Genomic DNA, 111,454 nt, shown 5'->3' on the forward strand with positions numbered 1-111,454 from the left:
CCACCGCTGTTTCTGCGTGTGGGGCGTGGCGCGCCGAGCAGCGGTGCCGCACCTGCATTCGGTACGTCGGAAAGGTGGCTGGCGCACCGCCCGGGAGCGCGTACGGAACAATGGCCGCTCGTGATCCCCGAGGACAACCGGTTCGAGAGCGACCCCGTCGACGTGCTGCCCGAGGACCCGGGACTCCCGGCGGGCTGGGTGGCCGAGACGCCCGACGGTGACGACGCGGCGACGGTCGAGCGACTGGCCGAGCTGCTGCGCGACCACGAGCGGGCCGGACGCGGCTGGCCCGGCTCGGGCGAGGACGAGGTGCGGGTCGAGGTGTCGGAGCGCGGCGTGGCCATGCGCGAGAACCTCGTCGTACGCGACCCCGAGGGCAGGATCCAGGCGTGGGGCAGCGTCCACGACCGCGCCGAGGGCCGGATGCTCTTCGTCCACATCGTCGGCCGCGAGGTCGACGAGCGGGTGGCGGACCGCTGCAGCGAGGTGCTGTTCGACTGGGCCGAGGCGCAGGCGCGGGCGGTCGGCGCGGCGCGTGGCCTGGCCGAGCAGCAGATCGACACCGGCTCCTTCGCCGACGACGAGCGGCAGCACGGCTGGCTGTCCGACGCCGGCTTCGAGCGGGTGCGCACCTGGTGGCAGATGAGCCGCTCGGTGGAGGCCGCGGAGGCCGAGCTCGTGCCCGACCCGGCGCGCTGGGAGCGCAAGGGCGTCGTCTTCCGCCTCGTCGAGCGGCAGGGCGGCCAGGACTCCGACGGCATGCCCGACGAGGGGGACCTGCGCGCGGTGCACGACGTGCTCGAGGGTGCGTTCACCGACCACTTCAACTCGACGGAGGAGACCTTCGACGAGTTCATCCACCGGCTCCGCGAGGACCCGGGCCACCGCTGGGACCACTGGTGGCTGGCCGAGATCGTCGACGGTGAGGGTGGCGAGCCGGAGCCGGCCGGTGCCCTGGTCGGCACGGTGAGCGAGAGCGGCACCGGGCCCGACGGGTCGTACGTCGCCTACCTCGGCGTGCTCGAGTCCGCGCGCGGCCGCGGGGTGGCCACCGGCCTGCTCCGCACGATCATCGCCGACGCCGCGTCCCGTGGCCGCGACCGCGTCGGCCTCGAGGTGGACGCCGACTCACCGACCGGCGCGGACGGCCTCTACACCGCGATGGGCTGGGGCACGAAGTACGTCACGGAGTCCTGGCACAAGGACGTGACGGTCACGTAGGGCTCAGCTCAGCGAGCGCCGCAGCGCGCGGTGCACGCCGGCGGGCGTGAGCACGCCGAGGAACGTCGGCCCGCGTCGTACGCCGACCATCGGCTTGTCGTCGCGGAGCATCGCGGCGAGGGCGTCCTCGAGCGAGGAGTCGATGTCGATCGCCGAGCCGAGGTCGCCGGTGGCGACGCCGTCGAGGGGCTCGAGGTGTTCCTCGCGGAGCCGGGTCACGGTGAGGGTGCGGAGGCCGCCGGAACCCACGAAGTCGGCCACCTGCTCGTCGGCGGGGTGGGCGAGCAGCTCACCGGGGGTGGCGTACTGCGCGAGCCGGCCGCCCGTGGCGAAGACGGCGACACGGTCGCCCATCCGGATCGCCTCGTCGATGTCGTGGGTCACCAGCACCACGGTCTTGCCGAGCTCGTCCTGCAGCCGGCGGAACTCGTCCTGCAGGCGGCCGCGCACGACCGGGTCGACGGCACCGAAGGGCTCGTCCATCAGCAGCACCGGGGGGTTGGCCGCCAGTGCGCGTGCGACGCCGACGCGCTGCCGCTGACCGCCGGACAGCTCGTGCGGGTACTTCCGGGCGTACTGCCCCGGCTCGAGGCCCACGGTCTCGAGGAGCTCGTGGGCGCGCTCGCGCGCGGTGGCCTTGGACTCGCCGTAGAGCAGCGGCACCGTCATCACGTTCTGCTCGATGCGCTGGTGCGGGAACAGCCCGATCTGCTGGATGACGTAGCCGATGCCCCGGCGCAGCTCGACCGGGTCGACGTCGGTGACGTCCTGGCCGTCGAGCCAGATCCGGCCGGTGGTCGGCTCGATCAGCCGGTTGATCATCTTCAGCGTCGTCGACTTGCCGCACCCGGACGGGCCGACGAGGCAGACCATCTCGCCGCGTGCGACGTCGAGGTCCAGCTCGTGGACGGCAACGGTCCCGTCGGGGTAGGTCTTGCCGACGCCCTGGAGCCGGATCATCGGCTCGTCGCCCCGTGTAGCGTCCATGCGGTGACCATACTGGGGGCAGCCGATTCCGGGCCGACCTGCTACAGCCGGTTCGTCAACGAGTGGTTCTGCTGGCAGTACGTCGAGGACCGCCACGTGCAGATCACCGACGCCCTCGTCGAGCACATCGGCATCACGCTGGCCGCCCTCGTGCTCGGCATCGTCATCGCGGTCCCGCTGGCGCTGCTCGCCCGGCGGATCCCGCGGCTGGAGTCCCTCGTGCTCGGCTTCAGCACCGGTGTCTACACCGTGCCGTCGTTGGCGCTGCTGCCACTGCTGGTGCCGTTCACCGGCCTCTCCGCGGCGACGGTCGTGATCGGGCTCGGGCTCTACGCGCTGACGATCCTGGTCCGTGCGCTCCTCGACGGGCTCCGGTCCGTGCCCGACGACGTACGGGAGGCGGCGCGCGGCCTCGGCTACGGCCGCGCGCGGATGCTCACCCGCATCGAGATGCCGCTCGCGCTCCCGGTCGTGATGGCGGGCCTGCGCGTCGCGGCCGTCTCGACGGTCGCGCTGACCACCGTCGGCACGCTGGTGGCCTACGGCGGTCTGGGCGACCTCATCTCCCACGGCGTGCAGCGCGACTTCCGGGCCGAGCTGATGACCGCCGCGGTGCTGTGCGTGGTGCTGGCCGTGGTCCTCGACGTCCTGCTGGTGCTGCTGCAACGGGTGCTGACGCCCTGGACGGCAGGGGCGCGCTGATGGAGCTCTTCTCCGAGACCTGGCAGTACCTCCTCGACGCCGACAACTGGACCGGCGCGGAGGGCCTCGTCGCGCGGTTGCTGGAGCAGCTGCTGCTCACCGCGACGGCCCTCGCGGCCGCCATGCTGCTCGGGCTGCCGCTCGCCCTCTGGCTGGGTCACCTCGGCAAGGGCGGCTTCCTCGCCGTCAACATCTCCAACGTCGGCCGCGCAGTCCCGACCTTTGCGCTGCTGGCCATCCTGGTCGCGGCGGACTGGCCCGGGTCGGCGGACTTCGGGCCCTACGGCCGTGCCGGCCTCGCCACGCTCATCGCGCTCGTGCTGTTCGCCCTCCCGCCGCTCATCACCAACGGCTACGTCGGGATGCGTGAGGTGCCCTCCGACGTGCAGGAGGCCGCCGACGGCATGGGCATGTCGCCGGTCCAGCGCTTCCGGCGCGTGGAGCTGCCGCTCGCGCTGCCGGTGGTCGCGTCGGGCGTGCGCCTCGCGCTCGTGCAGGTGTGGGCCACCGCCACCATCGCGGCCCTGGTCGCCGGGCCGGGACTCGGTCGCATCATCACCGAAGGTTTCGCGCGCAACGACTACGCCCAGGGCATGGCCGGCGCGGTCGTCGTCGCCGTCGTCGCGCTGGTCCTCGAGCTGGCCGCGGCGGCCGCCCAGCGCGCCGTCGACCCCATGCCGAGCGGTCCGTCATCGGATCGTGATGACGCGCTGTCGGTGCCCTCGACTACGGTGTCAGAGGCTCCCACCGGGGGCTGAGCGGACCCGCTCGCATCACCGGACACGCGTGGCTCGGCCACGGGACACAGAAGGTTGAACGACATGCACGTACGACGTCCGCTGATGGCGGTGACCGCCCTGGCCCTCACCGCCCTGCTCGCCGGGTGCGCCGGCGACGACCTGGCCTCGGAGAACGACGAGCCCACCTCCGGATCGGGCGGTGGCGGCGGTGACGGCACCTCCGTCGTCATCGGCAGCCAGAGCTTCGACGAGGCCGCGCTCGTCACCGCGATGTACCAGCAGGTCCTCGAGGCCGAGGGCTACGAGGTCGAGACCCGCCTGGTCGACACCCGCCCGATCTACCTCAACGAGATGCCCGACTCCGTCCAGATCGCCCCTGAGTACGTCGCCGGCATCGTCGACCAGCTCAACACCGACGCCAACGGTCCCGACGCCAAGCCGCTGTCGACCAGCGACGCCCAGGAGACGATCGACGCCGGCGCGTCGCTGCTCGAGGAGAAGGGCATCACCCTGCTCGACCCCTCCCCGGCGTTCTCCGCCAACGGCTACTTCACCAGCCAGGACTTCTCCGACTCCGAGGGCGTCACCAAGCTCTCCGACCTCGAGGGCCAGAAGGTGACGCTGGCCGCGGCGCCGGACTGCAAGGGCCGCACCGACTGCGAGAAGGGGCTCGTCGACACCTACGGCATCGACATCACCCTCGAGCCGCTCGGCTACGCCTCCACCGAGACGTTCCAGGCGGTCCTCGACGGCGAGGCCCAGCTCGGCCAGACCAGCACGCTCGACGGCACGCTGGAGGACCAGGGCCTGCTCCTGCTCGAGGACGACAAGGGCATCCAGCCCGCGCAGAACCTCATCCCGGCCGTGTCGACCGACTTCCTCGCCGACCACCCCGACATCGAGGGCCCGCTCAACGACCTGATGGCGGCGCTCGACAACGAGACCCTCGGTGGGTTGCTCGTCAGCGTCCAGATCGACCGCGAGCAGCCGGCCGACGTGGCCAAGGAGTTCCTGGAGTCCGAAGGCCTGCTGTGAGCCGCGCAGCTACGCGCGCTCGCGCGCGCCGCGTGGGCGCCGCCAGATCGAGTAGCCCACCGGCTGAGGGACGAAGCCGGTGACAAGGCGTACCGAGATCTAGAGGCCGCTGACATGGCGTATCCAGATCTAGACGTCGACCTCGTGGTCCCGCAGCGCCAGCGCTGCGGGATCCACGGTGGTCTCGTCGAGCACCGAGGGCGGCACGGACAGTCGCCAGGCCCCGGTCGCCACGTCCTGCACCCGGGGCGCAGGGCCGTCGAGCGTGGCCACCCACTCCATCAGCGCGGTGACGTCGGCGCGGCGGTCCTGCTCGACCAGCCAGCCGGCGAGCCGGTGGACCGGCGGCAGGCCGCTGTGCACGAGCGAGCGTCGGCCCCAGAGCTCGAGCACGCCTGATCGCAGCAGTCGCCACCACTCGGGCGTGCACCCGGGCACCAGCAGGAAGTAGCGCCAGAGGTCGCCGGCCAGCACCCGGTCGACGAAGACGGCCTCGACCTCGGCCGACCCGTGGTCGCGCACCGAGGCGAGCGACATCCGCTTGGTCTCCCAACGGTCGCCGAGGTCCTGCAGCGAGGACGCCCGGGTCTGGGTGATCGAGCCCTCCCGGATCCGCCAGCGATAGACGACCTCGTCGAGCACGTCGAACCTGCCCTCGAGGAACGCCCGCGTCGTGGTGGGCTGGTCCTCGTAGCGCACGCCCTCGGGCCACGACAGCCCGCGGGCGTCCCACCACGACCTGCGGAACACCTTGTTCCAGGCGAACACGTCGCCGAGCACCTCGGGCCGGTCCTCGACGCGTGCACCGCGCACCGGCCGGTGGAGGCGCCGCATCCACGGGGGCTCGACCAGCCGGTCGCCCTCCCAGCGCACGATCGAGCCGATCGCGAAGTCGGAGCCCGAGTCGTCGAGCGCGCCCACGAGGTCGGCGTACGCCGTGGGCGGGAGCACGTCGTCGGAGTCGAGGAAGGCGAGGTAGTCGCCGCGCACGTGCTGGACGCCGAGGTTGCGGGCGGCGCCGAGGCCGCCGTTGACGGAGTGCACGACGCTGATGCGGTTGTCGCGCCGCGCCCACGCGTCGGCGATCTCGCCGGTGCGGTCGGTCGCCCCGTCGTCGACGATCACTACCTCCCAGCGCCGGTGCGTCTGGGCGACGAGGGACCGCATGCAGTCGTCGAGGTAGTCCTCCACGCCCCATGCCGGGATGACCACCCCGAGGAGCGGTGCCCGGGAGAAGAGGCGCTTCATGGGCGACGACCCTAGGACACCGGCCGGCAGGCAGGACGCCGGTAGGCTGCCCGCCGTGACCGAGCAGCCGAGAGCCATCGACGAGATGAACCCCGACGGAGTCCCGCGGAAGGTCCTCTTCGTCGCCGGTGMCGGCCGCAGCGGCACCAGCACCCTGGCCGGCATCGTGTCGCGGCTCGGCATGCACGTGCCGCTGCCCGAGGTGCCGCCCGACGACTCCAACCCGCGCGGCTTCAGCGAGCCGCAGTGGGTCGTCGACGTCCACGACGAGTGGCTGCGCGAGGCACTGGTGCAGGTCAGCGACAGCCGCCCGGAGGCGTGGTTCGACACCGGTCGCATCTGCAGCCGCGAGCCCGCCCGGATCCGGGTCAGCGAGTGGCTCGAGCCGCACTTCGCCGAGCACCCGGAGCTGGTCGTCAAGGACCCGCGGCTGAGCTGGTTCCTCGGCCTGTGGCGCGTCGCCGCCATCCGCACCGGCGCGACCCCGGTCTTCGCCACCATGCTGCGACCGCCCGCCGAGGTGGTCGGCTCCAAGCAGAAGTACTACGCCAACAAGCTCGGCTCGGCGCACCTCGCGGCCAGCTGGGTCAACATGCTGCTGCACACCGAGCGGGCCACGCGCAGCGTCGACGGCGTGGGCGAGGCCGACGCCGGTCAGGGGCGCGTCTTCGTACGCTACGAGGACCTGCTGACCGACTGGGTCAGGACGACCACGGCCATGGGCCACGCGCTCGACCTCCAGACGATCATCCACACCCGCAGCGACCAGATCCGCGAGGTGCACCGCTTCATCGACCCGAACCTGCGCCGGGTCACCGCCACGCTCGACGACCTCGCGCTGCCCAAGCGGCTCCACGACCTCACCGGCCAGACGTGGGAGGAGCTCAACAAGCTCGCCGACGAAGGTGGCGACACCACGGCTGCGCACGCGACCTTCGACCAGCTCCGCGCGGAGTACGTCGACCTCTACGAGGAGGCGGCTGCCATCAGCCGCTCGACCGCCGAGCACGCCCGTCACCAGGCCCGCCGACGGGCGCTCCACGATGCCACGGCCGAGGGGACATCGAGGTCGCTCGCCGACCGCGTGCCCCACGACGYACGCGCCGCGATCCCGCCGTCGGTGCGCCGCGGCGTCCGCAAGGCCCTCGGGCGCACTCGAGACGCGACCGGGGACCCGCAGCCGTGACCATCCCGATCGGCTCCGGCCACGGCCTCACCAACGTCGAGGGCCACGAGGACTTCGACATCGTCTGGCCGTGGAACCAGCCCGGCGGGCTGCGGCGCGGCGCGACCGCGGTGCTGCGGGTCAAGAACGAGGCCCCCGGTCTGCGGTTCGTGCTGCCGCCGCTGCTCCGCGCGTGCGACCACGTGCTGCTCGTCGACAACGGATCGGACGACGGGACCGGCGAGGAGGCCCTGCGGGTCGCGGCCGAGCACGGCCTGTCCGACCGGTTCACCCTGAAGGCGTACCCCTTCGAGGTGGCGCGCGCAGGAGCCGAGCACCTCGCGGTCAACGAGCGCTCCGTGCACTCGCTCGCCTACTTCTACAACTGGTGCTTCTCGCACGTCCGCACCCGCTACTCGTGGAAGTGGGACGGCGACATGGTCCTCACCACCGAGGGCGAGGTGTCCATGGCCGACCTGTCCTGGCAGGTCGGGATGGCCGAGGCGGTCATCCGCTTTCCGCGCCACGGCCTCTACATCGAGTCCGACCGCAAGGCCTACCTCGACCTCGGCCTGCGCAACATCGAGGAGTGGGGCTTCCCGATGAGCCCCGACTACGTCTACACCAAGGCGCCGGAGTGGGAGATCCGCACGACGCCCGACCGCATCGAGCAGTTCGCGCTGCCGCAGGGCCTGTGCGTCGAGCTGAAGTGGCTCGACGGCGACGAGTTCGCGCACTGGACCAACCCCGAGTCGTTCGCGACCTCCATCCGCAACCGGCGCAAGCGCCGCGAGTGGCTGGTCTGGAACGCCCTCCACGACGGCCAGGTGCCCGAGGGCGTCGTCGAGATCGAGTCCCCGGAGGGCGTGCACGTCGTGGACCACGTCACCCACGTCTGGCTGCCGCGCGCGCCGCGGCCGTTCGTCGTCGACGACCCCGACCACGCCAGGCTGCATCTGCGCGCCTGAGCGCTCCCGCTGTTCCCGGTGGGCCCCGGTCGAGGGGCAGTGAGGCGGTTCACACCGGTCCGGGGCATATCGGTTTGGTGTCCGGGGGTTCCACCGGTCTAAGGTCGTCGCAAGGCTTTGTCATGCTTGTCTATCAACTTTGTGTTGTTAGACGACGGCCAGTGGGGGTTCGCGAGCGCGTGCGCGTCCCTGCGCTCCACGACGTACGACGAAAGGCTCCGCCATGTCCGAGAACCACCCGCAGATCGCACCTCCCGCCAAGCGCCGTACGCCGCTCCTGGTCGGCATCGCCGTCCTGGCGGTCATCGCCGTGGTGGGCGGCTTCCTCTGGTCCCGGGGCGGCGACGACGCCGGCGCCGCGAGCGGTGAGAAGAGCGAGAAGGTCGTGCTGGGCACCGTCGGCGCCAGCGACCCGTACTGGCAGGTCCTGGTCGACGCCGCCGCCGACGAGGGCATCGACCTCGAGGTCAAGGACTTCGCCGACTACACCCAGCCCAACCCCGCGCTGAGCGAGGGCGAGCTCGACATCAACCAGTTCCAGCACCTCGTCTACCTCGCGGAGTACAACGTCGCGAACGACGACGACATCGTGCCGCTCGGCTCGACAGCGATCTACCCGCTGGGGCTCTACTCCTCCAAGGTCGACTCCGTCGAGGAGATCCAGGACGGCGACACCGTGGTCGTCTCCGACGACGACAGCAACCAGGCCCGCGCCCTGYTGATCCTCCAGTCGGCCGGTCTCATCACCCTCGAGGACGGCGGCTCGATCTACTCCACGCTCGCCGACATCGACGAGTCCGCCTCGAAGGTGCAGGTCAAGGCGATCAAGGCCGACCTCACGCCCACCTCGCTGCCCGACGTCGCCGCGGCGGTCATCAACAACGACTTCGTCGAGAAGGCCGGCCTCTCCTTCGAGGACGCGCTGGCCACCGACGACGTCGAGGACCCCAACGCGCTGCCGTACGTCAACGTCTTCGCCGTCCGCGCCGAGGACCGCGACGACCCGACGCTGCTCAAGCTGGTCAAGGTCTACCAGGAGACGCAGGCCGTCCTCGACGGCGTGCAGGACGTGTCCGGCGGCACCGCCGAGCTGGTGAAGGTCCCGCAGGACGAGCTGCAGGCGTCGCTCGACGACGTCGAGGCCGACACCGCAGCGCAGAAGTGACCCGACGCCAGTAGGGGAGGAGCCCAGGATGCCGCTCGTCGAGCTGACCGACGTGCACAAGACGTTCCCGTCCGCGCGCGGCGGGACGCCCGTCGAGGCGATCCGCGGTGTCGACCTGACGGTCGAGGCCGGTGAGATCGTCGGCATCGTGGGCTACTCCGGCGCCGGGAAGTCCACCCTGGTGCGGCTGATCAACGCGCTCGAGTCCACCACCTCGGGCACCGTGCGGGTCGGCGGCCGGGAGATCACCGGCCTGAAGGAGCGCGAGCTGCGCGAGGTGCGGCTGGGGATCGGGATGATCTTCCAGCAGTTCAACCTGTTCCGCTCGCGCACCGTGTGGGGCAACATCGCCTACCCGCTCGAGGTGGCCGGCGTCCCGAAGGCCGAGCAGAACGCGCGGATCTCCGACCTGCTCCACTTCGTCGGCCTCGCCGACAAGGCCCACAGCCACGTCGAGGAGCTCTCGGGCGGCCAGAAGCAGCGCGTCGGCATCGCCCGCGCGCTCGCCACCAACCCGCAGCTCCTGCTCGCCGACGAGTCGACCAGCGCCCTCGACCCGGAGACGACGCAGGAGGTGCTCGCCCTCCTGCGCCGGGTCAACCGGGAGCTCGGCATCACGATCGTGGTGATCACCCACGAGATGGACGTCGTGCGCAGCCTGGCGCACCGCGTCGTGGTGATGGAGGCCGGCCGCATCGTCGAGGAGGGCCCGGTCGTGCGGGTGCTCTCCGACCCCCAGCAGCCCGTCACCCGCCGGTTCGTCTCGACGATCGTCGACGACGAGCCCGACGTCGAGGCGCTGGCCGCCCTCCACGCCCGGCACGCCGGTCGCTTCGTCAAGCTCGCCTTCCGTGGCGACGACGTGCGCCAGAGCGACGTGTTCGCGGTGCTCCTCGAGCACGGCGTGCGCTTCGAGCTCGTCTTCGGCGGCATCGAGGAGGTCCAGGGCGAGACCTTCGGCAACCTCACCCTCGCCCTCGACGGTGATCCCGCGGCCGTGGACGCCGCCGTCGCCGCCGTACGAGCGCTCGTCCCCGCGAAGGAGCTGCCGCGATGACCGACTCCAACATGAGCGAGCTCTGGCCGCTCTTCTGGGACGCGGCGTGGGAGACGCTCTACATCGTCGCCATCACCCTGACGCTCGGTGGCCTCCTCGGCCTGCTGCTGGGGCTGGGGCTGTATGTCACGCGCGGCGGCGGTCTGTACGCCAGCCGCCCGGTCAGCCTCGTGCTCAACGTGCTGGTGAACTTCTTCCGGCCGATCCCGTTCGTCATCTTCATCGCGGCCGTCCAGCCGTTCGCCCGGGTCGTCGTCGGCACCGGCATCGGCAACCCGGCCATCATCTTCGCGCTCACGCTCGCCGCCGCCTTCGGCATCAGCCGCATCGTCGAGCAGAACCTCGTGACGGTCGACCCCGGCGTCATCGAGGCCGCGCGGTCCGTCGGCGCCAGCCGGGCCCGCATCGTCCGGACCGTGGTGCTGCCCGAGGCGCTCGGCCCGCTGGTGCTGGGCTACACCTTCGCGTTCGTCGCGCTGGTCGACATGACCGCGGTCGCCGGAGTCATCGGCGGCGGGGGACTGGGCAACTTCGCCCTGCAGTACGGCTTCCGGCAGTTCGACACCGTCGTCACCTGGACCGCGGTCATCGCGATCGTGGCGCTCGTGCAGGTCGTCCAGCTGGCCGGCAACTCGGCCGCGCGCCGCATCCTGCGCCGCTGACCGGGACGCTGGCCGCGGTGCCTGCTCCCGTCAGAGGAGCAGCAGCGGGATCGCCATCACGGCGGTGAGCACGGGGAAGAGCCACGGCCCGAGCCGGTCGAGGCCGCGGGACACCGTGCCCTCGCGCATCGTCCCGGTGCCGCCGGCGCCCGCGGGGCCCACCACGGGGTCGGCGAGGTCGGGCCCGCGCAGCGTCAGGACGGTGTGCGCGGCCAGGAGGGCCAGCCCCGCGACGAGCGAGGGCAGGACCGGGACGCTGACCACGGTCTGCCGCCAGGTCACCAGCACGGCGACGAAGAGCGCGACGGTCGCCCCGCCGCCGACCACGGCGACCCACCAGTGCTTCACGACCGCGCGCAGCAGCGGCTCGGCCAGCCGGACGACCAGCACCACGAGCGCCGACACGGCCAGGAAGCCGGCGGTGAGCTCGACCTCCGTGCCCGAGCTCCACGCCCCGATCGCGGCGAGCGTCAGCAGCATGCCGGCGAGGCCGAGCACCGACCTCGCCACGTCGCGTGCCAGGTCCGGGGACGCGGGTGCCGGGGCGGGTGCGAGGTCGGCGGCGTACGCCTCGGGGTCGCCGAAGGCGGACCGCGCGGACTCGCCGCTCTCGGCGCAGTGCGCCTCGACCTCGGCGAGCGCGGACCCGATCCGGCGCCCGTCGACACCGCGCAGGCGCAGCTCGAGCAGGAAGGCCTGCGTCCACTCGTCCTCGACGTGCGGGGTGTTGGTGTCGATCTTCATGACGGTTCCTTCCGGGAGGGCTCCGCGAGGGCGGAGTCGTGGACGAACGAGCTGGTGACGTCGGCGAAGGCGAGCCAGTGGGTGACCTGGCGTCGGTGCTCCTCCTCGCCGGTCGGGGTGAGGGCGTAGAACTTGCGGCCGGGGCCGCCTTCTCCCGCGCGCCACTCCACCGAGACCAGGCCGGCCTCCTCGAGGCGGCCCAGCAGCGGGTAGAGCGTGCCGCCCTTGACCGTGCCGAGCCCGGCATCGGCGAGGGCGCTGGCGATGGCGTACCCGTAGGTCGGGCCGTCGGCGATGACGTGGAGCACGCAGACGGCCAGCGCGCCGCGCATCCACTCCGTGGGCCAGCCGGCGTCGGTGCTGGTCGGCGTCTGCATGACTAGATCGTGACACCAACTAGTCAGTGCGTCAACTCAGCCGGAGGGCGGGAGTGGCCTTCGTCACGCCGTAGTTCCGTTCCCACCGTGGAATCGGCGGGCGTACGCTCGACGTTGATCGCAGTAGATCGGTACCCGCCACGGGACTGAAACGAAGAGGTCACCACATGACGCACGACCCTGTCCTCCGCCCGGTGTCGCACCCGAGGTTCGCCGTCGGCGTGATCGGCGCCGGTCGTGTCGGCGCCGTCCTGGCCGCCGCCCTCCGGACCGCCGGCCACGACATCGTCGCCGCCGCCGGCGAGTCCGACGCCTCGCGTGGTCGCATCGACGACCTGCTGCCCGGGGCCCCCGTCGCCAAGCCGACCGATGTCGCGCGCGCCAGCGACCTGCTGCTGCTGACGGTCCCCGACGACATGCTGTCCAACGTCGTCACCGTGCTGAGTGCGAGCGGCGCGATCCGCGAGGGCCAGGTGGTGGTGCACACGAGCGGCCGGCACGGCCTGGCCGTGCTCGAGCCCGCCCGCGAGGTCGGCGCCCGCACCGTCGCCCTGCACCCCGCGATGACCTTCACCGGCACGGAGGTCGACCTGCCCCGCCTCGCCGGCTGCGTGTTCGGCGTGACCGCCGCCGACGCCGACCGCGACCTCACGGAGTCGCTCGTCGCCGACCTGGGCGGCCGCGCGATGTGGGTCCCCGAGGACCGCCGCACGCTCTACCACGCGGGTCTCGCCCACGGCGCCAACCACCTCGTCACCCTCGTCGCGGAGGCGATGGAGATCCTCTCCGCGGCCGGCGCCGAGGACCCCGCCGCCACGCTCCGCCCGCTGCTGACCGCCGCCCTCGACAACGCGCTCGAGGACGGCGACGCGGCCCTCACCGGCCCGATCGTGCGCGGCGACGTGGAGACCGTCCGCGCCSACCTGGCCGACCTCGAGGCCACGGCGCCGCAGACACTGCCGTCCTACCTCGCCATGGCCCGCGCCACCCTGAGCCGGGCGGTGACCGATGGCCGGCTGCTGCCCATCCGTGCCACCAAGATGCTGGGCGTCCTCGACGCGGCGACCGTCCCGACCTCGCTGGACCGGCACGCTCGATGACCACGACCCCCGCACTCGCGTCGACCCGCGAGGAGCTCGCCGGCCTGCTCGCCGGCGCCCGCCGCGCCGGCGAGAAGATCGCGTTCGTCCCCACGATGGGCGCCCTGCACGACGGCCACGCCAGCCTGGTGCGGACCGCACGGGCCGCCACTACCGGGCCCGTGGTGGTCAGCATCTTCGTCAACCCGATGCAGTTCGCCCCGACCGAGGACCTCGACCGCTACCCGCGCACCCTCGACGCCGACCTCGAGGTCTGCGCGCGCGAGGGGGTGGACGTCGTCTTCGCCCCCAGCGTGGAGGAGATGTATCCCGGCGGCTTCAGCCACGAGTCCGTCCACGACGGCGTCACCGTGGCACCCGGCGCGCTGGCGACGATCCTCGACGGGGCGTCGCGGCCCGGGCACTTCGACGGCGTCCTGACCGTCGTCGCCAAGCTGTTCGGCCTGGTCCGCCCCGACGTCGCGGTCTTCGGGCAGAAGGACTACCAGCAGCTCGTCCTCATCCGCCGGATGGTCCGCGACCTGTGCATGGGCATCGAGGTCGTCGGCGCCGAGACGGTCCGCGAGCCCGACGGCCTGGCCCTGTCCAGCCGCAACCGCTACCTCGACGACGACCAGCGGGCGGCCGCGCTCGCCCTCAGCCGGGCGCTGCGCGCCGCGCAGGAGCGGGCGGCGTACGGCGTCCCTGCAGCGCGCTGGGCCGCGATGTCGGTCCTCAAGGCCGAGGCCGGTCTCGAGCTCGACTACCTCGCGCTCACCTCGACCGACCTCCGTGAGCCACCCGAGGCCGGCGAGGGCCGGATCCTCGTCGCTGCGCGCGTCGGCACCACGCGGCTGATCGACAACCTGCCCCTCACGTTCGCCCGCATCGTCCCCGATGCGGCCCTGGCGGGGACCGCGTCCGCGGCCTCGACCACCTCTGGAAGGAACAGCTGATGCTGCGCACGATGATGAAGTCCAAGATCCACCGGGCCACCGTGACCCAGGCCGACCTGCACTACGTGGGGTCGGTCACCGTCGACGAGGACCTGCTCGACGCCGCCGACCTGCTGGCGGGCGAGCTCGTCCACATCGTCGACGTCACCAACGGCGCCCGGCTCGAGACGTACACGATCGCCGGCGAGCGCGGCTCGGGCGTCATCGGCATCAACGGTGYCGCCGCCCGGCTGGTGCACCCCGGCGACACGGTCATCCTCATCGGCTACGGCCAGATGGACACCGCCGAGGCCAAGCAGCTCGAGCCGCACGTCGTCTTCGTCGACGCCGACAACAAGATCATGGGCACCGGCTTCGACCCCGCCGACACCTTCGGCGACGAGACCTTGTCCCGCGGCGACCTCGTCGCTCGATAGCCTGCGCGGATGACCTCCCACCGGCCGGTCCCGGGCCGTCTCCGTGCCCCGGCGCCCGGCTGGACCACCCGCGCCGACGTCGTCGTGGTGGGCTCCGGCATCGCCGGGCTCACCGCCGCGCTGCGTATCCACGCCGCGAACCCGTCGCTGCGCCTGCTCGTCGTCACCAAGGACGTCCTCGCCGCCGGGTCGACGCAGTGGGCCCAGGGCGGGATCGCCGCCGCGCTCGGACCGGGTGACACCCCCGAGCAGCACGAGCACGACACGCTCGTCGCGGGCGCCGGTGCCTGCGGCGTGGAGGCCGTACGCGTCCTGGTGACAGAGGGCCCCGAGGCAGTGCGCGAGCTGATCGCCCTCGGCACGCAGTTCGACCTCCACCCCGACGGTGAGCTGTCGCTGACGCGCGAGGGCGGCCACCACCGTGACCGCATCGCCCACGCCGGCGGCGACGCCACGGGCGCGGAGATCCAGCGCGCGCTGATCGCCGCGGTCGAGCGGGCGCCGGAGATCGAGGTCGTCCAGCACGCGCTGGCCGTCGACCTGCTCCGCTCCGCCGACGGGGGCGTGGCCGGCCTGACGCTGCACGTCCTCGGCGAGGGCCAGCGCGACGGGGTGGGTGCCGTGCTCTGCCGGGCGGTCGTGCTGGCCTCGGGTGGCCTCGGCCAGGTGTTCAGCCAGTCCACCAACCCCAGCGTGTCCACCGGCGACGGGATGGCCGTCGCGATGCGGGCCGGCGCCCGGCTCCGCGACCTCGAGTTCGTCCAGTTCCACCCCACCGTCATGTGGCTCGGCCCCGACTCCCAGGGCCAGCAGCCGCTGATCTCCGAGGCGGTGCGCGGCGAGGGCGCCTTCCTCGTCGACTTCGACGGCAACCGCTTCATGCAGGGCGAGCACCCGCTCGCCGACCTCGCGCCCCGCGACGTGGTCGCCAAGGCGATCACCCGCCGGATGATCGAGACCGGCCACCCGCACATGTGGCTCGACGCCCGTCACCTCGGCGCCGCGTTCTGGGAACGGCGCTTCCCGACCATCCTGCGCGTCTGCCGCGAGCACGGCGTCGACCCGGTGACCGAGCTCGTCCCGGTCGCGCCCGCCCAGCACTACGAGTCCGGCGGGGTGGCGACCGACCTGTGGGGGCGTACGACGGTCCCGGGCCTCTACGCCACCGGCGAGGTCGCCTGCTCCGGCGTCCACGGCGCCAACCGGCTGGCGTCCAACTCGCTGCTCGAGGGGCTGGTGTTCTCCCGCCGCATCGCGGACGTGCTGCCCGGCGAGCTCCGCGACTGGGCCGACCCCGTCGCCGACGTGCGCCCCGAGGGCCTTGTCTCGGGTGAGCGCCGCCGGTCGATGCAGGAGACGATGACGACCCGCGTCGGGGTGCTGCGCAACGCGGCCGGCCTCGCCGAGGCGCTGGCGTTCCTCGGGTCGCTCGACCACGGCGCGGCCGAGGTCGGGCCCGACGCCTGGGAGACCACCAACCTGCTGACCGTCAGCACCGCCCTCGCCGAGGCGGCGGCGCTGCGCACCGAGACCCGCGGCTCCCACTGGCGCGAGGACCACCCCGAGCGCGACGACACGAAGGCCGGCCACGTCGACTCGTGGCTCGACGCCGACGGTGGCGTGGCCGTCGAGTGGACGTACGCCCCCTCCACCGATCCGTCGACCGCCGAGGTGCTGACATGACCAGCCTGCGTGACGTGCCCGACGAGGTCATCGACGATCTCACCTCAGCGGGGCTCGACCCCGACCACGTCTGGGACGTCGTGTCGCGTGCGCTCATGGAGGACCTCCCCGAGCGACCGCACGACGACCCCACCAGCGAGTCGACCATCCCGGCCGGTGCCCGCGCGGAGGCCGTCTTCGGCGCGCGCGAGCCGGGCGTCGTCGCCGGTCTCGGAGTCGCCGCGGTCGCCTTCTTCATGGTGGGCGCCGACGCGACCCTCACCGACCGCCTGGCCGACGGGACGCATGTCGAGAAGGGCGACGTCGTGATGCGGGTCGAGGGGCTGACCCAGCGGATGCTCGTCGCCGAGCGCACCGCCCTCAACCTCGCGTGCCACCTCTCGGGCATCGCGACGGCCACCTCCCGCTGGGTCGACGCGCTGGACGGATCCCCGACGCGGGTGCTCGACACCCGCAAGACGCTGCCCGGCCTGCGCGCGCTGCAGAAGTACGCCGTGCGCTGCGGTGGCGGGGTCAACCACCGCTCCAGCCTCCAGGACATGGCGATGGTCAAGGACAACCACGTCATCGCCGCCGGGGGAGTGCTCCCCGCGCTCGAGGCCATCCGGGGCCGGCACCCGGGGCTGCCCGTCGAGGTCGAGGTGACGACGCTCGACCAGCTCGACGACCTGCTTGCCCTGCCCGAGCCGCCGGAGCGGATCCTGCTCGACAACATGAGCGACGACCTGATGGCGGACGCCGTACGACGTACGGCCGGGCGGGTGCCGCTCGAGGCCAGCGGCGGGATCACGATCGAGCGGGCCGCGCGCATCGGCGCCACGGGCGTCGACTTCGTCTCGGTCGGGGCGCTCACCCACTCGGTGGTCGTGTTCGACATCGGCATGGATCTCGTGGAATGAGGGCGGCGGAATGAACACCCCACGACGTTCTTCTCCTCCGCAACGCTTCACCCCACAGTCTTCTGGTTCCCCCGCTCCGCTCCTCCACCACAAGCCTGCGGGGACCCCAAAGCTTCGCTCCTCCGAACAACGCCGCGGGGACCCCGGATGAGCCTGCTCGCCGCTGACATCGGCAACAGCCACACCTTCATCGGTCTCCTCGACGGCGAGGAGGTCACCGCCCACTGGCGGGTCAACACCGACGAGCGCCGCACGGCCGACGAGTGGTCGGTCCTGCTCCGCGGACTGCTCGACGAGCGGCTCGGCGACGTCGACGGCATCGCCGTGTGCGCCACCGTCCCGGCGGTGCTGCACGAGTGGCGCGAGATGCTCGAGCGCCACTTCCACGACGTCAGGGCGATCGTCGTCGAGCCGGGCGTGCGCACCGGCATCCCGGTGCTGATGGACAACCCGCGCGAGGTCGGCACCGACCGGATCGTGAACTCGCTGGCCGCGGCAGAGCTCTACGGCGGTCCCGCGATCGTCGTCGACTTCGGCACCGCGACGACGTTCGACGTCGTCAACGGGAAGGGGCAGTACGTCGGCGGCGCGATCTCGCCCGGCATCGAGACGTCCCTCGAGGCACTCGGTCGTCGCGGTGCCCAGCTGCGCAAGATCGAGCTCGCGCGCCCGCGGTCGGTGATCGCCAAGAACACGGTCGAGGCGCTCCAGAGCGGGATGGTCTTCGGCGTCGCGGCGCAGGTGGAGGGGCTGGTGGCGCGCATGATCGCCGAGCTCGGAGCTCCGGTCGACGACGTCACCGTCATTTCGACGGGCCATTTGGCCACGCTTCTCGTCGACGATTGCGCGTGTTTCACCGAGCATTCTCCGTGGCTCACGCTGCAGGGTCTCCGGCTCGTATTCGAGCGCAATTCCTGAATTGAATCGTCAGGGCATTCCTGACTTCTTTTGTGCGCATGAACGAGTGGTGCCACACTGCATTCGACGCGTGTGGACCAGAGCGCGCGAAAAGCAAAGGAATACACATGGCACAAAAGGTCAACATCGTTCTCGTCGACGACCTCGACGGCACCGAGGCCACCGAGACCGTGTCATTCGGCCTCGACGGCACCACCTACGAGATCGACCTCAACGACGCCAACGCCGCCTCCCTCCGCGAGGCGCTGAGCGGCTACGTCGGCCACGCCCGCAAGGTCACCGGCGGTGGCCGCCGCACCCGCCGCTCGTCCGGCGGTTCCGCCTCGTCCTCCAACACCAAGGACGTGCGCGAGTGGGCCAAGTCCCAGGGCATGGAGGTCTCCGAGCGCGGCCGCATCTCCGCCGACGTCCAGCAGGCCTACGACGCCGCCCACTGACGTACGCCGTCCCGCTCGACGCCGACGAGCCCGTTCGCTGATAGCGGACGGGCTCGTCTGTGCCCCGGGAACACGTAGGCTGATGTCGGGCGTTGAGCCCAGTGTTCGTGCTCCCGTCCCGGCGGGGGGCCAGCGGACCACGCAGACGTAGAGGAGCGCACATGTTCGAGCGGTTCACCGACCGAGCCCGGCGAGTTGTCGTGCTGGCCCAGGAAGAGGCCCGCATGCTCTCCCACAACTACATCGGGACCGAGCACATCCTGCTCGGCCTCATCCACGAGGGCGAGGGCGTCGCAGCCAAGGCCCTCGAGTCCCTCGACATCTCCCTGGAGGCCGTGCGCGCCCAGGTCGAGGAGATCATCGGGCAGGGCCAGCAGGCCCCGTCCGGCCACATCCCGTTCACGCCGCGCGCCAAGAAGGTGCTCGAGCTCTCGCTCCGCGAGGCGCTCCAGCTCGGCCACTCCTACATCGGCACCGAGCACATCCTGCTCGGCCTGATCCGGGAGGGCGAGGGCGTCGCGGCCCAGGTCCTGCAGAAGCTCGGCGCCGACCTCAACCGGGTGCGCCAGCAGGTCATCCAGCTGCTCAGCGGCTTCCAGGGCAAGGAGTCGGCGACCGCCGGCTCCCAGACCTCCGGCTCCGGCGGCGAGACCCCGTCGAGCTCGCTGGTCCTCGACCAGTTCGGCCAGAACCTCACCCAGGCCGCGCGCGAGGGCAAGCTCGACCCGGTCATCGGGCGCGAGCAGGAGATCGAGCGCGTGATGCAGATCCTGTCGCGCCGCACGAAGAACAACCCCGTCCTCATCGGTGAGCCCGGCGTCGGCAAGACGACGATCGTCGCCGGCCTCGCCCAGGACATCGTCAAGGGCAACGTGCCGGAGACGCTGAAGGACAAGCAGATCTACACGCTCGACCTCGGCGCTCTCGTCGCCGGCTCGCGCTACCGCGGTGACTTCGAGGAGCGCCTCAAGAAGGTGCTCAAGGAGATCCGCACCCGCGGCGACATCGTGCTGTTCATCGACGAGATCCACACCCTCGTCGGCGCCGGCGCGGCCGAGGGCGCGATCGACGCCGCCAGCATCCTCAAGCCGATGCTGGCCCGCGGTGAGCTGCAGACCATCGGTGCCACCACGCTGGACGAGTACCGCAAGTACCTCGAGAAGGACGCCGCGCTCGAGCGCCGCTTCCAGCCGATCCAGGTGCAGGAGCCCTCGATCGCGCACACGATCGAGATGCTCAAGGGCCTCCGCGACCGCTACGAGGCGCACCACCGCGTCACCATCACCGACGAGGCCCTGGTCTCGGCGGCGACGCTGGCCGACCGCTACATCTCCGACCGGTTCCTGCCGGACAAGGCCATCGACCTCATCGACGAGGCCGGTTCGCGACTGCGCATCCGCCGGATGACCGCGCCGCCGGACCTGCGCGAGTACGACGAGAAGATCGGCGACGTGCGTCAGCGCAAGGAAGCGGCGATCGACGGGCAGGACTTCGAGGCCGCGGCCCGACTGCGCGACGAGGAGAAGCAGCTCTCCGCCCGCCGCGCCGAGCGCGAGAAGCAGTGGCGCGCGGGCGACCTCGACGAGATCGCCGAGGTCGACGAGGAGCTGATCGCCGAGGTCCTGGCCGTGGCCACGGGCATCCCGATCGTCAAGCTCTCCGAGGAGGAGTCCACCCGTCTGCTCAAGATGGAGGACGAGCTCCACAAGCGGGTCATCGGCCAGGAGGAGGCCGTCAAGGCACTCTCCCGCGCGATCCGTCGTACGCGCGCCGGGCTCAAGGACCCCAAGCGCCCCGGCGGCTCGTTCATCTTCGCCGGCCCCTCGGGCGTCGGAAAGACGTGGCTGTCCAAGACGCTCGCGGAGTTCCTCTTCGGTGACGAGGACGCGCTCATCCAGCTCGACATGAGCGAGTTCTCCGAGAAGCACACGGTGTCGCGACTGTTCGGTTCGCCTCCCGGCTACGTCGGTTACGAAGAGGGCGGCCAGCTCACCGAGAAGGTGCGCCGCAAGCCGTTCTCGGTCGTGCTCTTCGACGAGGTCGAAAAGGCCCACCCCGACATCTTCAACAGCCTGTTGCAGATCCTCGAGGAAGGCCGTCTGACGGATTCCCAGGGTCGCGTCGTCGACTTCAAGAACACCGTCATCATCATGACCACCAACCTGGGTTCGCGTGACATCGCCAAGAGCGTCAACCTGGGCTTCGGCGCGGTCGGCGCGGATGCTGCCGGCTCCTACGAGCGGATGAAGAGCAAGGTGTCGGAGGAGCTCAAGCAGCACTTCCGCCCCGAGTTCCTCAACCGTGTCGACGAGATCGTCGTGTTCCCGCCGCTGTCGCAGGAGCAGATCGTCGCGATGGTCGACAACATGATCGCCGGCGTCGAGCTCCGCATGAAGGACCGCGACATGTCGCTCGAGCTCACCCAGTCCGCCAAGGCGCTGCTGGCCGAGCGCGGCTTCGACCCGGTGCTCGGTGCGCGGCCGCTGCGTCGCACGATCCAGCGCGAGATCGAGGACGTGCTCGCCGAGAAGATGCTCTTCGGTGAGGTCGGCCCCGGTCAGATCGTGCTGGTCGACGTCGAGGGAGAGGGTCCCCAGGCGAAGTTCACCTTCCGGGGCCAGAAGAACTCCACGGTGCCCGACATGCCTCCGCTGGAGACGGTCGACGCCGAGGGCACCCCGGTCGTCGGTCCGGACGACACCGAGGGTCCCACCGACGTGCCGAAGTCCGAGGGCTGACGGTCCGAGACGTCACTCAGGTCACCCCGGGAGCGCCCAGCGCCCCGGGGTGATCTGCGTCAGGAGCCCGTCGGCGACGAGCCCGGCCAGGCACCGCTCACGCTGCTCGTCCTCCGTCCAGGCGACCTCGAGCTGCCCGGCGCTGACCGAGTCGGCCTCCCGGGCGAGCGCCAGGATCCGGCCGCGGCACTGCCGGTCGGTGCCCGCCCAGGCCTGTCCGCGGCGGGGCGGTCCGTCGTACGCCGGGAAGCCGGCCCCGCGCCACGTGCAGTGCGCCGCGATGGGGCAGGCGTCGCACGACGGCTGGCGGGCGGTGCACACGAGCGCCCCGAGCTCCATCGTCGCCACCGCCCACGTGGCGGCCGTGGCGGGGTCGTCGGGCAGCAGCGTGGTCGCCACGTCGCGTTCCGTGCGGGTGACGGCCGGCGCGGGGAGCTCGCGCCCGGAGACCGCGCGCGTCAGGACCCGGCGGACGTTGGTGTCGAGCACGACGTGCCGCCGGCCGAAGGCGAAGCTGGCGATCGCCGCGGCGGTGTAGTCGCCGATGCCGGGGAGCGCGAGCAGGTCGTCGTACGACGCCGGCACCTCGCCGTCGTGGCGCTCGACGATGGCCGTCGCCGCCGCGTGGAGGCGGAGGGCGCGGCGCGGGTAGCCCAGCCGGCCCCACATCCGCACGGCCTCGCCGGTGGACTCGCCGGCCAGGGCGGCCGGGGTCGGCCACCGCTCCAGCCAGACGGAATGGACCGGCAGCACGCGCGCCACCGGCGTCTGCTGCAGCATGAACTCGCTGACCATCACCGACCACGGGGTGGCGGACACCCCGCGCCAGGGCAGCTCGCGCGCGTGGTCGTCGTACCAGTCGAGCACGGCGTCGTGCAGCGCGCTGGGAGTGGGGGCGTCCATCGCGGCGATCGTAGGTCAGCCGGTGCGCCTCCGCCGAGACGGGCCGACCGCTACCTAACCTGAGCGCATGCCGACGACCGTACGACCTCGTGGGCCGCTCCCGGCCCGGGTCTACTGGACCCGACGCCTCATCGTGTTCGTCGTCCCGGTGCTGCTCGTCGTCGTGCTCGCCCGCGTCCTCGGCGGCTCGGCCGACGGCAAGGACGAGGCGAAGGCCACCCAGGCAGGTGCGAGCACGACCACGACCGCCGCACCCACCGCGGGCCCGACCGCCGAGGCGCCCGGCGCCGGCAAGAAGGGCAAGAAGGGCAAGAACCGCGCCGTGGAGACCGCGCCGCCGGAGCCGGTCCTGGCCGAGCCGACCGGGCCGTGCACCGAGTCCGACATCGTCGCCACGCCTGCCCTGACGTCCGCCGCCGGTGGCGCGGACGTCCCGATCACGATCAACCTCCGCACCGTCGTCACCGAGGCCTGCACCTGGCAGGCGTCGCCGGAGACGATGACCGTCAGCATCACCTCCGGCAGCGACTACATCTGGAGCAGCCGCGAGTGCCCGGCGTCGATCCCGCCCCAGGACGTGGTGATCCGCCAGGCCGTCGACGCTCCGGTCGTCGTCACCTGGTCGGCCAAGCGCTCGGACGAGGGCTGCACGAAGTGGACCGACTGGGCGATGCCCGGGTTCTACCACGTCGAGGCGGCTGCCCTCGGCGGCGACGGCACCGACGTCCAGTTCGAGCTCACCGGTGGCGTGCCCGCGGTGGTCACCACCACCGCCGACCCGCAGCCGCAGGGCGGCAAGAACAAGGACAAGAACGGCGACACCTCGCACACACCCGGCGAGGACGGCGCGGGCAACTCCGCGGGCTGACTGCCTGCGCGGCAGATCGGGGTCCTTCGGCCCTGTGACCGCGGCGCGCCGCGCGCGATGCTGGGGGCTCGCGCAGGAGGTGTGTCATGAGGACCCTCGGGGAGCGGGGCGCCGCAGGCGCGCACCGGGCACCCAACTCAGCGGTGTGCGTGCGACGCGCGTGGTGGTCGGTGCTCGGACTGGTGCCGTCCTTCGCCCTGGCGTTCCTGGTCGGCGAAGGCATCGCGGCCGCGCTCGGGCACCCGCCGGGCGGCTCCGAGCCGGCCGAGTGGTGGGTGCTCCTCGCGGCCGGCGGTCCGGCGCTCCTCGTGTTCGTGCTGCCCGCCGTGCTGGCGGTGCACTTCGGCCGTCAGGCGGCGCGGCTCGGCGACCCCCACGGCCGGACCCCGGCCCTCGTCGCCGTTGTCGTGGGCGGCACCTTCGTGGCCCTCAACCTCGTCTCGGCCGTCGGGGTGCTGACGGGCTGAGGTCGTCGTAGGCCCGGCCTGGGGCGGCATGTCGCACACGTGCGGCGGTTGTGGCCCTGGGGCGTGTCGTCGTACGGCGCGCTGGTGGGCGGTGGCGGAGCCACGTTCTGCAGCGGGGGGATGTGGCTGGGGCACCGCTGGCGGGCGTGTCGTCGTACGACGCGCTGGTGGGCGGTGCGGGAGCCACGTTCTGCAGCCGGGGAATGTGGCTGGGGCACCGCCCGAGCGGCGAACCGAGGCTGGGGAGATTTCGACGCGCACGTCGCGGCTTCGTGCCTCAGCCGCGGTGCTTGCTCAATCTGGCCGGCCCCACGCCGCGAGCTCCTACGTCGCTCGCAGCTGGCCGTCTCAGATGTAGCGCTCGGTGATGCTCGACTCGGCGAGGCGGGAGAGGCCCTCGCGGACGCTGCGGGCGCGGAGCTCGCCGACGCCCTCGACGGCCTGGAGGTCGTCGATGCCGGCGGAGAGCAGCTGCTGGAGGCCACCGAAGTGGTCGACGAGGCGGTCGACCACGGCAGGGGGGAGGCGGGGGACCTTGGCGAGGAGCCGGTAGCCGCGCGGAGCGACGGCGGCATCGAGGTGCTCGGCGCCGCTGAGGCCGATGGCCCGGGCCACTGCGGCGGGGTCGACCAGCTCGGTGGGGGAGAGCGTCTCCAGCTCGGCGACGTGGGAGGAGGGGTCGGCCTGACGGCGACGGCCGCCCGGGAGGTAGTCGCGCACGACGAGGTCGCGTTCGGCGTCGACGCCGGTGACGAGCTCCTCGAGCTGGAGGGAGAGGAGACGTCCGTCGGTGCCGAGCTCGAGGACGTAGTCCTCGATCTCGCGGGCGATCCGGATGACCATCTCGAGGCGCTGCGCGACGACGGCGACGTCGCGCACCGTGACGAGGTCCTCGATCTCGAGCGCGGACAGGGTCGCGGAGACCTCGTCGAGGCGCAGCTTGTAGCGCTCGAGGGTGGCGAGGGCCTGGTTGGCGCGGGACAGGATCTTGCCGGAGTCCTCGAGGACATGGCGGATCTCGCCGACGTAGGCCGCGATGATCTGCATCGACTGCGACACCGAGATCACAGGGTGGCCCGTCTGCTTGGCGACGCGTTCGGCGGTGCGGTGGCGGGTGCCGGTCTCCTCGGAGGGGATCGTGTGGTCGGGCATCAGGTGGACCGCGGCCCGGTGGATGCGGGTGATGTCCTTGTCGATGACGATCGCGCCGTCCATCTTGGCCAGCTCACGGAGGCCGGTGGCGGTGAACGGGACGTCGAGGGTGAAGCCGCCGGTCGAGATGGACTCGACGACCCGGTCGAGCCCCAGGACGATCAGGGCGCCGGTGCGGCCACGGAGGATGCGTTCGAGCCCGTCGCGCAGGGGCGTGCCCGGTGCGATCGAGGCCAGGGTCGCGCGCAGCCTCAGCTGCTCGTCGATGCGCTCTGCCACCGGTCCTCCACGTGCTCTCTCCTCGGGCGCCCCCGTGCGCCATCGGGTGAAGTGTAGGGGTGGTCGGGCCCGATCCCCCGATCGTTTCCAGCTCAGGGGCCTCCGACCGCGGTCGGGCGACCTCTGCTCGTCAGAGGGGTGGTGTCAGGTCGAGGGTGAGCAGCGCGCCCAGGACGTCGTCCACCTCCACCACGCGGAGGCCGTCGACCACGCGCCGCGAGGGGATCCCGCGCTCGCTGGGCAACGCCCGTCCGCGGGGGACGACCGCCACCTTGAAGCCGAGCCGCGACGCCTCGGCGATGCGCTGCGGCAGGTCGCGCACCCGGCGCAGCTCGCCGGCGAGGCCGATCTCCCCGATGGCCACGGCGCCGCGCGGTGGCGGCACGCCGAGGTGGGAGCTGGCCACGGCGACCGCGATGGCCAGGTCGGCTGCGGGATCGTGCAGCTTGGCCCCGCCGACCGTCGCGACGAACGTGTCGCTGCCCGCGATCCGGAGCCGGGCGTGTCGTTGGAGGACGGCGAGCACCATGTCGACCCGCGACGACTCCACGCCCGAGACGGTGCGGCGGGGTCGCTCGAGCGGGGACGGCGTCAGCAGCGCCTGCACCTCGGCCAGCAGCGGTCGTCGTCCCTCCATCGTCACGGCCACGCAGGTGCCGGAGACGTCCTGGGTGTGGTGCTCGACGAAGAGCCCGGTCGGGTCGGTGACGGCGGAGATGCCCTCGGAGGAGAGGTCGAAGCAGCCCACCTCGTCGACCGGGCCGTAGCGGTTCTTCATGGCACGGACCATGCGGAAGCGTGAGTTGCGGTCGCCCTCGAAGTGGAGGACCACGTCGACGAGGTGCTCGAGCACCCGCGGGCCGGCGATCGACCCGTCCTTGGTGACGTGGCCGACGATCATGGTGGTGATGTTGCGGGTCTTGGCGACGCGGATCAGCGCGGCGGCGACCTCCTTGACCTGGGTGACGCCACCGGGGACGCCGTCGATGCCCGAGGCTCCGATCGTCTGGATCGAGTCGACGACCAGCAGCGTCGGTCGTACGTCCTCGATGTGGGTGAGCACCGCCCCGAGGTCGGTCTCCGCGGCGAGGAACAGCTCGTCGTGGACGCCGCCGGTGCGGTCGGCGCGCAGCCGCACCTGGGCGGCCGACTCCTCGCCGGTGACGTAGAGGGTGCGCTGCCGGGTGCTCGCGGTCTGCGCGGCCACCTCGAGCAGCAGCGTGCTCTTGCCGACGCCCGGCTCGCCGGCGAGCAGGATCGCGGCGCCCGGCACGAGCCCGCCACCGAGGACGCGGTCGAGCTCGGGCACCCCGCTGGGGCGCGCGACCGACTCCGTGGTCGCGACCTGCCCGATCGGCACCGCCGGCGTCGAGACCGGACCGGCGGCGGCGCGCAGGGTCGGCGCGCCCGCCTCGGCGACGGACCCCCAGGCCTGGCACTCGCCGCAGCGGCCGACCCACTTGGCGGTCTCCCACCCGCACTCCGAGCAGCGGTAGGAGGAGCGCACCCGAGCGGTCTTCGTCGACATGGACCACACGCTAGGCGAGCCCACCGACACCCCGGTGCCCGCCGCGCGCGCCGGTGCTCACCCGTCGGGTGGGCGTGCACGAGCGAGGGCGGGGCTTATGCTCACCTCGATTGGATCGATCTAGGGCGATCGGGAGGGGGAGCCATGGCGCGCAACGAGCATCGGACCGGGAGCACGCTGCCGGTGACGCCGCCCACCCTCGCCGACGTCGCGGAGCGGGCCGGGGTGTCGCGCCAGACGGTGTCCAACGCCGTCAACAACCCCGACCTGCTGCGTCCCGACACCCTCGAGCGGGTGCGCCAGACGATCGCCGAGCTGGGCTACTCGCCCAACCGCGCCGCCCGCAACCTCCGCACCCGGACGTCGTCCCTGATCGGCCTGCGCTTCGCCCCCGCCCAGGAGGGCACCGCCAACGCCGCGATGGACCGGTTCGTGCACTCGCTGGTCGAGGCGAGCGAGGGGGTGGGCTACCACGTCCTGCTCTTCCCGGGCGACGACGAGGACCCGGTCGGCGGCTACGACAACCTGCTGCGCTCGACCGCAGTGGATGCCTTCGTCGTCACCGACACCTACCTCGGCAACCCGCAGGCCGCGTGGCTGAGCCAGCAGCGCGCCCCGTTCGTCGCCTTCGGCCGGCCGTGGGACGACGACGAGGCCCGCCACGTGTGGGTCGACGTCGACGGCGCCGCCGGCATCGCGCTCGCCACCCAGCACCTCATCGACCGCGGCCACACCCGCATCGCGTGGATCGGCTGGCGCAAGGACTCCCCGATCGGCGAGGACCGCCGCTCCGGCTGGGTGCGCACGATGCACAAGAACGGCCTCTCCACCACGGGCATGGCCTCACGTGTCGAGGACGTCGTCCACAGCGGCGCCGAGGCGGCCGCCGTACTTCTGGACGAGTCCGCCCCGACGGCGTTCGTCTGCGCGTCCGACACCCTCGCGATGGGCGTCCTCCACACGCTCTGGATCCGGCAGCTCGCGCCCGGCCGCGACATCGGCGTGGTCGGCTTCGACGACTCCCAGGTGGCCCAGGTCTACCCGGTGGGTCTCACGTCCGTACGCCAGCCGCTGGAGGACGTGGCGGTCGAGATCATCCGCACCCTGCGCGCGCTGCTGTCCCACCAGCCCGTCGAGACGCGCGGCGTCCTCCTCGAGCCGACGCTGGCGATCCGCGAGTCGAGCTGACGCCGGCTCAGAAGTGGCGCCACCAGAGGTTGACCGCGTAGTCGACCTCGGTGCCGGTGTGGGAGGCGAGCGCCTCCTCGGCCGCCTCCGGTGGCAGCTCGATGCGGACGACCGACTCGAGGTCCTCGCGCGAGGTGAAGGACCACCCCATGTCGATCTGCCGGCGCTGCCAGCCGTGCATCGACCAGAACCGCTCCACGGCCTCGGGGTCGACCTCGGGGAAGCCGCGACCGAACCAGCCGCCGAAGGTCGACCGGGTCGGGTCGTTGTCGATCACGAACGCCGTGCCCCCGCGGCGTACGACCCGGTCGAGCTCGCGCAGGCCGGGCTCCGAGCCGGGGCCGAAGAAGTAGGCCCAGCGCGCGTGCGCCACGTCGACGGACGCGTCGGGCAGGGGGATTGCCTGGGCCCCGCCTTCGAGGACGCGCACGTGGGCCAGTGAGCGCGTACGACGACGGGCGAGCCCGACGAGCGGCGGGTGCGGCTCGACGCCGACCACCTGCGCCGCGGACCCGGCCCACAGCGGGAGGTGGAAGCCGCTGCCGCAGCCGACGTCGAGGACCGCGCGCCCGGCCCAGTCGCCGATCTCGCGCATCGCGGTGGCGATCCGGTCGTGGGGGTCGGCGGCGCGGTTCTCGAGCTCGTACAGCTCGGGGGTGTTCCAGATGTTGGGGGAGGGGCGCGGCTTCAGATCCGCACCAGACCGTTGGGGGTCTGGAGCTGGACGGCGACGATGCCGGGGGTGCCGTTGGGGGCGACCCACTCGACCTTCACGTCCTCGAGGGGAGCCTCGACGGTCTCGCCGAGCCACTCGCTGACCCGCTGGGGGTCGCCAGCGATCTCGAGGCAGTCGAGGGAGTACGCGCCGGTCGCGCCGTTGCTGGGGTGGAGGTCCGAGGACGACTGCCACTGGATGAAGAACGGCAGCTGGGGGTCGGAGAGCAGGCCGTTGACGCCGATCTGCTGCCAGAGGAGCTCGGTGCCGTCGGGGCGACGACGGTTGCCCTTGACCGCCTCGCGACCGAGCCGGGACTCGATCTGGGAGATGTCGGCCACGGAGACGACCCAGCCGAGCCAGCCGCCGCCGAGGGCGGAGCGGGCGCGGACGGCCTGGCCGAAGGGGGCCTTGTCGCTGGCGGGGTGGTCGAGGACCTCGACGATCTCCATGTAGATGTCGCCGGCCAGCGGCAGGGTCATGTTGCGGGTGCCGAAACGGGGATGGATCCCCCCGTCGACGAAGTCGGTGCCGAGCAGCCCCCCGATGCGCTGGGCGGTGCTGGCAAGTCCATCAGGTCCGGCGGCGAAGCTGACGTGGTCCAGGCGCATGACCAGATTCTGGTCCGCGCGCATGCCGGCCTTGACACCGGGGTCGGAGTTTCTTGATGTCAAGACGTGCCGGCGAGCCTCAGCATCAGGTCGCGCACGTCGGTCGCGGCCACCGACCCGGCGACCGCGCCGGGGGTGCTGCACACGAGCATGGGGCCGAGAGTGGGGTCCTTCGGCAGCCGTCCGTGGGTGCCGCGCACCGGCGACGGGTCGAGCGGCACGACCTTCATGGCGTACCGCAGCCCGGCCATCTTCCGGGCGAGGGTGAGGCCGGCCTTGAGCTTGACCGCCTTGTCCTCGGGGTCGAAGAACAGCTCGGCGGGGTCGTAGCCCGGCTTGCGGTGGATCTCGACGCCCCGGGCGAAGTCGGGCGCTCGGGCGTCGTCGAGCCAGTAGTAGTAGGTGAACCAGGCGGTCTCGTCGGCGACGAGCACCAGGTCGCCGGAGCGCTCGTGGTCGAGGCCGTACGCCGCCTGCGCGCCGCGGTCGAGCACCTGGTCGACGCCGGGGAGCTCGGCGCACAGCCCGCGGACCGTCTCGAGGTCGGCGGGGTCGTCGACGTAGACGTGCGCGACCTGGTGGTCGGCGACCGCGAAGGCCCGGGAGGTCCACGGGTCGAGGTACTCCATGCCGTCCTGGGTGTAGACCTCGAGCAGCCCGCTGCGGCGCAGCATCCGGTTGATGTCGACGGGCTGGTCGGCGTCGGTGATGCCGTACTCCGAGAGCACCAGCGTGGTGACGCCGGTGCGCTCGGCGTCGTCGAGGAGCGGCGCCAGCGCGCCGTCGATCTCCTGGGCGGCCCGCACGGCCTCGTCGGAGTCGGGGCCGAAGCGCTGGAGGTCGTAGTCGAGGTGCGGGACGTAGCAGAGGGTGAGGTCGCTGCGGGGCATCAGCCGGCGGGTGGCGGCGATGATCCACTCGCTGGAGGCGATCGCGGCGGTCGGGCCCCAGTAGGTGAACAGCGGGAACTCGCCGAGCGCGCCGACGAGCTCGTCGTGGAGCTCGGGCGGGCGGGTGTAGCAGTCGGGCGCCTTCTTGCCGTCGGCGTAGTAGATCGGCCGCGGCGTGACCGTGTAGTCGGTCGTCATGCCCATGGCGTACCACCAGCAGACGTTGGCGACGGTGTAGTCGGGTCGCTCGCGGCGGATCGTCTCCCACACCTTCTCGCCGTCGACGAGCTTGTTGTGCTGGCGCCAGAGGAAGACCTCGCCCAGCTCGCGGAAGTACCACCCGTTGCCGACGGCGCCGTGTCCCGACGGCGGCAGGCCGGTGAGGAACGTCGACTGCACGGAGCAGGTGACGGCCGGGAGGATCGGCTCCAGGGTGGCCTGCGAGCCCGCATCGGCGAGGCGGCGCAGCCGGGGCATGTGCCGGAGCAGGTCGGGGGTCAGGCCGACGAGGTCGACGACGAGCAGCTTGGGGTGGGCCACGGTGGCGTCCTGTCTGGGTGGGGGCGGAGAAAGGGAGGAGGGGGAGGTCAGTCGAGCGAGGTGAGGCCGAGCCCGACGAGCTCGTCGCGGACCCACGCCAGCTCGGCGGCGAGCCCGGCGGCGAGGGCGTCGTCGTCTGCGGGGGCGCCGTCGGGGAGGACGGACCAGGTGTAGGTCTCGACCTCGAGGTGGTCGGTGCGGGCGGTGTCGCCGCCGAGGAGGGCCGCCAGCGAGGCGCGGAGGTCGTCGCGGCTGTTGCGCAGCGGCGGGGCCGGGTCGGCGTGGACGGGCACGTGGAAGTGCACCCGCCACGGCGACCTGTCGTCGAGGGGTCGGCGTCCGTCGAGGGCGTCGGGGAGGTCGTCGCGCGACGCGAGCCGCTGGCCGACGCGCTGGCGCACCTGGTGCAGGAAGCGGTCCTCGGAGTACGACGTCAGCGCGGCGCGGGCGGCCGGGTCGGCCGGGTCGTCGACGACGAGCGCCGCGGCCGGCTGCACCTTGACCACGTCGAGGCCGGCGGCGTCGAGCCGGGCGAGCGCGTCGGTCGCGTCCTCGAAGCCGACGGCGAGGTGGCAGAGGTCCAGGCACACACCGATCCGCTCGCGGTCGGCCGCGTCGAGCCGCTCGACCGCCTCGGCGATGGTCTCGATGACGCAGCCCGGCTCGGGCTCGAAGGCGACCCGGACGGTGCGCCCGGTCTCGGCCTCGACCTCGGCCAGCCCCTCGGCCAGGGCCTTGAGGTGCAGCTCGGCACTCGACTGCCGGTCGGCCAGCCACGGCGCGCGCCAGGCCAGCGGCAGGGTCGAGATGCTGCCCCGGACGGCGTCCTCCGGCATCAGCGCGGCCAGCACGCGGGCCACGTCGAGGGTGTAGTCGAGACGGGAGCGCTCCGCCCAGGTCGGGTGGTAGACGCGCTTCTTGACGACCTCGTCCTGGAAGGCGGCGTAGGGGAAGGCGTTGAGGGTGACGATCTCGACGCCGTGCTCGTCGATCGCGTCCCGCAGTCGGGCCACGGCGTCGAGGTCGGAGGCGAGGCGGCGCGCCGCGGCGGCCGGGAGCCACATCCCGAGGCCGACGCGGTCGGTGCCGAGGTGCTGGCGCAGCCGGTCGCCGTACGTGCCCACCTGGGCGATCAGCCCGTCGACGTCCTCGGCCGGCAGGACGTTGGTGCCGTAGCCGAGGTGGACGACGGTTCCGTCGGGGTGCTGCAGCCTCATCGTCAGTCCCGTGAGCCGCGCAGGATCGAGTTGCCCTCGAAGGTCGCGGAGGCGTCGGCGCCGGCGGAGCCGTCGTCGGCGAGGTCCGGGTCGACGAGCAGCCGGCCGCTCTGGCCGAAGAACTCGATCGGGTTGCGCCACAGCACGCGGTCGACGTCGTCGGCGGAGAAGCCGGCCTCGAGCATCGCCGCACCGGTCTTCGAGGTCTTGAGCGGGTCGCTGCGGCCCCAGTCGGCGGCAGAGTTGACCAGCACCCGGTCGAGGCCGCGGCGCTGCAGGATCGCGACCATCCGGTGCTCGTCCATCTTGGTGTCGGGGTAGATCGAGAAGCCCATCCAGCAGCCGGCCTCGTCGACCTGGTCGACGGTGACCTCGTTGAGGTGGTCGACGACGACCATGCCGGGCGCGAGGCCCGACTCGGTGACGAGCTCGAGGGTGCGGCGGGTGCCCTGCTCCTTGTCGCGGTGGGGCGTGTGGACCATCGCCGGCAGCTCGAACTCCACGGCGAGCTCCAGCTGCCGCGCGAACGCCTTCTCCTCCTCGACGGTCATCGAGTCGAAGCCGACCTCGCCCACGGCGACCACGCCATCCTTGGCGAGGTAGCGCGGGAGCACGTCGAGCACCTCGGCGCACCGCGGGTCGTTGGCCTCCTTGGGGTTGAGCGCGATCGTGCAGTGGTGGGCGATGCCGAACTGCGAGGCGCGGAACCGCTCCCACCCGACGAGGGCGTCGAAGTAGTCGGTGAACGACCCGACGGTGGTGCGCGGCTGGCCCAGCCAGAACGCCGGCTCGACGAGCGCGCGGACGCCGGAGGCGTACATCGCCTCGTAGTCGTTGGTGGTGCGCGAGGTCATGTGGATGTGCGGGTCGAAGATGCGCATCAGGAGTCCTTCTGCTGGTCGTGCCGGGTGGAGGCGGCGCAGGAGTCGAGGACGACCTGCACGTCGAGGGGTACGTCGCGCCCGGCGGCCTCGCGCTCGCGCTGGTAGCGCCGCACCATCTCGGCCAGCTCGCGGTCGGCGCGGCGCGCGAGCCCGGTGGCCGACGCGACGGGCACGCCGGTGAACAGGCACTTGAGGACGCCCTGGCGCCACGAGTCGTCGTCCAGCCGGTCGCTGTGCGGGCCCATCGCGGCGGCGACGAGGCGGGTGTCGTTGGTGCGGAGGGCGTCGAGCAGCAGGTCGGTGCCGTCGACGTCGTCGGGTGCGCCGGACAGGGCGTGCAGGACCGCGCGCTTCTCGTCGTTGTCGCCGTAGCGGTAGACCTCGCGCAGCTCGGCCAGGAGCGCCGCGGGGTCGAGGGAGCGCGCGGCGGTCTGCACGAGGGAGACGCGTACGGCGTCCTCGAGCAGGACGTCGTCGGCTCCGGCGAGCGGGCCGCGGCCGGTCTTTCGGGCGGCCGCGGGGAACGCCCGGCCCAGCCGCGAGGGGTCCTCGGCCACCTCGGCGGTCAGCGCGTCGAGCTGCGCCTGCGCGTGCTCGTCGAGCGCCTGTCGGATGGTGTCGTCGGCGGCCAGCGGACGGATCTCGGTCACGGCGTGGGTCCTTCCCTGTCGGAGTCGGCGAGGCGGGCCAGGGAGGCGCGCAGGGCGGCGATCTGTCGCGCGGCGACCGTGGGCGCCGCGTGGGAGTGGCGGGGCAGCTCGATGCTGGCGAGGCCGGTGAAGCCGGTGGCCAGGAGGGCGCCGAGGACCGCGTCGAGGTCGAGGGTGCCAGTGCCGAGCTCGAGGTGCTCGTGGACGTCGCGCACCATGTCGTCGACCTGCACGTTGCCGATGAGCGGACCGGCGACGGCGATGGATGCCTCGGGGCTGCGCGGCTCGTTGCAGACGAGGTGGCCCAGGTCGAGGGTCAGCCGGAGGTGGTCCGGCTCGCCGAGCCGGCGGCGCAGCTCGAGCGCCTCGTCGACCGTGTCGACGTGCATGCCGGGCTCGGGCTCGAAGCAGACGGTGACGTCGAGCTCGTGCGCGAGGTCGAGCACCGGGCCGAGGCCGTCGGTGAGCCGGCGCCAGCCGTCCTCGGCGCTGGCGCCCTCGGGCAGGACGCCCGACCAGCACGACATCGCGTCGGCCCCCAGCTCGGCGGCGATGCGCACGGCACGGGTCAGGAGCTCGACCCGCGGGCCGCGGTCGCCGTCGCTGACCAGGGTGGGCTCGTGCTTGTGCCACGGGTCGAGGACGTAGCGCGAGCCCGTTTCGATGACGACGGCCAGCCCGTGGTCGGCGAGCGACTTCGCGGCGCGCGCGGTCTGGGCGGCCGCGTCGTCGGCGAAGGGGTCGAGGTGGGGCTGGTCGAGGGTGAGGGCGACGCCGTCGTAGCCGAGCCCGGCGATCACCGCGCAGGCGTCGGGGAAGCGGTGGCCGGAGAAGCCGTTGCTGCCGTAGCCGAGGCGGAGGCCGCCCGGTGCCGGGGCGCTCACGTCGGGCTCCAGCGGCGCGACAGGGCGCGGTAGGCCGGGCCGGCGCCCACGACGGTGGCGGCAGCGCCCAGCCGGCCGCGGCGGGCGAGCCAGGCGCCCTGGAGGAGCGAGAACCCGCCGATCCCGGTGCGGGTGGCGGCGCGGGCCGCCTCGGCCGTGGGCTGCTGCGCCGCGCGGGCCTGGGCGCGCCCGACCACGACGGCGTACGCCGCCGACAGGCCGACGCCGGCCGTGCGGGCGAGGCGACCGGAGTGCGGGTCGTGGAACGCCGCGTGGGCCGTGGCGGCGGCCACCGCGAGGGTGCCTGCGGTCACCGCTCCGGCTACCTCGGGGCGGGTGCCGTGCACCTCTCCACGGCTGAGCCAGGTGAGGCCCGCAGTGTGCGCGGTCATCGCGAGGGCGGGCTGCCACGCGCTGGCGGGGGAGGCGTGGGCGCCGAGGAGGACGTCGAGCCCCCGCGTCGAGGCCATCGCGAGGGGCCCGACGGCCGCGTCCTTAGCGACGGCGTCGTAGGCCACCACCATGAGGGCGAGCGGGGCCGCGACCGCGACGGCCGAGCGACCGCCGACGAGGGCGGCGACGCCGAGACCGGCCGCGCCGAGCCCGGCCGCGACGGCGAGGGCTGCGTCGGGGCTGACCCGGCCCGAGGGGATCGGGCGCTCGGGGCGCTCCTCGGCGTCGACGTGGCGGTCGCACCAGTCGTTGAAGGCCATCCCGGACCAGTAGAGACAGGTGGAGGCGATCGGCATCGCCCAGCCGCGCCCGGCGGTCGCCGCGTGCGCGGCGCCGGACCACGCGTCGCCGGGGATGGAGAACGCGGCGGGTGCCCGGGTCAGCTCGACGAGGTCGGCGACCCTCACGTCGTCACCCGGTCGGCGCAGTCCGTCGACCAGGCGAGCAGGGCGTCCCACTGCTGCGCGAGTCGGTGCTCCTGCGAGCCGATCGGCTGCTTGAAGAAGAAGCCGAGGGCGGCCAGGGGGCCGGTCTCGCCGACCGCCACCGCCCGCGAGGTGAGGCGCGCGAGGTCGAGGACCAGCGGCGCTGCGAGGGCCGAGTCGCAGCCCTCCCAGGTGAACTGCATCGTCATCCGGGTGCCGAGGAAGCCGTCGAAGCGGACGTGGTCCCAGGCGGTCTTCCAGTCACCGAGGTCCTCGACGTAGTCGATGTGCATCGGGCCGGGCACCGGGTGGCCGAGCATCGACTCCAGGCCGGTGCGCTTGGTGCTCGTCTTGCTCTCTCGGGCGGCGGGGTCGGACAGGGTGGACCCGTCGCCGCCGCCGAGCAGGTTGATCGAGGTCCACGACCGCACGGCCAGCGACCGGGTGGAGAACATCGGCGCCAGCGCCGACTTCACCAGGGTCTCGCCCGTCTTGCCGTCGCTGCCGGCGTAGGGGAGGCCTCGATCGGCGGCGAGCTCGACCAGGGCGGGGACGTCGATCCCGGGGCTCGGCGTGAAGGCGACATAGGCCGCTCCGGCCAGCACGGCGGCACAGGCGTAGACCGAGCTCGGCGAGAGGGGCGCGCGGCCGGCCGACCAGGCGGCCTCGAGGTCGGCCCAGGTGGCGGCGTCGGTGCCGGCGTCGTGCGGCGGCTCGGTGCTCGACACGTCGACGACGACGACCCGGTCGACGCCGGCGGCGAACTCGCGGATGTCGTCGGCGAGCCGGTCCACGTCGGCGCGCTGGTCGGTGGAGTCGCTGTGGCGCACACCCGGGCGCAGCCGGGCCTCGGTCGCCTCGAGCTCGGCGGCGACCTGGTGCGCGAGGATCCCCGGCACCACGCCGCCCGCCACGAGGCGCTCGGCCTGCTTGACGAGCGGGAGGGTGTCGACGTCGTGGCCGCCCACGACGATGTCGGCGTACGCCGGCAAGCCGCGCGAGTCGAGGTCGGGGTGGGCGCAGACGCAGCCGGTCTCGTCGGTCAGGTGGGCGGCGAGGGCGCTCAGGCCGATGGTCGCGGTGGTCGCGAGCGAGCCGCGAGCGCCGATGAACCAGATGCCGAGGGTGCCGCCGGGGCCGTGATCCTCGGTCCGGGGGTTGGGGGAGGGTGCCACCTGTCGAAGGTAATGCACGTCACAACCACTTTCAACGCCGGGTCCAGCACTTTTGTCCGGCCGTCGCTCAAAAGTGACGCGGTGACGCGGGGTGCAGTGCGAGCGCGGATCGCGAAACCACGTGGGCCTCGCAGTGCCGCACCAGCTCGGCGTACGCCTCGGCGCCCATCAGCTCGACGAGCTCGGGCTCGTGGGTGAGGTAGACCGGCTCGGGCGCGACGTGCGCCTCGGTGTTGCCGGAGCAGTACCAGTCGAGGTCGTGGCCGCCCGGGCCCCAGCCGCGGCGGTCGTACTCGCCGATCGAGACCTCGGTGTAGGACGTGCCGTCCTGCCGCTCCACCTCGCGGAACTGGCGGCGGATGGGCAGCTGCCAGCACACGTCGGGCTTGGTCTCGAGCGGGTTGCGCCCCTGGCGCAGCGCGAGGCCGTGAAGGGCGCAGCCGGCTCCGACGTGCCCGGTGTCGTTGGTGAAGTCGGTGCGGTTGTGGAAGACGCACGCCTGCTGTCCGTCGACCTCGACGACCCGCGTCTTGCGCTCGCCGTCGTCGTCGGTCTCGATCCAGTCCGCCTTGCGCACCGACCGACCCGGGTGGAGCTGCCAATCGTCGGGGGTGAGCTCGCCGACGAACGCGGCGACCCGCTTCTCGTCGTCCCGGTCGGCGAAGTGGGCGCCGAGGGTGCAGCAGCCGACGTCGGGGGCGTCGGCGTAGATGCCCTGGCACCCCTGGCCGAAGATGCACGTGTAGGCCGAGGTCAACCACGTCAGGTCGCAGCGGAACACCTGGGCGTCGTCAGCGGGGTCGGCGAACTCGACGAACGCACGGGGGAAGACCAGGTCGACTTCGGGCACGCACAGAGCCTAGTGGCGCCACCCCGGCCTAGTAGCGTGGCAGGCATGCGCCTGGGCGTCCTCGACATCGGATCCAACACCGGCCACCTGCTGGTGGTCGACGCACACGGTGGCGCGGCCCCCCTCCCGGCCTCCTCGCACAAGCAGCCGCTGCGCCTGGCCGAGCACCTCGACGAGGACGGCGCGGTCACCAAGAAGGGCATCAAGGCCCTCACGGACTTCTGTGCCTCCGCGACCCAGATCGCCGAGGACAAGGGCTGCGAGGAGATGCTCGGCTTCGCCACCTCGGCCGTGCGCGACTCGGTCAACTCCGACGAGGTGCTCGCCCACGTCGAGAAGCACAGCGGCGTGGCGCTCGAGGTGCTGTCGGGGGAGGACGAGGCGCGCCTGACGTTCCTGGCCGTCCGCCGCTGGTTCGGCTGGTCGGCCGGAAGGCTCGCGGTCTTCGACATCGGCGGCGGCTCGCTCGAGATCGCCGGCGGCGCCGACGAGGCCCCCGACGTCGCCTGGTCGCTCCCGTTGGGCGCCGCGCGGATGGCGCGGACCTGGTTCGGCGGCGGCCGGCCCTCCGACGACGACGTACGCGCGCTGCGCAAGCAGGTGCGCGCGGAGATCGCCCGTGACGCCGGCCACCTGCTGCGCGGCGGGGTGCCCGACCGGGCGGCCGCGACCTCGAAGACCTTCCGCTCCCTGGCGCGCATCTGTGGTGCCGCACCGAGCGGCGACGGCCCGCTGGTGCCGCGCGCGCTCGAGCTCGAGACGCTCTCGGGCTGGATCCCCAAGCTGATGGACATGTCCGCCGACGACCTCGCCGACCTGCCCGGCGTCTCGCCGAGTCGCACCCACCAGATCGTCGCGGGTGCCCTCGTCGCCGAGGCCTGCATGGACATCTTCGACCTGCCCGAGCTCGAGATCTGTCCGTGGGCACTGCGCGAGGGCGTGATCCTCGAGCGGCTCGACCAGATCTCGGTCATCACCAGGGTGCGCTGACGATGGCCACGTCCTCGTCCGTCCCGCTGGTCGGGCTCTCCTCCGCCTCGGTCTACCCGGAGTCGACGGCGCACGCCTTCGGGTGGGCGGCGCAGCTGGGCTACGACGCGGTCGAGGTGATGGTCGGCATCGACTCGCTGAGCCAGCAGGTCGACGCGGTCAAGAAGCTCAGCGACCACCACCAGGTGCCGATCTGCGCCGTGCACTCCCCCTGCCTGCTCTTCACCCAGCGGGTCTGGGGCACCGACCCGTGGGTCAAGCTGGAGCGCTCGGCCGAGATGGCCGACGCGGTCGGGGCCGACGTGGTCGTGGTGCACCCGCCGTTCCGCTGGCAGAAGGACTACGCCGCCGGCTTCGTGGAGGGCATCGCGTCCCTCGAGGCGCGCACCGGCATCGCCTTCGCGGTGGAGAACATGTATCCGTGGCGCGCGTCCTCGCGCCGCGGGATGGAGATGTACCTGCCCGGCTGGGACCCGAGCTCGGAGAGCTACGCCAACACCACGATCGACCTGTCCCACGCGGCCATCGCCCGCAGCGACGTCATCGAGATGGCCGACCGGATGGGCGACAGCCTGCGCCACATCCACCTCACCGACGGCACCGGCTCGGCCAAGGACGAGCACCTCGTGCCCGGCCGCGGGGTGATGAAGGCCGAGGCGTTCCTGCGCCACCTCGCCGGTCGGGGCTTCTCCGGCCACGTCGTGCTCGAGATCAACACCCGGCGGGCCGCCAGCAAGAGCGAGCGCGAGGCCGACCTGCGGGAGTCGCTGGAGTTCGCCCGCGCGCACCTCGCCGTACCCACGCCATGAGCCCCCCGGCGACGACCCCTGCCCGTCAGCGCACGTCCCGCGGTCGGCGCCCCGGAGCCCCCGACACCCGGGCCGAGGTCCTCGCCGCCGCGCGGGCGTCGTTCGCCGAGAAGGGCTTCCGGGGCACGACGATCCGCGCCGTCGCGGCGTCCGCCGCTGTCGACCCTGCGCTCGTGCACCACTACTTCGGCAGCAAGGACGACCTCTTCCTCGCCGCGCTGGAGATGCCCGTCGACCCCCGCGAGCTCCTGGCTCCCGTGGTCGCCCAGGGGCCTGACGGCGCCGGGGAGCGGCTCCTTCGCACCTTCCTGTCGGCGTGGGACGATCCTGACATCCAGGTACGGCTGCTCGCGGTGGTCCGCTCGGTGCTCAGCGAGGACGGCGCGACCCTGCTCAACGAGGGCTTCATCCCGGTCGTCGTCGGCCCCGTGCTCGCGCAGCTCGTGGTGGACCGGCCGGAGGTGCGCGTCCCTCTCGTCGCCAGCCAGGTCGTGGGGCTCATCGTCACCCGCTACCTCCTCGCGCTCCCACCGATGGCCGAGATGTCGGCCGACGACGTCGTGGCCCGGGTCGGCCCGGTCCTCCAGCACTACCTGACCGGCGACCTGCCCTAGCCGCCGTACTGCTCCTCCATCCGTCGAGCGGTGGCCCACCCACATCCGGCAGGCTGCGAATGTGGCTCCGACACCGCCGGCCGGCGAGTTGCCGCGTGGCGCGCCGGCGAGCGGTGGCCCACCCACGTTCCAGACGTCAGAATTGTCGCTGGACCACCGCTGGCGGGCCTTGACGCGCCACCACCCCGGGCGCACAATTCAACACATGATGAAAAACGTCGTGGAGGTGCGCGACCTCGTCGTCGTACGCGGCGAGCGCGAGGTGCTGCCCGGCATCTCGCTCGACGTCCCGGCGGGCGTCACCGGCCTGCTCGGGCCGAGCGGCTGCGGCAAGACGACGCTGATGCGCTGCCTGGTCGGGGCGCAGCAGGTGCGGTCCGGGACCGTCGAGGTGCTGGGGGAGCCGGCGGGGAGCCGGCCGCTGCGGACCCGAGTCGGCTATGTCACCCAGGCCGCGAGCGTCTACGACGACCTCACCGTCGCGGAGAACCTCGCGTTCTTCGCCCGCGTGCTCGGGGTCGACCGCGCCCAGGTCGACGAGGCCGTCGACGCGGTCGGCCTCGACGACCACCGCACCCAGGTCGTGGGCCGGCTCTCCGGCGGCCAGCGCAGCCGGGCCAGCCTGGCCGTGGCCCTGCTGGGTACGCCGGACCTGCTGGTGCTCGACGAGCCCACGGTCGGCCTCGACCCGGTGCTGCGCCGCGACCTGTGGGACCTGTTCCACCGGATCGCGGACCGCGGGGCCGCCGTGCTGGTCTCGAGCCACGTCATGGACGAGGCCGAGCGCTGCCACCGGCTCCTGCTGATGCGCGAGGGCCGGATCATCGCCGACGGCTCGCCAGACGAGATCCGCCGCAGCACCGGGGCCCCCGACATCGAGCAGGCGTTCCTCCACCTCGTCGAGGGGCCGGGTGGTGCGAGATGAACGCGCGCGTCACCCTCGCCGTCGCCGGCCGCGTCCTCACGCAGGTCCGTCGCGACCACCGCACGCTGGCCATGCTGCTGGTGGTCCCGTGCGTGCTGATCACCCTGCTGTGGTGGATGTTCGCGGACCTGCCCGGCGACCTCTTCGACCGCTTCGGGCCGGGCCTGCTGGCGATGTTCCCCTTCATCGTGATGTTCCTGGTGACGAGCGTGACGACGCTGCGCGAGCGGTCGTCCGGCACCCTCGAGCGGCTGCTCACGATGCCCCTCGGCAAGCTCGACTTCCTGCTGGGCTACGCGATCGCCTTCGGCCTGCTGGCGGCGGTGCAGTCGACGCTCGCGGTCGCCGTCAGCGTCGGCCTGCTGGGCCTCGACGTCTCCGGCCCGGTCTGGCTCCTCGGTGTCGTGGCCGTCGCCGACGCCGTCCTCGGCACGGCCCTCGGGCTGCTGGTGAGCGCCTTCGCGACCACCGAGTTCCAGGCGGTGCAGTTCATGCCGGCCTTCGTGCTGCCCCAGATCCTGCTCTGCGGGCTCTTCGTGCCCCGCGAGGCGATGCCCACCGTGCTCGAGGCGATCAGCAACGTGCTGCCGTTGTCGTACGCCGTCGATGCCATGCAGGAGCTCGTCGGAGCGGCCGACACGAGAGCGGTGTGGCGCGACGTGGCGGTCGTGTCCGGCTTCGCGCTGGGTGCGCTCGCGCTGGGCGCCGGGACCCTCAGGCGCCGGACGCCCTGACCCGGATCCGCCGGTCTCTCACCTGCTGCGCGTCACCATGCGGGCGCGCTGGCTGCGTTGTCGGGCGCTCGACGGGCCTAGCGGCCCGCCTTCGGCCCTCCGCCTTGCCATCACGCCCGCCTGATGTCGCTCGCGACGGCGTCGACCGGCGGCTCCGGGACCCGGCTGAACAGCCACGCCCCCGCCGCGAACAGGCCGGCGTACATCACGGTCAGCATGATGACGTCGGCGATCGACGCGGCCGCGTCGTCGGCGGCGACCAGGACGACGGCGACGACACCTGCGACGACCGTGGTCGCGGCAGCGGCACCGAGGGCCAGCACCATGCCGCCCGGCCGGAACCGGGTCGCCACCGCGACGACCAGCAGGACCGCCGGGGCCGCCAGGTAGAGCCAGTCGCGGTCGCCGTCGCCCACGATGCCGAGGGCCCCGATGCCCAGCAGGAGGAACAGGACGGTGCCGACCGCCACGGCCAGCGCGAGGGCGTACCGGCTGGTGGGGGAAGCGAGGGTGGAAGTCATGCCGACGACGCTAGGAGAACACCGACCCCGAAGGGGTGGAGGAGCTGTGAAGGTTCGGTGGAGGTCGGCGTAGCCTTGCCGCCATGTCGTTGCTCCGCCAGCCGATCCTGCTCCTCGCCCGCAGCCAGGGGGTCAAGAAGCTCGTCTCGACGATGCCGGTCTCGAGCTCCATCGTGACCAGCTACGTGCCGGGCGAGACGACCGGCCACGCGGTGGCGGCGACGTCGGGCCTGGTCGACGATGGCCTGCGGGTGACGCTCGACTACCTCGGCGAGGACACCACCGACGCCGCCCAGGCCGACGCCACGGTCGCGGCCTACAAGGAGCTCCTCGCCGACCTCGCGGCCAAGGGCCTCGCGCCGCACGCGGAGGTCTCGGTCAAGCTCAGCGCGATCGGCCAGTTCCTCCCCGACAGCGGCCACAAGGTCGCCCTGGAGAACGCCCGCGACATCTGCCGCGCCGCCCGCAACGCCGGCACCACGGTGACCCTCGACATGGAGGACCACACCACCACCGACTCGACGCTCTCGATCCTGCGCGAGCTCCGCAAGGACTTCCCCGAGACCGGCGCCGTGCTGCAGGCGATGCTGCGCCGCACGGAGGCCGACTGCCGCGCCCTGGCCTACGAGGGCTCCCGGGTGCGGCTGTGCAAGGGCGCCTACATGGAGCCCGAGAAGGTCGCCTTCCAGGACCGCATCGACGTCGACAAGTCCTACGTCCGCTGCCTCAAGGTGCTGCTGAGCGGCCAGGGCTACCCGATGATCGCCACCCACGACCCGCGCATGGTGCAGATCGCCTCGTCGCTCGCCAGTCGCTTCGGCCGGCGGCCCGGCACCTACGAGTTCCAGATGCTCTACGGCATCCGCCCCGAGGAGCAGAAGCGCCTCGCGGCCGCCGGCGAGACCGTGCGCGTCTACATCCCCTACGGCACCGAGTGGTACGGCTACCTCATGCGCCGGCTGGCCGAGAAGCCGCAGAACCTCGGGTTCTTCGTCCGCTCCCTGGTCTCCAAGAAGTGAGACCACCGCGTCCGCGACGTAGGAGCGGGCGCGTCGTGGTCCAGATTGACCAAGCACCGCGGTCGAGGGACGAGACCGCGACGTGCACGTCGAAATCGATCGACAGCCCGCAGTAGATTGGCGCCATGAGCACTGCGATCATCGGCGCCGGCGTCATGGGCGAGACCCTGCTGTCCGGACTGGTGCGCGCCGGGCGCCGCGTCGACCAGCTGATGGTCGGTGAGAAGCGCGCCGAGCGGGCGCGTGAGCTCGAGGAGCGCTACGGCGTGGCCGTCGTCTCCAACCGCCAGGCCGCTGCCAAGGCCGACACCGTCGCGCTGGTCGTCAAGCCTCAGGACATGGGCGACGTGCTCGACGAGATCGCCCCCGACCTGCGTGCCGGCCAGCTGCTCGTGTCGCTCGCCGCCGGCATCACGACGTCGTTCATCGAGTCGCGCGTGCCCGACGGCGTCGCGGTCGTCCGGGTCATGCCCAACACCCCGGCGCTCGTCGACGAGGGGATGGCCGCCATCGCGCCCGGCTCGCACTGCGACGAGTCGCACCTGACGGAGGCCGAGTCGCTGATGGCCTCCACGGGCAAGGTGCTGCGCATCCCGGAGAAGCAGATGGACGCCGTCACCGCGATCTCCGGGTCCGGGCCTGCCTACATCTTCTTCGTCGTGGAGTCGATGATCGAGGCGGGCGTGCACCTCGGCCTGCCGCGTGCCACGGCCACCGACCTGGTGGTGCAGACGCTCGTCGGGTCGGCCGCGATGCTCCGCGAGACCGGCACCCACCCCGTCGTGCTGCGCGAGCAGGTCACCTCGCCGGGCGGAACGACCGCCTCGGCATTGCGCGAGCTGGAGGTGCACCGCGTGCGTGCGGCCTTCCTCGCCGCGATGGAGGCCGCCCGCAACCGTTCTCGCGAGCTGGCCGAGGGCAGCTGACCGCTCGGGGTGGGAGTAACGTCCGCCACATGGAGTGTGCTGGGCCAGCGTCCGTCGTCTTCGACCAGACTCTCTGTGAGTACAACTTCGGGCCCACCCACCCGATGTCGCCGGTGCGCGTCGACCTGACGATGCGCCTGGCCGACGAGCTCGGGGTGCTCGAGGGGATCAAGCGCGTCGACGCCCCGGTGGCCACCGACGAGCAGATCGCGACCGTGCACGACCAGGGCCTCATCGACGCGGTCACCCGGGCCGGCGCGACGCCCGGCTTCGAGGACGCCGCCCGCGGCCTCGGCACGGAGGACGACCCGGTCTTCGCCGACATGCACGTCGCCAGCGCCCACGTCGTCGGTGCCACGTTGGAGGCGTTCCGCCAGGTCTGGAGCGGGGAGTCGCTCCATTCGGTCAACATCGCCGGCGGCCTGCACCACGCGATGCCCGACAAGGCCAGCGGCTTCTGCATCTACAACGACGTCGCGGTGGGCATCACGCAGCTGCTCGCCGACGGTGCCGAGCGGGTCGCCTACGTCGACATCGACGTCCACCACGGCGACGGCGTCGAGAAGGTCTTCTGGGACGACCCGCGGGTCCTCACCATCTCCCTGCACGAGACCGGGCAGATGCTCTTCCCCGGCACCGGCTTCCCGAGCGACACCGGCGGCCCCGGCGCAGAGGGCACGGCGGTCAACGTCGCGCTCCCGCCCGGCACCGCCGACGCGGGGTGGCTGCGCGCGTTCCACGCCGTCGTGCCCCCGATCCTGCGTGAGTTCTCCCCGCAGGTGCTGGTCACCCAGCACGGCTGCGACTCCCACATGAACGACCCCCTCGCCCACATGATGCTCAGCGTCGACGGCCAGCGGGCGGCCTACCTCGCCCTCCACGAGCTCGCCCACGAGGTCGCCGACGGGCGGTGGGTCGTCACCGGCGGCGGCGGCTACTCCGTCGTCGACGTCGTGCCGCGCGCCTGGACGCACCTGCTGGCCATCGTGGCGGGCACCCCGATCGATCCCGAGCAGGCGACGCCTCCGGCGTGGCGGGCGTACGTCGAGGAGGTGCTCGGTGCCACCGCACCGCACCGGATGACCGACGGACGCACGCCGGCCTACCGCGACTGGTCGGGCGGCTACGACCCGGAGACCTGGCTGGACCGCGCCATCAACGCCACGCGCACAGAGGTCTTTCCCCTCCACGGGCTGGACCCGTTGCCCTGAGGCAAGCCGACACGCCGCAGTCCCACAAGTTTCTCTGGCATTACTCTTCCCCACGCGTCACGCGAGCCCTATTGTCAGCGAGAGCGGCACGCCTGTGACGCCGGTTCGGAAGCCGGCGCCGTCGCCGCGCAGAAGGATCGGTGCACACCCATGGCTGAGAACACCCCGAGCGACATGTCCGAGGCGCAGTTCCTGACCATCGCCGAGGTCGCGGCCAGGATGCGCGTCTCGAAGATGACCGTCTACCGGCTCGTGCACGGCGGTGAGCTGCCTGCCGTCCGTGTCGGCCGCTCCTTCCGGGTCCGCGAGGACGACGTCAACGAGTACCTCCGCAAGAGCTTCTACAACGCCGGCTGACGGCGCTCGTCCCCGGCAGGGATCCACTGGTCCGACTCGATTCCGCGCTGCCCGCACCCGGCCAGTAGGGTGGTGCGGGTCCGACCGACGAACGTCGGTCGCAAGGAAAGGTCTGATTCGTGGGTTCTGTCATCAAGAAGCGGCGCAAGCGCATGGCCAAGAAGAAGCACCGCAAGCTGCTCAAGAAGACGCGCGTGCAGCGCCGCAAGCTCGGCAAGTAACACCCCTCGACCATGGGGCGGGTCGTGCTGGTCACCGGGATCTCCCGGGACATCGGACGACGATTCGCGCGCGCCGCGACCGGCGACCCGTCCATCGATCGAGTCATCGGCGTGGACGCGGTCCCGCCGCGCGGTGACATCGGCGACGTCTCCTTCGTCCGCGCCGACATCCGCAACCCGGTCATCGCGAAGGTCATCGCGAAGGAGGACGTCGACACCGTCGTCCACATGAGCGTGATCGCGACCCCCGGCTCCGCCGGTGGTCGCGGGACGATGAAGGAGCTCAACGTCATCGGCTCCATGCAGCTGCTCGCTGCGTGCCAGAAGTCGGCGACCGTCGAGCGTCTGGTCGTGAAGTCGACGACCACCGTCTACGGCTCCGGTCCTCGTGACCCCGCGATGTTCACCGAGGACATGGGCCCCAAGCGCCTGCCCTCCTCGGGCTACGCCAAGGACGTCTACGAGATCGAGGGCTACGTCCGCGGGTTCGCCCGCCGCCGCCCCGACGTCGACGTCACGATGATCCGGGCGGCCAACGTGGTCGGACCTCACGTCTCGAGCCCGCTGACCAACTACTTCCGGCTCCCGGTGATCCCCCGGGTGCTCGGCTTCGACCCGAGGCTCCAGCTCCTCCACGAGGACGACCTGATGCGGGTGCTGTGCCACGCCGCGACCACCGGGGTGCCCGGCACCTTCAACGTCGCCGGCGACGGGGTGATGACGCTGAGCCAGGCCGTACGACGCCTCGGCACGCCGTCGGTCTCCCTGCCTCGCTTCGCGGTCGGTCGGCTCGGCGCGACCATGCGCCAGGCCCGCGTCTCGGACTTCTCGCCCGAGCAGCTGGGGTTCCTGACCTACGGTCGAGGCGTGGACACCACCCGGATGCGCACCGTGCTCGGCTTCGAGCCGCAGTTCACCACGGCCGAGACGTTCGCCGACTTCTGCCAGTCCATCGCGCCCGCCGTTAGGGAGGGGGCCGGCCGTGCCTGAGGAAGCCCGCCGTCGCGACGGCGACCACGCCGTCGTCATCCCGATCGGCACCGGCGGCCGACCGGGCCGCGGTTCCGGCAGCGCCCGACCGTCCTCGGCTGCGCGCAACCTGGCCCCGACGGCCCGCAAGGCCGCGTCCACCAAGCCATCCAGCAAGCCGACCGCCAAGCCGACCCCCAAGACGGCCACCGAGACGGCCACCAAGCCGGCCGCCAAGCCGGCTACTCCGGCCGCGGAGAAGGAGACGGGGAAGAAGAAGGCCCGCGCCGGTTCGTCCGAGGAGAAGGTCGTGCCGCCGCCGGCCGACGCTGAACCGACCACCGCCGACGACCCGGAGCAGCCGTCGCCCAGCACCGGCATCCCGGTCGGGGAGTGGCTGGCGGCCGCCCAGGACGCGGCGCAGGAGATCTTCGGCGCCGACTGGGAGCGCCGCCTCGCCGAGCTGATGGCGTTCGTCCGCCGACGCCTCGAGGGCGACTACGACGTCGACGACTACGGCTTCGACCGCGAGCTGACCGAGCGGTTCTTCATGGCCGCGCTGCGACCGATCGCGGAGAAGTGGTTCCGTCTCGAGGTCCGCGGGCTGGAGAACATCCCCGCCGAGGGCGGCGCCCTCGTGGTCTCCAACCACTCCGGCACCGTGCCGCTCGACGGCCTGATGACGATGCTGACGGTGCACGACCACGCCGGCCGCTTCCTGCGCCCGCTCGGCGCCGACCTGGTCTTCAAGCTGCCCTTGATCAGCTCGCTCGCGCGCAAGGGCGGCGCCACCCTGGCCTGCACCGAGGACGCCGAGCGGATGCTGTCGGGCGGCGAGCTCGTCGGTGTCTGGCCGGAGGGGTTCAAGGGCATCGGCAAGCCGTTCAGCGAGCGCTACAAGCTGCAGCGCTTCGGGCGCGGCGGGTTCGTCTCGGCCGCCCTGCGCACCGGCGTACCCATCATCCCGCTCTCCCTGGTGGGCGCCGAGGAGATCTACCCGCTCGTCGGCAACGTCCCGTCGCTGGCGCGGCTGCTCGGGGTGCCCTACATCCCGATCACGCCGTTCTTCCCGTGGCTCGGTCCGCTCGGCATGGTGCCGCTGCCCTCGAAGTGGATCCTCGAGTTCGGCGAGCCGATCCGCACCGATGCCTACGAGCCCGGCGAGGCCGAGGACCCGATGCTGGTCTTCAACGTCACCGACCAGGTGCGCGAGACCATCCAGCACACGCTGTTCGACCTGCTGCGCGAGCGCGGCAACGCCTTCGGCTGACTGCCGACGTCATCGGGCGCAGTGGCTAGGGCAGGAGCCCGCCGGTCGCGTTGCCGAGCGAGCCGCCGGTGATGCCGTCGAGCGTGCCGGTCACCTCGCCGATGAGACCGCCGGTCGCGTCGTCGGCGCCCGACGTGAGGCCGCCGAGCGCACCGCCGGTGACGTCGTCGAGCTGGCTGGTCAGGCTGCCGGTGGTGTCGGTGAGGCCGTCGGTGACGGTGTCGGTCGTGTTGGTCACCGTGTCGGTGAGGTTCTTGGTGATGTCCTTGACCGGCTTGGTCGGGTCGGGCTTGGTCGGGTCGGGCTTGGTCGGGTCGGGCACCACGGAGCCCGGTCCGGGACCGGGGGTGGTGGACGGCTGCGCGGTCGGCACGACCTGTTGCGGGTCGAGGGCCTCGGGAACCTGGATGCCGGTCAGGTCCTGCCCTGAGATCGGCGCCCCCTCCAGCGTCAGCTGGTCGGTGTCGAGCCCGCTGAGCAGGCCGACCTGCGGGGCGCTGGTCAGCAGGAACTCGGGCGTCGTGGTGATGCCGCCGGTGCAGGTCAGGCAGACGTTGCTCACCTCGAGATCGAGGTCGGCGAGCGTCCTTCCGGCGGCCAGCAGGTCGTCGCGGGCGCTCTCCGGCAGCTCGCCCTGGAGCCGCTCGAGGCGGTCCATGCTGGTGGCGGTGAAGTCGCGCGCGACCTGGGCGTCGCCCTCGCTGCCCGTGGCCTCGTACGACGCGAGCAGGCTGCCCACGCCGTCGCTCGACTGACGGGTGAAGGTGTCGAGGGTCTCGGGCACGAGCTCGTCGCGACCTGCGTCGCCGGCGGCCAGCTCCTCGAGCTCGGTGAGCCGGGTGCCGGCCTGGGCCAGCAAGGTGCGGCCGCGGTCGGCGTCGTCGGGGGCGAGGCGTACCTGAGCGGACTCGATCCCGCGCTTCACGCCGTAGAGGGACTCGCCGGGCAGCGCGGTCTGCGCCGCGACGGCCATGGTGGCCGCCGAGCCCACGAGGGCGACACCGCCGAGGAGGGCGCCGATGCGGCGCTGGCGGGTGCGGGACGAGGCGGGCATCGCCAGTCGTGACGGGGCGGGCGGCTGCCGCACGAGGGCGGTGTCGGCCTCGGTCATCAGGCGCTCGCGCAACGACGCCACGAACTCGGGCCGTGCGGTCGCGGGCGGCACCGCCCGCAGGTCGGCGACGACCTCGAGCAGGTCGGCGTAGCGCTGGGTGTCAGTCCCGGAGGACGCGGTCGTGGGGTCGCGGGATAGGACTGCCTCGAACTCGTCGGCACGTCGTCGTGCCGAGAAGGGCGCTGTCATCGCGGTCGTCCTGTCTCACAGCTGGCGGGTCCTCCCACTGGGGCGAACGAGCCAGACCGGGCAGGGGTTACGGGCTGTGTCACGCGTCTCTCAACCCCTCCGGCAGCAGCTTGGCGAGATTGCGCACGCCGCGGAGCTGGAGCTGCTTCACCGCGCCGTCGGAGCGGTCGAGGGCACGAGCCGTCTCCGCGATCGAGAGGCCCTGCAGGAACCGCATGATGAGGCACTCGCGCTGCTCGACCGGCAGCTCGGTGAGCGCCTGGAGCAGGACCTCGTTGGTGAGGCCGGCGATGACCGTGTCCTCGGGCCCCTCGGTGGTGTCGTCGTGCGGGGTCATGTCCTCGGTGGTCATCTCGAGGCGGGTGCGGCCGGCCTTGAAGTGGTCCATCGTGAGGTTGCGCGCGATCGTCATCAGCCAGGCGCCGAAGTCCTTGCCCTGCCACCGGAAGCTGTTCATGCTGCGCAGCGCCCGGAAGAACGTCTCCGAGGTGAGGTCCTCGGCGAGCGTCTGCGAGCGCGTCCGGTAGTAGAGGAAGCGGTAGACCGAGGCCTGGTAGTGGTCGTAGAGGAGGCCGAACGCCTCCTTGTCGCCGGCGCGGGCGAGCTCCACGAGCGCGATCAGCCGCTCGCGCTCGGCCCCGTCGACCTCGGACGACGTCGCGCGGTCCTCGTCGCCGACGGGACCGGAGCCGGAGTGTCCGTCGGGGCCGCCGACGGACGCGCCGGGCGTGGCCGTCTCGGAGAGCAGCACGTGACCCGCGGGCTGGAGGGCGGGGGACAGCTGGGGGGACAGGGCAGCGAGGACGGCGCGCCGGAGCGCGTCCATGCCGTGCTCGAAGGCACGATCGAGGTCGTTCGTCGACCGCATGCGGTGTCCCCTCCCGGTTGCAGCATCATCCACGATAGGGGCCGGTCCCGGTCTTGTGAACCCGTGAGTAACTTTCAGTTACAGGTCAGGCGGAGCGGTCTCGCCCGCGCAGGCTCACGCCGGCGGCGACGGCGCCCGTCACCGCGCCGGCGACCGCGGCGCCGAGGAAGCCGACCCGTGCCGCCTTGCGGCCGGTGCGGTAGTCGTGGATGCGCCAGCCGTGGGCGCGGGCGTGCGCCCGCAGCCGGGCGTCGGGGTTGATGGCGCACGGGTCGCCGACGAGGGAGAGCATCGGCAGGTCGTTGCTGGAGTCGGAGTACGCCGAGCAGCGGGCGAGGTCGAGTCCCTCGCGGGCCGCGAGCGCCTTGATCGCCTCCGCCTTGGCGGGCCCGTGGAGCAGGTCGCCCACGAGCTGGCCGGTGTAGACGCCGTCGACGTGCTCGGCCACCGTGCCCATGGCGCCGGTGAGGCCGAGCCGGCGGGCGATGATCGTCGCGATCTCGATCGGCGCCGCCGTCACCAGCCACACCCGCTGACCCTCGTCGAGGTGGATCTGGGCCAGGGCGCGGGTGCCGGGCCACACACGGTGGGCCATCGCCTCGTCGAAGATCTCCTCGCCGAGCTCCTCGAGCTCGGTGGTGGTGTGCCCGGCGATGAACGCCAGCGCGGAGTTGCGCGCGTCGGTCACGTGCTCGGGGTCCTCGACGCCGGCGATCCGGAAGTAGGCCTGCTTCCACGCGGCGGAGGCGATCTCCTTCGTGGTGAAGAACTTGCGGCGGTACAGGCCTCGCGCGAAGTGGAAGATGCTGGCGCCCTGCATGACGGTGTTGTCGACGTCGAAGAAGGCGGCCGCGGTCGGGTCGCTGGGCCAGACGAGCGCGTTCTCGACCTCCGCCGACGCCGCCGCGGCCTCGCCCGCGAGGGCCGAGCGCTGCTGCAGGTTGAGGCGCCGGGGCCGCTCGGACGGGGTCACCCGGCCAGCGTAGCGGCGGGCGCCGCCGGCGCCGGGCTGTGGAAGGATCCCCGCATGCCGCGCCACGACATCTCCGAGCTGGTGGCCGAGGCTGCCGACGACGCGCCGGACCGGCAGGCCCTCGTCGAGAGCGGCGGGCGCACGCTCACCTGGGCCGGCCTCGAGGACGAGGTCGCCCGCCTCGCGACCGGTCTCGGGGYCCACGGCATCCGCGCCGGCCAGCGCGTGATGATCGCCGTCGGCAACCGCATCGAGTTCGTCACCTCCTACCTCGGCGTCCTCCGGGCCCAGGTCGTCGCCGTGCCGGTCAACCCCCGGTCGACACCCGGCGAGCTCGCCCGGATGATCGCCGACTCCGGCAGCCGGATGGTGGTCGCGGACGAGACCGCTCTCGACGCCGTACGCGCTGCGCTGGCCGAGCTCGACGCCGACGTCGCCCGCCCGGCCGTCGTCGTCACCGGCACCCCGCCGGGCGAGGGGGAGATCGCCCTCGACGACCTCCGCGCGGACGTCGTACGCCCGGTCCCGCCGCTGCCCGACCCCGAGAAGCTCGCCGCGCTCCTCTACACCAGCGGCACCTCGGGTCTGCCCCGTGCGGCGATGCTCAGCCACCGGGCGCTGCTCGCCAACATCGAGCAGGTGGCGGCCGTCGAGCCGCCGATGATGCACGGCGACGACGTGGTGCTCGGGGTGCTGCCGCTCTTCCACGTCTACGGCCTCAACGCCGTGCTCGGCGGGGTGCTGCGCCACCGGGCGCGGCTGCTGCTCGTGGAGCGCTTCGAGCCCCAGGCGGTGCTCGACCTCATCGACGACGAGGCCTGCAGCGTCGTGCCGATCGCGCCGCCCGTCTTCGCCCACTGGCTGCCCGACGAGCACCTGCGCGAGCGGCTCGGGCCGGTCCGGCTCGTGCTGTCCGGGTCGGCGCCGCTGGAGGGCTCGGTGATCGAGGAGTTCACCTCGATCACCGGCATCCCCGTGCACCAGGGCTACGGGCTCACCGAGGCGTCGCCGGTGGTGACGAGCACGCTGTGCAGCCGCGAGCCCCGGGCGGGCTCGGTCGGCGCGGCGCTGCCCGGCATCGAGCTGCGGCTGGTCGACGAGACCTGGGGCCAGGTCGAGGGGGAGGACCCCGGCGAGATCCAGGTGCGCGGCGACAACCTCTTCAGCGGCTACTGGCCCGACGGGTCCGACGGCCCCGACGACGAGGGCTGGTACGGCACCGGCGACGTCGGCTTCCTCGACGCGAGCGGTGACCTCTTCCTCGTCGACCGGATCAAGGAGCTCGTCATCGTCAGCGGCTTCAACGTCTACCCGACCGAGGTCGAGGACGTGATCCGCGAGGTCGACGGGGTTGCTGATGCCGCCGTCGTGGGGGCACCCGACGAGGTGACCGGCGAGGCCGTGGTGGCGTACGTCGTCCCGGTCGGCGGCGTCGACAAGGCCCGCACCCACCTCGAGGAGGCGGTCCGTGCGCACGCGGTCGTCCGGCTCGCGCGCTTCAAGCAGCCGACCCGCATCGAGGTCGTCGACGAGCTCCCGGTCACCGCGACCGGAAAGGTGCAGAAGGGCCGGTTGCGCGGCCTCGAGCGCCGCCGGGTCCAAGGACTCCTCGAATGAGCACCTCGCGGATCACGTTCTACAGCCGCCCGGGCTGCCACCTGTGCGACGACGCGCGCGTGGTCGTCGAGCGCGTCTGCGCCGACCTGGGGGAGTCCTTCGAGGAGGTCGACATCACCACCGACGACGACCTGGCGGACCGCTTCGGCGAGGACGTCCCAGTGACCTTCGTCGACGGCAAGCAGCACGACTTCTGGCGCGTCGACGAGAACCGGCTGCGCGCGGCCCTGGGCTGAGTCGGCGTCCGGGGCCGGGAAGACGGCCGGTCCGTGCGGCGTTGGGGGACAGGTGAAGGCATCCCTGCTCGACCGCTCCCGCACCCGCGTCGGCATGCCCGACGCCGAGGCCCTCGAGGCGACGGTCGCCCGGGCGGTGCACGCCGAGCAGGTCGGCTACGACCGCTTCTGGGTCGCCGAGCACCACGCCGTACCGGGCATCGCGTCCGGGACACCGGCGGTGCTCCTCGCCGCGATCGGCGCACGTACGCACCACATCCGGATCGGGTCGGGTGGGGTGATGCTGCCGCTGCACCAGCCGCTGGTGGTCGCCGAGCAGTTCCTCGTCCTCGACGCCCTCCACCCCGGTCGTGTCGACCTCGGCCTCGGCCGGTCCCTCGGCTTCACGGCGCCGGTGCGCCGCGCCCTCCGGCGCGACCACGAGGACGGCGACACGTTCGAGGACGACCTCCAGGAGCTGCGCGGCTACCTCGAGGGCACCGCCGAGGTCACGGCTCGTCCCTCCACCGGCACGCCGGTGCCGATGCACCTGCTCGCCACCGGGCGCGGGCTGGACCTCGCCGCCCGGCTGGGCCTGCCCGTGGTCGTGGGTGGCCCCGTCCTCGAGTCCCCCGAGCTGGCCGACGCGTTGTCGCGCTACCGGCACGGGTTCCGACCGCACCGCGGCAGCGAGCCGCGGGTGACGGTCTCCCTGGACGTGCTCGTCGCCGACGACGACGCGACCGGCCGCGAGCTCGCCCTGCCGGAGGCGTGGGCGATGGCACGCTCACGTCAGACCGGCGAGTTCCCGCCGCTCGAGGGCATCGAGGCGATCCGGGAGGAGTCCTGGCCCAGCCAGGTACGCCGGCGGGTGGAGGCCTCGCTCGACCGGGCCGTGGCCGGCAGCCCCGTGACCGTACGGCGCCGCCTCGACGCGCTGGTGGAGGCCACGGGCGCCGACGAGCTGCTGGCGAGCAGCTCCACCCCCGACCGCGACGCGCTGCACGCCTCGGACCGGATGCTGGCCGAGCTGCTGCGCTGAGCCGCAGGAGCGGGTGCGGCACGTCGCCATCGGCGACGGAGCGGTTCCGGTGCAGACGACCCTCGACGACGGCGACATCCTCGTGACCTTCCACTGGCCGGGCGAGCCGGATCGCCTCGGCATGCGGTTCCGTCCCTCGCAGGCACCCCTCGGGCCGTCCACGGGCGAGGTGTGCGACTCACCGACCCAGTGGGCGACCGAGGTCGGCTGGGTCCTCGTGGAGGAGCTGGAGACGGGACTCACGCGCCGGGCTCCGCGAACCGTCACCGCACGAGGTGTCGTCGAGCTCCAGCACCGCCCCGGTTCCTGAGCACGCGCCCATCGGGACGGGCCCTCCGTTAGGCCCTCCGGCACCCTTCACGCAAGTCGAGAGACCCCCGCTTCGGGTGGGTCTTCTCACATGTGCTAGCCGCCCATTCCGTCGTTTTGTTCTCCCGTTCACAAACTCCTACAGTGGCCGGGTCAGGCGAGGTTCGCCGGACTGGAAAGAAGCAGCTGTGACCGCACGGACCCCCGACTCTGCCCGGGACATTCCCGAGGCGACTGTCGCCAGGCTTCCCGTGTACCTCCGTGCCCTGACCGGCCTGGCGGACGACGGCACCACGACGTGCTCCAGCGAGGAGCTCGCCGCGTCGGCGGGCGTCAACAGCGCCAAGCTCCGCAAGGACCTGTCCTACCTCGGCAGCTACGGCACCCGCGGCGTGGGCTACGACGTGGAGTACCTCCGCTACCAGATCGCCCGCGAGATCGGCGTGACGCAGGACTGGCCGGTCGTCATCGTCGGCATCGGAAACCTCGGTCACGCGCTCGCCAACTACTCCGGCTTCCGCAGCCGCGGGTTCCGCGTCGTCGCGCTCCTCGACGCCGACCCCGACCGCCACGACGAGGTGGTCGCCGGGCTCGACGTCCGCTCCTTCGAGGACCTCGAGTCGATCGTCTCCGAGGACGCCGTGTCCATCGGCGTGATCGCGACGCCGGCCGTGGCCGCCCAGTCCGTCGCCGACCGCATGGTCGCCGCCGGCATCACCAGCATTCTCAACTTCGCCCCGACCGTCCTGACGGTGCCGGCGGGCGTCGACGTACGGAAGGTGGACCTCTCCATCGAGCTGCAGATCCTCGCCTACCACGAGCAGCGCAAGTCGATCGCTCCCGGATCGGAGGTCGTGTCGTGAGCGTCCTGGTCGTCGGCATCTCCCACAAGTCCGCTCCCGTCGAGCTGCTCGAGAAGCTCGCGCTCGACGGGGAGAGCGCCACCAAGCTCATCCAGGACGTGATGGGTGGTGAGCACGTCTCCGAGGCGACGGCGATCGTGACCTGCAACCGCCTCGAGGTCTACGCCGAGGTCGACCGCTTCCACGGCAGCGTGGAGGACCTGTCCGGCCTCCTCGTCGCGCGCGCCGAGCAGTCCACCGAGGCCCTGCTGCCGCACCTCTACGTCCACTACGACGAGGGCGCCGTCTCGCACCTCTTCCAGGTGGCCGCCGGGCTCGACTCGATGGTGGTGGGCGAGGGCCAGATCCTCGGCCAGACGCGCGAGGCGCTGCGCGTCGGCCAGGAGCACGGCACCGTCGGCCCGGCGCTCAACACCCTCTTCCAGCAGGCGCTGCGCGTCGGCAAGCGGGCGCACGCCGAGACCGACATCGACCGCGCGGCCCCGTCGCTGGTCACCGCCGCCCTCGAGCGCAGCTCGGTGCCCGTCGCCGGCGCGACGGCGCTCGTGATCGGCGCCGGCGCGATGGCCTCCCTCGCGGTCGCCCACCTGTCGCGCAGCGGTGCCACCAGCATCTCGGTGCTCAACCGAACAGCCGCCCGCGCCGAGCGGCTCGCCGAGGAGTACGCCGCCGCCTCGTTGCCGCTGGAGTCCCTCACCGACGAGCTCGCCACGGCCGACATCGTCATCTCCTGCACCGGCGCCCCCGAGCCGCTGGTCCGCCTCGCCGACGTGGTCACCGCGCGCGGCAGCAGCGACCGGCCGCTCACCGTGATCGACCTCGCTCTGCCGCACGACGTCGACCCGTCGCTGGCCGACCTGCCGGGCGTCGAGCTGATCAACCTCGCCGGCCTCGCCGACGAGCTGCGCGGCCTCGAGGCCACCGCGGGCGTCGACGACGTTCGCACCATCGTCGGGCAGGAGATCAGCGCCTTCCTGGCCGTACGACGCCAGGCGAGCGTGACGCCGACCGTCGTCGCCCTGCGCTCGATGGCCACCTCGGTGGTCGACGCCGAGATGGAGCGGCTGTCCGCGCGCCTGCCGGGCCTCGACGACGCCACCCGTGCCGAGGTCCTCCACACCGTGCGCCGGGTCGCCGACAAGCTCCTCCACGAGCCGACCGTCCGGGTCAAGGAGCTGGCCGACGCCGAGCCCGCCGTCTCCTACACCGCCGCGCTGGCCGAGCTCTTCCGGCTCGACCCCGACGCGGTCGACGCCATCTCGCGAGCGGAGGGTCAGCCATGACCACCCCACGACCTTCTTCTCCTCCGCTGCGCTCCCCCGAACAACGCCGTGGTGACCCCGGAACGAGCACGGCCGGAAACCGTCCGCTCCGCCTCGGCACCCGCGCCTCCGCCCTGGCCACCACCCAGTCCGGGCTCGTGGCCGGGCTGGTCGAGGCGCACCTCGGCCGCGAGGTCGAGCTCGTCGAGGTCTCGACCGAGGGCGACCGCAGCGCCGCCCCGCTCGCCCAGATGGGCGGCACTGGGGTCTTCGTCAGCGCCCTGCGCGACGCGCTCCTCGACGGCCACGTCGACTTCGCCGTCCACTCGCTCAAGGACCTGCCGACCACGCCCGCCGACGGCATCGCGCTGGCCGCCGTGCCGCTGCGCGAGGACCCGCGCGACGTGATCGTTGCGCGCGACGGCCTCACGCTCGGCGAGCTGCCCGTGGGCAGTCGGCTCGGCACGGGCTCCCCGCGTCGGGTCAGCCAGCTCGCAGCCCTGGGCCTCGGCCTGGAGCTCCACGGCATCCGCGGCAACGTCGACACCCGCATCGGCAAGGTCCGCAGCGGCGAGGTCGACGCGATCGTCCTGGCCCGCGCCGGACTGGCCCGCCTCGGTCGCCTCGACGAGGTCACCGAGGTCCTCGACCCCCTCCAGATGCTGCCGGCGCCCGGCCAGGGTGCCCTCGCCATCGAGTGCCGCTCCGGCGACACCGAGCTGGTGGCGGCGCTGGCCCGGCTCGACGACCCCGCCACCCGCGCCGCGGTCACGGCCGAGCGCGCGGTCCTGTCCACCCTCGAGGCCGGCTGCTCGGCCCCGCTGGGTGCCCTGGCCGAGGTCGTCGAGGGGGAGGACGGCGAGGAGCTGTGGCTGCGCGCCGTGGTCCTCTCCGAGGACGGCGGCCTGTCGGTGCGGATGAGCACCACCGGCCCCGTCGCCGAGGCCGAACGGATCGGAACACGCCTCGCGAGCGACATGCTCGACGAGGGAGCAGCAGACCTGATGGAAGCACCACCAGTGAGGAATCAGCACGCATGACGCGAGTACAGACCCCGCAGGCCAGCACCGCGCCCACCACCCCCGCCCATGGCTGGGTGTCGTTCGTCGGCAGTGGACCCGGTGACCCGGGCCTGCTGACGGTGCGAGCCGTGGAGCTCCTCCAGGGTGCCGAGGTGATCGTGACCGAGGCGCCCGAGCACATCGAGCTGGTCCGCCAGGTCCTCGGCCTCGTCGAGGGCCCCGACGGCCTCGTGGGCGGCCCGGAGATCGTCGACGGCGGCTTCGGCGAGGACGGCCAGCCCCTGACCCACGCGGCCCGCGCCAAGGTCGTCGTGCGCCACGGCAAGAAGCAGCGCGTCGTCCGGCTGATGACCGGCGACCCGTTCCTCTACGCCTCCGGACCCGAGGAGGCGCAGGCCTGTGTCAAGGCCGGCGTCGGCTTCGACGTCGTCCCCGGTGTCTCCTCGGTCAGCGCGGTCCCGGCCTACGCTGGCATCCCGCTGACCACCAAGCGCCACAAGGAGATGGCCGTCGTCACCTGCGGCGACAAGGTCGACTGGAGCGTTTACGCCGACGACCGCACGCTGGTCCTGCTCTCCGGCGTCGGCAGCATCGGCGAGACCGCGGCCGCGCTGATCGAGGCCGGTCGCTCGCCCGAGACGCCGGTCGCGATGACCCGCGTCGGCACGACGACCGAGCAGCACACGCTCGTCTCCACGCTGTCCGACATCGCGGCCGACGCCCGCGCCGCGCGCATCGCGCCGCCGGCGATCACCGTCATCGGTGACGTCGTCGACCTGCGCCAGACGCTGTCGTGGTTCGAGACCAAGCCGCTGTTCGGCTGGCGTGCGCTGGTGCCCCGCACCAAGGAGCAGGCCGGCTCGCTGTCGCGTCGCCTGCGCGAGTACGGCGCCGTGCCCGAGGAGGTGCCGACCATCTCGGTCGAGCCGCCGCGCAACCCGCTCCAGATGGACAAGGCCGTCCGCGGCCTCGTCGAGGGCCGCTACGAGTGGATCGCCTTCACCTCGGTCAACGCGGTCAAGGCCGTGCGCGAGAAGTTCGAGGAGTACGGCCTCGACGCCCGCGCGTTCTCGGGCCTGAAGATCGCCGCGGTGGGCGACAAGACCGCCCAGGCGATCGCCGCCTGGGGCCTACGCGCCGACCTCGTCCCGTCCGGCGACCAGTCCGCCGCCGGCCTGCTCGAGGAGTGGCCGCCCTACGACGAGGTGCTCGACCCGATCAACCGGGTCTTCCTGCCCCGCGCCGACATCGCGACGGAGAACCTCGTCGCCGGCCTGGTCGACCTCGGCTGGGAGTGCGACGACGTCACCGCCTACCGCACGGTGCGGGCCACCCCGCCGCCGGCGCCGGTCCGCGACGCCATCAAGACCGGCAAGTTCGACGCGGTCGTCTTCACCTCGTCCTCGACGGTCCGCAACCTCGTCGGCATCGCCGGCAAGCCGCACCCGTCGACGATCATCGCGGTGATCGGCCCGCAGACGGCCAAGACCGCCGAGGAGCACGGTCTCCGGGTCGACGTGCTGGCCCCGACGCCCGACGTCGAGGTCCTCGTCGACGCCCTCGCGGACTTCGGCGCGGCACGACGCCTCTCGATGCTCGAGGCCGGCGAGCCGGTCACGCGCCCGAGCGAGCGCACCGCGTCGGGTCGCCGCAAGGCCCGCGCCAAGTAGCTCGCACCCGCCGCTGGGGAAGGATGGAGAAGTGACCGACGAGACGCACGTCCAGGGCCCGACCATCCGACCCCGGCGGCTGCGGCGCACCCCCGCGCTGCGCCGCATGGTCGCCGAGACCCACGTGGTGCCCAGCTCGCTGGTCCTGCCGGTCTTCATCCGCGAAGGTCTCTCGGACCCGCACCCGATCTCCTCGATGCCGGGTGTCGTCCAGCACTCCCGCGACTCGCTCAAGCGGGCGGTCGCCGAGGCGGCCGAGCTCGGCCTCGGCGGGGTGATGCTCTTCGGCATCCCCGAGCACAAGGACGCCACGGGCTCCGGCGCGCTCGACCCGGCCGGAGTGCTCAACCTCGCCATCACCGACGTCGTCGCCGAGGTGGGCGACCAGCTCACGGTGATGTCGGACCTGTGCCTCGACGAGTTCACCGACCACGGCCACTGCGGCCTGCTCACGCCCGACGGCGAGGTCGACAACGACCAGACCCTGGCGGCGTACGCCGAGATGGCCCTCGCGCAGGCGGCGGCCGGGGTCGACATGGTCGGCCCCAGCGGGATGATGGACGGCCAGGTCGCGGTCGTCCGCAAGGCGCTCGACGACGCCGGGCACAGCCACGTGTCCGTGCTGGCGTACTCCGCGAAGTACGCCTCCGCCTTCTTCGGCCCCTTCCGCGAGGCCGTCGACTCCTCGCTCGTCGGTGACCGCCGCACCTACCAGCAGGACCCCGCCAACGCCCTCGAGGGCGTCCGGGAGGTGCTCCTCGACGTCGCTGAGGGCGCCGACCTCGTGATGGTGAAGCCGGCCCTGCCCTACCTCGACGTCGTACGCCGCGTGCGCGACGCCGTCGACGTGCCGGTCGCCGCCTACAACGTCTCCGGCGAGTACGCCATGCTCGAGGCCGCCGCGGCCAACGGCTGGATCGACCGCGAGGCCGCCATCCTGGAGACCCTGACCTCGATCCGCCGGGCCGGGGCCGACGTCATCCTCACCTACTGGGCCTCCGAGGCCGCCCGCCTGCTGCGCGCCTGAGCCCCGTCAGGGGTTCATCAGGTTGGCGATGCAGGCGTTGAGCGCCGGCACGTCGAGCGCGGAGATCCCGCTGGCCAGGCACTGAGCCTGGGCCTCGGCCCAGGTCAGGGTGGCGGTGATGGTGTTGGTCGGCAGCGTCGGCGTGAGCGTCGGCAGCGGCGTCGTCGGGTCGACCGTGGGGACGACCGTCGGGTCCTTGGTCGGGCCCTTGGTGGGGTCCTGCGTCGGCGACTGCGTCGGATCCTGGGTGGGGGCGGGGCTCTGCGTCTGGGTCGGGCTCTGCGTCGGGGTCTGCGTGGGGGTCGGGTTCTTGGTGGGGGAGGACTGGTCGTCCTTCCCGCCGTTGCCGCCCTTCCCGCCGCCGTCGCCCCCCTTGCCGCCGTTGCCGCCGGTCGAGGAGGTGGGGTCGGGGGCGATCACGCCGGAGGTGAGCGTCGAGTTCGGCACGGCGCTGAAGTCGCCGTCCATGTAGGCCTGCATGATCTCCAGCACCAGGTCGACGTAGTCGTTGGAGTGGTTGTAGCGGTAGACCGAGGCCCGCTGGCCCTTCTCCGACGACAGGTCGTCGTCTCCGGAGCAGAGGTAGACGGCGGTCGCGAGGGCCGCGTCGTCGACGTCCTGCGGGTCGCGGGTGCCGTCGTTGTCGCCGTCGACCCCGACCACCGACCAGGTCGAGGGGATGAACTGCATCGGACCCACGGCCCGGTCGAAGCGGGTGTCGTCGTCGTACTGCCCGGCGTCGGTGTCGAGGATCCGCTGGGTGTCGTTCTTGCCGTCGAGCGCGATGCCGAAGATGCCGGGGCGGGCGACGCCGCGGTCGTCGAGGGAGTTGCCCCCGAAGCGGCCGTGGTCGGACTCGACCCGGCCGATCGCGGCGACGAGCTCCCACGGCAGGTTGCAGCCCTTGTCGGCCTCGTTGATCACGGCCTCGGCGCGCTGGTAGGCGGAGAGCGCGGCCTGCGGGATCTCGCTGGCGGAGCCGGGGGTGAGCGAGGCGGCGCGGCTCACCGCGTCGCCCACGCTGGCCGGCGCCTCGATCGCGGCGGTCGGCAGGACGGTGCCGTCGGGGAGGGTGTGCGTGCCGTCGGGGTCGGCGCTCGCCGGGTCGACGCCGACGCCTGCGAGGTTGGCGGTCCACGCTGCGGAGAGCACCGCCAGCGGGATGATGGCGATCGCTCGGTGCAGTCGGGTGGAACTCGACATGTCGTGCGCACTCCCCTTGGTCGTCGTGGAGTCCTCGTACCCCCTCCGGGCACGTCCACACCTCGTCAACGACGATTCGTCACACCAAGTTACGCGCGCGTCGGCTGTGCGCCAACCCACATCCGTGGGAAGCCCCCGCGCACCGAATGGGGATCCCTTGCGCACCTGCGTGACAATGACCCGGTGACCTCCGCGACCATCCCCTCGACGACCGCGGCCAGCGAAGCCTGGTTCGAGCGTGCCCGGGCCGTGACGCCCGGCGGCGTGAACTCGCCCGTGCGCGCGTTCACCGCGGTCGGCGGGACGCCGCGCTTCATCACCTCCGCCTCGGGAGCCTGGCTCACCGACGCCGACGGCAACGACTACGTCGACCTGATCTGCTCGTGGGGTCCGATGCTGCTCGGCCACGCGCACCCCGACGTCCAGGCGGCCGTGGCCGGTGCGGTGGCCCGCGGGACGTCGTACGGCACCCCGACGCAGCCCGAGGTCGAGCTGGCCGAGGAGATCGTGCGGCGTACGCCGGTCGAGCGGGTCCGCTTCGTCTCCTCCGGCACCGAGGCCACCATGTCGGCGATCCGGCTGGCGCGCGGCGCGACCGGTCGCGACCTCGTCGTGAAGTTCGCCGGCTGCTACCACGGCCACGTCGACCCGTTGCTGGCCGAGGCCGGCTCGGGCGTCGCGACGCTGGCGGTGCCCGGCACCAGCGGCGTGCCCGCGACGTCGGCCGCCGAGACGCTCGTCCTGCCCTACAACGACCGCGCCGCCGTGGCGGCCGCCTTCGAGGTCCACGGGTCGCGCATCGCGTGCCTGATCACCGAGGCCTCGCCGGGCAACATGGGCGTCGTGCCGCCGGCGCCGGGCTTCAACGCCTTCCTCGCCGAGACCTGCCGCGCCCACGGCGCCCTGTTCATCAGCGACGAGGTGATGACCGGCTTCCGCGCGACCGAGCAGGGCGGGTGGGGCCTCGACGGCGCCGTCGAGGGCTGGACGCCCGACCTGATGACCTTCGGCAAGGTGATGGGCGGCGGGTTCCCGGCAGCGGCCTTCGGCGGTCGCGCCGACCTGATGGCCCACCTCGCGCCCGAGGGCCCCGTCTACCAGGCCGGCACGCTCTCGGGGAACCCGGTCGCCACGACGGCCGGCCTCGCCACCCTGCGGCTCGCGACGCCCGACGTCTACGCGCAGCTCGACGCCACCGCGCAGACGATCCGCGCCGCCGCCGCCGAGCACCTCCGGGCGGCCGGCGTCCCGCACGTCGTCCAGACCGCCGGCACCATGTTCTCGGTGTTCTTCCGCGACGGCGCGGTCCGCGACTTCGCCGGGGCGAGCCAGCAGGACACCGGCGCCTACGCCGCGTTCTTCCACTCGATGCTCGACCAGGGCGTCTACCTGCCCCCGTCGGCGTACGAGGCGTGGTTCGTCTCCTCGGCGCACGACGACCGGGCCCTGTCCACCATCATCGATGCCCTGCCGGCCGCCGCCTCCGCGGCCGCTGCGGCGGGAGGTCACTGACATGGGAGTCCAGACCATCGTCCACCTGCTCCGGCACGGTGAGGTCCACAACCCCGGTGGCGTCCTCTACGGCCGGATGGACGGGTTCCACCTGTCCGACCTCGGCAACCAGATGGCGCAGCGGATCGCGGAGACGATCGGCGACCGCGACATCGTCCACCTCCGTACGTCGCCGCTCGAGCGGGCGCAGGAGACCCTCGCGCCGCTGGCGACGCGGCTCGCGATCACTCCGCAGCTCGACCCGCGGGTGATCGAGTCCGGCAACAAGTTCCAGGGCATCGACTTCGGCGACGGCGCGAAGACGTTCCTCAAGCGCCCCGGCCTGCTGCGCCACATGTACAACCCGTTCAAGCCGTCGTGGGGCGAGCCCTACGACGAGATCGCCGGCCGGATGATGGCGGCGGTCCACGACGCACGCGAGTCCGCGGCCGGCCACGAGGCCGTCGTGGTGTCCCACCAGCTGCCCATCTGGACGACGCGGCTGTTCCTGGAGAAGCGCAGCTACCTCCACCACCCCAAGACCCGCCAGTGCACGCTGTGCTCGCTGACGAGCGTCGTCTTCGACGACGACCGGGTGACGCAGGTCCGCTACTCCGAGCCCGCCGGTGACCTGATCCCGGTGGGCGACCGCTCCGCCCCGTTCTCGGCCGGTGGTGCACCACAGGAGGACCGGCCCTGAAGCTCGCCCGCCTGCTCCTCGGCCCGCTCCTCGGCCTCGCCTGCCTGCTCGCGCTCGCAGGTTGCTCCGGCCTGTCCGGGACCGGTGACAAGGGCTACATCTCCGGGACCGGCGTTCCGACGGAGGTGGCGCCGGCCGACCGCGGCGAGCCCGTCGACCTCACCGGCACTGACCTCGAGGGCGGCGACGTCGACCTCGCCGACCTGCGCGGCGGGCCGGTCGTCGTCAACGTCTGGGCGTCGTGGTGCCCGCCGTGCATCAAGGAGCAGCCCGACCTCAACGAAGCCGCGGCCGCGCTCGGCGACGACGTGCAGTTCATCGGTCTCAACATCCGTGACGCCTCGCAGGACGACGCAGCGGCCTACGTCCGTGACCTCGACGTGCCCTACTCCTCGATCTACTCCGCCGACGGCTCGGCCCTGCTGCCGTTCGCCGGCACCCTGACGCCGCGGTCCATCCCGAGCACGGTCGTCCTCGACGCCGAGGGTCGGGTCGCGGCGTCGGTCAACGGCCGGATCCCGACCACGCAGACGCTGGTCTCGCTGGTCGAGGCGGTCCGTGATGAGTGACTGGTTCCAGGAGACGGCGCTGTCCGGGTCGATGGTGCTGGCCCTCCCGGTCGCCCTGGCCGCCGGCCTGATCTCGTTCTTCAGCCCCTGCGTCATCCCGCTCCTGCCGGGCTACCTGTCCTACGCCACCGGGATCTCCGGGGGAGACCTCGACCAGGCGCGCCGCGGCCGGATGGTGCTCGGTGCGACGCTCTTCGTGCTCGGCTTCTCGGTCGTCTTCGTGCTGCTGGGCAGCCTCACCGGCGCGGCCGGGGCGTGGCTGTTCACCCACACGCGCCAGCTCAACGTCGTCCTCGGGGTCATCACGATCCTGCTCGGCGTCGCGTTCCTCGGCGCGTTCGGCTTCCTGCAGCGCGACTGGCGGATCCACAAGGTGCCCGCCGTCGGGCTGGCGGCGGCGCCGCTGCTCGGCTTCCTCTTCGGTGTCGGCTGGACGCCGTGCGTCGGCCCCACCCTGGCGGCGATCAACGTGCTGTCGGTCAACGAGGCGACCGCCGCTCGCGGTGCGCTGCTATCGGCGGTCTTCGCTCTCGGGCTCGGGCTGCCGTTCATCGCCGCGGCCTTCGCCTACCGGCGCATGCTGGGCGCGTTCGCGGTGATCCGCCGCCACCAGATGCTCGTCGTGCGCCTCGGCGGCGTGATGATGATCCTGGTCGGCATCCTGCTCGTGACCGGCTGGTGGGACCGCATCGTCCAGTGGCTCCAGCTGCAGGTGGTCCAGGGATTCACGGTGCCGGTGTGACCGACCTCCAGCCCGACCTCCGGCAGCGGCCCTCCGACGACCGTCAGGCGACCGCGCTCCCGAGCGACCTCACGACCCGCGAGCTTGCCCGGTGGTCGTGGCGGCAGCTCACCTCGATGCGCACCGCGCTGGTGCTGCTCCTGCTGCTGGCGCTCGCAGCGATCCCCGGCTCGGTGATCCCCCAGGAGAACATCGACTCCCTCGCGGTGTCGCAGTGGCGCGACGACCACCCGCGGCTCGCGCCGATCTGGGACCGCCTCGACCTGTTCTCGGTCTACGGCTCGGTGTGGTTCGCCGCGATCTACATCCTGCTGATGATCTCGCTGGTGGGCTGCATCATCCCGCGCCTGTTCGTCTACTACCGCGCGATGCGCGCCAAGCCCCCGAAGGCGCCGCGTCACCTCTCGCGCCTGCCGGAGAGCACGTCGTACACCACCGACGAGGACCCCGACGCCGTGCTGGCCCGTGCCGCGCGCGTGATGAAGGGGCGGCGCTTCCGCGTCCACTACGTCGAGGACGAGTCCGACGCGGTCGCCGCCGAGCGCGGCTACCTCCGCGAGGCCGGCAACCTGGTCTTCCACCTCGCCGTGATCGTCGTGCTCGTGGGTGTCGCTGCCGGCAGCCTGTTCGGCTACAAGGGCGGCGTCATCCTGCTCAACGGCACGGACTACGGCTTCTCCAACAACCTGACGCAGTACGACGACTTCGCCCCGGGCGCGCTCTTCGACCCCGACGTGATGGAGCCGTTCTCCTTCAGCATCACCGACTTCGACGTCGACTGGCTCACCGAGGGCAAGCGGGCCGGGATGGCGCGCGAGTTCGTCGCGAAGCTCGACTACACGACCGAGCCGGGCGGCGAGGACAAGACCTACGACCTCAAGGTCAACCACCCGCTGTCGATCGGCGGCACCGACGTCTTCCTCATCGGTCACGGCTACGCGCCGGTGATCACGATCCGCGACGGCGAGGGCGAGGTCACCAAGAGCGGCCCCGTGGTCTTCCTGCCGACCAACGCGCAGACGTTCGAGTCGTTCGGCGTCGTCAAGGCGCCGTTCGCCAAGCCCGGTCAGATCGGCCTCGAGGGCGCGTTCTACCCGACCTTCGCGATGGGCAGGGACGCCGACGGCAACCTCACGATGCCGGCGTCGGTCTTCGGCGAGGCGCTGGACCCGCTCATCTCGATGAGCCTGTGGACCGGCGACCTCGGCCTCCAGGACGGATCGGCCTCGTCGGTCTACGTGCTCGACAAGGCCGACGCCACCCAGGTGATGAAGCCCAACGGCCAGCCGTTCCGCATGGACCTGCGTCCCGGCGAGACCGCGACGCTGCCCGACGGCCTCGGTACGGTGACGTTCGACGGCCTGCAGCGGTGGAACAAGATCCAGGTCAGCCGCAGCCCGGGGTCGTTGGTCGCGCTCTCCGGGGTCGTCGTCGCGCTCCTCGGCCTGCTGGGCTCGCTCTTCGTGCGCCCGCGCCGCATGTGGGTGCGCGCGCGCCGGCAGGACGACGGCACCACGCTCGTCGAGGTCGCCCGCCTCGACCGGTCGTCCGGTGGGGACCCCGAGGACGGCGCCGCCGAGCTCGGGGAGGTCGTGGCAGCCTTGCACGAGGAGACCGGCGTGAAGACTGACAGCAACAGGAAGGACGAGTCGTGACCGACGCACAGTGGGAGGTGTTCAGCTACGAGGCCGTCATCGGCGCCGCGGTGCTCTACTTCCTCGCGATGCTGGCCTACTTCTTCGAGCTGGCGAGCCTGCGCACGGCGAGCAAGGAGGTCGAGACCGTGTCCGTCGGCGCGGACGGCGGCGGTGCGAGCCACGCCGTCGCGGTCGACCAGGAGCCCGACCCGAGCCGTCGCAGCGAGGTGGCCGGCCGCCTGGGTCTCGTCCTGACCGTCTTCGCCGTCGCCGTGCACTTCGTTGCCCTCGTCGCGCGTGGCCTCGCGGCCGACCCCAACCGGGTGCCGTGGGGCAACATGTACGAGTTCACGATCTCGGGCACCTTCGTGGTCGCGCTGATCTTCGTGCTGGCCACGCTGCGCATCGACATCGAGTGGCTCGGGCCGCTCGTCACGACCTTCGTGGTGGCCGCCCTGATGGCGGCGTTCCTCGGCCTCGACGACGCGGTGCTGCCGCTGCCCGACGCGCTCAACTCGCCCTGGCTGGTGATCCACGTGGTGTCGGCGGTGATCTCCACCGGCGCCTTCACCCTGGGTGCGCTGCTCTCGGGGCTCTACCTCGTCAAGTCGCGCTCGTCGGCGACCACCGGCTACCTCGCCCGCGTGCCCGAGCCCAAGGTCCTCGACCGGCTCTCCTACCGGATGCACGCCTTCGGCTTCCCGGTGTGGACCTTCGCGGTCCTCATCACCGGTCCGATCTGGGCGCACCAGGCATGGGGGGCCTACTGGAACTGGGACCCCAAGGAGGTGTGGGCCTTCATCACGTGGGTGGTCTACGCCGCCTACCTGCACGCCCGCGCGACCGCGGGCTGGCGCGGCCGCAACGCGGCGATCCTGGCGCTGGTCGGGGCCGCGACGCTGTGGTTCAACTTCATCGGCATCAACTTCTTCAGCTCCAGCAGCCAGCACTCCTACGCCGAGGGAGCCGCGCCGGAGATGTCAGTCGTCCTCCGGCTTGCGGGGCCGGTCGAGGTTGCGCAGGAAGTCGGGGTCGTCGTCGGGTCCGATCACCCGCGGGCGTGACGTCCCGCCTCCGTCGAGACGACGCAGCGTCAGCCTGACGAGGAACCACACGACGACCGCGATCAGGGCGACGACGAGCAGGACCTTCAGCATTCCTCCAATGTAGTCGCCACGACCTAGGCTGGGGGCGTGAAGGAGTTCGTTGTCTACACCGCCATGCGGGTCGTGCTGTTCCTGGCGTCGTTCGGTGTCGTCGTGGGCGTGATGGCCCTCTTGTTCGACGGTCGGTACAACCTCTTCTGGGCCGTGATCCTGGCCTTCCTGATCTCCGGCATCGCGTCCTACTTCATCCTCAACCGGCAGCGCGAGGCCTTCGCGCAGCGCGTCGAGACGCGCGCGTCCCGGGCGTCTGCGGCCTTCGAGGAGCGCAAGGCGCGCGAGGACCAGGACTGACGCGAGCCTGACGCGAGCCTGATCCGGTGCCCGGTCCGATGCCGCTGCGGGTGACGCGGGGCCAGGCGCTTGCCTGGCGGATGCGTCGTCAGCACCTGCTCTCGGGCGCCGCCGACCCGACCGAGGTCGTCCGGACGCTGGCGGCGGTGTCCGTCTTCGGCTCCGACCCCGACCTGTCCGTACGCCGTCGGCTCGCGTCGCCGGGCGAGCCGGGGGAGGTGCAGCGTGCCCTCACCGACGGCCGACTGGTGCGGACGTTCTCGTTCCGCGGGTCGGTGCAGGTGATGGCGCCCGAGACCGCCGGCACCTACCTCGCGCTCCGGTCGGCGGGACGGCAGTGGGCGCTCAAGAGCTGGGTCGAGCACTACCGGCTCGCTCCCGACGAGTGGCCCGACCTGCGGGCGGTCGTCCGCCAGGTCGTCGCGTCCGGTCCGGTGCGACCGCAGGCGGTCGCCGACGTGCTCGCCGGGCACCAGCGCTTCGCCCACCTGGCGCAGGAGTTCGCGGAGCCCAACCACACCTTCCTGAAGCCCTTCGCGTGGCAGGGCGACATCGTGCTCGGCCCCGACCTCTCCGGCCCGCTGGAGCTGCAGAGCCCCGCGCTGGCACCCGGGTGGGCCGGCGTGCCGGACCTCGAGGAGGCGGGACCGCGCGCCGTCCTGGAGTACGTCGACGCCTACGGCCCGACCACGCCGGGGCTCGTCGACCACTGGCTCGGCGGCGGGTTGAGTGCCGGCCGGAAGCGGCTGGAGCGGTGGTGGCGTGAGGTCGAGGGCGACCTCGTCGAGGTCGACGTCGAGGGCGAGGCGCGCTGGCACCTCGCGTCCCGGGTCGACGACCTCATGACCACGCGGCCCGAGCCGACGGTGGTGCTGCTGCCGGGCAAGGACGACTGGGTGATGGGTCCGGGCACCCAGGACCCTTGGGTCGTGCCCCCCGGGCACCGCACCGCCATGACCCGCGGGGCCAACCCCGTGCTGGCCGACGGCGTCGTGGCAGGCACGTGGCGGGCCCGGGCCGACGTGCTCGAGGTCGACGTCCCGGCGTCGGCCGGGCTGGCGGCCGAGGCGACCCGGCTGGGGTCGCTCCTCGGCGCCGACCTCGAGCTCAGAACCCCGTGAGGTTGTAGGCCGGCTCGCGGAGGTCTGCCATCGCGGCGAAACGTCGTACGTCGTCGTCCGTGCCCACGACCCGCCCCGCCCGGCGCAGCTGCGGCACCGGCACGTTGCCGAGGTAGAGCGCGCCGAGGGTCTCGGCCGTCACCCGCACCGTCGCCTCGTCGTCGGTGGGGGTGACCGTCGCGACGCCGTCCCTGGTGGTCACCGCGAAGCGACCGGCCGCGTGCCCCTGCGGGTCGTCGACCTCGAGCACGACCGTCCCGTCGGCCGTCCAGGGGCGGGCCTCCAGCGCCCGCGGGACGTCGAGGACGCGAAGCCAGAGGAACTCCTCGAGCTCGGTGGTCTTCACCCGGTTGAGGTCGGTGAGCGCCCACATCAGCGGGTCCTCGGGGTGGACGATGTTGAAGGTCACGGTCTTCACCCGGTCCAGCGACGCGAGGAACGACCACAGCCCGAGCTGCGCCTGCGGCGTGAGCGCGGCCATCTCGTCGACCTTCACGGTGTCCTTCTCGTCGTGCTTGAAGATCGCGAAGCCGTCGACGCGCCTGTCGTCGTCGAGGTGGACCGCGGTGCGGATCTTGCGGTGCGCGCCGCTGCCGTTGAAGTCGTAGGCCCCGGTGTGCATGTCCTCGTACTGCGCCGGCCACTCGACCGACCCTCGCTGCCGGGCGTGGAAGGTGTCGAAGACCGCCTTCACGTGCGGCCAGGCGTCTGCCGGCTCCAAGAGCTCGACGCGGCCCGGGTCGGTGAACGAGCGGAACGCGAAGCCGGTGGTCGTGTTGACGTCCACGCCCTGCCGGAACGTCGCCGGCCCGAAGCCCCACCGGCCATAGATCGTGGCCTCGGACGCGGTCAGTGCCGCGATCGGGACCCCCTTCGCCACCGCGTCGTCGAGGTCGTCCTCGATCATCCGGCGCAGCAGGCCGCGGCGCCGGTGTGCGGCGCTGGTGGTGACGTCGGTGATCATCCGCAGCGGCAGCAGCTCCCGGCCGGCGTTGAGCGTCTTGTCGAGGCTGGCGTACGTCGCGACCGGCATCGGCCCGGCGCCGAACTCTCCCTCGGGCAGCCACGCGCCGCGCACGATGACCTCGTCGGTGCGGTAGTGGCGGACCCACCGGTCGATGAGCTCGTCCTCGGGGCGGGGGTCACGGAAGCCGCGCAGGACGGCGCCGACCCAGCCCCGGCGCCGGGCGACCGCCTCGTCGGAGTCGTCGGAGAAGTCGAGGATCGCGAAGTCGTAGTCCACCCCGCCACGCTAGTGAGCGCACCGCATGTGGGCCACGCGTTTTCCGTGGTCGAGGAGCAGCGACGTGCCGCTACGACACCAGGAACAGCGGCACCGCGACGAGGACCGACCAGATCAGCTCAGCGGCCCCCGTGGCGGCCAGGACGGGGATGAGGGCCGGCCCCGTGGCGCCGCCCAGGACGGCACGGGTGGGCGGCAGCGCCCGGGCCAGGAAGCCGAGGCCGACGAGCGCCCACCAGGTCGTGGCGACCGCGACGGCGACCACGGCAGCAGCGGCGACGAGCACGAGGAAGGCGTAGACCGAGCGGGTGCGCTCGTCGCCGAGCCGCACCGCCAGCGTCCGCTTGCCGGAGACGGTGTCGGTGGGGATGTCGCGCAGGTTGTTGGCGACGAGGATGGCGCAGGCGAGCGCGCCGACGCCGACCCCGGCGTAGAGCGCGGGCCACTCCCACGTCTCGGTCTGGACATAGGTCGTGCCGATGACCGCGACCAGGCCGAAGAAGACGAAGACCATCACCTCGCCGAGGCCGAGGTAGCCGTAGGGCTTCTCGCCGCCGGTGTAGAACCAGGCGGCGACCACGCACACGAGGCCGACCGCGACGAGCCACCACGCGGTCGTGGCGGCGAGGACCAGGCCGGCCGCGGCCGCCACGCCGAAGGCGGCGAAGGCGGCGGTCTTCACGGCGCGCGGTGACGCCGCTCCCGAGCCGACGAGCCGCATCGGGCCGACGCGGTCGGCGTCGGTGCCACGGACGCCGTCGGAGTAGTCGTTGGCGTAGTTGACGCCGACCTGCAGGGCGAGGCTGACGACCAGGGCGAGCAGCGCCTTCCACCACACCGCCTCGTCGACGTACGCCGCCACGCCGGTGCCGGCGAGCACTGGCGCGACCGCGGCGGGGAGGGTGCGCGGTCGGGCGCCGGCGAGCCAGTCAGCGGAGGAGGTCACCGGTGGATTCTGGCAGTGGCGCGTCCGCTTCGAGCATCGAGGGCGGTCCCGCCGCCGCGTCGTCCGGCTCGGGGGCGCCGGCGCGAGCGTCGGCCAGGACGTCGGCCGGCACGTGCTGCTCGAGGAAGCGGCGCCCGGCGTGCGCGGAGACGTGGAGCCCCGCCGCGCCGGCGGTGACGATGGCGGCAATGGTGAGCCAGCCGAAGGCGCCCCACTCCATGGCGAGGAAGCCGTAGACCGCCGGCGCCCAGAACCTGCCCAGCGTGCCGCCGAGCTCGGAGACGCCCTGGTAGTCGCCGCGACGTCGCGGGTCCATCAGCTCCGCCTCGAGGGTCCAGCCCGAGGCGGAGAGGAAGAGCTCGGCCCACGTGAGGACGACGTGGCCGAGGAAGAACAGCACGATGGTGATCCAGCCGACCGTCTCGTGCGTCGCCAGCGTGATCAGGCAGGTGAGCACGAAGAAGAGGGTGGAGAGCCGCACTGCTCGCAGCGCTGTGCTGATGTCGTGGATGCCTCGCGACGCCAGCCGGGGGAGCACGATGCACATGAGCGTGTTGGTGCCGAAGAGGATGGCGACGAGCACCTTGGGAGCGTCGGTCTCGGTCACCAGCCAGACCGGGATCACCGTGTGCAGCAGCACCTGGTTCGTCCACATGACTCCCGTGAAGGTGGTCACCGCGATCCAGGCGCGGTTACGGATCGCGGGGATGCCCTCGGGCTTCACGCGCGGCTCGCTGCTGCGAACGTCGTGGCTGGCGTCGGGCAGCCGGAGGATCGCCGCGCTGTTGGCCAGGAACAGCACCGCGCTCAGCGCGGGCGCCCAGCGGAGCGCGTCGGTGCCGAAGGCGATGGCCCCGGCGCCGAGGAAGGCGCCGATGCTGAAGCCGACGTTGAGGGCGGAGTACATGTAGGCCCGGGACTCGACCCGCTCCGCCGGAGGGAGGATGTCGATGACATAGGCGCCGTGGGCCGTCCCGCCCAGCGTGCCCGCGACCTCCATGGCCACCGCGAGGGCGACGTACTCGGGGAAGCTGTCGATGAACGGCCACGCCAGGAACAGCGCCCCCTGCACGACGGCGCTGAGGGACCACATGCGCTTGGGGCCGAAGTGGTCGACCAGCTTGCCCATGGGCACCGCGACCACGAAGCTCGCGATCGCAGCGATGGTGAGGCCGATCCCGACCTGCCCGAGGGACAGGCCGACGACGAGGGTGAAGAACACTGCCGAGCCGGCCAGGAACGTGCCGTCCCCCGACGCGAAGATCAGGGACTGCAGCGAGAGCCGTCCGGCCAGTGCGGACGGAGGCGTGGCATAGCGTTTCAGGGCGGTGAGCATCGCCGATCATCCTCTCCCGCGGCACCGACAGTCGTCCTGCCATTTTCGGACGCGACCGTCGTGACGTTCGTCCCTCTGGTGGTCGAGGAGGTCGCTCAGCGACCGTCACGAGACCCGGCCCGGTCCGGCGAGCACCTTCACGGAGGATCTGGGTCACCAGGTGACCCGCGATCCCGACACCCACGACCCGACCAGGCGGCAGACTACGTACGACTCAGGCGGGGGGCGTCGGTGTCGCCGCTGGGCGCAGCGTGCCCTGGAGGTCGATCATGAGGGTGTCCAGGTCGAGTGCCCACGTGTCGTGCTGGCCCGGAGCCACGAGCCGTTGCATGCGGGCGCGCGCGTCGCGGACGGCGTCTCGCAACGATCGCGCGCGGGCCCCACCGGCGTCGTCCGGTGCCGTGGACTCGAGCACGGTGAGCCCGTCCTCGGCGGCGGCGACGCGTCCCTGGCTCACGGCCCAGCCGCCGGCCATCTCCTCGTGGGACCCCGCGAGGCGCAGCTCGCGCAGCAGGTCGCGTGCGAACCACTCGACCTCGGCCTCCTGGCGCTCCAGCTCGCGCTGCCACGAGGCCCGACGCCGTCCGCGTACGACCAGTGGGACGGCGACGAGGCATCCCAGCACGACAGCGGCCGCGACCCACCACACCCAGGACGGCACTCCGTCGTCCTCGCCCTGTCCCTCGGCTGCCTGGTCCTCGGGCGCTTCCGTAGGCGTCTGGGTGGGGGTCTCGGTGGGCGTTTCCGTGACCGTCTCGGTGGGCGTCTCGGTGGGCGTTTCCGTGACCGTCTCAGTAGGCGTCTCGGTGGGGGTCTCGGTAGGCGTCTCGGTAGGCGTTTCCGTGGGGGTCTGGGTGGGGCTCTCCGTGCCCGACGGCGTGCGGGTCGGGGTGGGCAACGTCCCTGTGGGTGTACGCGTGGGGCTGGGCAGCTCGGTGGCCGTGGGCGTCCGGGTCGGCGAGACGGTCGGCCCGCCTCCTTCTTCTCCGCCACCCCCACCGCAGGCCGTGAGCAGACCGAGCGCCACGAGCAGCAGGCCGCCGAGGCGGAGTCGTCGCGTCATGACACTCGGGCGCACCGATCCCCCTCGAGGTCGTTGGGTGTGACGCAGCCGGACAGGTGCGCCACACGCTGCCCGACCGGTAGCCGGCAGGCATCATCCGTGCCGGGTGAGGCGCCCGCCTCCCCCGCCGAGCGGGATGACAGCCCCGTGGGCGCCGTGGACACTGGGAGCCATGCCGAGCCTCGGACGGGGTGCGGCCTCCGCGCTCGAAGGGATGATGGCGTGACGACGAAGAGCGACTTCTCCGAGGAGGAATGGGCCCGGATCGTGCGGGCACCGTTCGTGGCCGGGCTGGCGATCTCCCTGGCCGACCCGGGCGGCCCCATCGAGGCAGCGAAGGAGACGATGGCCGCGATGAAGTCGGCCACCAGCCCGCCGAGCCGCGAGGAGCTCCTTGCCGACGTGGCGCTCGACGTGCAGGCGATGGTGCAGGAACGCCGGCATCCGCTCAAGGGCTACAAGCCCACCGGCCCTGCGGTCGGGGACGAGGTGGTGGCCGAGCTCCGCGGGGTGGTGGAGGTCGTGGCCGCCAAGGCGTCTGCCGAGGAGGCAGCGGCGTACGGCGCCTGGTTGCTGGCGAGTGCCCAGGCCTCGGCCGACGCCGCCAAGGAGGGCGGCTTCATGGGCTTCCGCGCGGAGCAGGTCAGTGCCGGCGAGCAGGCGATGCTCGACCGGGTCCGCGAGGCCGTCGCCACCTGAGGGCGGCGCCCTGGGTGTCGATGGACGTCGCGGCTACGGAGCCCGGCCGTCCTCGTCGTCGGCCTCCTCCGGGGGGCGGCCCTGCGCCATCCGCGCGGTGTCCCGCCTGATCTGCTCGGCCCTGCGTCGCTCGAACAGCAGGATGGCCACGACGACCCCCACCATCACGACGACGGTGGCGACGAGCCGGAAGGCGTCCATCCCTCCACCGTGCCACGCAGCCGGCAGGGAGCACAGTGGCGGATGGCACGGGTCGCGGGGGAGGGGTGGCTACGCGCCGGGCACCACGCGCATGTCGCGGTCGGCGCCGCCGTCGAGCGCGCGTAGCGCCCCCTGGTAGGCCTCGCTGTCGTGCGCAGCGACCGCTGCCTCGACCGACGGGAACTCGATCACGATCGTGCGGGTGGACTCGCCCTTCTCGAAGGTCACCTCGGGCACGCCGCGCACGAGGAACCGGCCACCCGCCGCGGTGAGCGCCGGTCCGGCGAGCGTGGCGTAGGCCGCCACCTTGTCGGGGTCGTGGACGGCCTTGTAGGTGGTGATCCAGTACGCGGTCATGGCCGCGACCCTACGGCGTACGACCGGGGCCGTGCCCGGTCAGGTCGCCGAGCCGTGCCGTGCGAGGTAGCGCTCCGCGGCCCGGGCCGACGGTCCCATGGTGAGCGTCGAGACCGCCACGATGACCGCGATCGTGATCCACCCGAACGACCCGTGCTCCATCGCCAGCCAGGTGTAGAGCGCGGGCGCCCACACCGAGCCGAGGGTGCCGCCGATGTGGGCGGCGCCCTGGTACTCCGCGCGCTGGTCGGCGTCGGTCAGGTCCGACATGAAGCCCCAGTGGCCGGCCGACTGGAAGAGCTCGGCACCGGTCACCGTGACGTGACCGAGCCAGACCAGCGCGATCGTCACCCAGCCGATCGTGTCGTGGGTGACGAGCACGATGGCGCAGGACAGGACGAAGAAGCCGGACGAGATGTACGACGCCCGCAGCGACCGCGCGACGGAGTCGACGCCGCGTGCCGCGGCGACCTGCAGCAGCACCGCCATCACGGTGTTGGTGGCGAAGAGCCACGCGAGCAGCACGCGCGGGGCGTCGGTCTCCTCGACGAGCCACAGCGGGATCACGATGTTGAGCAGCACCTGGTTGGTGCCGAGCACGCCGTCGCCCGTCATCAGGGCGAGGAACGGCCGGTTCTTCAGCGCACGCGGCTTGACCACCTCGTCGTCGGTGGGTCTCGGGGCCTTCGCGGGCGGGTCGGGCAGCCTGGTGATCCAGTACGTGTTCGCAAGCAGGATGGCGCCGGTGAGGAGCGGCACGGCGCGCACGACGGCGTCGCTGTTGGTCGCCAGTGCGAGGCCGCCGATGAGGGCGCCGACGGTGAACCCGATGTTGAGCGCGGCCCGCATGAAGGCCTGCGACTGGACGCGCTCCTCGCGGGTGAAGATGTCGATCGTGTAGGCACCGCGGCCGCTCCAGCCGGCCTGGCTGACCACCTCGAGCACGACCATCATCGCGAGGTAGGCGGCGAAGCCGTGGATCAGCGGCCACACGAGGTAGAGCAGGGCGGTGAGCCCGGCGCCGATCGCCCACGTGCGTCTCGTGCCGACGCGGTCGGCGAGCTTGCCCGCCGGCACCGCGAAGAAGAACGACACGACGCCGGCGACGGTGAGGCCGATGCCGACCTGGGCGGCCGAGAGGCCCACGATCTGGGTGAAGAAGACCGCGGAGCCGGTGATGAAGGTGCCCTCGCCGACCGCGAAGAGGATCGACTGGACCGACAGCGACCGTGCGAGCGGCGACGGGGGGAGCTGCCGCTGCCACCAGGACTGCGCCCCTGGCTCGCGTCGCGTCTCGGTACCGTCCATCGTGCTCATGCTGGCAGAGCCACTAGCGTTCGTCGTGTGAGTTTCCTGCGGCCCTCGGACGAGCCCTCCGTCGCCATCCGGCAGCTGTCGGGGTGGCTGGAGGCCGACGCCCCGCCACCGCTGCTGATCGAGACCTCGGGGTCGACAGGCAGGCCGAAGGGGGTCGTCCTCCCGCGCCGCGCCGTGCTCGCCAGCGTCGAGGCCTCCGCCCGGCGGCTGGGCGCGACGGGCCGGTGGCTGCTCGCGCTGCCGTCGTCGTACGTCGCGGGGGTGCAGGTCATCGTCCGCTCGCTGGTCGCCGGTCACAAGCCCGTCGTCGTGGAGGGCCTCGACATCGGGCGGGCCGTCGCGGCGGACCAGGCCGGGACCCCGACGTTCGCCTCGCTCGTGCCGACCCAGCTCCACCGCATCGTCGGCGACCCCGAGCAGGTCGCGGCCCTCGCCCGCTGCCACGCGGTCCTCGTCGGCGGCGGCGGCCTCGACCCGGCGGTCCGCAGGCGCGCGGAGGAGCAGGGCGTCCGTGTCGTCGCCACCTACGGCTCGTCCGAGACCGCCGGCGGGTGCGTCTACGACGGCATGCCGCTCGACGGGGTCGGCGTGACGATCGGCGCCGAGGGACGCGTGCGCATCGCCGGTCCGACTCTTTTCAGCCACTACGCCGACGACCCCGAGCTGACCGCCGAGTCCGTCGTCGACGGCTGGTTCCTCACCTCCGACGCCGGCCGATTCGACGAGGACGGACGCCTGCAGGTCATCGGTCGCGTCGACGACGTGGTCGTCAGCGGCGGCGTGAAGGTCCCGGTCACCGCCGTCGCCCGGCGGCTCCGCGAGCACCTCCTCGTCACCGACGCCGAGGTCCTCGGTGTCCCCGACCCCGAGTGGGGCCAGCGGGTCGTCGCCGTCGTGGTCGGCAACGTCCGCGAGGCCGAGCTGCGCGACTGGGTCAGCCTCGAGCACCCCCGGTCATGGGCGCCCCGCGAGTTCCGGTGGGTCGAGAGCCTGCCGCTGCTGCCCAACGGCAAGGTCGACCGCCAGGCCATCAGGGCCGCGCTCTGATGGCCCCGCCCCTAGGCGAGGTGGACGACCTGCACGTCTTCTCCATCCCGCTGCGCACCCGGTTCCGCGGCATCACGGTCCGCGAGGGCGTGCTGCTGCGCGGTGACGCCGGTTGGGGGGAGTGGTCGCCGTTCCTGGAGTACGACGACGCCACCGCCCGTCCGTGGCTCGCCTGCGCGCGCGAAGCAGCCGACGTGGGGTGGCCCGGGCCGTTGCGCTCCGTCGTGCCCGTCAACGTCACCGTCCCGGCCACCGACCCCGACCGGGCGCACGCCATCGTCACCGCCGGCGGTTGCCGCACGGCCAAGGTCAAGGTCGCCGAGCGCGGCCAGACGCTGGCCGACGACCTCGCCCGCGTCGAGGCGGTGCGCGACGCGCTCGGGCCGGACGGCCTGGTGCGGGTCGACGCCAACGGCGCGTGGGACGTCGACGAGGCGATCCGCGCGATCGCCGCGATCGACCGCGCGGCCGGCGGCCTGGAGTACGTCGAGCAGCCGGTGATGGCGGTCGAGGACCTCGCTGTCGTACGACGACGCGTGGACGTGCCGGTGGCCGCCGACGAGTCGATCCGCCGGGCCGAGGACCCCTACCGGGTGCGCGACCTCGAGGCCGCCGACGTCGCGGTCCTGAAGGTGCAGCCGCTGGGTGGGGTGCGAGCCTGCCTGCGCATCGCCGAGGACATCGGCCTGCCGGTCGTGGTCTCCAGTGCCGTCGAGTCGAGCGTCGGCATCGCTGCCGGAGTGGCCCTCGCGGCGGCGCTTCCCGAGCTCCACCATGCGTGCGGGCTCGCGACCGTCCAGCTGCTGACCGACGACGTGGTCACCGAGCCGATGCTGCCGGTCGACGGCCTGCTGCGGGTGGCCCGGCCCGAGGTGGACGCCGCGGCGCTGGCGCGGCTCGCGGCTCCCGCGGACCGGGTGGCCCACTGGCGCGACCGGCTGGCGTCGGTAGGGCAGGATCAGCGAGCGTGACCAACCCCTCGACCGAGGTCGCCCGGACCGTGGTGACCGCGCTCCGCGGCGCCGGGGTGCATGAGGCGGTCATCGCGCCCGGCTCCCGCAACGCGCCGCTCTCCTTCGCGCTCTACGATGCCGCCACCGCCGGGGCCCTGCGCTTGCACACGCGCATCGACGAGCGGACCGCCGGCTTCCTCGCCCTCGGCCTCGCGAAGGTCGGCAACCGCCCCGCGGCGGTGACCTGCACCTCGGGCACGGCCGTGGCCAACCTCCTGCCCGCCGTGGTCGAGGCCGCGCACGCCGGTGTGCCGATGGTGGTCGTGACCGCCGACCGGCCCGCGCGCCTGCGGGGCTCCGGCGCCAACCAGACCACCGACCAGGTCGGGATCTTCGGCTCCTTCGCTCCGACGCTCGACGTCGCCGCCGCCGATCTCGACGCGATCCTCGCGTTCGTCCGCAGCCACGGGGGCAACCGGCCGGTGCACCTCAACGTGCAGCTCGACGAGCCGCTGCTGCCCGACGACGGGGGCTGGGAGGCCGCCGCCGAGGACCCGCCGCCCTGGCCGGCCACGCCCGCCGCGCCCGTGGAGCGACTGGTGCTCGCGCCAGGGCCTCGCACGGTCGTCGTCGCCGGGGACGACGCCGGTCCGCCTGCCCGCGTCCTCGCCGAGAAGGCGGGCTGGCCGCTCCTCGCCGAGCCGTCCAGCGGGTGTCGCACCGGCGACAGCGTGGTCCGCACCTACCGGCTGCTGCTGGTCGGAGAGCTGGGACAGCAGGTCGAGCGGGTCGTGGTCCACGGCCACCCCACGCTGTCGCGCCCGGTTGCGCGCCTGCTCGCCCGCGACGACGTCGAGGTCGTCTCGGCCCGCCACCGCGGCAGGTGGGCCGAGCGCCCGTTCGCCGTGGCCAGCGAGGTGGACCAGGTCGACGTCACCGGGCCGGACGACCCGGCGTGGCTCGAGGCCTGGCGCGAGGCGGACCGCGCCACGTCGCGCGGGCTCGACCGGTTCCTGGCCGGCGAGCCCGACCTCACGCCGTACGAGGTGGCCGGGGCGGTCAGTCGTGCCCTGCCGGCGGGCGGGCTGCTGTTCGTCGGCGCCTCCAACCCGGTCCGCGACCTCGACCTGATGGTCGCCCGCTACGAGGTGGGCGGGCGCCGCAAGGTCATCGCCAACCGCGGCCTGGCCGGCATCGACGGCACGATCAGCTCGGCGATCGGCGCCGCGCTGGGCCGGCCGCGCTCCACGCGCGCGCTGGCCCTGATGGGTGACGTGACCTTCCTGCACGACACGACCGGTCTCCTCCTCGGCCCGCGCGAGGAGCGCCCGGACCTCACGATCGTCGTGGTCAACGACGACGGCGGATCGATCTTCGCGACGCTCGAGCAGGGTGCACCGGAGCACGCCGACCGTTTCGACACCCTCTTCGGCACCCCGCACGGCGTCGACGTCGCCAGCCTGTGCGCGGCCGCCCGGGTGCCGCACCTGCGGGTCACCGGGCTGCCCGAGCTGGAGCAGGCACTCGCGATGCCCAACGGCGGGATCGAGGTCGTCGAGGCGCGCGTGCGACGCGACAACCGCGCCGAGCTGGACGCAAAGATCCGCGCCCTGGTCCTTCCCTGAGGCAGGGAGAGTGGTCCAGGGCGCGGATCGTCGTGCCGGGTGAGTCAGTCGATCAGGACTGCGGGGTCTCCCACACGCGGACCCAGTCGACGTACATGTGCTGCGGGAGCTTCTTGTCCGGCATCTCCAGCGCCTCGTAGTCGGAGGCAAGCAGGCTCAGGATGAGGTACTGCTGCTCCTTCGAGACGCGGGCAGACGTGCGCCAGGTCTCCTTGCCGTCGATGCGGAAGATGATCGTCTTGGGCGTCCACTGGACCGAGAACACGTGGTAGTTCTTCGACCAGCCGTCCTTGTTGTTCTTCAGGAACGACTTCGAGTCCTTGATCCACGAGCCGGTCTTGATGAGCTTCTTGCCCTTGTACCAGTGGATGAAGCTGGTGAGGCCACCCTGCGGGTGCTTGTCACCGAAGTACTCGATGATGTCGATCTCGTGGCCGGCGCTGCCCGGGCCGTTGCCACCGTTGGGCTGCGACCAGAAGCTGGCGTGCTGACCCTGCGACTTCTGCATCTTGACGCGTGCGGCGGCGACGCCGTACTTGAAGTCGAACGCGCCCTCGGTGCCGACGTGGCCGTTGAGGCGGTAGGAGATCTTCTTGTTCTTCTTGCGCGAGGCGGCCTTGCACTTGCCCTTGGCCGACTTGTCCTTGATGACGCTCAGGCGCAGGGCGCCGCTGCCGACCTTGACGGCCTTCGGGTCACCCTTGGAGCACTTGCGCTTGCTCTGCGGCTCGTACTCCTGGCCACGCATGCTCCACACGGGGCTCAGGGTGCTGCCGGAGAACTCGTCGGTGAAGGTCGGGGTCAGCCACTGCGTCGTGTCGGCGGAGGTGCTGGAGACCTTCTTGAGGCCCTTGAACTTCTGCGCGGTGACGCGGTAGGTCACGGCGGCGCCACCCTTGGACACGACGGCGGAGAAGTTGGCGCGGCCGGACTTCTCCTGCTTGGCGGTGCCGACCTTCTTCCACGAGGAGCCGTTGAGCTGCTCGAGGACGACCTTGCGGCCGACCTTGACCGGCTTGACGGTCGCGGTGACGGCGGCCTTGGCCGAGTCGGCGCTGGCGGTGCGCTTGCCCTGCTGGACGATCTGCGGGAGCACCTCCAGGCTGATCTTCTGGCTGGCCTTCTTGGTCACCGACGTCGACGCGGGGCGTGCCGCGGAGTCGGTGGCCGAGCCGGTCTCGACCGTCAGGAGCAGGGACGCGGGCAGGAGCAGCGCGACGGCGCTGCCTGCGAGCACGCGGCGTGCAGACATGTAGGACTCTCTTCGTCTCGGGTGCGATTGGTGATTCCCCCAGGGCACTCCACCCGTCGGAGGCTGCCCCACCCTAACCTTCTGTCCCACCCGTACGACGATTCCCCACGCTGACCGCGCCTAGTGTGGTGACCATGCGGATCACCAAGTTCGGCCACGCGTGCGTCCGGGTGCAGGGCGACGGCGGTGTCGTCGTCATCGACCCGGGAGTGTTCACCGACCCCGCTGCGCTCGAGGGCGCGGACGCCGTCCTGATCACCCACGAGCACCCCGACCACGTGCATCCCGACCACCTCCGCGGGAGCGGCGTGCCGATCTGGACCATCGCCGCGGTCGAGCGGCTGCTGCGCGAGCAGGCACCCGAGGTCGCCGACCGCGTGACGGTCGTGCGTCCCGGCGACCGGCTCGAGGTCGCCGGCACGGCGGTCGAGGTCGTGGGCGAGAAGCACGCGGTGATCCACCCCGACTACGACCGCTTCGACAACTCCGGCTTCGTCCTGGAGTCCGGGGGAGCGAGCGTCTACCACCCGGGTGACGCGCTGACGCCGCCTGGACGCGAGGTCGACGTCCTCCTCGCGCCGGTGAGCGCGCCGTGGCTCAAGGTCAGCGAGGCGATCGACTTCGTGCGCGAGGTCGCGGCGCCCCGCTCGCTGGCGATCCATGACCGCGTCTACAGCGACATCGGCCTCGACATGGTCGCCACCCACATGGGCAACCTGCTGCCGGCGGGCCAGGTGTTCGAGCGGCGCGAGCCGGGCCGGGACCTGTAGGTCAGCCGGCGCCGAGCGCGTCGCGGACCGGCACGAACTTCGCCTGCGACTCGGCCAGCTCGGCCTCGGGGTCCGAGCTCGCCACGATGCCGCAGCCCGCGAAGAGCCGCACGCCCGACTCGGTCACCATCGCGGAGCGCAACGCGATGCCCCACTCGCCGTCACCGGAGGCGTCCATCCAACCCACGGGGCCGGCGTAGCGCTCGCGCGGCATCCCCTCGATCTCGGCGATGAGCCGGGTGGCGTCGGTGGTCGGGGTGCCCCCGACCGCCGCCGAGGGGTGGAGCGACTCGGCCAGCTGCAGCGACGTCGCGTTGTCGTGGACGACGCCGTTGACGTCGGTGGCCAGGTGCATGACGTTGGGCAGGTGGAGGACGAACGGCGCCTCGGGCACGTTCATCGACGAGCAGTGCGGCTCGAGGGCGTCGGCGACCGAGCGCACGGCGTACTCGTGCTCCTCGAGGTCCTTCGACGAGCGGGCGAGGGTCGCGGCCAGCGCGAGGTCGCGCTCGTCGTCGCCCGTACGCCGGATCGTGCCGGCCAGCACGCGGGAGGTCACCAGGCCGCGCTCGCGGCGCACGAGCATCTCGGGGGTGGCACCGAACAGGCCGTCCACGTGGAAGGTCCAGCACATCTCGTACTGCTCGGCGAGCCGGTGCAGCGGCCAGCGGACGTCGAGCGGCTCGTCGGTGGTCGCGATGAGGTCGCGGGCGAGCACGACCTTCTCCAGGTCGCCGGCGGAGATCCGGCGGACCGCCTCGGCCACGACCGTCATCCACTCCTCGCCGTTGCGGGCGCCGTCGGAGAAGACGAGACCGACGGGCGGCTCGGGGGCGGGAGCGGGGGTGAGCGAGGGTGCCTCGACCGAGACGGTGGTCAGCCAGGTCCGGTCGCCGCGGCGGCCCACGATGACCTGCGGGATGACGAGCAGCGACTCGCCGGGCTCGTCGGCGAACGCGAACGCCCCGAACGAGACGAGGCCCGTGCCGGGCTCGGCGACCTGGTCCTCGACCTGGGCGCGGGCGACGGTCTCGGACCACCACTTCACCGCGTCGCTGAACCGGGTCGGTCCCGAGGTCTCCAGTCGTGCCGCGACGCCCCAGCCCACCAGGCCCTCGCCGCGCCGCAACCAGCTGACCGGCTCGTGCCGGGGCAGCAGGTCGAGGAGGGGGAGGTCCGCCAGGTCCACGGGGACGGTGCGCACGACGAGCGGCGGGGTGGAGGCGGACGCGGGGATCGTCACGAGGGGGCAGCCTACGCCGAGGCGTGGAGGGGGAGGAGGGGAGATCGGCCAAACGGCGAACAGGAGAGGTGCACGTCACCTAGGTTGCCTCGGTAACCGCCACCCCCCAAGGAGCCCGCACGTGCCTGCCCACGAATCTCCTCTCGTCCGGTTGGAGCGCCACGCGCGCAATCGCGCGCTCGAGGTCGCCGTGACGGAGCTGCGGGACGGGACGTGGACCTCGCTCACGTGGAACGAGCTCTACCGGCGGGTGATCGACGGCGCTGCCGGCATGATCGAGGCCGGGGTCAACCCCGGTCAGGTCGTCGTCATCCGGGTCGCGACCGGTGCCCGCCAGCTCGAGCTCGAGCTCGCCACCCGGGTCGCCGGGGCGGTGCCGCTGCTGCTCCCCGAGCACCTCGACGCTGCGGAGGTGGGTCGGCTCCTCGACGAGGTCGAGGTGCGCCTCGTCGTCGTCGACCACGAGAGCCGGTTGTCTCTGCTGCGGCGTGCCGCCCTGGCCGACGCCCAGCTCTTCGAGTGCGACGACCGCTCGTGGGAACGCCTGCGGGGGATGGGGCTCGAGCGGCGCAAGCGCCAGCCCGACCTGCTGCCCTGGGTCGCCGACGCCCGCGCCGGCGCATCGTCCTCGCCGGTGCTGGGACTGCCGCGGGAGAAGAGCCAGGCGTGGCTCTTCCGGCCCGAGTGCTCCGGCGCGCTGTCCGACCTCACCGGCACCGACGTCGTCCTGCTGACCGGTGAGGCGACCGACCGCTTCACGACCGTCGCGCGCGACGCGCACCTCACGTCGGGGTGCACCCTCGCGTGGGTCGAGACTCCCGACCAGCTCGAGGGCGCCCTCACCCACGTCCGACCCACGCACGTGCTGCTCGACCGCGAGGCGGCCAGGGTGCTGGAGCACCTGCTGGAGTCCGCCACCGTCAACGGGTCCGCGTGGCACGAGACGCCCCGCGACGTGCTGGAGGCGATGTCGGCCCAGGTGGCCGAGGCGCGCCAGGGCTCGCGGGCGCGCAAGCTCGCCGCCGAGGTGTCCGCCCTCGCTCCCTGGTGGGGCGACCGGCTGCGGGTGCTGGTGATGGACGCCCGGGTCAACCGCACCATCAGCGGCCTGGCCACGACGTTGGGCTTCCGCATCGGTCGCGTCGCGCACCACCCGGCCATCCGCCTCGAGCTGTCGCGCGAGCACGCCGTGGTCGCCGTACCCGCAGCGCCGAAGGTCGAGGCGTCCTCGGCGTCGCTCCCGCGCCGTGGGCGGGCGGGCGAGGGCCTGGACTCCGCCTTCTCGCTCGCCGGCAGCACCGGCTCCTGAGCACGCCCCGGCTCCAGCCGGGGACACGATTCCCACACGAGCCGGACAACGGCGGGTAAAGAGCCTGCGGGTGTCCCGCCATCTCCCCGAGAGTGATCAAGCAATCAACTTGATTCTCGGGGGGAGAGTCCACGATGGGCCACGTACCGGTCGCTCGCGCACAGGCGCTTCCTGGTCGCACCGCGCCACCCGTCCGCGCATCCGCATGGCAGGCGATCTCGCGCCACGCCCGTGACCGCGCCGACGACGTCGCGTACGTCCTCGCCGCGCCCGCGGGCCCCGTCCCCCGCACGTGGGCGGACGTGGCCCACGGCGTCGAACGCGCGGCCGCGGGTCTCGTCCGCAGCGGCCTGAGGGTCGACCAGGTCGTGGTGTCCCTGCTGCCGGCCGACCACGCCCACCCCGAGCTCGACCTGGCGCTGCGGACCGTGGGCGCGGTCGTGGTCCACGTCGGACCCGACGCCGGTGCCGACGACCTCGCCCGCGAGCTGGCCGGCGTCGACGTACGCCTCGTGGTGGCCGACGGGGCGGACGACGTCGCCCGCCTCGACGGCATCCCGCTGCCCCGTGCGGAGCTCTTCACGCTGGACGGTGGCCGCGGATGGGCGCGGCTCCTCGAGCTCGGCGCCGAGCGGCTGGTGATGGACCCCGAGGTCGTCCAGCGCGCCGACAGCATCGTGGACCCGGCCGGTGTCGAGCCGCGGTTCTTCTCCGGCACGACGCCCCTCATGCGGGCGCCGAAGGCCTCGCTCCGGGACGGTGTCTTCGACCCCCGGGCGGTGGCCCTGGTCGCCGGTGACCCCGCCGACCCGCTGCTGCACGTGGTGCGTGAGACGCACCTGTTCGTCGGCTTCACCCTGTGCGTCGTGCAGGACGCCGACCGGCTCCGCGACGTCGCCGCGCACACCCGCCCGACCGTCCTGGTCGTGCCGGAGCAGCGCGCCGAGACGTTGCTCGCGGTCCTCGCGGTCCTCGCGCCGCCGCCCCCGGCGGCCCGTCGCTCGCGCGGGTGGCGGAGCGGCGCCGGCCGCACGCACGGCAACACCTCGTCCATGACCACGGGGCCGCTCGTGGTGACACCCGCGCCGAGCGAGGAGGTGCGCGCGAGCGTGGCCGCGCTGGGCGGCACCGTGGAGATCGCCGACCTGGCCGACCCGAGGCCGGCCGACCTGCCCGAGCTGCCGCCGGTGGTGATGGGCGACGCCGCCCTGCTGCCGCGACGGTCGCGCCGCTCGCCGGGCGACCACTTCGGCCTCCGCCTCGAGCCGGAGATCGACGCCTCGGCGTTCCTGCCGTCGCTCCCCCTCATGTCGGGGGAGTCCTTCCTCGACCAGCTGCTTCTCTCGCGCGCCCGCCAGGCAGCCGAGTGAGGGCGCGGCGACAACGCCGCGCCGGCACCGGGGCAACCGCTCTGGGGCCACTCCCACTTCCCGCCGCACGCCGCGGCGGGGAACCACACGAAAGGCACCACATGACCAACGTGGACGTGATCCTCAAGGAAGCAGTCGGCATCGACGGCGCGATCGCCGCGCTGCTCGTCGACTACCAGTCCGGGATGGCGCTGGGCCAGGCCGGCGACGCCGCCGCCCTCAACCTCGACATCGCCGCCGCCGGCAACACCGACGTGGTGCGGGCCAAGATGCGCACGATGGAGAGCCTCGGCCTCGACGACCAGATCGAGGACATCCTGATCACCCTCGGCAAGGCCTACCACCTGATCAACCTGCCCAAGGGTCACCCGGGCCTGTTCATCTACCTCGTGCTCGACAAGAGCCGCGCCAACCTCGCGATGGCGCGCCACAAGCTGGCCTCGCTCTCCACCCAGATCGAGATCTGAGCCTGGCGGGACCGGGTCAGGAGCGGTAGACGATCACCTTGTCGCCGAGCCTGACCCGGTCGAACAGCCAGGCCACGACCGCGCGGTCGCGCACGTTGACGCAGCCGTGGGACGCCCCGTTGTAGCCGTTGGCCGCGAAGTCGGGGGAGTAGTGCACGGCCTGCCCGCCCGAGAAGAACATCGCGAACGGCATCGGGGTGTTGTAGAGGCTCGACACGTGGTCGCGCGACTTGCGGAACACCGTGAACGCCCCCTCGCGGGTGGGCAGCTCGTCGGAGCCGAAGCGGACCTCGACGGTCTCGAGGACGGAGCCGTCGACGACCCAGCGCAGCGAGCGCGACGTCTTGTCGACGCACATCGCCCGGCCCGTGAGGCAGCGCGGGTCGAGGGCGGGGCCGGAGGGCACGATGTTGAAGAGCTCGGCCTTGGTCGGCTCGCGGGTCATCTCCTTGAGCCGCGTGAGGGTGCGCCGGTCGACCGCACCGGTCACCGGGATCCGGCGCTTGGCCTGGAACCCCTCCACCGCCTTCACGGTCGCCTGCGTGTAGCGACCGGTCACCCGGGCGTCGTACCAGCGGACCTGCGTGAGCCGGGCCTGGACCTGGCGCACCCACATGCCGGCGTCGCCACGTTGCAGCAGCGGCTTGCCGGGCGTGTAGACGTTGTGCAGCGCCTCGGTCGTCGGCTGGGTCGTGAGGCTGACGATCTTGAGCCACGTGCGCTCGTCCACCACGCCGTCGGCGGTCCAGCCGCGCCGACGCTGGACGGTCGCGACGCCGTCGCGCGTCTCGCGGTCGAAGGTGTTGGTCACGACCTCGGAGTGGAGGCCGAGCTGGTGCAGCCGGCTCTGGAGCACCCGCACCCGCCAGCCGCGGTCGCCGAGCTGCATCGGCGCGAAAGCGGCACGTGAGCCCGACGCGGAGGGCGCAGCGGCGGCGGACGCGGAGCCGCTCGCGGCGACGCCCGTGAGGGTGGTCAGGGCGCAGAGCAGCGCAAGGACGAGCGCGAGTGCGCGGTGGCGTGACATGTGGGTCCTCCCGGGAAGCCAGCGACGTGGTGATCATAGGGACGCACGACGACACCCCCACGTTGCGCCTCCCGGGGTTCGGACGCCTACGCTCGCGGCGTGGCCCGCGCTGACCTGGACAAGCAACCGACCGACGTACGTCGCATGTTCGACACCGTGGCCAAGCGCTACGACCTCACCAACGACCTCATGACGGCCGGCATCCAGCGCACCTGGCGCCGGGCGATGGTCGACGCCGTCGCACCGCAGCGCGGCGACCTGGTCCTCGACCTCGCGGCCGGCACCGGGTGCTCGAGCGAGCCCTTCGGCGCCCACGGGGCGACCGCCGTGCCGTGCGACTTCTCCGTCGGCATGCTCCAGCAGGGCAAGAAGGACCGGCCCTCGCTGCCGTTCGTCGCCGGCGACGGCACCCGGCTGCCGTTCCTGGACGACACCTTCGACGCGGTGACGATCTCCTACGGGCTGCGCAACTTCGTCGACCCGGTCGCGGGGCTGAGGGAGATGCTCCGCGTCACGCGCCCGGGCGGTCGCCTCGTCGTGTGCGAGTTCAGCACGCCCACCAACGGCGCGCTTCGCACCCTCTACCTCGACGGCTTCATGCAGGCCCTGCCCCGGATCGCCTCGCTCACCGCGAGCGCAGCCGACGCCTACGTCTACCTCGCGGAGTCGATCCGTGCCTGGCCCGACCAGGAAGGGCTCGCCGCGATGGTCGCCGAGGCCGGCTGGCAGCGTCCCGAGTGGCGCAACCTCACGGGCGGCATCGTCGCCCTGCACCGCGCCACCGCCTGATCACCGCACGCTGTATTTAGGTGACGTCCGCGTTGCCTAAATGCGCAGGTCAGGGCGGCATCGGCCGCCTCCGAATGGTCTGCACCCCGACGTGACGCACGCCGCACCGGAGTCCTAGACTGTGGCCCGCGCCACTCGTGAAGCCGTTCACAAAGTCACATGCCCGTCTGGGCGGGCGCAGGTCCACCGGAAGGGAAGCGATGGAGCTCTACACGCCGATCCTGGCGCTGGCACTCATCGCGACGGGCTTCGCGGTCTTCTCCGTGATCATGAGCGCCGTCGTGGGTCCCAAGCGCTACAACCGGGCCAAGCTCGACTCCTACGAGTGCGGCATCGAGCCGACGCCGCAGCCCGTGGGCGGCGGCAGGATCCCGGTGAAGTACTTCATCACCGCGATGCTCTTCATCGTCTTCGACATCGAGATCATCTTCCTCTACCCGTGGGCCGTCCACTTCGACCAGATGGCCCTCTTCGGCCTCGTCGAGATGGTCCTCTTCATCGCAACTGTGTTCGTGGCGTACGCGTACGTGTGGCGCCGCGGCGGACTGGACTGGGACTGAGCCATGGGACTTGAAGAGAAGCTGCCGAGCGGCGTCCTGCTGACGACCGTCGAGGGCGTCGCGGGCTACATGCGCAAGGCGTCGTTCTGGCCCGCCACCTTCGGCCTGGCCTGCTGCGCCATCGAGATGATGACCACCGGCGGCCCCAAGTACGACCTCGCCCGCTTCGGCATGGAGGTCTTCCGCGCCAGCCCGCGGCAGGCCGACCTGATGATCGTCGCCGGCCGGGTGAGCCAGAAGATGGCCCCGGTCCTGCGCCAGATCTACGACCAGATGCCCGAGCCCAAGTGGGTCCTCGCGATGGGTGTGTGCGCCTCGTCGGGCGGCATGTTCAACAACTACGCGGTCGTCCAGGGCGTCGACCACGTCGTCCCCGTCGACATGTACCTCCCCGGTTGCCCGCCGCGCCCGGAGATGCTCATCGACGCGATCCTCAAGCTGCACGACCAGGTCCAGCACACCAAGCTGGGCGCCAACCGTCGTGACGAGGTCGCCGAGCTCGAGACCGCCGCCCTGCGCGCGCTGCCCACCTCGGAGATGAAGGGCCTTCTGCGGTGACCGACAAGCCAGACGAGAAGCACGCCGGCAAGGCCCAGGACGAGTCGGACGACAAGACGGACAAGAACGAGGCGGCGCGTCCCGCCGAGGAGCGCAACCTCGAGAAGGCCAAGTCCGAGACCGGCACCGGCAGCGGCGTCGGGCAGCCCGCGCCCGAGCAGTCGCCGGAGAACCTCCCCGCACCGACCGGAGAGGTGCACGCCGTCGGCGAGCGCCGCGGCATGTTCGGCGTCAGCGGCACCGGCGACACCTCCGGCTACGGCGGACTCGTCAGCGCGAAGGTCTTCCCGGCCCCGTCGCAGAAGCCCTACGGCGGCTGGTTCGACGAGGTGGCGGGCGCGCTGGAGGCGCGGCTCGAGGCCACCGACCTCGCCTCGGCCATCGAGAGCGTCGTGGTGCACCGCGGCGAGATCACCTTCCACGTCCGCCGCGAGGACCTGCCCTTCGTGGCGCAGATGCTGCGTGACGACGAGGCGCTGCGGTTCGAGCTCTGCTCCGGTGTCAGCGGTGTCCACTACCCCGACGACCACGGTCGCGAGCTGCACGCCGTCTACCACCTGACGTCGATGACCCACAACCGCCTGATCCGCGTCGAGGTCACCGCGCCGGACAGCGACCCCCACCTGCCGAGCCTGGTGAGCATCTACCCGACGCTCGACTGGCACGAGCGCGAGACGTACGACATGTTCGGGCTGATCTTCGACGGTCACCCCGCTCTGACCCGGGTGCTCATGCCGGACGACTGGCCGGGCCACCCGCAGCGCAAGGACTACCCCCTCGGCGGCATCCCCGTGGAGTACAAGGGTGGGTCCATCCCTCCGCCGGACCAGCGAAGGTCGTACAACTGATGACTACCGAACAGGACTTCTACGCCGCGCCCGGCGACACCAGCCAGGGCAAGGTCTTCACCGTCACCGGCCAGGACTGGGACTCGATCACGCAGAGCATCGGCGAGTCCGCCGAGGAGCGGGTCGTGGTCAACATGGGCCCGCAGCACCCGTCGACCCACGGGGTGCTCCGCCTCATCCTGGAGCTCGAGGGCGAGACGGTCACCGAGGCCCGCTGCGGCATCGGCTACCTGCACACGGGCATCGAGAAGAACATGGAGTACCGCTCGTGGGTGCAGGGCACGACGTTCTGCACCCGCATGGACTACCTCTCCCCGTTCTACAACGAGGCGACCTACGCGCTCGGTGTCGAGCGGCTGCTCGACATCGAGGACGACATCCCGGAGAAGGCGCAGGTCATGCGGGTGCTCCTCATGGAGCTCAACCGGATGTCCTCCCACCTGGTCGCCATCGCGACCGGCGGGATGGAGATCGGCGCCCTGACCGTCATGACGATCGGCTTCCGCGAGCGTGAGCTCGTGCTCGACCTGTTCGAGCTGATCACCGGCCTCCGGATGAACCACGCGTTCATCCGTCCCGGCGGCGTCGCGCAGGACCTGCCGCCCGGCGCGCTCGACGAGATCCGCGACTTCATCGCCCTGATGAGGAAGCGGCTTCCGGAGTACGCAGCCCTCTGCAACGCCAACCCGATCTTCAAGGGCCGCCTCGAGGGCGTCGGCCACCTCGACCTCGCCGGGTGCATCGCGCTCGGACTCACCGGTCCCGTGCTCCGCTCCACGGGCTACGCCTGGGACCTGCGCAAGACCCAGCCCTACTGCGGCTACGAGGACTACGACTTCGAGGTCCAGACCTGGGACACCGCCGACTCCTACGGCCGGTTCCGCATCCGACTCAACGAGATGTGGGAGTCGCTCAAGATCGTCGAGCAGGCCGCCGACCGCCTCGCCGGCCTCGAGGGCGCGCCCGTGATGGTGGGCGACAAGAAGATCGCGTGGCCCAGCCAGCTCGCCATCGGCAGCGACGGCATGGGCAACAGCCTCGACCACATCCGCCACATCATGGGCGAGTCGATGGAGGCACTGATCCACCACTTCAAGCTGGTCACCGAGGGCTTCCGCGTCCCGGCCGGCCAGGCCTACGTCCCGATCGAGTCGCCTCGCGGCGAGCTGGGCGCCCACGTCGTCTCCGACGGCGGCACGCGTCCCTTCCGTGCGCACTTCCGCGACCCTTCGTTCACCAACCTGCAGGCGACGAGCGTGATGAGCGAGGGCGGCATGGTTGCCGACGTCATCGTCGCCATCGCCTCGATCGACCCCGTCATGGGAGGAGTCGACCGATGAGTCACCCCACGAACCTCTCGTTCTCCCTCGCTCCGCTCCTCCGTCCGACAACTTCGAGGGGACCCCGACGATGACCGTTCAGTCCAACGGGGCCAACGGCCTCGAGCGCGCCGGCCTGGGTGAGAAGACCTGGGCGGAGATGCGCGAGATCGCGGACCGCTACCCCGAGAAGCGCTCCGGCCTGCTGCCGATGCTGCACCTGGTGCAGTCGGTCGAGGGCCGGATCACGCCCGAGGGCATCGAGGCGTGCGCGGAGATCCTCGGGATCAGCGCCGCCGAGGTCAACGGGGTCGCGACGTTCTACACGATGTACAAGCGCAAGCCGGTCGGCGACTACCACGTCGGCGTCTGCACCAACACGCTGTGCGCGGTCATGGGCGGCGACCTGATCTTCGAGCGGCTCAAGGACCACCTCGACGTCGGCAACGACGAGACCACCGAGGACGGCAAGATCACCCTCGAGCACGTCGAGTGCAACGCGGCCTGCGACTACGCCCCGGTGATGATGGTCAACTGGGAGTTCATGGACAACCAGACGCCCGAGTCGGCCGTCCAGGTCGTCGACGACCTGCGCGCCGGCCGGGAGGTCCACTCGACCCGCGGTCCGCGGCTGTGCACCTGGCGCGAGGCCGAGCGCGTGCTCGCCGGCTTCCCCGACGACCGCGCCGACGAGGGGCCGGCCGCCGGCCCCGCCTCGCTGGCCGGCCTGGCCGTCGCCCGCGAGAAGGGCTGGACGGCGGGCGCCGACAGGTCAGCCACCGAATCCTCGGGAGCCAAGGGAGAGAACTCGTGACGGACACCCTCACCCCGGTCCTCACCGACAACTGGGACGCCGACCGCGCCTGGACGTTGGCGTCGTACGAGGAGCGCGGTGGCTACGCCGCCCTCGACAAGGCGTTCGCGATGACGCCCGACGCCGTCATCGACACCGTCAAGGACTCCGGCCTCCGCGGCCGCGGTGGCGCCGGCTTCCCGACGGGCATGAAGTGGGGCTTCATCCCGCAGGACAACCCGAGGCCGAAGTACCTCGTCGTCAACGCCGACGAGTCAGAGCCCGGGACGTGCAAGGACATCCCGCTTATGATGGCCAGCCCCCACACGCTGGTCGAGGGCGTCATCGTCAGCTCCTACGCCATCCGCGCCAACACCGCGTTCATCTACGTGCGCGGCGAGGTCCTCCACGTCATCCGCCGCCTGCAGCGCGCGGTGCAGGAGGCCTACCTGGCCGGCCACCTCGGCAAGAACATCCACGGCTCGGGCTACGACCTCGACCTCATCGTGCACGCCGGTGCCGGCGCCTACATCTGCGGCGAGGAGACGGCCCTGCTCGAGGGCCTCGAGGGTCGCCGCGGCCAGCCGCGCCTGCGGCCGCCGTTCCCCGCCGTCGCCGGCCTCTACGCCAGCCCGACGGTGATCAACAACGTCGAGTCGATCGCGTCGGTGCCGAGCATCATCACCAACGGCGCCGCCTGGTTCGCCGGCATGGGCACCGAGAAGTCCAACGGCTTCGGCATCTTCAGCCTGTCGGGTCACGTGACGAACCCGGGCCAGTACGAGGCGCCGCTGGGCATCACCCTGCGTGAGCTCATCGACCTCGCCGGCGGGATGCGCGAGGGCCACGAGCTGAAGTTCTGGACGCCCGGCGGGTCGAGCACCCCGCTCCTGACGCCGGAGCACCTCGACGTGCCGCTCGACTTCGAGTCCGTCGGCGCCGCCGGCTCCATGCTCGGCACGCGCGCCCTGCAGCTCTTCGACGAGACCACCTGCGTGGTGCGCGCCGTGCTGCGGTGGACCGAGTTCTACAAGCACGAGTCGTGCGGCAAGTGCACGCCGTGCCGCGAGGGCACGTGGTGGCTGACGCAGACGATGGCCCGCCTCGAGAAGGGCCAGGGCGACGAGGGCGACCTCGACCTGCTGCTCGACCAGTGCGACAACATCCTGGGCCGCTCGTTCTGCGCCCTCGGCGACGGTGCGACCAGCCCGATCTCGAGCTCGATCCAGCACTTCCGCGACGAGTACCTCGCACACCTGACCCACGGCGGCTGCCCGTTCGACCCGGCCGCCTCGACCGCCTTCGCACCCGTGGGAGCAACCGCATGACGACCACCCCCGAGCGCACGGAGGTCGAGACCGTCACCCTGACCATCGACGGCGTCCAGGTCAGCGTCCCCAAGGACACCCTGGTCATCCGCGCCGCCGAGCAGGTCGGCGTGCAGATCCCGCGCTTCTGCGACCACCCGCTGCTCGACCCGGTCGGCGCGTGCCGCCAGTGCCTGGTCGACATCCCCGACGCCGGCAACGGACGTGGCTTCCCCAAGCCGCAGGCCTCGTGCACCCTGCCGGTCGCGGAGGGCATGGTCGTCAACACGCAGGCGACCAGCGAGGTCGCCGACAAGGCGCAGCAGGGAATCATGGAGTTCCTGCTCATCAACCACCCGCTCGACTGCCCCGTCTGCGACAAGGGCGGCGAGTGCCCCCTCCAGAACCAGGCTATGAGCAACGGCCGTGGCGAGAGCCGGTTCGCCGAGCGCGGCGGCATCAAGCGCACCTTCCCCAAGCCGATCAACATCTCCGCCCAGGTCCTGCTCGACCGCGAGCGCTGCGTGCTGTGCGCCCGCTGCACCCGCTTCTCCGAGCAGGTCGCCGGCGACCCCTTCATCGCCCTCGCCGAGCGTGGCGCGCTGCAGCAGGTCGCGATCTACGAGCGCGAGCCCTACGAGAGCTACTTCTCCGGCAACGCGATCCAGATCTGCCCGGTGGGTGCGCTCACGTCGGCCGACTACCGTTTCCGCTCGCGTCCCTTCGACCTCGTCTCCACGCCGGGTGTCGCCGAGCACGACGCCTGTGGTGCCGCGATCCGCGTCGACCACCGGCGCGGCAAGGTCATGCGGCGCCTCGCCGGAAACGACCCCGAGGTCAACGAGGAGTGGATCAGCGACAAGGACCGCTTCGCGTTCCGCTACGCCCAGGTCGCGGACCGGATCACCTACCCGCAGGTGCGCGAGACCCTGCCCAATGGTGAACGGGGCGAGCTGCGCCCCGCGTCGTGGACCGAGGCGTTCGCCGTCGCCGCCCGCGGCCTCCGCGACGCCGGCGCCGCGGCCGTGCTCACCGGCGGCCGGCTCACCGCCGAGGACGCCTACGCCTACGCCAAGTTCGCCCGGGTCTCCCTGGGCACCAACGACATCGACTTCCGCGCCCGCCCGCACACCGCGGAGGAGGCGAGCTTCCTCGCCTCCCACGTCGCGCTGTCCGGTGACGTCACCTACGCCGACCTCGAGGCCGCGCCCGTCGTGGTGCTGCTCGGCCTCGAGCCCGAGGACGAGGCGGCCACGCTCTTCCTGCGGCTGCGCAAGGCTGCCCAGCGCGGTCGTACGCAGGTCGTGTCCGTGGCGTCCTACGCCTCGCGCGGACTGACGAAGATGAACGGCCGGCTCGTGCCCGCCGCTCCCGGCACCGAGGTCGAGGTGATCGGCTCCCTCAAGGACGCCGAGCACGGCGTCACCAAGGACGCCGTCATCCTGGTCGGCGAGCGCCTGGCCCAGACGCACGGCGCGCTCAGCGCCGCCGCCGACCTTGCGGCCGGCACCGGTGCCCGCATCGCCTGGGTGCCGCGACGTGCCGGTGACCGCGGCGCGGTCGAGGCCGGCGCACTGCCCAACCTGCTGCCCGGCGGACGTCCGCTCACCGAGGCGTCCGCGCGCGTCGACCTGGGCGCCGCGTGGGGTGCGGACTCCCTGCCGGCCAAGGTCGGCCGTGACGGCAACGCGATCGTCGCGGCGCTGGCCAAGGGTGACCTCGGCGGCCTCGTCGTCGGTGGGGTCGACCCCGACGACACCGCCGACCCGGCCGCGTTCCGCGCCGCCCTCGACGCCGCCCGCTTCGTCGTCAGCCTCGAGCTGCGCGAGACCGACGTGACCCGCGTGGCCGACGTCGTCCTGCCGGTGGCCCCGGTCACCGACAAGGCCGGCACCTTCGTCACGTGGGACGGACGTGCGCGGTCCTTCGACGCGGTGTTCGCCAACCCGGCCTCGCTGCCCGACCTGCGTGTCCTGTCCGGCATCGCCGACGAGCTCGCCGCGATCGGTCACGGACGCCCGCTCGGCTTCCGCACGGTCGCGGAGGTGCGCGACGAGATGCAGTCCCTCGGCCCGTGGGACGGTGCCCGTCCGGCGCTCGACGCCGGCAAGCCGCCGAAGCCGGTCAAGGCGCCGAGGAAGGGCGAGACCGCGTTCGCCCTCGCCACCTGGAAGCAGCTCGTGGACCTCGGCTCGATGCAGGACGGCGAGGAGCACCTGCGTGCCACCGCCCGCAGGCCGGTCGCCCGCGTCAGCCGCGCGTCGTACGAGTCCGTGCTCGGCATGCTCGAGGCACAGCCCGGCGGCGATCAGCTCGTCACGGTCACCGGTGACCGCGGCAGCGTGACGCTGCCCGTCGTCGTCGCCGACATGCCCGACGGCGTCGTCTGGGTCCCGGCCCGGTCCTTCGGCCGCGGCGTCCTCGCCGAGCTGGCCTCGCCCGGCAGCACGGTCACCCTGAAGGGAGCCACCTCATGATGCAGCTCGCTCCGCTGGCAGCGGACCTGCCCGACCCGGGCCTGGCCGCCTTCGGCCACGACCCGTGGTGGGTGATCCTGCTCAAGGCCGTGTTCATCTTCCTGATCCTGGTGCTGCTGACGCTGTTCAACATCTGGTTCGAGCGCCGCGTCGTCGCCCGGATGCAGCACCGCGTCGGCCCCAACGTGCACGGCCCCTTCGGCCTCCTGCAGTCGCTCGCCGACGGCGTGAAGCTGGCGCTCAAGGAGGACATCGTCCCCAAGGCGGCCGACAAGGTCGTCTTCCTCATCGCGCCGGTCATCGCGGTCGTGCCCGCCTTCGTCACGTGGTCGGTCATCCCGCTCGGCCCCGTGGTCAACTTCTTCGGGCACGAGACCCCGCTGCAGCTCACCGACATGCCGGTGGCGGTGCTCTTCATGCTCGCCATCGCCTCGATCGGCATCTACGGCATCGTCCTCGGCGGCTGGTCCTCCGGCTCGACGTACTCCCTGCTGGGTGGCCTGYGCTCGAGCGCGCAGATGATCTCCTACGAGGTCGCGATGGGCCTCGCGCTCGTGGCGGTCTTCCTCTACGCCGGGTCGATGTCGACGTCGGAGATCGTCGCCGCGCAGGACCGGCTGTGGTTCGGCCTGATCCTGCTGCCGTCGTTCATCATCTACGTGATCTCGATGGTCGGCGAGACCAACCGTGCCCCCTTCGACCTCCCCGAGGCCGAGGGCGAGCTGGTCGGCGGCTTCCACACCGAGTACTCCAGCCTGAAGTTCGCGCTGTTCTTCCTGGCCGAGTACATCAACCTCGCCACCGTGTCGGCCATCGCCACGACGCTGTTCCTCGGCGGCTGGGCGGCACCGTGGGGCATCGAGAACGTGTGGGAGGGCGCCAACAGCGGCTACTGGCCCCTGCTCTGGTTCTTCGGCAAGGTCTTCTGCTTCATCTTCCTGTTCGTCTGGCTGCGCGGCTCGCTGCCCCGCATGCGCTACGACCAGTTCATGGCGCTGGGCTGGAAGATCCTGATCCCCGTCTCGCTGGCCTGGATCGTGGCCGTCGCGACCATCCGCGTCATCTCGCTCGAGGGCAACATCAACCGCACCTACCTCGTCGCCGCGATCGCCGTCCTGCTCGTCCTCACCGTGGCGCTGATGTTCGTCGGCGACCGGGGCGACAAGTCGGACGAGGAGAGCGCGGTCGAGGCGAGCGACGAGCCGCACGACGCGTTCGCCGGCGGCTTCCCCGTGCCGCCGATGCCCGCGGGTGGCGCCGTGCGCGGAGGCGCCGCGCCGCTGACGTTCGCCCAGAGCCGCACCACCGTCACCGCTTCAGCGGAGGAGAACCATGAGTGAGTCCCCTCAGTCCGGGCAGGGGTCCAAGGGCATCAAGGAGAGCCTCTGGGACCCGATCGCCGGGTTCGGCGTCACCTTCAGGACGATGTTCAAGAAGGTCGTCACCGAGCAGTACCCGTTCGAGAAGCTCCCGACGGCACCGCGCTTCCACGGCCGCCACCAGCTCAACCGCTGGCCCGACGGCCTGGAGAAGTGCATCGGCTGCGAGCTGTGCGCGTGGGCCTGCCCGGCCGACGCCATCTACGTGGAGGGTGCGTCCAACGTCGACCTCCCCGACGGCTCGGGACGCTTCAGCCCCGGCGAGCGCTACGGCCGCGTCTACCAGATCAACTACCTGCGCTGCATCCTGTGCGGGCTGTGCATCGAGGCGTGCCCGACCCGCGCGCTGACGATGACCAACGAGTACGAGCTGGCCGACAACAACCGCGCCGACCTCATCTACGAGAAGTCCGACCTGCTGGCCCCGCTGCTGCCGGGCATGGAGGAGCCGCCGCACGCGATGCGGCTCGGCGACGACGAGGGCGACTACTACCGGGGGACCGCTCGATGACGTTCTGGATCCTGGCCCCGATCATGGTGGCCGCCGCGCTGGGCATCCTGTTCGTCCGCAAGGCCGTGCACGCCGCGCTGCTGCTCGCCGTGGTGATGATCAGCCTGGCGTTCCTCTACGCCGTGCTCGACGCCCCGTTCCTCTTCGCGGTGCAGATCATCGTCTACACCGGCGCGATCCTCATGCTGTTCCTCTTCGTGATGATGCTGATCGGCGTCGACGCGACCGACTCCGTCGTGGAGACGATCCGCGGCCAGCGCGTGATGGCGGTGGTCCTCGGCCTGCTCTTCGGCTTCGTGCTGGTCCTCGGCATCAGCCAGGTCACGCTCGGCACGGTGGTCGGGCTCGACGAGGCCAACGCCGGCGGCAACGTCCCGGCGATCGCCAACATCCTGTTCTCCCGCTACGTGTTCGCCTTCGAGGCGACCAGCGCCCTGCTCATCACCGCCGCGCTCGGCGCGATGGTGCTCGCCCACCGCGAGCGCCTGGCCCCGAAGCAGACGCAGGCCGACCAGGCCGCCCAGCGCATGCGCGACTACGCCGAGCACGGCAAGCACCTGGGCCCGCTGCCCTCGCCGGGCGTCTACGCCCGTCACAACGCGGTGGACACCCCGGCCCTGCTGCCCGACGGCACCGCCGCCGAGTCGTCGGTCTCCCGGGTGCTCGCCGCCCGCGGCACGGTCCGCTCGGCTCCCGCCCTCGCCGACGACATCGACGACGTACGCCGCCAGATCGCCGGTTTGGACGGGAAGAGTCCCGCCACGATGCCCGAGACCTCGGGCAAGGCCGGCGCGCCCGCGACGACCGAGGAGGACGTCAAGTGACCCAGTACGTAGTCCTCTCGGCGATCCTCTTCACGATCGGCTGCGTGGGTGTCCTCACCCGCCGCAACGCCATCGTGGTGTTCATGTGCATCGAGCTGATGCTGAACGCCTGCAACCTCGCGTTCGTGGCCTTCGCCCGACAGCACGGCAACCTCGACGGCCAGATCACCGCCTTCTTCGTGATGGTGGTGGCTGCCGCCGAGGTCGTGATCGGGCTCGCGATCATCATGACCATCTTCCGCACCCGACGCTCGGCCTCGGTCGACGACGCCAGCCTGCTGAAGTACTGAGGGAGCGCTCGTGAACCTGTTGTCCCACTCAGTCCTCGCGGCTGGCCTGCCGATGGCCGAGGACGGCGCCCACGCGCCCGTGATCGCGCCCGACATGGGCGCGGGCGGTGTGTTCGACCTGCTCTGGCTGGTCATCGCGCTCCCGGTGCTCGGCGCGGTCCTGCTGCTCGGCGTCGCGCCGTTCCTGCCGGCCTCGCTGAAGGCCGCCGCCGACAAGCACGGCCACCTCCTCGGCACCGCACTGGCGGGGTTGTCCTTCGTGCTCAGCCTCGTGCTGTTCTTCGCGCTGGTGGGCCGCGACGCCGAGTCGCGGCAGGTCGGCCAGCAGCTGTGGACGTGGTTCGAGACCGGCTCGCTGACGGTCGGCATGGACCTGCTCTACGACCAGCTGGCCGCGCTGTTCCTGCTCCTCATCACCGGCGTCGGGACGCTGATCCACGTCTACGCCATCGGCTACATGGAGCACGACCCGCGTCGCCGCCGCTTCTTCGGCTACCTCAACCTGTTCGTCGCGGCGATGCTCACGCTGATCCTGTCGGCCAACTTCGTGGGCCTGTTCCTGGGCTGGGAGGGCGTCGGCCTGGCGTCGTACCTGCTCATCGGCTTCTGGCAGCACAAGCCGTCGGCCGCTGCCGCCGCCAAGAAGGCGTTCGTCATCAACCGTGTCGGTGACATCGGCCTGTCGCTGGCGATCGCGCTGATGTTCGCCACCTTCGGCACCGCCGACTTCGGCGCCGTGAGCGAGCTCGCGGGGGAGGCGAGCCAGGGCACGCTCAACGCCCTCGGCCTGCTGCTCCTGCTCGGTGCGTGTGGCAAGTCCGCGCAGGTGCCGCTGCAGGCGTGGCTGCTCGACGCGATGGAGGGCCCGACCCCGGTCTCGGCCCTCATCCACGCCGCGACGATGGTCACGGCCGGCGTCTACCTCGTCGTCCGGTCCAACTTCATCTTCGACCTCACGCCCGTCGCGCAGACCGCGGTCGTCATCGTCGCCACCGTCACGCTCCTCTGGGGTGCGATCCTCGGCTGTGCCAAGGACGACATCAAGAAGGCGCTTGCCGGCTCGACGATGAGCCAGATCGGCTACATGATGCTCGCGGCCGGCCTCGGTCCGGTGGGCTACCCGTTCGCGATCTTCCACCTGCTGACGCACGGCTTCTTCAAGGCCAACATGTTCCTCGGAGCCGGCTCGGTCATGCACGGGATGAACGACGACGTCGACATGCGTCACTACGGCGCTCTCAGCAAGGCGATGCCGGTCACCTTCCTGACCTTCGCGATGGGCTACCTCGCGATCATCGGCTTCCCGGGCTTCTCCGGCTTCTGGTCCAAGGACCGGATCATCGAGACCGCCCTGGCCGACAACCTGTTCATCGGCATCCTGGCCCTGATCGGCGCGGGCATCACCGGCTTCTACATGACCCGCCTCATGCTGATGACGTTCTTCGGCGAGAAGCGCTGGGAGAAGGACGTCCACCCGCACGAGTCGCCCAAGGTGATGACGGTCCCGCTGATCGTGCTGGCTGCGCTGTCGGTGCTCGGTGGCCTTCTGCTGTTCAACGACTGGATCGTCACCTGGCTCGAGCCGGTGACCGGACACGTCGAGCACCACGAGCCGCCGCTGCCCGCGATCGTGATCACGCTGATCATCACCGCCGTCGTCGCGCTCGGCGTCGCCGCGGCCTGGTTCCTGGTGGGCAAGCGCGAGATCCCGCGCGAGGCCCCGCAGGACGTGTCGTTCGCGACCCGCGCCGCACGCGCCGACCTCTACGGTGACGCGATCAACGACGCGGTCGTCGTACGACCCGGAGCCGCGCTCGTCGGTGGTCTGGCCACCTTCGACCGCGTCGGCGTCGACGGTGTCGTCGAGGGCGGTTCGTCCGCCGTCGGCGGCCTGTCCACCACGATGCGTCGAGTCCAGAACGGCTTCGTCCGCTCCTACGCCCTGTCCCTCCTCGGTGGCGCCCTGCTGGTCGTCCTCGCTCTGCTGGCGGTGAACCTCGGATGATCCTGACTGTCCTGATCCTGCTGCCGCTCGTCGGCGCCCTCGTCACGGCCTTCGTGCCGGCCGCGGTCGCCCGGCTGGTCGGCCTCGGCTTCGCCGCCGCGACCCTGGTGGCCGGCATCGTGGTCGCTGCGCAGTACAACGCCGGCGACGGCATGCAGCTCACCGAGACCCGCACGTGGATCGAGTCGCTCGGCGTCCACTACGCGCTCGGCGTCGACGGCCTCGGCCTGCTGATGGTCCTGCTCACGGTCGTCCTCGTGCCGATCGTGCTGCTGGCCGGCTGGCACGAGTCGGAGGCGCCGGGCAACAACGGCGCGAAGGCCTTCTTCGCCTGGACCCTGGCCCTCGAGGCGATGTCGCTGGCGGTCTTCACGGCCACCGACGTGCTGCTCTTCTACGTCGTGTTCGAGGCGACGCTGATCCCGGCGTACTTCCTGATCGGCGGCTTCGGCCGGGCCGGCCGGGGCCGCGCCGCGACCAAGTTCCTCATCTACCAGCTCGCCGGCGGGCTCATCATGCTCGCCTCGGTGATCGGGCTCTACGTGGTCTCCGCCAACGCGGGCAACCCGAGCTTCCTGATCAGCGACCTGGCCGCGCTCGACATCGACGAGACCACGCAGCGCTGGCTGTTCGTCGGCTTCTTCATCGCCTTCGCGATCAAGGCGCCGATGTTCCCGGTCCACACGTGGCTGGCCGACACGACCGAGAAGGCGACCACCGGCACCTCGGTCCTGCTGGTCTGCATCCTCGACAAGATCGGCACGTTCGGCATGCTGCGCTTCTGCCTCGGGCTGCTGCCCGACGCCTCGCAGTGGGCGACGCCGGTCGTGATCGTGCTCGCGCTGATCTCCATCGTCTACGGCGCGCTGGTCGCCATCGCCCAGGACGACGTCCTGCGCCTGATCGGCCTCACGTCGCTCTCGCACTTCGGCTTCATCGTGCTGGGCATCTTCGTGTTCAGCTCGAACGGCAGCTCCGGCGCGATCCTCTACATGGTCAACCACGGCATCGCGACGGCGCTGATGTTCCTCGTCGCCGGGTTCCTGATCCGTCGCACCGGCACCGCGTCCATCCGGGAGATGGGCGGGGTGGAGAAGGCAGCACCGCTGCTGGCCGGCTTCTTCCTCGTCGGTGGCCTCGCCGCCGCCGGCCTCCCCGGCCTGTCGCCGTTCGTCTCCGAGATGCTCGTCATCATCGCCGCGTTCGAGCACCACTGGCTGGTCGGCTCGGTCGCCGTCCTCGCGATCGTCCTCGCCGCGTTCTACGCGCTCTGGATGTACCAGCGGACGATGACCGGTCCCGAGCGGGTCGGCATGGCGCCGGTGGCCGACCTCGATCGGCGTGAGGTGGGCATCCTCGTCCCGCTGCTGCTCGCGCTCCTGCTGTTCGGCTTCTACCCGATGCCGCTGCTCGACGTCATCAACCCGTTCGTCCACGAGTCGCTCGCAAGTGTGGGCATCGGCCAGGAGGGTGGTCCCCAGTGACCGAGTTCGTGAAGCCCAGCGTCGAGTACTTCGAGCTCTGGCCGCTGCTGGCCGTCTTCGGTGTCGCCTGCCTCGGCGTCGTCGTCGAGGCGTTCCTCCCGCGCTCCATCCGCTACACCGCCCAGGTCGTGCTGGCGCTCGGTGGCCTCGTGCTCGCCCTCGTCGGCGTGGTGCTGGTCGCGCAGGACGTGCAGACGTACGACGACGGCGCCGCGCGCGGCGTGCTCGCCGTCGGCGGGACGATCGCGGTCGACGGGCCGAGCCTGTTCCTCTGGGGCCTGATCCTCGCGCTGGCCATCGGCGGCGTGCTGCTCTTCGCCGAGCGGCACCTCGACGGCGGGGTGTCGGCGTTCGCCGGCCAGGCCGCCGCCGTGCCGGGGACGGACGCGGAGACCGCCTCGATCGCGGCCAACCGCGAGCACACCGAGGTCTACCCGCTGATGATGTTCGCGGTCTTCGGCATGATGCTCTTCCCGGCGGCCAACGACCTGCTGACGATGTTCGTCGCCCTCGAGGTCCTGTCGCTGCCGCTCTACCTGCTGAGCGGGCTCGCGCGCCGCCGGCGCCTGCTCAGCCAGGAGGCTGCGCTCAAGTACTTCCTCCTCGGCGCGTTCTCCTCGGGCTTCTTCCTCTACGGTGCGGCGCTGCTCTACGGCTTCGCCGGCGCCCTGGACTTCGCCTCGATCAACGAGGCGGTGCGCAACGACGTGGGCAACCAGGCGCTGCTGCTCATCGGCACGGGCCTGCTCTCGGTCGGCCTGCTGTTCAAGGTCGGCGCCGTGCCGTTCCAGGCGTGGACGCCCGACGTCTACCAGGGCGCCCCGACCCCGGTCACCGCCTTCATGGCGGCCGGCACGAAGGTCGCGGCCTTCGGCGCGATCATGCGCCTGTTCTACGTCGCCCTCGGCGCGGACCGCTGGTCCTGGCAGCCGATGCTGTGGATCATCGCCGTGCTGTCGATGTTCGTCGGTGCCGCGCTGGCCATCACGCAGACCGACATCAAGCGCTTGCTGGCCTACTCGTCGGTCGCCCACACCGGCTTCATCCTCACCGGCGTCCTCGGCCTGCAGGCCGCCGACCAGCTGGCCGTCGGCGAGATCAGCTCGGTCCAGGCCGTGCTCTTCTACCTCGCGACCTACGGGTTCGCGACGATCGGCGCGTTCGCGGTGGTCAGCCTGGTCCGTGACGGCGCGGGTGAGACCACCGCGATCGACCGGTGGGCCGGCCTCGGCAAGGAGTCGCCGGTGGTGGCTGCGGTGTTCGCCTTCTTCCTGCTGGCCATGGCGGGCATCCCGCTCACCTCCGGCTTCGTGGGCAAGCTCGCGGTCTTCTCCGTGGCCCTGGCCGCCGGCGCCTGGCCCGTCGTGGTGGCGGCCGTCATCGCGAGCATCATCGCGGCGTTCCTCTACGTCCGGGTCATCAAGGTCATGTACTTCGACGAGCCGGTCGGCGACGGCCCGAGCGTCGCGTACCCGTCGGTGCTCACCGCGACGACCATCGCCGTCGGTGCCGCGATCACCCTCGTCCTCGGCGTGCTGCCGGGGCCGGTGCTCGATCTCGCGGCCGTTGCGGGAGAATTCATCAGGTGACCGACTCGTCCCTTGCAATGCCCGTCGTCGACGCCGCTCTCGAGCAGCGGCTGGTCGAGCGGATGGCGCGCATCGAGGTGATGCTCGCCGACCACTGCCGGGGGCGTGCTCAGTTCGTCTCGGAGGCCGCGGCGCACCTGATGATGGCCGGTGGCAAGCGCTTCCGACCGCTGCTGGTGCTGCTCGCTGCGGAGGCCGGCCCGGACCCCGACGCGGACGCGGTCGACACGGCCGCCTGCGTCGTGGAGCTGACCCACGTCGCCTCGCTCTACCACGACGACGTGATGGACGAGGCGTCCCTGCGTCGGGGCGCGACGACCGCCAACGCCCGCTGGGACAACAACGTCGCGATCCTCACCGGCGACTTCCTGTTCGGGCGCTCCTCTGAGCTCACCGCCGAGCTGGGGCCCGAGGCGGTCCTCATCCAGGCGCGTACCTTCACCCGGCTCGTCGAGGGCCAGATCATGGAGACCGTCCCGCCCGGCCCGGGCGAGGACCCGCTGGCGCACTACCTCGACGTCGTCGCCGGCAAGACGGGCTCGCTGATCGCCACGTCCGCCCGCTACGGCGCGATGTTCAGCGGCGCCCGCCCCGACGTCGTCGAGGCCCTGAGCTCCTACGGCGAGATCGTCGGCTCGGCCTTCCAGCTGACCGACGACATCCTCGACATCGCCTCCGAGTCCGACACGTCCGGCAAGACGCCCGGCACCGACCTGCGCGAGGGCGTACCCACCCTCCCCGTCCTCATGGCCCAGGCCTCCACCGACCCGGCCGACGCCCGGCTGCTGTCGCTCCTCGGCCGCCCGCTGACCGACGACGCCGAGCACGCCGAGGCCCTCGAGCTCATGCGCCGCCACCCGGCCATGGACCAGGCCCGCGACCACGTGCTGGCCGAGGCCGCCCGCGCCAAGAAGCTCCTCGAGGCCCTCGACCCGGGCCCCGTGCGTACGGCGCTGGAGTCCTTCGCCGACATCGTCGCGACCCGCTCGTCCTGACCTCGCCGCGGGGCGGTGCCTGAGCCACGTTCCACGAAGGCTCGAATGTGGGTGGGCCACCGCCGGCGCGCGTGTCGCATGCCGCCGCGCCCGTGGGCGGTGTGGGAGCCACGTTCCACGAGGCCGGGATGTGGGTGGGCCACCGCCCCCGAGAAGCTCGCTCAGACCGCGCTGGCGTGCGCCACGAGGCGCAGTTGGCGGCGGCGGTGGTTGACCGCCTCGACCGTGAAGATCGCGAGCGCGACCCAGACCAGGCCGAAACCGATCCAGCGGCTGGCGGGCATGGCCTCGTCGAAGACGAGGATGCCGAGGGCGAACTGGATGGTGGGGGCGAGGTATTGCAGCAGCCCGAGCGAGACCATCGAGACCCGGATCGCCGCGGCGCCGAAGAGCATCAGCGGGACGGCGGTGATGATGCCGGTGGTCGTGAAGAGGATCGCGTGCCCGGCGCCCTGGCTGCCGAAGGTGGACTCGCCGGTGCTGACCAGCCAGGCGATGTACGCCGCTGCGAACGGTGCGATGACCAGGGTCTCCAGCGTGATGCTCTCCACGGCTCCGACGCCCGCCTGCTTCTTGAGCAGGCCGTAGGTGCCGAAGGAGAAGGCGAGGACGAGCGCGACCCAGGGCGGGCGCCCGTAGTCGATCGTGAGCACGACGACCGCGACGAATGCGATGCCCATCGCGATCCACTGCAGGCGCCGCAGGTGCTCGCCGAGGATCAGCACGCCCATCAGCACGGTCACGAGCGGGTTGATGAAGTAGCCCAGCGAGGTCTCGACGACGCGGGCGTTGTTGACGCCCCAGATGTAGCCGCCCCAGTTGACCGTGATGACGACGGCTGCGCTGCAGATGAGGAGCAGCTTGCGGCGGTCGCGCAGCAGCGCGCGGAACTGCCCCACGCGTTGGGCCAGGACGAGGATGACGAGCATCGTGAGCACCGACCAGACGATGCGGTGGGCGAGGATCTCGATCGCGCCGGCCGGCTCGAGCAGCGTCCAGTAGAGGGGGAAGGTGCCCCAGAGGATGTAGGCCACCGCGCCGAAGATCAGTCCGCGTCGGCTATCTGGCACTCCCGGAGTGTAGAGGCGGCCGGTCGCCTACGATGGAGCGGCCTCGGGGCGTGGGACCCCGTCAGGCCACGTCGTCATCATCACTCGAGGGGGAACTCACCATGCGGACTCTCCGCACCGTCCTGTCGGCCCTGGTCGCCGCACTGCTCCTGGTCGGCGGGCTCGGCACGAGCGCCGGCGCCGGGGCGCTTCCGAAGCGCGTCATCGAGGAGGTGCCGCCGAAGACCAAGCAGGTCTCCTACAACGCCTTCAAGCTCAAGGGCACGGTGGCGGAGCCGCAGCTCGACGGCACCCTGCTGCCCTACGCCAACCAGAAGGTGAAGATCCTCAAGAAGGCGTGCGGCTCCTGCAAGTGGAAGACCGTGAAGAAGGTGAAGACCAACGACAGCGGCGTCTTCAAGACCCGCATCTTCGCCCCGGACAAGGGTCGCTGGAAGTGGCGCTCGAAGGTCGACCACTCCAACGGCTTCGGCAACACCAAGGGCAAGGTCTGGACGCTCTACTTCGACTGAGCCCCGATCCACGATCTCTCGCCTGCTGCGCGCCGCCATTCGGGCGCGCTGGCGGCGTTGTCGCACACTCGACGGGCCCAGCGGCCCGCCTTCGGCGCTCCGCCTAGCCATCACACCCGCCTGGCGACGCTCGCGACGGCGTCGATCGGTGGATCGAGGCTGAACCCCGCCTCACCGCACCTGGACGATCCGGACGACGATCAGCTGATCGTCAGATGATCGTCCAGGTGTCGCCGCCGCCGATCAGCGACGCCAGACGGGCGGAGCGGTCGGCGGCGTCGCCATTTCCGGCCTCGGCGACGGCCACGGAGACCTGCTCGCGAGCCTGGTCGTCGTACGTCGGTCGCTCGACCTGGCGGAAGATGCCGATCGGCGAGGTGTTGAGGTAGCCGGAGTCGGTGAGCCGCGAGATCGCGAAGGCCATCGTCGGGTCGGGGCTGTGGGCGTCGTGGACCACGATGTCAGCCGCGTCCACGTCGGCGGTCGCCACGACCTGGACACCGCCGGTCGCGGTGTCGCGGACCAGGGCCTTCGCCCCGCGCCCGTCCTCGAGCGTGCTGCCGAACGTGACCGGCTCGCCGTGCACGAGCGGGATGATCGCGTCGGCCTTGGTGTCGGGCGACTTGATGGCGTCGAACGCGCCGTCGTTGAAGATCGGGCAGTTCTGGTAGATCTCCACCAGCGACGTGCCGCGGTGGGCGGCGGCGGCGGCGAGCACCGCGGTGAGGTGCTTGCGGTCGGAGTCGATGGTGCGCGCGACGAACGACGCCTCGGCGCCCAGGGCCAGTGACACCGGGTTGAACGGGTGGTCCAGGGAGCCCATCGGGGTCGACTTGGTGACCTTGCCGGTCTCCGACGTGGGGGAGTACTGCCCCTTGGTCAGGCCGTAGATGCGGTTGTTGAAGAGCAGGATCGTCATGTTGACGTTGCGACGCAGGGCGTGGATCAGGTGGTTGCCGCCGATCGACAGCGCATCGCCGTCACCCGTGACGACCCACACCGACAGGTCCTCGCGCGCCGTGGCGATGCCCGTCGCGATCGACGGCGCTCGGCCGTGGATCGAGTGCATGCCGTAGGTGTCGAGGTAGTAGGGGAACCGCGAGGAGCAGCCGATGCCGGAGACGAACACGATGTTCTCGCGGCGCAGGCCGAGGTCGGGCAGGAACGACTGGACGGCCTTGAGCACGGCGTAGTCGCCGCACCCGGGGCACCAGCGCACCTCCTGGTCGGAGGTGAAGTCCTTGCCGGTCTGCGGTCCGTCGGCCGCCGGCACCTGCTCGGTCCCGGAGCGCAGGCCGGGGAGGCCCAACTGGATGGGCGTGCCGGTCAGGGGGGTGCTCATCAGATGTGCTCCTTCTGGGTGGGCTCGCCCCACACGCCGAGCTCGACGTCGATGCCCTCCGCCTGCCCGACCAGCTCTCCGATCGCGTGGGCGAGCTCGGTGGCCTTGAGGGGCAGTCCGCGGACGTGGTTGTAGCCGACGGCGTCGACGAGGTACTTCGCGCGCAGCAGCAGCGACAGCTGGCCGAGGTTCATCTCGGGCACGAGCACCTTGTCGTAGCCCTTGAGGACCTCGCCGAGGTTGCTGGGGAACGGGTTGAGGTGGCGCAGGTGCGCCTGGGCGACCTGGTAGCCGGCCTTGCGCACGCGGCGTACGCCGGCACCGATCGGGCCGTAGGTGGACCCCCAGCCGAGGACCAGCACCTTGGCCTCGCCGGACGGGTCGTCGACCTCGACCAGCGGGATCGAGTCGGCGATCCGGTCGACCTTCGCCTGGCGCGTGCGGACCATGAAGTCGTGGTTGGCGGGGTCGTAGGAGATGTTGCCGTGCCCGTCGCCCTTCTCGAGGCCGCCGATGCGGTGCTCGAGGCCGGCCGTGCCCGGGATCGCCCACGGCCGCGCGAGCGTCTTGTCGTCGCGCAGGTAGGGCCAGAACTCGGCGTCGTCGCCGCTGCCGTGGTTCTTCTCGGTGGCGAAGTCGGGGTCGATCACCGGCAGGTCCTCGACGGCCGGGACCCGCCACGGCTCGGAGCCGTTGGCGAGGTAGCCGTCGGAGAGCAGCAGGACCGGTGTGCGGTAGGTGACGGCGATCCGGGTGGCCTCCACGGCCGCGGCGAAGCAGTCACCGGGGGACTGGGGCGCCACGATCGGCACCGGCGCCTCGCCGTTGCGGCCGAACATCGCCTGGAGCAGGTCGGCCTGCTCGGTCTTGGTCGGCAGGCCCGTCGAGGGGCCGCCGCGCTGCACGTCGACGACGACGAGCGGCAGCTCGGTCATCACGGCGAGGCCGATCGCCTCGGACTTCAGCGCCACGCCGGGCCCCGAGGTGGAGGTGACGCCGAGGTGGCCGACGTAGGACGCACCGATGGCGGCACCGACGCCGGCGATCTCGTCCTCGGCCTGGAACGTCGTCACGCCGAAGGACTTGTGCTTCGACAGCTCGTGGAGGATGTCGGAGGCGGGCGTGATCGGGTAGGTGCCGAGGAACACCGGCAGCCCGGACTGCACGCCGCCGGCGACGAGCCCGTAGGCCAGAGCGAGGTTGCCGGTGATGTTGCGGTAGGTGCCGGGCGCCATGACGGCCGGCTTGATCTCGTACTGGACGGCGAAGGCCTCGGTGGTCTCGCCGAAGTTCCACCCGGCCTTGAACGCCGCCAGGTTGGCGTCGCGGATGTCGGGCACCTTCGCGAAGCGCTTGGTGAGGAACGCCGTCGTCGGGTCGGTGGGGCGGCCGTACATCCAGGACAGGAGCCCAAGCGCGAACATGTTCTTCGCGCGGGAGGCGTCCTTGCGCGAGAGGCCGAACTCCTTGACCGCCTCGACCGTCATGCCGGTCAGGTCGACGGTGTGCAGGGCGTACTCGTCCAGGCTGTCGCCGTCCAGCGGGTTGTCGGTGTAGCCCGCCTTGGTGAGGTTGCGCGCGGTGAAGTCGTGGGTGTCGACGATGATCGTGGCGCCCTTGTGGAGGTCGCCGAGGTTGGCGCGCAGCGCGGCCGGGTTCATCGCGACGAGCACGTCGGGGGCGTCGCCCGCGGTGAGGATGTCGTGGTCGGCGAAGTGCACCTGGAACGACGACACGCCCGGGAGCGTGCCCTGGGGGGCGCGGATCTCCGCGGGGAAGTTGGGCAGCGTGACCAGGTCGTTGCCGAACGCCGCTGTCTCCTGGGTGAACCGGTCACCGGTCAGCTGCATGCCGTCTCCGGAGTCTCCGGCGAACCGGATGATGACGCGGTCGAGCTGCTTGACCTGCTTGTCGGTCTGGGTCACCTCTGCCCTGCTTCCTACGTGTCACGAGAGTCGTCTCCCAGCTGCCCACGATAGTCGCGGCCGGGGCGTGATCCCGCCGCTCCCCACGTGATGGACGCCTCCCCGGTACCCCGTCCGCGGCGTGCGTGACCCACGACACGCGCCCGAACTCCGGTCAATGTCATCGCGGTCGATAAAGTCATGTATCTTTCTCGACATTGCACCCCGATCGAGAAAGTCGAGCATCCCCCATGCAGATCCGTTCACGTGCCGCGCTTGCGGCCGCACTAGTCGGGGCACTGGCCCTGTCCGCCTGCGCCCCCGGTGGCGCCAGCAGCAGCGACGAGGATGACTCCAACACCATCCACATCGTCGGCTTCGCGGTCCCCGAGGCCGCCAACAAGAACATCGCCACGGAGTTCAACAAGACGCCCGAGGGTGAGGGCGTGAAGTTCCAGACCTCCTACGGTCCTTCGGGGGACCAGAGCCGCGCCGTCGCCGCCGGCCTCAAGGCCGACTACGTCCACTTCTCGGTCCCGACCGACGTCACCCGTCTCGTCGACGAGGGCCTCGTGGCGGACGACTGGGACGCCGGGGACAACAAGGGCGTCGTGTCGCACTCGGTCGTGGTGTTCGGTGTCCGCGACGGCAACCCCAAGAACATCAAGGACTGGGACGACCTGATCAAGCCGGGCGTCGAGATCGTCACGCCCAACCCCGCGTCGTCCGGTGCCGCGCGCTGGAACGCCCTCGCGGCCTACGGTCAGGTCATCAGCGACGGTGGCACCGAGAAGGAAGCCACCGAGTACGTCAACAAGTTCTTCAAGAACGTCGTGTCGCTGCCCAGCAGCGGTCGTGACGCCACCACCGCCTTCCTCGGCGGCACCGGTGACGTCCTGATGGCCTACGAGAACGAGGCGATCCTCGCCGCGCAGAACGACGAGGGCTTCGAGTACGTCCTCCCGGACACCAGCCTCCTGATCGAGAACGCGGGCGCCATCCTGGAGGACGCCTCCGAGCCGTCGCAGGCCTGGCTGGACTTCGTCCTCTCCGACGAGGGCCAGAAGCAGTTCGCCCTCACCGGCTTCCGCCCGATCCGCGACGACGTCGACTACGGCGGCACCGTCGAGGGTGCGGCCGACCCGTCCAACCCGTTCCCCGAGGTCGGCACGCTGCTGACGGTCGACGAGGACTTCGGCGGCTGGGACGAGGTGTCGACCAAGTTCTTCGACGAGGAGAACGGCCTGATCTTCGAGGCCATCCTCGGCGCCGGCCTCTCCCTCGAGTGACCTGCCGCGCCACTCACATCTGTCATGACCTCAACTGAGATCGCAGCGGTCCGACCGGCGAGGACTCCTCGCCGGTCGGGGCCGCGCTCCACGCTCACGCGGTCGTCGGGACTCGGGCTCGGCATCGCCATGATCTGGTTCAGCGCGCTGGTCCTGATCCCCCTGGCGGCCGTCGTCGTCACCGCCATCGACGGCGGCTGGGACGTCTTCTGGACGACCATCACCAACGGCCAGACCGCCGCCGCCATCAAGCTCACCGTCTTCACCGCCGCCGGCGTCACGGTCGTCAACGTCGTGATGGGCCCGCTCATCGCCTGGGTCCTGGTCCGCGACCGCTTCTGGGGCAAGTCGGTGCTGGAGGTGCTGATCGACATCCCGTTCGCGCTGCCGACCATCGTCGCCGGCCTGGTGCTGCTCTCGCTCTACGGCACCGACAGCCCGATCGGCATCGACATCGCCAACCAACGCCCGGCCGTGTTCCTCGCGTTCCTCTTCGTCACCCTGCCGTTCGTGGTCCGCATGGTCCAGCCGGTGCTCGAGGAGCTCGACCTCGACGTGGAGGAGGCCGCCGCCTCGCTCGGCGCGAGCCGGTTCACGACCTTCCGCCGCATCATCCTGCCCAGCCTCACGCCGGCCATCACCGCCGGCGCGGCCCTGTCCTTCGCCCGCGGCGTCAGCGAGTACGGCTCGCTGGTCCTGCTGTCGGGCAACCTCCCGTTCAAGACCGAGGTCACCTCCGTGCGCATCCTCAGCAGCATCGAGAACGACAACGTCGCGGCCGCCGCGGCCGTCGCGACGGTCCTGCTGGCCATCTCGCTCACGGTGATCGTGGTCCTGGACCTGATCCAGAG

112 protein-coding genes (1 of these 112 cut by a window edge) are annotated in these 111,454 nt (G+C 71.9%); 76 read left to right on the forward strand and 36 right to left on the reverse strand.

Annotated elements, in window-relative coordinates:
* The first annotated feature begins 120 nt into the window (after positions 1 to 120).
* Positions 121 to 1,221: a GNAT family N-acetyltransferase gene (locus tag AC1DP1_RS13415; protein WP_477507264.1), complete on the forward strand. Its 1,101-nt coding sequence runs from the start codon at positions 121 to 123 to the stop codon at positions 1,219 to 1,221.
* Positions 1,222 to 1,224: 3 nt separating this feature from the next.
* Here AC1DP1_RS13415 and AC1DP1_RS13420 read toward each other — a convergent pair whose 3' ends face one another.
* Entirely contained in the window at positions 1,225 to 2,208 is a 984-nt protein-coding gene (locus AC1DP1_RS13420; protein WP_477507265.1) for an ABC transporter ATP-binding protein, read from the reverse strand.
* A 3-nt stretch (positions 2,209 to 2,211) separates the two neighbouring features.
* Here AC1DP1_RS13420 and AC1DP1_RS13425 point away from each other — a divergent pair, with 3 nt between their 5' ends.
* The 3 genes from AC1DP1_RS13425 (at position 2,212) to AC1DP1_RS13435 (ending at position 4,685) form a co-directional block, all read left to right on the forward strand.
* Positions 2,212 to 2,910 carry an ABC transporter permease gene (locus AC1DP1_RS13425; protein ID WP_457188511.1) on the forward strand — a complete coding sequence of 233 codons (699 nt, stop codon included), beginning with the start codon at positions 2,212 to 2,214 and terminating at the stop codon, positions 2,908 to 2,910.
* Positions 2,910 to 3,668 carry an ABC transporter permease gene (locus AC1DP1_RS13430; protein ID WP_477507266.1) on the forward strand — a complete coding sequence of 253 codons (759 nt, stop codon included), beginning with the start codon at positions 2,910 to 2,912 and terminating at the stop codon, positions 3,666 to 3,668. The genes AC1DP1_RS13425 and AC1DP1_RS13430 overlap by 1 nt, the downstream gene beginning before the upstream one ends.
* A gap of 63 nt (positions 3,669 to 3,731) precedes the next feature.
* Positions 3,732 to 4,685, forward strand: coding sequence for a glycine betaine ABC transporter substrate-binding protein (locus tag AC1DP1_RS13435; RefSeq protein WP_477507267.1), 954 nt, complete (start codon positions 3,732 to 3,734; stop codon positions 4,683 to 4,685).
* Positions 4,686 to 4,814: 129 nt separating this feature from the next.
* Here AC1DP1_RS13435 and AC1DP1_RS13440 read toward each other — a convergent pair whose 3' ends face one another.
* Positions 4,815 to 5,933 (reverse strand): glycosyltransferase family 2 protein, encoded by a 1,119-nt coding sequence (locus AC1DP1_RS13440; protein ID WP_477507268.1) that lies wholly within the window; start codon positions 5,931 to 5,933, stop codon positions 4,815 to 4,817.
* Between the two features lie 55 nt (positions 5,934 to 5,988).
* On the opposite strand from AC1DP1_RS13440, the gene AC1DP1_RS13445 reads away from it, so the two are divergent.
* From AC1DP1_RS13445 to AC1DP1_RS13465, 5 genes are all read left to right on the forward strand, one after another.
* Positions 5,989 to 7,119 (forward strand): sulfotransferase family protein, encoded by a 1,131-nt coding sequence (locus tag AC1DP1_RS13445; protein WP_477507269.1) that lies wholly within the window; start codon positions 5,989 to 5,991, stop codon positions 7,117 to 7,119.
* Entirely contained in the window at positions 7,116 to 8,066 is a 951-nt protein-coding gene (locus AC1DP1_RS13450) for a glycosyltransferase (protein WP_300049253.1), read from the forward strand. Before AC1DP1_RS13445 ends, AC1DP1_RS13450 begins: the two co-directional genes overlap by 4 nt.
* Before the next feature lie 223 nt (positions 8,067 to 8,289).
* A complete protein-coding gene (locus AC1DP1_RS13455; protein WP_477507270.1) occupies positions 8,290 to 9,231 on the forward strand; it encodes a MetQ/NlpA family ABC transporter substrate-binding protein in 942 nt (313 codons plus the stop codon).
* A gap of 28 nt (positions 9,232 to 9,259) precedes the next feature.
* Complete coding sequence (locus AC1DP1_RS13460) at positions 9,260 to 10,288, forward strand: methionine ABC transporter ATP-binding protein (RefSeq protein WP_477507271.1); 1,029 nt, start codon at positions 9,260 to 9,262, stop codon at positions 10,286 to 10,288.
* The gene (locus AC1DP1_RS13465; RefSeq protein WP_457188525.1) at positions 10,285 to 10,950 is read left to right on the forward strand and encodes a methionine ABC transporter permease; all 666 of its coding nucleotides are present in this window, start codon (positions 10,285 to 10,287) and stop codon (positions 10,948 to 10,950) included. Before AC1DP1_RS13460 ends, AC1DP1_RS13465 begins: the two co-directional genes overlap by 4 nt.
* 30 nt (positions 10,951 to 10,980) lie before the next feature.
* Here AC1DP1_RS13465 and AC1DP1_RS13470 read toward each other — a convergent pair whose 3' ends face one another.
* Both AC1DP1_RS13470 and AC1DP1_RS13475 read right to left on the reverse strand, forming a co-directional pair.
* The gene (locus AC1DP1_RS13470) at positions 10,981 to 11,694 is read right to left on the reverse strand and encodes a hypothetical protein (RefSeq protein ID WP_477507272.1); all 714 of its coding nucleotides are present in this window, start codon (positions 11,692 to 11,694) and stop codon (positions 10,981 to 10,983) included.
* A complete protein-coding gene (locus tag AC1DP1_RS13475; protein ID WP_457188529.1) occupies positions 11,691 to 12,071 on the reverse strand; it encodes a PadR family transcriptional regulator in 381 nt (126 codons plus the stop codon). Before AC1DP1_RS13475 ends, AC1DP1_RS13470 begins: the two co-directional genes overlap by 4 nt.
* Before the next feature lie 167 nt (positions 12,072 to 12,238).
* On the opposite strand from AC1DP1_RS13475, the gene AC1DP1_RS13480 reads away from it, so the two are divergent.
* The 8 genes from AC1DP1_RS13480 (at position 12,239) to AC1DP1_RS13515 (ending at position 21,197) form a co-directional block, all read left to right on the forward strand.
* Positions 12,239 to 13,171: a Rossmann-like and DUF2520 domain-containing protein gene (locus tag AC1DP1_RS13480; protein ID WP_477507273.1), complete on the forward strand. Its 933-nt coding sequence runs from the start codon at positions 12,239 to 12,241 to the stop codon at positions 13,169 to 13,171.
* A complete protein-coding gene (gene panC / locus AC1DP1_RS13485; protein ID WP_477507274.1) occupies positions 13,168 to 14,106 on the forward strand; it encodes a pantoate--beta-alanine ligase in 939 nt (312 codons plus the stop codon). Before AC1DP1_RS13480 ends, panC begins: the two co-directional genes overlap by 4 nt.
* Positions 14,106 to 14,522 (forward strand): aspartate 1-decarboxylase, encoded by a 417-nt coding sequence (gene panD / locus AC1DP1_RS13490; RefSeq protein WP_477507275.1) that lies wholly within the window; start codon positions 14,106 to 14,108, stop codon positions 14,520 to 14,522. Before panC ends, panD begins: the two co-directional genes overlap by 1 nt.
* Before the next feature lie 9 nt (positions 14,523 to 14,531).
* Entirely contained in the window at positions 14,532 to 16,205 is a 1,674-nt protein-coding gene (locus AC1DP1_RS13495; RefSeq protein ID WP_477507276.1) for an L-aspartate oxidase, read from the forward strand.
* Positions 16,202 to 17,104 (forward strand): carboxylating nicotinate-nucleotide diphosphorylase, encoded by a 903-nt coding sequence (gene nadC / locus AC1DP1_RS13500; protein WP_477507277.1) that lies wholly within the window; start codon positions 16,202 to 16,204, stop codon positions 17,102 to 17,104. Before AC1DP1_RS13495 ends, nadC begins: the two co-directional genes overlap by 4 nt.
* 147 nt (positions 17,105 to 17,251) lie before the next feature.
* Positions 17,252 to 18,022, forward strand: a complete 771-nt coding sequence (locus tag AC1DP1_RS13505) for a type III pantothenate kinase (protein WP_457188539.1) — start codon at positions 17,252 to 17,254, stop codon at positions 18,020 to 18,022.
* A 107-nt stretch (positions 18,023 to 18,129) separates the two neighbouring features.
* On the forward strand, positions 18,130 to 18,459 hold the full coding sequence (locus AC1DP1_RS13510; protein WP_300049271.1) for a histone-like nucleoid-structuring protein Lsr2: 330 nt from the start codon (positions 18,130 to 18,132) through the stop codon (positions 18,457 to 18,459).
* 161 nt (positions 18,460 to 18,620) lie between these two features.
* On the forward strand, positions 18,621 to 21,197 hold the full coding sequence (locus AC1DP1_RS13515) for an ATP-dependent Clp protease ATP-binding subunit (RefSeq protein WP_457188543.1): 2,577 nt from the start codon (positions 18,621 to 18,623) through the stop codon (positions 21,195 to 21,197).
* A gap of 21 nt (positions 21,198 to 21,218) precedes the next feature.
* Here AC1DP1_RS13515 and AC1DP1_RS13520 read toward each other — a convergent pair whose 3' ends face one another.
* A complete protein-coding gene (locus AC1DP1_RS13520) occupies positions 21,219 to 22,100 on the reverse strand; it encodes an HhH-GPD family protein (RefSeq protein ID WP_477507278.1) in 882 nt (293 codons plus the stop codon).
* A gap of 67 nt (positions 22,101 to 22,167) precedes the next feature.
* Between AC1DP1_RS13520 and AC1DP1_RS13525 the strand changes: the two genes are divergently transcribed.
* A complete protein-coding gene (locus tag AC1DP1_RS13525; protein ID WP_477507279.1) occupies positions 22,168 to 22,968 on the forward strand; it encodes a hypothetical protein in 801 nt (266 codons plus the stop codon).
* A gap of 86 nt (positions 22,969 to 23,054) precedes the next feature.
* Complete coding sequence (locus AC1DP1_RS13530; protein WP_477507280.1) at positions 23,055 to 23,435, forward strand: hypothetical protein; 381 nt, start codon at positions 23,055 to 23,057, stop codon at positions 23,433 to 23,435.
* Positions 23,436 to 23,783: 348 nt separating this feature from the next.
* On the opposite strand, the gene disA is transcribed toward AC1DP1_RS13530, so the two are convergent.
* Positions 23,784 to 24,866 (reverse strand): DNA integrity scanning diadenylate cyclase DisA, encoded by a 1,083-nt coding sequence (gene disA / locus AC1DP1_RS13535; RefSeq protein ID WP_300049281.1) that lies wholly within the window; start codon positions 24,864 to 24,866, stop codon positions 23,784 to 23,786.
* Positions 24,867 to 24,996: 130 nt separating this feature from the next.
* Positions 24,997 to 26,394 carry a DNA repair protein RadA gene (gene radA, locus AC1DP1_RS13540; protein WP_457192376.1) on the reverse strand — a complete coding sequence of 466 codons (1,398 nt, stop codon included), beginning with the start codon at positions 26,392 to 26,394 and terminating at the stop codon, positions 24,997 to 24,999.
* 144 nt (positions 26,395 to 26,538) lie between these two features.
* On the opposite strand from radA, the gene AC1DP1_RS13545 reads away from it, so the two are divergent.
* Positions 26,539 to 27,582, forward strand: coding sequence for a LacI family DNA-binding transcriptional regulator (locus AC1DP1_RS13545; protein ID WP_457192374.1), 1,044 nt, complete (start codon positions 26,539 to 26,541; stop codon positions 27,580 to 27,582).
* 7 nt (positions 27,583 to 27,589) lie between these two features.
* Here AC1DP1_RS13545 and AC1DP1_RS13550 read toward each other — a convergent pair whose 3' ends face one another.
* From AC1DP1_RS13550 to AC1DP1_RS13595, 10 genes are all read right to left on the reverse strand, one after another.
* Entirely contained in the window at positions 27,590 to 28,177 is a 588-nt protein-coding gene (locus AC1DP1_RS13550; protein ID WP_477507281.1) for a class I SAM-dependent methyltransferase, read from the reverse strand.
* Positions 28,178 to 28,269: 92 nt separating this feature from the next.
* The gene (locus tag AC1DP1_RS13555; protein WP_457192371.1) at positions 28,270 to 28,908 is read right to left on the reverse strand and encodes a VOC family protein; all 639 of its coding nucleotides are present in this window, start codon (positions 28,906 to 28,908) and stop codon (positions 28,270 to 28,272) included.
* A gap of 59 nt (positions 28,909 to 28,967) precedes the next feature.
* On the reverse strand, positions 28,968 to 30,338 hold the full coding sequence (locus AC1DP1_RS13560) for an alkaline phosphatase family protein (protein WP_477507282.1): 1,371 nt from the start codon (positions 30,336 to 30,338) through the stop codon (positions 28,968 to 28,970).
* 47 nt (positions 30,339 to 30,385) lie between these two features.
* Positions 30,386 to 31,555 carry a metabolite traffic protein EboE gene (gene eboE, locus AC1DP1_RS13565; protein WP_477507283.1) on the reverse strand — a complete coding sequence of 390 codons (1,170 nt, stop codon included), beginning with the start codon at positions 31,553 to 31,555 and terminating at the stop codon, positions 30,386 to 30,388.
* 2 nt (positions 31,556 to 31,557) lie between these two features.
* Entirely contained in the window at positions 31,558 to 32,436 is an 879-nt protein-coding gene (locus AC1DP1_RS13570) for a TatD family hydrolase (RefSeq protein ID WP_477507284.1), read from the reverse strand.
* A complete protein-coding gene (locus AC1DP1_RS13575) occupies positions 32,436 to 33,089 on the reverse strand; it encodes an EboA domain-containing protein (protein WP_477507285.1) in 654 nt (217 codons plus the stop codon). Before AC1DP1_RS13575 ends, AC1DP1_RS13570 begins: the two co-directional genes overlap by 1 nt.
* The gene (locus AC1DP1_RS13580) at positions 33,086 to 33,973 is read right to left on the reverse strand and encodes a sugar phosphate isomerase/epimerase family protein (RefSeq protein ID WP_477507286.1); all 888 of its coding nucleotides are present in this window, start codon (positions 33,971 to 33,973) and stop codon (positions 33,086 to 33,088) included. The genes AC1DP1_RS13575 and AC1DP1_RS13580 overlap by 4 nt, the downstream gene beginning before the upstream one ends.
* The gene (locus AC1DP1_RS13585) at positions 33,970 to 34,833 is read right to left on the reverse strand and encodes an SCO3242 family prenyltransferase (RefSeq protein ID WP_477507287.1); all 864 of its coding nucleotides are present in this window, start codon (positions 34,831 to 34,833) and stop codon (positions 33,970 to 33,972) included. Before AC1DP1_RS13585 ends, AC1DP1_RS13580 begins: the two co-directional genes overlap by 4 nt.
* Positions 34,830 to 36,026, reverse strand: coding sequence for an inositol-3-phosphate synthase (locus AC1DP1_RS13590; protein ID WP_477507288.1), 1,197 nt, complete (start codon positions 36,024 to 36,026; stop codon positions 34,830 to 34,832). The genes AC1DP1_RS13585 and AC1DP1_RS13590 overlap by 4 nt, the downstream gene beginning before the upstream one ends.
* A gap of 67 nt (positions 36,027 to 36,093) precedes the next feature.
* A complete protein-coding gene (locus AC1DP1_RS13595) occupies positions 36,094 to 36,876 on the reverse strand; it encodes a DUF3109 family protein (RefSeq protein WP_477507289.1) in 783 nt (260 codons plus the stop codon).
* 45 nt (positions 36,877 to 36,921) lie between these two features.
* Here AC1DP1_RS13595 and AC1DP1_RS13600 point away from each other — a divergent pair, with 45 nt between their 5' ends.
* The 5 genes from AC1DP1_RS13600 (at position 36,922) to AC1DP1_RS13620 (ending at position 40,948) form a co-directional block, all read left to right on the forward strand.
* Positions 36,922 to 37,866 carry a Ppx/GppA family phosphatase gene (locus AC1DP1_RS13600; RefSeq protein ID WP_477507290.1) on the forward strand — a complete coding sequence of 315 codons (945 nt, stop codon included), beginning with the start codon at positions 36,922 to 36,924 and terminating at the stop codon, positions 37,864 to 37,866.
* Between the two features lie 2 nt (positions 37,867 to 37,868).
* Complete coding sequence (locus AC1DP1_RS13605) at positions 37,869 to 38,675, forward strand: sugar phosphate isomerase/epimerase family protein (protein ID WP_477507291.1); 807 nt, start codon at positions 37,869 to 37,871, stop codon at positions 38,673 to 38,675.
* Positions 38,672 to 39,289, forward strand: a complete 618-nt coding sequence (locus AC1DP1_RS13610; RefSeq protein WP_477507292.1) for a TetR/AcrR family transcriptional regulator — start codon at positions 38,672 to 38,674, stop codon at positions 39,287 to 39,289. Before AC1DP1_RS13605 ends, AC1DP1_RS13610 begins: the two co-directional genes overlap by 4 nt.
* 205 nt (positions 39,290 to 39,494) lie before the next feature.
* A complete protein-coding gene (locus tag AC1DP1_RS13615) occupies positions 39,495 to 40,214 on the forward strand; it encodes an ABC transporter ATP-binding protein (RefSeq protein ID WP_457191699.1) in 720 nt (239 codons plus the stop codon).
* Positions 40,211 to 40,948, forward strand: coding sequence for an ABC transporter permease (locus AC1DP1_RS13620; RefSeq protein ID WP_457191697.1), 738 nt, complete (start codon positions 40,211 to 40,213; stop codon positions 40,946 to 40,948). Before AC1DP1_RS13615 ends, AC1DP1_RS13620 begins: the two co-directional genes overlap by 4 nt.
* Positions 40,949 to 41,058: 110 nt before the next feature.
* On the opposite strand, the gene AC1DP1_RS13625 is transcribed toward AC1DP1_RS13620, so the two are convergent.
* Positions 41,059 to 41,469: a hypothetical protein gene (locus tag AC1DP1_RS13625; protein WP_477507293.1), complete on the reverse strand. Its 411-nt coding sequence runs from the start codon at positions 41,467 to 41,469 to the stop codon at positions 41,059 to 41,061.
* A gap of 83 nt (positions 41,470 to 41,552) precedes the next feature.
* On the opposite strand from AC1DP1_RS13625, the gene AC1DP1_RS13630 reads away from it, so the two are divergent.
* The 7 genes from AC1DP1_RS13630 (at position 41,553) to AC1DP1_RS13660 (ending at position 47,442) form a co-directional block, all read left to right on the forward strand.
* Entirely contained in the window at positions 41,553 to 42,488 is a 936-nt protein-coding gene (locus AC1DP1_RS13630; protein WP_477507294.1) for a proline dehydrogenase family protein, read from the forward strand.
* A 125-nt stretch (positions 42,489 to 42,613) separates the two neighbouring features.
* Positions 42,614 to 43,414 carry a pyrroline-5-carboxylate reductase gene (proC, locus tag AC1DP1_RS13635; protein ID WP_457191691.1) on the forward strand — a complete coding sequence of 267 codons (801 nt, stop codon included), beginning with the start codon at positions 42,614 to 42,616 and terminating at the stop codon, positions 43,412 to 43,414.
* Between the two features lie 29 nt (positions 43,415 to 43,443).
* Complete coding sequence (locus tag AC1DP1_RS13640; RefSeq protein ID WP_457191685.1) at positions 43,444 to 44,625, forward strand: acetoin utilization protein AcuC; 1,182 nt, start codon at positions 43,444 to 43,446, stop codon at positions 44,623 to 44,625.
* Positions 44,626 to 44,775: 150 nt separating this feature from the next.
* A complete protein-coding gene (locus tag AC1DP1_RS13645) occupies positions 44,776 to 44,982 on the forward strand; it encodes a helix-turn-helix domain-containing protein (RefSeq protein ID WP_457191683.1) in 207 nt (68 codons plus the stop codon).
* Positions 44,983 to 45,101: 119 nt separating this feature from the next.
* Positions 45,102 to 45,203, forward strand: coding sequence for a 30S ribosomal protein bS22 (locus AC1DP1_RS13650; RefSeq protein WP_008356322.1), 102 nt, complete (start codon positions 45,102 to 45,104; stop codon positions 45,201 to 45,203).
* Between the two features lie 12 nt (positions 45,204 to 45,215).
* Complete coding sequence (locus tag AC1DP1_RS13655) at positions 45,216 to 46,193, forward strand: SDR family oxidoreductase (RefSeq protein WP_477507295.1); 978 nt, start codon at positions 45,216 to 45,218, stop codon at positions 46,191 to 46,193.
* Positions 46,186 to 47,442 (forward strand): lysophospholipid acyltransferase family protein, encoded by a 1,257-nt coding sequence (locus AC1DP1_RS13660; protein WP_477507296.1) that lies wholly within the window; start codon positions 46,186 to 46,188, stop codon positions 47,440 to 47,442. The genes AC1DP1_RS13655 and AC1DP1_RS13660 overlap by 8 nt, the downstream gene beginning before the upstream one ends.
* Positions 47,443 to 47,467: 25 nt before the next feature.
* On the opposite strand, the gene AC1DP1_RS13665 is transcribed toward AC1DP1_RS13660, so the two are convergent.
* The 3 genes from AC1DP1_RS13665 to AC1DP1_RS13675 form a co-directional block, all read right to left on the reverse strand.
* Complete coding sequence (locus AC1DP1_RS13665; RefSeq protein ID WP_477507297.1) at positions 47,468 to 48,745, reverse strand: DUF5667 domain-containing protein; 1,278 nt, start codon at positions 48,743 to 48,745, stop codon at positions 47,468 to 47,470.
* A gap of 79 nt (positions 48,746 to 48,824) precedes the next feature.
* Positions 48,825 to 49,613, reverse strand: coding sequence for a sigma-70 family RNA polymerase sigma factor (locus AC1DP1_RS13670; protein WP_477507298.1), 789 nt, complete (start codon positions 49,611 to 49,613; stop codon positions 48,825 to 48,827).
* An 85-nt stretch (positions 49,614 to 49,698) separates the two neighbouring features.
* Complete coding sequence (locus AC1DP1_RS13675; RefSeq protein ID WP_457191673.1) at positions 49,699 to 50,586, reverse strand: HAD family hydrolase; 888 nt, start codon at positions 50,584 to 50,586, stop codon at positions 49,699 to 49,701.
* 54 nt (positions 50,587 to 50,640) lie between these two features.
* Between AC1DP1_RS13675 and AC1DP1_RS13680 the strand changes: the two genes are divergently transcribed.
* The 9 genes from AC1DP1_RS13680 (at position 50,641) to hemB (ending at position 59,613) form a co-directional block, all read left to right on the forward strand.
* Positions 50,641 to 52,203 carry a class I adenylate-forming enzyme family protein gene (locus AC1DP1_RS13680; protein WP_477507299.1) on the forward strand — a complete coding sequence of 521 codons (1,563 nt, stop codon included), beginning with the start codon at positions 50,641 to 50,643 and terminating at the stop codon, positions 52,201 to 52,203.
* Entirely contained in the window at positions 52,200 to 52,439 is a 240-nt protein-coding gene (locus tag AC1DP1_RS13685) for a glutaredoxin family protein (RefSeq protein ID WP_457191669.1), read from the forward strand. The genes AC1DP1_RS13680 and AC1DP1_RS13685 overlap by 4 nt, the downstream gene beginning before the upstream one ends.
* A gap of 52 nt (positions 52,440 to 52,491) precedes the next feature.
* Positions 52,492 to 53,460 carry an MsnO8 family LLM class oxidoreductase gene (locus AC1DP1_RS13690; RefSeq protein ID WP_477507300.1) on the forward strand — a complete coding sequence of 323 codons (969 nt, stop codon included), beginning with the start codon at positions 52,492 to 52,494 and terminating at the stop codon, positions 53,458 to 53,460.
* Positions 53,461 to 53,509: 49 nt separating this feature from the next.
* The gene (locus AC1DP1_RS13695) at positions 53,510 to 53,770 is read left to right on the forward strand and encodes a hypothetical protein (RefSeq protein ID WP_477507301.1); all 261 of its coding nucleotides are present in this window, start codon (positions 53,510 to 53,512) and stop codon (positions 53,768 to 53,770) included.
* A 187-nt stretch (positions 53,771 to 53,957) separates the two neighbouring features.
* Positions 53,958 to 54,632 (forward strand): redox-sensing transcriptional repressor Rex, encoded by a 675-nt coding sequence (locus tag AC1DP1_RS13700; protein ID WP_457191663.1) that lies wholly within the window; start codon positions 53,958 to 53,960, stop codon positions 54,630 to 54,632.
* Positions 54,629 to 55,915 (forward strand): glutamyl-tRNA reductase, encoded by a 1,287-nt coding sequence (locus tag AC1DP1_RS13705; protein ID WP_477507302.1) that lies wholly within the window; start codon positions 54,629 to 54,631, stop codon positions 55,913 to 55,915. Before AC1DP1_RS13700 ends, AC1DP1_RS13705 begins: the two co-directional genes overlap by 4 nt.
* Positions 55,912 to 56,934, forward strand: coding sequence for a hydroxymethylbilane synthase (gene hemC, locus AC1DP1_RS13710; RefSeq protein WP_477507303.1), 1,023 nt, complete (start codon positions 55,912 to 55,914; stop codon positions 56,932 to 56,934). Before AC1DP1_RS13705 ends, hemC begins: the two co-directional genes overlap by 4 nt.
* Positions 56,931 to 58,586, forward strand: a complete 1,656-nt coding sequence (locus AC1DP1_RS13715) for a bifunctional uroporphyrinogen-III C-methyltransferase/uroporphyrinogen-III synthase (protein WP_477507304.1) — start codon at positions 56,931 to 56,933, stop codon at positions 58,584 to 58,586. Before hemC ends, AC1DP1_RS13715 begins: the two co-directional genes overlap by 4 nt.
* 31 nt (positions 58,587 to 58,617) lie before the next feature.
* Entirely contained in the window at positions 58,618 to 59,613 is a 996-nt protein-coding gene (gene hemB / locus AC1DP1_RS13720) for a porphobilinogen synthase (protein ID WP_477507305.1), read from the forward strand.
* Positions 59,614 to 59,619: 6 nt separating this feature from the next.
* Here hemB and AC1DP1_RS13725 read toward each other — a convergent pair whose 3' ends face one another.
* Positions 59,620 to 60,816 carry a lytic transglycosylase domain-containing protein gene (locus AC1DP1_RS13725; protein WP_477507306.1) on the reverse strand — a complete coding sequence of 399 codons (1,197 nt, stop codon included), beginning with the start codon at positions 60,814 to 60,816 and terminating at the stop codon, positions 59,620 to 59,622.
* Between the two features lie 183 nt (positions 60,817 to 60,999).
* Here AC1DP1_RS13725 and hemL point away from each other — a divergent pair, with 183 nt between their 5' ends.
* The 6 genes from hemL to ccsB all read left to right on the forward strand — a co-directional run bounded on the left by hemL (position 61,000) and on the right by ccsB (position 67,019).
* A complete protein-coding gene (gene hemL / locus AC1DP1_RS13730) occupies positions 61,000 to 62,328 on the forward strand; it encodes a glutamate-1-semialdehyde 2,1-aminomutase (protein WP_477507307.1) in 1,329 nt (442 codons plus the stop codon).
* Position 62,329: 1 nt separating this feature from the next.
* Complete coding sequence (locus AC1DP1_RS13735; protein ID WP_477507308.1) at positions 62,330 to 63,007, forward strand: histidine phosphatase family protein; 678 nt, start codon at positions 62,330 to 62,332, stop codon at positions 63,005 to 63,007.
* Between the two features lie 125 nt (positions 63,008 to 63,132).
* Positions 63,133 to 63,576: a TlpA family protein disulfide reductase gene (locus AC1DP1_RS13740; RefSeq protein ID WP_300049351.1), complete on the forward strand. Its 444-nt coding sequence runs from the start codon at positions 63,133 to 63,135 to the stop codon at positions 63,574 to 63,576.
* Entirely contained in the window at positions 63,569 to 64,318 is a 750-nt protein-coding gene (locus AC1DP1_RS13745) for a cytochrome c biogenesis CcdA family protein (RefSeq protein ID WP_191194395.1), read from the forward strand. Before AC1DP1_RS13740 ends, AC1DP1_RS13745 begins: the two co-directional genes overlap by 8 nt.
* The gene (gene resB, locus AC1DP1_RS13750) at positions 64,315 to 65,973 is read left to right on the forward strand and encodes a cytochrome c biogenesis protein ResB (protein ID WP_457191646.1); all 1,659 of its coding nucleotides are present in this window, start codon (positions 64,315 to 64,317) and stop codon (positions 65,971 to 65,973) included. The genes AC1DP1_RS13745 and resB overlap by 4 nt, the downstream gene beginning before the upstream one ends.
* Entirely contained in the window at positions 65,970 to 67,019 is a 1,050-nt protein-coding gene (ccsB, locus tag AC1DP1_RS13755; RefSeq protein ID WP_477507309.1) for a c-type cytochrome biogenesis protein CcsB, read from the forward strand. The genes resB and ccsB overlap by 4 nt, the downstream gene beginning before the upstream one ends.
* On the opposite strand, the gene AC1DP1_RS13760 is transcribed toward ccsB, so the two are convergent.
* On the reverse strand, positions 66,936 to 67,112 hold the full coding sequence (locus tag AC1DP1_RS13760) for a hypothetical protein (RefSeq protein ID WP_300049356.1): 177 nt from the start codon (positions 67,110 to 67,112) through the stop codon (positions 66,936 to 66,938). The genes ccsB and AC1DP1_RS13760 overlap by 84 nt on opposite strands.
* 36 nt (positions 67,113 to 67,148) lie before the next feature.
* On the opposite strand from AC1DP1_RS13760, the gene AC1DP1_RS13765 reads away from it, so the two are divergent.
* Positions 67,149 to 67,412 carry a DUF4229 domain-containing protein gene (locus tag AC1DP1_RS13765; protein WP_457191642.1) on the forward strand — a complete coding sequence of 88 codons (264 nt, stop codon included), beginning with the start codon at positions 67,149 to 67,151 and terminating at the stop codon, positions 67,410 to 67,412.
* Between the two features lie 26 nt (positions 67,413 to 67,438).
* The gene (locus AC1DP1_RS13770; RefSeq protein WP_477507310.1) at positions 67,439 to 68,533 is read left to right on the forward strand and encodes a DNA glycosylase AlkZ-like family protein; all 1,095 of its coding nucleotides are present in this window, start codon (positions 67,439 to 67,441) and stop codon (positions 68,531 to 68,533) included.
* On the opposite strand, the gene AC1DP1_RS13775 is transcribed toward AC1DP1_RS13770, so the two are convergent.
* The 4 genes from AC1DP1_RS13775 to AC1DP1_RS13790 all read right to left on the reverse strand — a co-directional run bounded on the left by AC1DP1_RS13775 (position 68,520) and on the right by AC1DP1_RS13790 (position 73,121).
* Positions 68,520 to 69,776, reverse strand: a complete 1,257-nt coding sequence (locus tag AC1DP1_RS13775; protein ID WP_477507311.1) for a GNAT family N-acetyltransferase — start codon at positions 69,774 to 69,776, stop codon at positions 68,520 to 68,522. The genes AC1DP1_RS13770 and AC1DP1_RS13775 overlap by 14 nt on opposite strands.
* A gap of 70 nt (positions 69,777 to 69,846) precedes the next feature.
* Positions 69,847 to 70,722 (reverse strand): 1,4-dihydroxy-2-naphthoate polyprenyltransferase, encoded by an 876-nt coding sequence (locus AC1DP1_RS13780; protein WP_457191636.1) that lies wholly within the window; start codon positions 70,720 to 70,722, stop codon positions 69,847 to 69,849.
* Positions 70,706 to 72,058, reverse strand: a complete 1,353-nt coding sequence (locus AC1DP1_RS13785; RefSeq protein ID WP_477507312.1) for an MFS transporter — start codon at positions 72,056 to 72,058, stop codon at positions 70,706 to 70,708. The genes AC1DP1_RS13780 and AC1DP1_RS13785 overlap by 17 nt, the downstream gene beginning before the upstream one ends.
* A 214-nt stretch (positions 72,059 to 72,272) precedes the next feature.
* Complete coding sequence (locus AC1DP1_RS13790) at positions 72,273 to 73,121, reverse strand: hypothetical protein (RefSeq protein WP_477507313.1); 849 nt, start codon at positions 73,119 to 73,121, stop codon at positions 72,273 to 72,275.
* A 222-nt stretch (positions 73,122 to 73,343) separates the two neighbouring features.
* Here AC1DP1_RS13790 and AC1DP1_RS13795 point away from each other — a divergent pair, with 222 nt between their 5' ends.
* Positions 73,344 to 73,820 (forward strand): hypothetical protein, encoded by a 477-nt coding sequence (locus AC1DP1_RS13795; protein ID WP_457185633.1) that lies wholly within the window; start codon positions 73,344 to 73,346, stop codon positions 73,818 to 73,820.
* A 33-nt stretch (positions 73,821 to 73,853) separates the two neighbouring features.
* Here the strand turns inward: AC1DP1_RS13795 and AC1DP1_RS13800 are convergent, their stop codons facing one another.
* The 3 genes from AC1DP1_RS13800 to AC1DP1_RS13810 all read right to left on the reverse strand — a co-directional run bounded on the left by AC1DP1_RS13800 (position 73,854) and on the right by AC1DP1_RS13810 (position 75,686).
* A complete protein-coding gene (locus AC1DP1_RS13800) occupies positions 73,854 to 74,021 on the reverse strand; it encodes a hypothetical protein (protein WP_477507314.1) in 168 nt (55 codons plus the stop codon).
* A gap of 69 nt (positions 74,022 to 74,090) precedes the next feature.
* Positions 74,091 to 74,378, reverse strand: a complete 288-nt coding sequence (locus AC1DP1_RS13805) for a DUF1330 domain-containing protein (protein ID WP_477507315.1) — start codon at positions 74,376 to 74,378, stop codon at positions 74,091 to 74,093.
* A gap of 39 nt (positions 74,379 to 74,417) precedes the next feature.
* Positions 74,418 to 75,686, reverse strand: coding sequence for an MFS transporter (locus AC1DP1_RS13810; RefSeq protein ID WP_477507316.1), 1,269 nt, complete (start codon positions 75,684 to 75,686; stop codon positions 74,418 to 74,420).
* A gap of 36 nt (positions 75,687 to 75,722) precedes the next feature.
* On the opposite strand from AC1DP1_RS13810, the gene AC1DP1_RS13815 reads away from it, so the two are divergent.
* From AC1DP1_RS13815 to menD, 3 genes are read left to right on the forward strand one after another with little or no spacing between them, the layout of a single operon-like run.
* Positions 75,723 to 76,742 (forward strand): AMP-binding protein, encoded by a 1,020-nt coding sequence (locus tag AC1DP1_RS13815; protein WP_477507317.1) that lies wholly within the window; start codon positions 75,723 to 75,725, stop codon positions 76,740 to 76,742.
* Positions 76,742 to 77,713: an o-succinylbenzoate synthase gene (locus tag AC1DP1_RS13820; RefSeq protein ID WP_477507318.1), complete on the forward strand. Its 972-nt coding sequence runs from the start codon at positions 76,742 to 76,744 to the stop codon at positions 77,711 to 77,713. The genes AC1DP1_RS13815 and AC1DP1_RS13820 overlap by 1 nt, the downstream gene beginning before the upstream one ends.
* On the forward strand, positions 77,710 to 79,320 hold the full coding sequence (gene menD / locus AC1DP1_RS13825) for a 2-succinyl-5-enolpyruvyl-6-hydroxy-3-cyclohexene-1-carboxylic-acid synthase (protein WP_477507319.1): 1,611 nt from the start codon (positions 77,710 to 77,712) through the stop codon (positions 79,318 to 79,320). The genes AC1DP1_RS13820 and menD overlap by 4 nt, the downstream gene beginning before the upstream one ends.
* 52 nt (positions 79,321 to 79,372) lie before the next feature.
* Here menD and AC1DP1_RS13830 read toward each other — a convergent pair whose 3' ends face one another.
* Positions 79,373 to 80,572: a glycoside hydrolase family 16 protein gene (locus AC1DP1_RS13830; RefSeq protein WP_477507320.1), complete on the reverse strand. Its 1,200-nt coding sequence runs from the start codon at positions 80,570 to 80,572 to the stop codon at positions 79,373 to 79,375.
* A 134-nt stretch (positions 80,573 to 80,706) separates the two neighbouring features.
* Here AC1DP1_RS13830 and AC1DP1_RS13835 point away from each other — a divergent pair, with 134 nt between their 5' ends.
* A complete protein-coding gene (locus AC1DP1_RS13835; protein ID WP_477507321.1) occupies positions 80,707 to 81,342 on the forward strand; it encodes an MBL fold metallo-hydrolase in 636 nt (211 codons plus the stop codon).
* 1 nt (position 81,343) lies between these two features.
* Here AC1DP1_RS13835 and AC1DP1_RS13840 read toward each other — a convergent pair whose 3' ends face one another.
* Positions 81,344 to 82,585 (reverse strand): isochorismate synthase, encoded by a 1,242-nt coding sequence (locus AC1DP1_RS13840; protein ID WP_477507322.1) that lies wholly within the window; start codon positions 82,583 to 82,585, stop codon positions 81,344 to 81,346.
* A 121-nt stretch (positions 82,586 to 82,706) separates the two neighbouring features.
* On the opposite strand from AC1DP1_RS13840, the gene AC1DP1_RS13845 reads away from it, so the two are divergent.
* From AC1DP1_RS13845 to AC1DP1_RS13855, 3 genes are all read left to right on the forward strand, one after another.
* Entirely contained in the window at positions 82,707 to 83,894 is a 1,188-nt protein-coding gene (locus tag AC1DP1_RS13845; RefSeq protein ID WP_477507323.1) for an AMP-binding protein, read from the forward strand.
* A gap of 134 nt (positions 83,895 to 84,028) precedes the next feature.
* A complete protein-coding gene (locus AC1DP1_RS13850; protein ID WP_477507324.1) occupies positions 84,029 to 85,264 on the forward strand; it encodes an AMP-binding protein in 1,236 nt (411 codons plus the stop codon).
* Between the two features lie 101 nt (positions 85,265 to 85,365).
* On the forward strand, positions 85,366 to 85,731 hold the full coding sequence (locus AC1DP1_RS13855; RefSeq protein ID WP_477507325.1) for a hypothetical protein: 366 nt from the start codon (positions 85,366 to 85,368) through the stop codon (positions 85,729 to 85,731).
* Positions 85,732 to 85,747: 16 nt separating this feature from the next.
* Here AC1DP1_RS13855 and AC1DP1_RS13860 read toward each other — a convergent pair whose 3' ends face one another.
* On the reverse strand, positions 85,748 to 86,758 hold the full coding sequence (locus AC1DP1_RS13860; RefSeq protein ID WP_477507326.1) for a L,D-transpeptidase family protein: 1,011 nt from the start codon (positions 86,756 to 86,758) through the stop codon (positions 85,748 to 85,750).
* 99 nt (positions 86,759 to 86,857) lie between these two features.
* Between AC1DP1_RS13860 and AC1DP1_RS13865 the strand changes: the two genes are divergently transcribed.
* The 16 genes from AC1DP1_RS13865 (at position 86,858) to AC1DP1_RS13940 (ending at position 104,486) form a co-directional block, all read left to right on the forward strand.
* Entirely contained in the window at positions 86,858 to 87,547 is a 690-nt protein-coding gene (locus AC1DP1_RS13865) for a demethylmenaquinone methyltransferase (RefSeq protein WP_477507327.1), read from the forward strand.
* Positions 87,548 to 87,747: 200 nt separating this feature from the next.
* Complete coding sequence (locus AC1DP1_RS13870) at positions 87,748 to 88,107, forward strand: NADH-quinone oxidoreductase subunit A (RefSeq protein WP_191194416.1); 360 nt, start codon at positions 87,748 to 87,750, stop codon at positions 88,105 to 88,107.
* Between the two features lie 3 nt (positions 88,108 to 88,110).
* Positions 88,111 to 88,665 (forward strand): NuoB/complex I 20 kDa subunit family protein, encoded by a 555-nt coding sequence (locus AC1DP1_RS13875; RefSeq protein WP_457185661.1) that lies wholly within the window; start codon positions 88,111 to 88,113, stop codon positions 88,663 to 88,665.
* A complete protein-coding gene (locus AC1DP1_RS13880; protein WP_477507328.1) occupies positions 88,662 to 89,513 on the forward strand; it encodes an NADH-quinone oxidoreductase subunit C in 852 nt (283 codons plus the stop codon). Before AC1DP1_RS13875 ends, AC1DP1_RS13880 begins: the two co-directional genes overlap by 4 nt.
* The gene (locus tag AC1DP1_RS13885) at positions 89,513 to 90,853 is read left to right on the forward strand and encodes an NADH-quinone oxidoreductase subunit D (RefSeq protein ID WP_477507329.1); all 1,341 of its coding nucleotides are present in this window, start codon (positions 89,513 to 89,515) and stop codon (positions 90,851 to 90,853) included. The genes AC1DP1_RS13880 and AC1DP1_RS13885 overlap by 1 nt, the downstream gene beginning before the upstream one ends.
* 70 nt (positions 90,854 to 90,923) lie before the next feature.
* On the forward strand, positions 90,924 to 91,646 hold the full coding sequence (nuoE, locus tag AC1DP1_RS13890; protein ID WP_457185667.1) for an NADH-quinone oxidoreductase subunit NuoE: 723 nt from the start codon (positions 90,924 to 90,926) through the stop codon (positions 91,644 to 91,646).
* Entirely contained in the window at positions 91,643 to 92,953 is a 1,311-nt protein-coding gene (gene nuoF / locus AC1DP1_RS13895) for an NADH-quinone oxidoreductase subunit NuoF (RefSeq protein WP_477507330.1), read from the forward strand. Before nuoE ends, nuoF begins: the two co-directional genes overlap by 4 nt.
* Entirely contained in the window at positions 92,950 to 95,409 is a 2,460-nt protein-coding gene (locus AC1DP1_RS13900; RefSeq protein ID WP_477507331.1) for an NADH-quinone oxidoreductase subunit G, read from the forward strand. Before nuoF ends, AC1DP1_RS13900 begins: the two co-directional genes overlap by 4 nt.
* Entirely contained in the window at positions 95,409 to 96,749 is a 1,341-nt protein-coding gene (gene nuoH / locus AC1DP1_RS13905) for an NADH-quinone oxidoreductase subunit NuoH (RefSeq protein WP_477507354.1), read from the forward strand. The genes AC1DP1_RS13900 and nuoH overlap by 1 nt, the downstream gene beginning before the upstream one ends.
* The gene (gene nuoI, locus AC1DP1_RS13910) at positions 96,742 to 97,299 is read left to right on the forward strand and encodes an NADH-quinone oxidoreductase subunit NuoI (RefSeq protein WP_477507332.1); all 558 of its coding nucleotides are present in this window, start codon (positions 96,742 to 96,744) and stop codon (positions 97,297 to 97,299) included. Before nuoH ends, nuoI begins: the two co-directional genes overlap by 8 nt.
* Positions 97,296 to 98,123, forward strand: coding sequence for an NADH-quinone oxidoreductase subunit J (locus AC1DP1_RS13915; RefSeq protein WP_477507333.1), 828 nt, complete (start codon positions 97,296 to 97,298; stop codon positions 98,121 to 98,123). The genes nuoI and AC1DP1_RS13915 overlap by 4 nt, the downstream gene beginning before the upstream one ends.
* Positions 98,120 to 98,413, forward strand: a complete 294-nt coding sequence (gene nuoK, locus AC1DP1_RS13920) for an NADH-quinone oxidoreductase subunit NuoK (protein WP_378549870.1) — start codon at positions 98,120 to 98,122, stop codon at positions 98,411 to 98,413. The genes AC1DP1_RS13915 and nuoK overlap by 4 nt, the downstream gene beginning before the upstream one ends.
* Before the next feature lie 94 nt (positions 98,414 to 98,507).
* A complete protein-coding gene (gene nuoL, locus AC1DP1_RS13925; RefSeq protein WP_477507355.1) occupies positions 98,508 to 100,418 on the forward strand; it encodes an NADH-quinone oxidoreductase subunit L in 1,911 nt (636 codons plus the stop codon).
* Positions 100,415 to 101,902: an NADH-quinone oxidoreductase subunit M gene (locus AC1DP1_RS13930; RefSeq protein WP_477507334.1), complete on the forward strand. Its 1,488-nt coding sequence runs from the start codon at positions 100,415 to 100,417 to the stop codon at positions 101,900 to 101,902. The genes nuoL and AC1DP1_RS13930 overlap by 4 nt, the downstream gene beginning before the upstream one ends.
* On the forward strand, positions 101,899 to 103,491 hold the full coding sequence (nuoN, locus tag AC1DP1_RS13935) for an NADH-quinone oxidoreductase subunit NuoN (protein WP_457185679.1): 1,593 nt from the start codon (positions 101,899 to 101,901) through the stop codon (positions 103,489 to 103,491). The genes AC1DP1_RS13930 and nuoN overlap by 4 nt, the downstream gene beginning before the upstream one ends.
* Positions 103,492 to 103,508: 17 nt before the next feature.
* Positions 103,509 to 104,486: a polyprenyl synthetase family protein gene (locus AC1DP1_RS13940; RefSeq protein WP_477507356.1), complete on the forward strand. Its 978-nt coding sequence runs from the start codon at positions 103,509 to 103,511 to the stop codon at positions 104,484 to 104,486.
* 161 nt (positions 104,487 to 104,647) lie between these two features.
* On the opposite strand, the gene rarD is transcribed toward AC1DP1_RS13940, so the two are convergent.
* Positions 104,648 to 105,556, reverse strand: coding sequence for an EamA family transporter RarD (rarD, locus tag AC1DP1_RS13945; RefSeq protein ID WP_477507335.1), 909 nt, complete (start codon positions 105,554 to 105,556; stop codon positions 104,648 to 104,650).
* 101 nt (positions 105,557 to 105,657) lie between these two features.
* Here rarD and AC1DP1_RS13950 point away from each other — a divergent pair, with 101 nt between their 5' ends.
* Positions 105,658 to 106,068, forward strand: a complete 411-nt coding sequence (locus AC1DP1_RS13950; RefSeq protein WP_477507336.1) for a hypothetical protein — start codon at positions 105,658 to 105,660, stop codon at positions 106,066 to 106,068.
* A gap of 211 nt (positions 106,069 to 106,279) precedes the next feature.
* Here AC1DP1_RS13950 and AC1DP1_RS13955 read toward each other — a convergent pair whose 3' ends face one another.
* Both AC1DP1_RS13955 and AC1DP1_RS13960 read right to left on the reverse strand, forming a co-directional pair.
* Positions 106,280 to 107,410, reverse strand: coding sequence for a 2-oxoacid:ferredoxin oxidoreductase subunit beta (locus tag AC1DP1_RS13955; RefSeq protein ID WP_477507337.1), 1,131 nt, complete (start codon positions 107,408 to 107,410; stop codon positions 106,280 to 106,282).
* On the reverse strand, positions 107,410 to 109,335 hold the full coding sequence (locus AC1DP1_RS13960; protein ID WP_477507338.1) for a 2-oxoacid:acceptor oxidoreductase subunit alpha: 1,926 nt from the start codon (positions 109,333 to 109,335) through the stop codon (positions 107,410 to 107,412). Before AC1DP1_RS13960 ends, AC1DP1_RS13955 begins: the two co-directional genes overlap by 1 nt.
* A gap of 230 nt (positions 109,336 to 109,565) precedes the next feature.
* Here AC1DP1_RS13960 and AC1DP1_RS13965 point away from each other — a divergent pair, with 230 nt between their 5' ends.
* Both AC1DP1_RS13965 and cysT read left to right on the forward strand, forming a co-directional pair.
* Complete coding sequence (locus AC1DP1_RS13965) at positions 109,566 to 110,603, forward strand: sulfate ABC transporter substrate-binding protein (RefSeq protein ID WP_477507339.1); 1,038 nt, start codon at positions 109,566 to 109,568, stop codon at positions 110,601 to 110,603.
* Between the two features lie 24 nt (positions 110,604 to 110,627).
* Positions 110,628 to 111,454, forward strand: the 5' portion of a protein-coding gene (gene cysT / locus AC1DP1_RS13970) for a sulfate ABC transporter permease subunit CysT (protein WP_477507340.1). 22 nt of this gene lie beyond the right edge of the window; the window shows 827 of its 849 coding nt (coding positions 1-827); the start codon lies at positions 110,628 to 110,630; its stop codon lies off the right edge, out of view.

This window comes from Nocardioides sp. P4_G10, assembly GCF_056401175.1.

Excerpts from the sequence above, each read along its gene's own strand:
- AC1DP1_RS13420 (WP_477507265.1), bottom strand. The coding sequence starts at position 2,208 with ATGGACGCTACACGGGGCGACGAGCCGATGATCCGGCTCCAGGGCGTC.
- AC1DP1_RS13430 (WP_477507266.1), top strand. The coding sequence starts at position 2,910 with ATGGAGCTCTTCTCCGAGACCTGGCAGTACCTCCTCGACGCCGACAAC.
- AC1DP1_RS13435 (WP_477507267.1), top strand. The coding sequence starts at position 3,732 with ATGCACGTACGACGTCCGCTGATGGCGGTGACCGCCCTGGCCCTCACC.
- AC1DP1_RS13440 (WP_477507268.1), bottom strand. The coding sequence starts at position 5,933 with ATGAAGCGCCTCTTCTCCCGGGCACCGCTCCTCGGGGTGGTCATCCCG.
- AC1DP1_RS13460 (WP_477507271.1), top strand. The coding sequence starts at position 9,260 with ATGCCGCTCGTCGAGCTGACCGACGTGCACAAGACGTTCCCGTCCGCG.
- AC1DP1_RS13465 (WP_457188525.1), top strand. The coding sequence starts at position 10,285 with ATGACCGACTCCAACATGAGCGAGCTCTGGCCGCTCTTCTGGGACGCG.
- AC1DP1_RS13470 (WP_477507272.1), bottom strand. The coding sequence starts at position 11,694 with ATGAAGATCGACACCAACACCCCGCACGTCGAGGACGAGTGGACGCAG.
- AC1DP1_RS13475 (WP_457188529.1), bottom strand. The coding sequence starts at position 12,071 with ATGCAGACGCCGACCAGCACCGACGCCGGCTGGCCCACGGAGTGGATG.
- panC (WP_477507274.1), top strand. The coding sequence starts at position 13,168 with ATGACCACGACCCCCGCACTCGCGTCGACCCGCGAGGAGCTCGCCGGC.
- AC1DP1_RS13495 (WP_477507276.1), top strand. The coding sequence starts at position 14,532 with ATGACCTCCCACCGGCCGGTCCCGGGCCGTCTCCGTGCCCCGGCGCCC.
- nadC (WP_477507277.1), top strand. The coding sequence starts at position 16,202 with ATGACCAGCCTGCGTGACGTGCCCGACGAGGTCATCGACGATCTCACC.
- AC1DP1_RS13505 (WP_457188539.1), top strand. The coding sequence starts at position 17,252 with ATGAGCCTGCTCGCCGCTGACATCGGCAACAGCCACACCTTCATCGGT.
- AC1DP1_RS13510 (WP_300049271.1), top strand. The coding sequence starts at position 18,130 with ATGGCACAAAAGGTCAACATCGTTCTCGTCGACGACCTCGACGGCACC.
- AC1DP1_RS13515 (WP_457188543.1), top strand. The coding sequence starts at position 18,621 with ATGTTCGAGCGGTTCACCGACCGAGCCCGGCGAGTTGTCGTGCTGGCC.
- AC1DP1_RS13520 (WP_477507278.1), bottom strand. The coding sequence starts at position 22,100 with ATGGACGCCCCCACTCCCAGCGCGCTGCACGACGCCGTGCTCGACTGG.
- AC1DP1_RS13525 (WP_477507279.1), top strand. The coding sequence starts at position 22,168 with ATGCCGACGACCGTACGACCTCGTGGGCCGCTCCCGGCCCGGGTCTAC.
- AC1DP1_RS13530 (WP_477507280.1), top strand. The coding sequence starts at position 23,055 with ATGAGGACCCTCGGGGAGCGGGGCGCCGCAGGCGCGCACCGGGCACCC.
- radA (WP_457192376.1), bottom strand. The coding sequence starts at position 26,394 with ATGTCGACGAAGACCGCTCGGGTGCGCTCCTCCTACCGCTGCTCGGAG.
- AC1DP1_RS13545 (WP_457192374.1), top strand. The coding sequence starts at position 26,539 with ATGGCGCGCAACGAGCATCGGACCGGGAGCACGCTGCCGGTGACGCCG.
- AC1DP1_RS13550 (WP_477507281.1), bottom strand. The coding sequence starts at position 28,177 with ATGCGCGAGATCGGCGACTGGGCCGGGCGCGCGGTCCTCGACGTCGGC.
- AC1DP1_RS13555 (WP_457192371.1), bottom strand. The coding sequence starts at position 28,908 with ATGCGCCTGGACCACGTCAGCTTCGCCGCCGGACCTGATGGACTTGCC.
- eboE (WP_477507283.1), bottom strand. The coding sequence starts at position 31,555 with ATGAGGCTGCAGCACCCCGACGGAACCGTCGTCCACCTCGGCTACGGC.
- AC1DP1_RS13570 (WP_477507284.1), bottom strand. The coding sequence starts at position 32,436 with ATGCGCATCTTCGACCCGCACATCCACATGACCTCGCGCACCACCAAC.
- AC1DP1_RS13600 (WP_477507290.1), top strand. The coding sequence starts at position 36,922 with ATGCGCCTGGGCGTCCTCGACATCGGATCCAACACCGGCCACCTGCTG.
- AC1DP1_RS13605 (WP_477507291.1), top strand. The coding sequence starts at position 37,869 with ATGGCCACGTCCTCGTCCGTCCCGCTGGTCGGGCTCTCCTCCGCCTCG.
- AC1DP1_RS13610 (WP_477507292.1), top strand. The coding sequence starts at position 38,672 with ATGAGCCCCCCGGCGACGACCCCTGCCCGTCAGCGCACGTCCCGCGGT.
- AC1DP1_RS13615 (WP_457191699.1), top strand. The coding sequence starts at position 39,495 with ATGATGAAAAACGTCGTGGAGGTGCGCGACCTCGTCGTCGTACGCGGC.
- AC1DP1_RS13620 (WP_457191697.1), top strand. The coding sequence starts at position 40,211 with ATGAACGCGCGCGTCACCCTCGCCGTCGCCGGCCGCGTCCTCACGCAG.
- AC1DP1_RS13625 (WP_477507293.1), bottom strand. The coding sequence starts at position 41,469 with ATGACTTCCACCCTCGCTTCCCCCACCAGCCGGTACGCCCTCGCGCTG.
- AC1DP1_RS13630 (WP_477507294.1), top strand. The coding sequence starts at position 41,553 with ATGTCGTTGCTCCGCCAGCCGATCCTGCTCCTCGCCCGCAGCCAGGGG.
- proC (WP_457191691.1), top strand. The coding sequence starts at position 42,614 with ATGAGCACTGCGATCATCGGCGCCGGCGTCATGGGCGAGACCCTGCTG.
- AC1DP1_RS13640 (WP_457191685.1), top strand. The coding sequence starts at position 43,444 with ATGGAGTGTGCTGGGCCAGCGTCCGTCGTCTTCGACCAGACTCTCTGT.
- AC1DP1_RS13645 (WP_457191683.1), top strand. The coding sequence starts at position 44,776 with ATGGCTGAGAACACCCCGAGCGACATGTCCGAGGCGCAGTTCCTGACC.
- AC1DP1_RS13655 (WP_477507295.1), top strand. The coding sequence starts at position 45,216 with ATGGGGCGGGTCGTGCTGGTCACCGGGATCTCCCGGGACATCGGACGA.
- AC1DP1_RS13665 (WP_477507297.1), bottom strand. The coding sequence starts at position 48,745 with ATGACAGCGCCCTTCTCGGCACGACGACGTGCCGACGAGTTCGAGGCA.
- AC1DP1_RS13670 (WP_477507298.1), bottom strand. The coding sequence starts at position 49,613 with ATGCGGTCGACGAACGACCTCGATCGTGCCTTCGAGCACGGCATGGAC.
- AC1DP1_RS13685 (WP_457191669.1), top strand. The coding sequence starts at position 52,200 with ATGAGCACCTCGCGGATCACGTTCTACAGCCGCCCGGGCTGCCACCTG.
- hemC (WP_477507303.1), top strand. The coding sequence starts at position 55,912 with ATGACCACCCCACGACCTTCTTCTCCTCCGCTGCGCTCCCCCGAACAA.
- AC1DP1_RS13715 (WP_477507304.1), top strand. The coding sequence starts at position 56,931 with ATGACGCGAGTACAGACCCCGCAGGCCAGCACCGCGCCCACCACCCCC.
- AC1DP1_RS13725 (WP_477507306.1), bottom strand. The coding sequence starts at position 60,816 with ATGTCGAGTTCCACCCGACTGCACCGAGCGATCGCCATCATCCCGCTG.
- AC1DP1_RS13735 (WP_477507308.1), top strand. The coding sequence starts at position 62,330 with ATGGGAGTCCAGACCATCGTCCACCTGCTCCGGCACGGTGAGGTCCAC.
- AC1DP1_RS13745 (WP_191194395.1), top strand. The coding sequence starts at position 63,569 with ATGAGTGACTGGTTCCAGGAGACGGCGCTGTCCGGGTCGATGGTGCTG.
- AC1DP1_RS13760 (WP_300049356.1), bottom strand. The coding sequence starts at position 67,112 with ATGCTGAAGGTCCTGCTCGTCGTCGCCCTGATCGCGGTCGTCGTGTGG.
- AC1DP1_RS13785 (WP_477507312.1), bottom strand. The coding sequence starts at position 72,058 with ATGCTCACCGCCCTGAAACGCTATGCCACGCCTCCGTCCGCACTGGCC.
- AC1DP1_RS13790 (WP_477507313.1), bottom strand. The coding sequence starts at position 73,121 with ATGACGCGACGACTCCGCCTCGGCGGCCTGCTGCTCGTGGCGCTCGGT.
- AC1DP1_RS13800 (WP_477507314.1), bottom strand. The coding sequence starts at position 74,021 with ATGGACGCCTTCCGGCTCGTCGCCACCGTCGTCGTGATGGTGGGGGTC.
- AC1DP1_RS13805 (WP_477507315.1), bottom strand. The coding sequence starts at position 74,378 with ATGACCGCGTACTGGATCACCACCTACAAGGCCGTCCACGACCCCGAC.
- AC1DP1_RS13810 (WP_477507316.1), bottom strand. The coding sequence starts at position 75,686 with ATGGACGGTACCGAGACGCGACGCGAGCCAGGGGCGCAGTCCTGGTGG.
- AC1DP1_RS13820 (WP_477507318.1), top strand. The coding sequence starts at position 76,742 with ATGGCCCCGCCCCTAGGCGAGGTGGACGACCTGCACGTCTTCTCCATC.
- AC1DP1_RS13830 (WP_477507320.1), bottom strand. The coding sequence starts at position 80,572 with ATGTCTGCACGCCGCGTGCTCGCAGGCAGCGCCGTCGCGCTGCTCCTG.
- AC1DP1_RS13835 (WP_477507321.1), top strand. The coding sequence starts at position 80,707 with ATGCGGATCACCAAGTTCGGCCACGCGTGCGTCCGGGTGCAGGGCGAC.
- AC1DP1_RS13850 (WP_477507324.1), top strand. The coding sequence starts at position 84,029 with ATGGGCCACGTACCGGTCGCTCGCGCACAGGCGCTTCCTGGTCGCACC.
- AC1DP1_RS13855 (WP_477507325.1), top strand. The coding sequence starts at position 85,366 with ATGACCAACGTGGACGTGATCCTCAAGGAAGCAGTCGGCATCGACGGC.
- AC1DP1_RS13860 (WP_477507326.1), bottom strand. The coding sequence starts at position 86,758 with ATGTCACGCCACCGCGCACTCGCGCTCGTCCTTGCGCTGCTCTGCGCC.
- AC1DP1_RS13870 (WP_191194416.1), top strand. The coding sequence starts at position 87,748 with ATGGAGCTCTACACGCCGATCCTGGCGCTGGCACTCATCGCGACGGGC.
- AC1DP1_RS13875 (WP_457185661.1), top strand. The coding sequence starts at position 88,111 with ATGGGACTTGAAGAGAAGCTGCCGAGCGGCGTCCTGCTGACGACCGTC.
- AC1DP1_RS13885 (WP_477507329.1), top strand. The coding sequence starts at position 89,513 with ATGACTACCGAACAGGACTTCTACGCCGCGCCCGGCGACACCAGCCAG.
- nuoE (WP_457185667.1), top strand. The coding sequence starts at position 90,924 with ATGACCGTTCAGTCCAACGGGGCCAACGGCCTCGAGCGCGCCGGCCTG.
- AC1DP1_RS13900 (WP_477507331.1), top strand. The coding sequence starts at position 92,950 with ATGACGACCACCCCCGAGCGCACGGAGGTCGAGACCGTCACCCTGACC.
- nuoI (WP_477507332.1), top strand. The coding sequence starts at position 96,742 with ATGAGTGAGTCCCCTCAGTCCGGGCAGGGGTCCAAGGGCATCAAGGAG.
- AC1DP1_RS13915 (WP_477507333.1), top strand. The coding sequence starts at position 97,296 with ATGACGTTCTGGATCCTGGCCCCGATCATGGTGGCCGCCGCGCTGGGC.
- nuoL (WP_477507355.1), top strand. The coding sequence starts at position 98,508 with ATGGGCGCGGGCGGTGTGTTCGACCTGCTCTGGCTGGTCATCGCGCTC.
- AC1DP1_RS13930 (WP_477507334.1), top strand. The coding sequence starts at position 100,415 with ATGATCCTGACTGTCCTGATCCTGCTGCCGCTCGTCGGCGCCCTCGTC.
- AC1DP1_RS13940 (WP_477507356.1), top strand. The coding sequence starts at position 103,509 with ATGCCCGTCGTCGACGCCGCTCTCGAGCAGCGGCTGGTCGAGCGGATG.
- AC1DP1_RS13950 (WP_477507336.1), top strand. The coding sequence starts at position 105,658 with ATGCGGACTCTCCGCACCGTCCTGTCGGCCCTGGTCGCCGCACTGCTC.
- AC1DP1_RS13955 (WP_477507337.1), bottom strand. The coding sequence starts at position 107,410 with ATGAGCACCCCCCTGACCGGCACGCCCATCCAGTTGGGCCTCCCCGGC.
- AC1DP1_RS13965 (WP_477507339.1), top strand. The coding sequence starts at position 109,566 with ATGCAGATCCGTTCACGTGCCGCGCTTGCGGCCGCACTAGTCGGGGCA.